We start from the raw sequence: 114,551 nt of genomic DNA on the forward strand, positions 1-114,551 counted from the left end.
GGACGGCACCGCCGCGTCCGGCGACCGCCGGCGCGGTGACGCGGCGCCCTTGCCGCGGCTCTCCGCCAAGCTCTCGGGTCCGTACGCCCGTGTCCGGTGTGTCCGTACGCCGGGCTGAGCGGGCGGCCCGATCGGTCCGATCTCTCACTGTGTGATTTCCCCCTCCCCGGCGGTCGTAAAACTGTCGGCTTCCCGAGGAGGGCGATAACGTTCGTTCACTGCGGTTGGTCGTCCGCTTCCGCAGCGACCGGTCCCCGGCGGGCGAGCCGTACGCATGGAGGCAGTCATGGGAGTGTCCGGACCGATCCGCGTGGTGGTGGCGAAACCGGGTCTCGACGGTCACGACCGCGGGGCCAAGGTGATCGCCAGGGCGCTGCGGGACGCCGGTATGGAGGTCATCTACACCGGCCTGCACCAGACCCCCGAGCAGGTCGTCGACACCGCGATCCAGGAGGACGCCGACGCGATCGGCCTGTCCATCCTCTCCGGCGCGCACATGACGCTCTTCGCGAAGGTGCTGGAGCTGCTCAAGGAGCGCGACGCGGCGGACATCAAGGTGTTCGGCGGCGGGATCATCCCGGAGGCGGACATCCCGCCGCTCAAGGCGCTCGGCGTCGCCGCCATCTTCACTCCGGGCACGACGACCGGGGCCGTGGTGGAGTGGGTCAACGCGAACGTCCACCAGGCCGCGGTCTGAGCCTGCGGGGCCCCCTCCGTCCCGCAGGCGGCTCATTGCGCCCCGGCGCCCGGGTCGGGAGCGGGCGGCCCCGCGGCCGCGGGGTGTGCGGCGCCGGGAACCGCCGCCGGGCGGACGGCGCCCGGGATCGCGGCCGGAACCCCGGCCGGGTGCGCGGTGTCCGCGGCCGGGGGCCCCGCCGGGTGCGGCCGGGGGCGGAGCTCGGCCAGCATCACCGCGCGCAGCCGCAGCGTGCCGGTCAGCCGCTGGAACGCCTCCGACCAGTACACCGTCGCTCCCGGCGCACCGTCCGGCGGCTCCTCCGCCGCCGCGCTGAGCACCGCGACCTGTGCGACCGCGGCCGGGTCGAGGCAGCGCTCGGCCAGCCCCATCACCCCGCTGAAACTCCACGGGTAGCTCCCCGCGTCCCGCGCGATGTCCAGCGCGTCCACCACCGCCCGGCCCAGCGCGGGCGCCCACGGCACCGCGCACACCCCCAGCATCTGGAACGCCTCCGACAGCCCGTGCGCCCCGACGAAGTCCGCGACCCAGGCCGCCCGCTCCGCCGGGGGCAGGACGGACAGCAGCTTCGCCGGGTCGCCGACCGCCGTCAGCGGGGCGGCCGCCGCGGGCGGCGGCCCCAGAAGGGCCCGCGCCCACCCCGCGTCCCGCTGCCGCAGGGCCGCCCGGCACCACGCGGCGTGCAGGTCCGACTGCCAGTCGTCGGGCACCGGCAGCGCCACGATCTGCTCCGGCGTACGGCCCCCGAACCGCTCCGACCACACCGACAGCGGTGTCGCGTCCACCAGCTGGCCCAGCCACCAGGCCCGCTCGCCCCGTCCGCTCGGCGGTTTCGGGGCCACTCCGTCCCGCTCCATCGCCGCGTCGCACGCGTACGGCGCCTCCACCACGATCCCGCCGTTCCCCGGCGACACACAGCCGAGGGCGCGGGCCGCCATCCGCGCGGCCAGCGCGGAGCCGGGCAGCGCCGACAGCAGCTCGGCCGCCGTCGCCCGGACGTTCCGGCTGCGGTCGGACAGCGACTCCTCCAGGAAAGGCTCGTCCTGAGCGGACAGGCCCGTCCGCAGCGAGTCCAGGAACATCAGCCGGTCCTCGGCCCGCTCGCCGCGCCAGGTGGACGCCAGCAGCTCCAGGCCGGCGGCCGGGTCCGCCAGCCGCAGGCGGGTCAGCAGCGCCACCCGCTCGGCGAACAGCCCCTCCTCCCACAGCCGCCGCGCCCGCGCCGCGTCCGCCGGGCCACCCCCGGCCGCACCGGCGTGCCCGGCCCGCAGCGCGAACCTCCACTCCGGGTTCAGCCCCGCCAGCCACAGCCCCCGCGGCCCGGCCAGCGCCAGCGCGTCGGGCCGCAGGTCGGTCCTGGACCGCGCCGCGTCGAGCAGCGCCGGCAGCAGCGCGTGCGGCGCCGCGTACCCCTCCTTCCGCGCCTGCGCCAGCCACTGCGGCAGCAGCTCCGCCAGGTTCGGCGCGGTCCCCCGCCGGCCGCCCCGCCCCCCGTCGCCCGTCCGGTCCGCCAGCAGTGTCCACAGCCGCCGCCGCGCCGCCTCCGGCAGCTCCGGCCGCCGGTCCGCCGGGGCCGCCGCCGGGCGGGCGCCCGCGACCCCGGGCAGCGCCCCCGCCCGGCGCCGCAGCACTCCGCCCGCCGCCGCGTCCAGCAGCCCCGCGGCGGCCTCCTCCGCGTCCCCGACCAGCCCGGCCGGGCGCCGCCGCTCGGTGCCGAGCAGCGCGCTCCCCACCAGGTCGTCCCACGTGATGTCCACGCCGCTTTCCCTTCCGTACCGGTAGCTGTGGCTGTACGTGCGGTGCGGTGCGCGGCACCGCCGTCCGGGCCGTCCGCGCCGCCCGGCGGTCCGCCCCCGTGGCGGGCCGACGGACGACGCGGACGACGGGTCACAGGGGTATGGGCTCGGCGGCCCCCTCGGGCCAGACCGCCAGCGGGCGCAGGCCGGTGGGACCCAACTCGCCGAAGACCGTGGTCGGGTGGCCGCCGGAGACGGCGGCCAGCCGCCACCGCGCGGCCGCTGGCGTGGCGGTCGCGACAGGAAGGGCGTCCTCGGTCGCGGCGTCGGCGAGCTGCCAGCGGTCGGGACCGGGGAGGGGGACGACGGCGGAGAGCAGCACCGGCCAGGCGTCGAGCCAGGGGTCGTCGGCCAGCGCGGTGCCGTACGAGGCGAGCGCCGGGGCGACCGCGGTACCGCGCGGGGCCGAGTGCGGGAGCGCGGGGGAGAGCCCGTGCGGGCCGAGCGCCGCGCGCAGCGGCAGCGCCGAGGGGTGGTAGGCCAGCTCCGCGTCGAGAAGGGAGCCGACCGGCAGCGCGAGTTCGGGCGCCCGGCCGGCCGCGCCGAAGGACAGCAGCAGCGCGAACCGGCCCGCCCCCTCGTCGTACAGCCAGACCCGGCGGGTGGTGAGCCGGTCGTCCGCCGCGTCGTACTGGGCGAGCACCAGCCACTGCCCGCCGACCGTGGGCCCCGCCAGCAGCTCCGCCGAGTCGACGGTGTAGCCGATCCGGGCCCGCACCGTCTCCGCCAGCGGTCCCGGCAGCCCCTCACGGCCGAGGAACCCGCGGGCCAGCAGGTGCAGCAGCGCGGTCTCCTCCAGCATCCGCGACGGCCAGTCGCCCCCGGTGGCCGCCACCGCTCCCAGCTCCCGCACTCGGGCGGCCAGCCCCGGCGCCTGCGCGTCCACCATCCGGGCGGCGATCTCGTCCCACTGCCGGTAGCTCCCGCGGTCCGCCCCCGCGAGACCGCCGCGCAGCAGGTCGGCCAGCCGCTGCTCCAACTCGGCGGCGCCCCCTTCGACTCGCACCGCCCGGCGGTCGGCCCGCCGCCTGGCCGCGTCCGGGTCGGCGGGACCGGCCACCCGCGGCGGCGCCGCCTGCGCGCTCTCCGTCCTCTTCCGCCGCGCCGAGGTCCACTGCTCCACCCAGTCCGGCTCGGCCGCCGCCGCGACCGGCCCCGCGCCCCCCTCCGCCCAGAGCAGCAGCAGCCCCAGCGCGTGCTTGCAGGGGAACTTGCGGCTCGGGCAGGTACAGCGGAAGGCCGGACCGTCCAGGTCCACCGCCGTCTGGTACGGCTTGCTGCCGCTGCCCTTGCACAGCCCCCACAGCGCGCCCCCGGCGGCCCCCGTGCCGGTCCACGGCGCGGGCGCGCCGAGGCGCGCGCCCGCTTTGCGTGACGCGGCGTCAGGCGCGAGCGCCAGCACCTGATCCACCGTCCACCGTGCTTCCGTCTCCATGCCCCCGACGGTAGAACCCCCCACTGACAATCGCTCCGACCTGCGCGGATAGCGCTCGGTGATGGATTGTCAGTGGCGGGGTGCATGGTGGAGACCAGCGCGGACCGAGGGGGTCCGGGCACACGAGTGGGGAGAGTCATGACCGGAACGACGAGTGCCGTGGCCGTGTCGGCGCCGGCCGTACGAACCGCGCCCGCCGCGACGGCCGCCCCGGCCGAGCAGGCGCTGCGGCCGCACGCGGAGGAGGCCTTCGCGGACGAGCTCACCGCGCTCGCCGCGGCGGACGACCGGCCGCGTCCGGCTCGGTGGCGGATGTCGCCGTGGGCGGTCGCCACGTACCTGCTCGGCGGCACCCTGCCGGACGGTACCGTGATCACGCCCAAGTACGTCGGCCCGCGCCGCGTCGTCGAAGTGGCGGTCACCACGCTGGCCACCGACCGCGCGCTGCTGCTGCTCGGCGTGCCCGGCACCGCCAAGACCTGGGTCTCCGAGCACCTGGCCGCCGCGATCAGCGGCGACTCCACCCTGCTGGTGCAGGGCACGGCCGGCACACCGGAGGAGGCGATCCGCTACGGCTGGAACTACGCGCAGCTGCTGACGAACGGGCCGAGCCGGGCCGCGCTGGTGGACAGCCCGGTCATGCGGGCGATGGCGGAGGGCCGGATCGCCCGCGTCGAGGAGCTGACCCGCATCCCGGCCGACGTACAGGACTCGCTGATCACCGTCTTGTCCGAGAAGACGCTGCCGATACCGGAGTTGGGCACCGAGACACAGGCGGTGCGCGGCTTCAACCTGATCGCGACCGCCAACGACCGCGACCGGGGGGTCAACGACCTGTCCAGCGCGCTGCGCCGCCGCTTCAACACGGTGGTGCTGCCGCTGCCCGCCAGCGCGGAGGACGAGGTGGAGATCGTCTCCCGCCGCGTCGAGCAGCTCGGCCGCGGCCTCGACCTGCCCGCCGCCCCGCGCGGCGCCGACGAGATCCGCCGGGTCGTCACCGTCTTCCGCGAACTGCGCTCCGGCACCACGGAGGACGGCCGCACCAAGCTCAAGTCGCCCTCCGGCACGCTCTCCACCGCCGAGGCGATCTCCGTCGTCACCAACGGCCTCGCGCTCGCCGCCCACTTCGGCGACGGCGTGCTGCGGGCCGGCGACGTGGCCGCCGGCATCCTCGGCGCGGTCGTCCGCGACCCGGCCGCCGACCGCCTCATCTGGCAGGAGTACCTGGAAACTGTCGTCCGGGAACGGGACGGCTGGAAGGACTTCTACCGCGCCTGCCGCGAGGTGTCGGCATGAGCGGCGGCATGGATACGGCGGCCATGAGCACGGCGGCCACGACCACGGCCGTCGGGAGCCCGCGTCCCGCCGACGCCGGGGACCGGCCGCGGAGAGCGCCCGCAAGTCCCCCGCCCGGCCCCCCGGGGGGAGAGGCGGCCGCGGGGCCGGCCGCCGCGACGACCGGGGACACGGGCACGGACACGGGTGGCGGCCGGGCGGCCGGGGCCGCGCCCGCGCCCGCGCCGGGCCGCGGCGCACCGTCGGGTGCCGCCGCGGACCTGGTCCTGCTCGGAGTCCGGCACCACGGGCCCGGATCCGCGCGGGCGGTGCGGGCGGCACTGGAGGCGTACCGGCCCGAGGTCGTCCTGATCGAGGGGCCGCCGGAGGCCGACGCGCTGACCGCGCTGGCCGCCGATCCGGCGATGCGTCCGCCGGTGGCGCTGCTGGCGCACGTGGTCGACGACCCGGCGCGGGCCGGGTTCTGGCCGTTCGCGGAGTTCTCGCCGGAGTGGGTGGCGATGCGGTGGGCGGCCGAGGCCGGGGCGGCGGTCCGCTTCATCGACCTGCCCGCCGCGAACACCCTCGCCCTGCGCGCCCAGGAGGAGGAGCCGCCGCCCGCCGGCCTTCTCCCGCCCGAGGACGGCACGGCGCCCCCCGCCGACCAGCCGTCCGCCGACCAGCCGCCGGCCCCCGAGGCGGCGGCCGTGCGGGTGGACCCGCTGGCCGTGCTGGCCGAGACCGCCGGATACGACGATCCGGAGCGGTGGTGGGAGGACGCCGTGGAGCACCGGGGCGGCGGGGCGGACGGGGACGCGCTGGCGCCCTTCGCCGCGCTGGCCGAGGCGATGGCGGCGGTCCGGGGGACGTACGGCGACGGCGGCCGTCCTCAGGACCCGTTGCGGGAGGCCCACATGCGGCTGCGGGTACGGGAGGCCAGGCGCGCGTACGCCAGGACGGCGGTGGTGTGCGGGGCCTGGCACGTACCGGCGCTGGCCGAGCGGACGGCCGCCGCCGCAGACCGGCGGCTGCTCAAGGGTCTGCCCAGGGCGAGGGTCGAGACGACCTGGGTGCCCTGGACGCACCGGCGCCTGGCGCGGGCCAGCGGCTACGGCGCCGGGATCGACTCGCCCGGCTGGTACGGGCACCTGTTCGCCGCCCCGGACCGCCCGGTCACCCGGTGGATGACCAAGGTCGCCGGCCTGCTCCGCGAGGAGGACTACCCGGTGTCCTCCGCCCACGTCATCGAAGCGGTGCGGCTCGCCGACACGCTCGCCTCGATGCGGGGCCGCCCGCTGGCCGGGCTCGGGGAGACCACCGACGCGATCCGGGCGGTGATGTGCGACGGCTCGGATGTACCACTGGCGCTGATCCGGGACCGGCTCGTCGTGGGGGACGTGCTCGGCGAGGTGCCGCCGGACGCGCCCGCGGTGCCGCTCGCCCGCGACCTGGCCCGGGAGCAGCGCGGCCTGCGGCTCAAGCCGGAGGCGCTGGAACGGCAGCTGGACCTGGACCTGCGCAAGGACAACGACGCCGCCCGCAGCAGGCTGCTGCACCGGCTGCGGCTGCTCGGCATCGAGTGGGGCGAGCCGGCCGCGGGCCGGGACGGCAAGGGCACCTTCCGGGAGACCTGGCGGCTGCGCTGGGAACCGGAGTCGGCGATCCGGGTCGCCGAGGCCGGGATCTGGGGCACCACCGTGGAGTCCGCGGCGACCGCTCGCGCCGAGGACCTGGCCGCGCACGCCCCGGCGCTGGCCGACGTCACCGCCGTCGCCGAGCGCTGCCTGCTGGCCGGACTGTCCGGCGCGCTGCCCACCGTGATGCGGGTACTCGCCGACCGGGCCGCGCTGGACGCAGACGTCGCCCACCTCGCCGCCGCGCTGCCCGCGCTGGTCCGCGCGGTCCGCTACGGCGACGTCCGCGGCACCGACTCCGCCGCCCTCGGCCGGGTCGCGGAGGGGTTGGCCCGCCGGATCTGCGTCGGCTTCCCCCCGGCCTGCGTCGGTCTGGACGCCGACGGCGCCAACGCGCTCCGCACTCACCTGGACGCGGTCCACCGGGCCATCGCCCTCCTCCCCGAACCGGCTCCGCAGCCGGCCCCGGCCGCCCCCGCCGCTTCAGCCCGCCCGGCCGCCATTCCGCCCGGTCAAACCCTCCCGGCCGGCCCGACCACCCCGGTCCCGGTCCGCCCGGCCGCCCCTGCCGCACCGCTCTCAGCTGATCCGGCCCCGGCTGATCCGACCTCGATCCCGACGTTGACGGCGATCCCGACCCCGGCCGCCGCGACAGCCGTCCCGCTCGGCGGTACCGACCCCGTACCGCCGCCGTACGACCTGCGGGAGCGGTGGGCCGCCATGCTGCGGGCGCTCGCCGAACGGGACGGGGCGATACCCGGGCTGCTGCGCGGCGCCGCGGCCCGGCTGCTGCTCGACGAGGGCCGGCTCGCGCCGGAGGAGGCCGCGCGGCTGATGGGGCTCGCGCTGTCACCCGGCACCGGCCCGGTGGAGGCGGCCGGCTGGGTCGAGGGGTTCCTGGCCGGCGGCGGGATGCTGCTCCTCCACGACGAGCGGCTGCTCGGACTGGTGGACGGCTGGCTGGCCCGGGTGCCGGGGGAGGCGTTCACTGACGTACTGCCGCTGCTGCGGCGGACGTTCGCGGAGTTCGAGCCCGGGGTACGGCGTTCGGTCGGCGAGCTGGTGCGGCGCGGCCCGGCCGCGCCCCCCCGCCGGGACACCGGTACGGAGGCGGGCTTGCCCGGTTTCGGCGCGGGACTCGACCCGGCCCGCGCGACGGCGGCCCTGCGCACCGTACGCCTCCTGCTCGGCGCCACCACGACCACCGACCTGACCGATCTCGACCTGACCGACCTGCCCGCCCCGGGGGACGAACACCATGCCTGACACCGAACAGCACACCGCACCGGTTGCCGGAGCGCCCGCCGCCGCCGCGAGCGCCACCGGCCCCGCCGCCACCACCGGTACCGCCACCACCTCCGCCGACGAGCGCCTGCGCCGCTGGCGCCTGGTCCTCGGCGGCGGGCAGGCCGACGGCACCGGCCGCGGACTCACCGGCCGGGACGAGGCGATGGACCGCACCCTCGGCGCCCTGTACGGCGGCGCGTCCGGCGGCGGCCGGAGCGCGGACCGGTCGGCCGGCCTCGGCGGCTCCGCCCCGCAGGTGGCCCGCTGGCTCGGCGACATCCGCACGTACTTCCCCAGCTCCGTCGTCCAGGTCATGCAGCGCGACGCCATCGACCGGCTCGGCCTGTCCGCGCTGCTGCTGGAACCGGAGATGCTGGAGGCGGTGGAGGCCGACGTCCATCTCGTGGGCACCCTCCTGTCGCTCAACAGGGTGATGCCCGAGACCACCAAGGAGACCGCGCGGGCCGTGGTCCGCAAGGTGGTGGCGGACCTGGAGCGGCGCCTGGCCGCCAGGACGCGGGCCACCCTGACCGGCGCGCTGGACCGTTCCGCGAAGGTCAGCCGCCCGCGCCACGCCGACATCGACTGGAACCGCACCATTCACGCCAACCTCAAGCACTACCTGCCCGAGCACGGCACCATCGTCCCCGAGCGGCTGATCGGCTACGGCCGCGCGGACCGGGCGGTGAAGAAGGACGTCGTGCTGTGCATCGACCAGTCCGGCTCGATGGCCGCGTCCGTCGTCTACGCCTCCGTCTTCGGCGCCGTGCTCGCCTCCATGCGGTCCATCGCCACCAAGCTGGTCGTCTTCGACACCGCCGTCGTCGACCTCACCGAACAGCTGGACGATCCGGTGGACGTGCTCTTCGGCACCCAGCTCGGCGGCGGCACCGACATCAACCGGGCGCTGGCGTACTGCCAGTCGCTCATCACCCGTCCGGCGGACACCGTGGTCATCCTGATCAGCGATCTCTACGAGGGCGGTATCCGCGACGAGATGCTCAAGCGGGTGGCCGCTATGAAGGCGTCCGGCGTCCAGTTCGTGGCACTGCTCGCGCTGTCCGACGAGGGCGCGCCCGCCTACGACCGGGAGCACGCGGCGGCGCTGGCCGCCCTGGACGCGCCCGCCTTCGCCTGCACCCCCGATCTCTTCCCCGAAGTGATGGCCGCCGCCATCGAGAAACGCCCGCTGCCGATACCGGAGAAGTGACCCGCACGTCTGTGACCGTTCTCACCGCCCGCATGTGAGCTGCGATTTAGGCCCCCACGGCGCACGGCGATAACCTGCAATGCGGACATGCCGCGTACTCGGTCACCGTGTGCGCTTCCTTGTGACAGTGCAGCAGTCGCCCTGCCCGTAGCGGCACGCCCAGGCAGATCACAGATCGTGCCGGCAGCGCCGTACCCCACTTCCGGCGGCAGCGGCTTGCGCGACGCTGAGTTCCCGGGGGCCGACTCCCCGGGGAAATCCAGACCAGAGGGAGACGGACGCGCGTGGACCTGTTCGAGTACCAGGCGAGGGACCTCTTCGCCAAGCACGGTGTACCGGTGCTGGCCGGTGAAGTCATCGACACGCCTGAGGCGGCGCGCGCCGTGGCTGAGCGACTCGGCGGCCGTGCGGTCGTCAAGGCGCAGGTCAAGGTCGGCGGACGCGGCAAGGCCGGCGGCGTCAAGCTGGCCGCCGACCCGGCGGACGCGGTGGCCAAGGCCGACGCCATCCTCGGCATGGACATCAAGGGCCACACGGTCCACAAGGTGATGCTCGCGGAGACCGCGGACATCAAGGAGGAGTACTACGTCTCCTTCCTTCTGGACCGCACCAACCGCACTTTCCTCGCCATGGCGTCCGTCGAAGGCGGCGTGGAGATCGAGGTCGTCGCCGAGGAGAACCCCGACGCGCTGGCGAAGGTCCCGGTCGACGCGCTGGACGGCGTGACCCCGGAGAAGGCCGCCGAGATCGTCGCCGCCGCGAAGTTCCCGGCCGACATCGCCGACCAGGTCGCCGACGTCCTGCAGCAGCTGTGGACCGTCTTCGTCAAGGAAGACGCCCTGCTGGTCGAGGTGAACCCGCTGGTCAAGACCGGTGACGGCAAGATCGTCGCCCTCGACGGCAAGGTCTCGCTGGACGAGAACGCCGCCTTCCGGCAGCCAGCGCACGAGGCGCTGGAGGACAAGGCCGCCGCCAACCCGCTGGAGGCCAAGGCCAAGGCCAAGGGCCTCAACTACGTCAAGCTGGACGGCGAGGTCGGCATCATCGGCAACGGCGCCGGCCTGGTGATGAGCACCCTGGACGTCGTGGCGTACGCGGGCGAGGCGCACGGCGGCGTCAAGCCGGCCAACTTCCTGGACATCGGCGGCGGCGCCTCCGCCGAGGTGATGGCCAACGGTCTGGAGATCATCCTCGGCGACCCGGACGTCAAGTCCGTGTTCGTCAACGTCTTCGGCGGCATCACCGCCTGCGACGAGGTCGCCAACGGCATCGTGCAGGCGCTGGAACTGCTCGCCTCCAAGGGCGAGGAAGTCACCAAGCCGCTGGTCGTCCGGCTGGACGGCAACAACGCGGAGCTGGGTCGCAAGATCCTGTCCGACGCCAACCACCCGCTGGTGCAGCGCGTGGACACCATGGACGGCGCGGCCGACAAGGCTGCCGAGCTGGCTGCGAAGTAAGGGACGAGGACACCGACAACCATGGCTATCTTCCTGACCAAGGACAGCAAGGTCATCGTCCAGGGAATGACCGGCGCCACCGGTCTGAAGCACACCACCCTGATGCTCGCCGACGGCACCAACATCGTCGGCGGCGTCAACCCGCGCAAGGCGGGCACCTCGGTCTCCTTCGAGCAGGGTGAGGTACCGGTCTTCGGCACCGTCAAGGAGGCCATCGAGGCCACCGGCGCGGACGTGACGGTGATCTTCGTCCCGGAGAAGTTCACCAAGGACGCGGTCGTCGAGGCGATCGAGGCCGAGATCCCGCTCGCGGTCGTCATCACCGAGGGCGTCGCGGTCCACGACAGCGCCGCGTTCTGGGCGCTCGCCCAGGCCAAGGGCAACAAGACCCGGATCATCGGCCCCAACTGCCCCGGCCTGATCACCCCCGGCCAGTCCAACGCGGGCATCATCCCCGGCGACATCACCAAGCCCGGCCGGATCGGGCTGGTCTCGAAGTCCGGCACGCTGACGTACCAGATGATGTACGAGCTGCGGGACATCGGTTTCTCGTCCGCGGTCGGCATCGGCGGTGACCCGATCATCGGCACCACCCACATCGACGCGCTCGCCGCGTTCGAGGCCGACCCCGACACGGACCTGATCGTGATGATCGGTGAGATCGGCGGCGACGCGGAGGAGCGGGCCGCGGCCTTCATCGAGAAGAACGTGACGAAGCCGGTCGTCGGCTACGTGGCGGGCTTCACCGCGCCCGAGGGCAAGACCATGGGCCACGCGGGTGCCATCGTCTCCGGCTCCTCCGGCACCGCACAGGCCAAGAAGGAGGCCCTGGAGGCGGCGGGCGTCAAGGTCGGCAAGACGCCGTCCGAGACGGCGCGCCTGGCCCGAGCGATCCTCGCCGGCTGACCCCCCCGTTTTCCGCCCCACGGCGGGCCCGCTGCCTTCCCGGCGAGCGGGCCCGCCGTGTGTCGTACGGACGGTTGTTCGTCGTACGGGTGGGTGGCTGTCGGTCCGGCGGCCTGGTGCGCGGGCCCGCCGTGTGGCGAACGGGCCGGTGGGTGTCGGTCCGGCCGCTTGGCGTGCGGGCTTGCCGTGTGGCGTACGGATGGGTGGCTGCCGGTCCGGAGGCCCCGGGTACGGGCCCGCCGTCCGTCATGCGGACCGCCCGGTCGCCGCAACGGCCGGTCGGCCGGTCAGCCGGTACGGTCCCGGACCGGCTTCGCGGCCGGCGGTACGTCGGGGCGTGCCGGGTGCGGGTGCGACGCGGCCGACGGGCCGAGTGTGACGGCCACCGTCGTCAGGACGGCCATCACCCCGGCGAGCGCGAACGCACCGGCCGTACGCCGCCGCACGCCGCGGTCGCTGGCGTCACGGACGTCCGCCGGGCGGCCCGGCGGCTCCGGCGCGCCGGTCAGCAGCGCGCCGAGCAGCGCCGGGAGGGTGTCGGCCGGCTCCGGTACGGCCTCGGCCAGCGCCTCCCGCGCCCGGGTGATCCGCCGGGCCGTCGCAGGGGTGCTCGCCTCGACCTCCGCCGCCGTCGCGGGCAGATCCAGTCCGAGCCCGTCGTGCAGCAGCACCGCCCGGCGGTGCCGGGACGGCAGGCCGAGCAGCGCCGCCGCCAGCGGCTCCGGCGGGCTGCCGGGACGCGGCCGGGGGCCGGGGGTCCAGCGCTGCCAGGGCGCGAGCGCGTACTCGTGCGCCGCCGCCCGCACCCACCCCACCGGGTCGCTGTCCCCGGCCACCTCGGGCCACCGCTGCCACGCCTGGTCGAAGGCGTGGGTCACCGCGTGCCGGGCGAAGCACGGATCGCCGGTGAGGACCTCGACCTGGCGCGTCAGCGGCCCGGCGGCGTGCCGGTAGAGCCCGTCGAACGCGCCTTCCGGCGTCCGTCCGCGACCCCGCCCCCGCTTTTGCGGCGTGGGGCTCGCCAACCCGGGCGCGGCGGCGACGCGCGGCCGCGCCTCGGGCTCCGGTCCAACCGGCCGGGCCGGTATGGGGTCGAGCGCCGGGGTGCGCGCCAGGTCCTCGGCCGGCGGTACCGGCGGCGCCTGCGGTACCGGCGGCGCCTGCGGCTTCGGGGTACGGGGGGCGCCGGCCCCGTCGACCGGGCCGCCACCTCTGCCGGTTCTGGCGGGCCGCTTCGCCGGCGTCACCGGGCGGCTCCCGCGTGTGCGGGCGGCCCTGGTGCGTAAAGATGCTCAACGTATGGTCCGGAAATGAGACGCATAGCGACCATAGTGGGCGACACGTCGACCATTCGCCTCTTCCCGGGGCAAAACGGGTGTTCTTGGTACCATGGGTCGCCGTGACCCCTACCAGCGACCCCGTCCCGTTCCCGGGCGCCGCCCCGCGGGACGCCCCCGGCACCCTCCGCGCCGCCGGACCGCGGGCGTCCGGGCGGGAGACCGACGGCCGGGTGTCCGCCGCCGCCGGGGGAGCGGCCGCCGCCACCCTCGGCCTCGGCCTGCTCGCCGCGGTCGTCCTGCTGCTGTGGATCGCGCTGCCCTACCCGGACAGCGGGCTCGACGGCGCGCTGCACACCGGCGCCGGCCTGTGGCTGCTCGCGCAGGGCGCCGAACTCGTCAGGACTACGACGCTCTCCGGCGCCCCCGCGCCCGTCGCGGTCACGCCGCTGCTGCTCAGCGCGCTGCCCGCGTGCCTGCTCCACCGGACCACGGCGGCGGCGGTCGCCTCGACGTTCGCCTCGGCCGCGGCGTCGACGGCGCCCTCGGCGGTGTCCCTGGCAGGAGCCGGACAGGCCGGGGAACCCGGGCGGGTCGAGCCGGGCGGGCGGGAGGCGGTGGCCGTCGCCGGCTGGGTGCTCGCCGGGTACCTGTCGGTGGTCGTACTCGTGGTCGCCTACACGGCGGGCGGACCCCTGCACGTCTCGGTGCCGACCGCGCTCTACGTACCCGTCTTCGCGGCGGCGGCGGCCGGCTCCGGGGCCTGGGCGGGGTGCGGGTGGCCGGGGCCGCGCGGGCGGGTCAGGCGCCGGATCCTCCGCCGCTTCCGCGTCCTGTGGGTCCTCCGTCTTCTCGGCGGTCCGCGCGGCCTCGGCGGCCTGCGCGTCGAGGAGGCGGGCGCCGCGCTGCGGGCGGCCGGAGTGGTGGTGGGCCTCCTCGCCGGTGGCGGCGCCCTGCTCGGCGGGATCTCGCTGGCGTGGCACACGGCCTTCTCCGGCCCGGTGCCCGGGCGGCCCGACTGGCCCTTCGAGGGGCAGCTCGCGGTGCTGCTGATCACGATGGCGCTGCTGCCGAACCTGGCGGTATGGGGGGCCTGCTACGCGCTCGGCGTCGGCTTCTCCGTCGGCACGGGCAGCACGGTGGCCCCCGCGGGTACCTCGGGGTACGTGCTGCTGCCCCACTTCCCGCTGTTGGGGGCGCTGCCCCGCCCGGGAGCGGGCGGCTGGCCCGAGTGGGCGACCCTCGCCCTGCCCGCGCTCGCCGCCTGCGCGGCCGGCCGGTACATCGGCAAAGGCGCCCGCCCGGCGGTGCCCACAGCCCTGATGGCCGTGGCCGCGGCCCTGTTCACCGGCCTGGCCTTCGCCGTCCTCGCGGCCTGGTCCGGCGGTCCGCTCGGCACCGCCCGCCTGTCCGTCTTCGGCCCCACCTGGTGGCGCGCCGCCCCCGCAGCCGCCGCCTGGACCTTCGCCGTCGCCGTTCCCGCCGCTCTCGCCGTCCGCTGGCGCGCGGTCCACCCCCGCCACCCCCGGCGCATCCCGCTGCCCCCGCCCCGGCTACTCCCCGCCGACCCGGTCCTCCCGCCACCCGCACCCGACGCCCGCGATACGCCTCCGGCGCCGTCCGTACCGACCTGGTCGCCCCCGCCGGTCCTGTCGCCCCCGCCGGTCCTGCCGCAGCCCCCGGGCCAGGCGGCTCCACCGGCCGCGTGGCCGGCCGCACCCGTGCCGCGCGTACCGTTCGCGCAAACCGTGCGGTCCTCGCTGCGCGAGCCGACCGTTCTGGCTGTGCCGGGCCTTCCGTCGGCCGAGGCGGAGCCGTCCGCCGAGCCGGAATCGGCCCCGCCGCTCGTACCGTCCACGGAATCGGCGCAGCCTCGGCCGTCCGAGCCGGGTTCTCCGTTCGCCGAGCCGGTTCTTCCGGCGTCCGAGTCGGAGGAGGGCGGTTCGCCGGTGGGGCGGCGGTCCGTACCGGTCCCGCCCTCGGTGCCGTTCCTGTCGCCTGCGCCGGCCTCGCCGGCTGCACGGCCCGCTGCGCCGGAGCCGTTCGCGTCGCTCGTACCGTCTGCGGATTCGGTCCTGCCCGTGCCGTCCGCGTCGCCTGCGCCGGGCCCTCGGTCCGCCGCGCCGGGGCCGTTCGCCGTGCCGGAACCGCTCGCGGAATCAGCCCTGCCCGAGTCGTCCGTCCCGCCGGTGCCCGGTCCTCCGGCCGCCGCACACGAACTCCGCGCCGCGCCGGAACCGGCTCCCGCGCCGGAACCGGCCGAGCCTCCCCGTCCCCCCGCGTCGCCCTGACGGCCCGCGACCCGCCCGGCACGCCGCCGGGGCGCCGCCGGGCGCCGGACCGCCAGGCCCGACCCCGTGGGGGCCCCGCAGGGGAACCCCGGGGTCAGGAGGTCGCCGGGGCCGGGGACGGGGAGCCGAGGGCGTCGAGGTTGTGGGTCGGCAGGGCCAGCGTCGTCATGCGGTGCCAGCCGCCCCCGCGTTCGTAGGCGTGGAGAGCGTGGACCCCGGCCGCGAGGGCGGCGGACTTCGGGCGGGGCCAGCCGAGGATGCGGGACATGTGGGTCATCACGGCGAGGCTGACGTCGCGGTAGACGCGGATCTCCGCCAGCGCGCACGCGCGCAGCGTCCGGTGGATGGTCCCGGCGTGGCCGGCTCGGGCGAGCCGGAGGAGTTCCTCGTGGCAGTAGGCGAGGTGGTTGTCCTCGTCGCGGGAGATCGCCCGGACCGCCCGACCCAGCTCCGGGTGGTCTCCGAAGTGCTTGAGCAGTAGCCGCATCTGCTCCGACGCCCGCTGCTCGGTCACCCGGCTGTGCGCCAGATAGGTGACGATGTCCTGCTCGCCGAGCCGCTTGCCCTGCCGCAGCCGCCCGTGGGTGAGGCCGATCCCGGCGCTCTCCAGCAGCATCGTGTAGTCGGTGTCCGGGGGCACCGGCACCGCTTCCAGCCCGCGTTTGCGCAGCAGCGCGGTGAAGATCCGCCCGTGCTTGTCCTCGTCCGCGCCGTGCCGGGCGATCTTCGGGCCCATCGCGCGCTGCGAGGCGGGCACCAGCGCCGCGATCCGGCCGTTCTCCCAGCCGCCCTGCGTCTCCCCGCCGGCCGCGATCGAGCAGAAGAGCGCGAACGACTCGTCGTTCTCCAGGATCTCCGTGAACAGACTGCGCGCCGACAGCATGGGTGACTCCCTCCGGCGGTGACCGCGTGCACATCGTGCGGTGTGCAGTCCTGAGTCAAAGCCGGACCGCCGCCGCCCGCAACCGGGGGCGGGGCGGCCTCAGTCGCGGAAGGTCGGCAGATCCCGGAACGGCTCCGGCAGCAGCTTCTGGCATGCGTGCGCCGCCGGTGACGTCAGCGCGTCCGACCGGCAGGTGTAGTAGTCGCGGTAGGCCAGCTGGAAGGCGTACGTGGCCGCGACGATGGCCAGCGCGAGGGCGCTGGTGACGATCCCGGTCCAGGCCGCGGTCAGGAACGACCGCTGGGCGTCGGGTCCCGGGGCGGGCGGCGCCGGGCGCGGTGTCTGGGACGCCTCGGCCAGCGCGGACGCGGTGGCGGCGCGGGCCTTGGCCCGCTCCTCGGGGGACATCCGCAGCGCGCTGACGCCCCAGTACAGGGCGAGCGCGCCGAGCAGCAGCGCGAGCGTGGTCCAGCCGACCGCGCCGAAGATCAGGCCCCAGCAGCCGGACATCAGCGCGTAGCGGGACCGCCGGTGCGCCGGGTCGGTGGGGTCGAACTTGGGGCCGGTGCCCTGCGGGCCGGTCGGCCCGCCCTCGGGGCGCCGGGCGAACGGGTCCGGCCGGCCGGACTGCGGCTGCCTGCTGCTCCACTGGCTGCCCCAGCCGGACGGCGGGGGAGTGCCCCGGTCCGGCGGGCCGCCGTGCGCCCACGGGCCCGGACTGTGGTCATGGCCGCTGTGCCCGTCCGGACCGTGCCCGCCCGGCCCGCTGTGGTCACCGGGCCCGCCGTGCCCGTCGTGGCCGCCCTGACCCTGCCCTCCGCCGTTGCCCCCGCCCTGCCCCTGACCTCCGTTGTGACCTTGCCCACCCGTCCCCGGCCCGGCTCCCTCCGGCCCGCGCGGCTGCCACGGCCGGTCCGGCGCCCCCTCGGGAGGCGGCGCGAACGGGTCGTCCCGCTGATCGCCCTCGGGCGCGCGCAGCACGATGTGCATACGTCCGCTGCTCATGATGTGATGCGCCATCCCCTTGGGCTCGACTCCTCTGAATGCACCCGGTTGCCGCCTGCGTTTCGCGCGGTCCCGGCCCGCGCGACGAGTGCACGGGCCAACCGTCTCCCGGCAGACGCTACCGCCCGCGCGCTCCCCCGTCCCGCGGGGGCCGTCCGGAGTGCCGGTATCGTTGCTGACGGTCGGCGGCCTCGTAGGGTTCCCCGCAACCCGAGCGGCCCCCGCCTCATACGATCCTCCGAAACCACGGGGGACACGGTCGCACGCCGAGCCGTGCCCCAGCCAGCACGCCCACCGCATCCCAGCCAGCCCGCACCCGCGTTCCCGCACCGCCCCCGCGCAGAGACCGAGAGAGCCGCCCGTGGCCGCCCGCACCCCCGCCCGCCTCGTCGTCCTCGTCTCCGGTTCGGGTACGAATCTGCAGGCTCTGCTCGACGCCGTCGCCGCCGACCCCGGATACGGGGCCGCCGTCGTCGCGGTCGGCGCCGACCGCGACGGCATCGCCGGTCTGGAACGGGCCGGGCGGGCGGGCCTGCCCACCTTCGTGGTGAAGGTCGGGGACCACCCCGACCGCGCCGCCTGGGACCTGGCCCTGGCCGAGGCCACCGCGGCGTACGAACCCGACCTGGTGGTCTCCGCGGGCTTCATGAAGATCGTCGGCCGGGAGTTCCTGGCCCGGTTCGGCGGCCGGTTCGTCAACACCCACCCCGCGCTGCTGCCGAGCTTCCCCGGCGCCCACGGCGTCCGCGACGCGCTCGCCTACGGCGCCAAGGTGACCGGATGCACCGTCCACTTCGTGGACGACGGCGTCGACACCGGCCCGGTGATCGCCCAGGGCGTGGTCGACGTCCGGCCGGACGACACGGAGGAAGCGCTCCACGAGCGCATCAAGGAAGTCGAGCGACGACTGCTCGTCGACGTAGTAGGGCGGCTGTCACGCGACGGCTACCGCATCGAAGGACGAAAGGTACGGATCCCGGCATGAGCGCCGACGTCACCAACGGTACGAACGGGTCGGACGGCAGGCGGCCCATCCGCCGCGCGCTGGTCAGCGTCTACGACAAGACCGGCCTGGAGGAACTGGCCCGCGGCCTGCACGAGGCGGGCGTGGAACTGGTCTCCACCGGGTCCACGGCCGGGCGGATCGCCGCCGCCGGGGTGCCGGTCACCAAGGTCGAGGAGCTGACCGGCTTCCCGGAGTGCCTGGACGGCCGGGTCAAGACGCTGCACCCGCGGGTGCACGCCGGCATCCTCGCCGACCTGCGCCTGGAGGACCACCGGCGGCAGCTGGCGGAGCTGGACATCGAGCCGTTCGAGCTGGTCGTGTCGAACCTCTACCCGTTCCGCGAGACGGTCGCTTCGGGTGCGGGCGACGACGAGTGCGTGGAGCAGATCGACATCGGCGGCCCCTCCATGGTCCGCGCCGCCGCCAAGAACCACCCCTCGGTCGCCATCGTCACCAGCCCGGCCCGCTATCCCGACGTGCTGGCCGCGGCCGCCGGCGGCGGCTTCGACCTGGCCACCCGCAAGCGGCTGGCCGCCGAGGCGTTCCAGCACACCGCCGCCTACGACGTGGCCGTGGCGTCCTGGTTCGCCGACGGCTACGCGGCCGACGGCGAGAGTGCCTTCCCGGACTTCACCGGCGTGACGTACACCCGGCAGAACACCCTGCGGTACGGCGAGAACCCGCACCAGGGCGCCGCGCTCTACACCGACGGCACCGGGGTCGGCCTGGCCGGCGCGGAGCAGCTGCACGGCAAGGAGATGTCGTACAACAACTACGTGGACACCGAGGCCGCCCGCCGGGCCGCCTACGACCACGACGAAATCTGCGTGGCGATCATCAAGCACGCCAACCCGTGCGGGATCGCGGTCGGGTCCGACGTCGCCGAGGCGCACCGCAAGGCGCACGCCTGCGACCCGCTGTCCGCGTTCGGCGGGGTCATCGCGGTGAACCGGCCGGTGTCGGTGGCGCTGGCCGAGCAGGTCGCGGAGATCTTCACCGAGGTGATCGTCGCCCCCGCCTACGAGGAGGGCGCGGTGGAGGTGCTGGCCCGCAAGAAGAACATCCGGGTGCTGCGCTGCGCCGCCGCGCCGGCCGCGACCACCGAGTACCGGCCGATCGAGGGCGGCGCGCTGGTCCAGGTCAAGGACCGGCTGCAGGCCGACGGCGACGACCCGGCGAGCTGGGTACTGGCCACCGGCGAGCCGCTGCCGGCCGCCGGGCTGGCCGAGCTGGCGTTCGCCTGGCGGGCCTGCCGGGCGGTGAAGTCGAACGCGGTCCTGCTGGCCAAAGACGGCGCGACCGTCGGCGTCGGCATGGGACAGGTCAACCGGGTGGACTCCGCCAAGCTCGCCGTGGCGCGGGCCGGCGCCGAGCGGGCGGCCGGGTCGTACGCCGCCTCCGACGCGTTCTTCCCCTTCCCCGACGGCCTGGAGGTGCTGACCGCGGCGGGTGTCACGGCGGTGGTCCAGCCAGGCGGTTCGATCCGCGACGAGGCGGTGGTGGAGGCTGCGGCCAAGGCGGGCGTGACGATGTACCTCACCGGGACGCGGCACTTCTTCCACTGAGGCGCGCGGGCGGGCGGGCGCCGGGGTACCGCGGCCCGAGCGGGCCCGAGCGGGGCCGAGCGGGGCCGAGCCGGGCCGTCGCACGGGCAGCCGGACCCCGGCAGCGGGGGTCCGGCCCTGCCCGTCCTGCCGCAGCGCTCAGTTGGGGTCCTTGATGACCACGCTTTTGACGATCTTGTCGGCGAAGGTCTGCCGCTTGGCGTCCCACAGCGGCCACAGGTAGCCGATGTAGCAGAAGCCGTCCAGGACGTGCAGCAGCTGCCGGCCGAAGGCGAGCCCGAAACCGAGGGTCGAGCCGTCGTACTCCTTCAGCAGCCGGATGCCGACGATGCGCTTGCCGGGGGTCTGGCCGGTGCGGCCCACCCGGTAGCACAGCCACAGGCCGCCGATGAGATTGAGCACACTGCCGATGACGATCAGCGCGACCGACGAGCCCGGCATGTGCGGGGTCGGGCACGCGTCGCCGGATATGCCCAGCTTGTCGCAGTCGTTGAGCCGCTCCACGCTCTTGGCGATCCACCGGCCGTAGCCCGCGAGCAGCAGGCCCACCGGCACCAGCAGCACGATCAGCCCGTCGAGCAGCGTCGCGCCCACCCGGGCGCCCCAGCTCGCCAGCGGCGGCATCCCGGGCAGCGGGCCGCCGGGCCCGGGGGCGTAGCCGTAGCCGCCGTACGGCGGTTGCTGGTAGCCGTACGGCGGCTGGTAGCCGTAGGGCGGCTGCGGCGGGCCGTACGGTCCCGGTCCCTGCGGGTAGGGCAGCTGCGGATAGCCGTACGGGTCGGGAACGCCGGGGGGCTGGCTCACGGGGTGTGTGTTCCTTCGGCGGAGAGGACGGACGGGCGCGGGAGCGGCAACCGGGTCGCATCAGTGGTATCAGCGGATTTATCAGGCGCCGCGGGACATCGTCCGGCCCCGGCCCTGCCGTGCGCAAGGGTCAGCATGGTCCGCGGGACGGACGGTTAGGGTCCGCTTCCCGGGTGCCCCGCCCGAGGCGGCGGCCGGGCGGCGCGTTCGCCGGCCGGGCGGTGGGTTGGGCGGCCGGGCGGTGGGTTGGGCGGGGCGGCCCGGCCCGGAGGCCAGCGGTCCTCTTGCAGGACCGCGAAAAACATAACGGGGACGGCCCGGTGGCCGCATGGTGGGCTGATTGGTCGGCCGCGGGCCGGATCGGCGAGGATGGGGGCATGACCGCCCAGATTCTCGATGGCAAGGCCACGTCCGCTGCGATCAAGTCCGAGCTCACCACCCGCGTGGCCGCCCTCAAGGCCCGCGGGATCACCCCCGGCCTCGGCACCCTGCTGGTCGGCGACGACCCGGGCAGCAAGTGGTACGTGGCGGGCAAGCACCGCGACTGCGCCCAGGTGGGCATCGCCTCCATCCAGCGCGAGCTGCCGGACACCGCCACGCAGGGGGAGATCGAGGCGGTGGTCCGCGAGCTGAACGAGAACCCCGAGTGCACCGGCTACATCGTCCAGCTGCCGCTGCCCAAGGGCATCGACACCAACCGGGTGCTGGAACTGATGGACCCGGCCAAGGACGCGGACGGCCTGCACCCGATGAGCCTGGGCCGGCTGGTGCTCAACGAGACCGGGCCGCTGCCCTGCACCCCCAACGGCATCGTGGAGCTGCTGCGACGGCACGGCGTGGGCATCGACGGCGCCCACGTGGTGGTGGTCGGCCGCGGCATCACGGTCGGGCGCTCGATCGGCCTGCTGCTGACCCGCAAGTCGGAGAACGCCACGGTGACCTTGTGCCACACCGGCACCCGCGACCTGTCGGCCCAGCTGCGGCAGGCGGACATCGTCGTGGCCGCGGCGGGGGTGCCGCACATCGTCAAGCCGGAGGACGTCAAGCCGGGCGCCGCGGTGCTCGACGTCGGCGTCAGCCGGGACGAGCAGGGCAAGATCGTCGGCGACGTCCACCCCGGCGTGGCCGAGGTGGCGGCGTGGCTGTCGCCGAACCCCGGCGGTGTGGGGCCGATGACGCGGGCGATGCTGCTGCTGAACGTCGTGGCGGCGGCCGAGGCGGCCGCCGCCTCCGGGCAGGCGGCCGACCGTGTCGGCTGACGCGGCCGGTCCCGGCGCGGTCCCGGCCGGCGGTGTCCCCGCCGCGGAACCCGTCCGGCGGCACGCCCGCGAACCGCGCGAGCCCGGCGGCCGGCCGTCCGTCACCACCGGCACCCCCCGCCCCGAGGGCGGCGGCCCCTCGGCCGGCGGTGACGCGCCGGCCCCCGCCCGGCAGTGGCCGATCCTGCTGGTCATCACCGGTGTCGTGCTCGGCCTGCTGATCACCGCGGCCGGCTCCTTCCGCCCCGGCACCCTGGTGATCGGCGGGTCGCTGCTGGTCGGCGCGGTCCTGCGCTGGGGCCTGGCCAGGGTCGGCATGCTCGCGGTCCGCAGCCGCTTCACCGACGTGATCACCTACGGCGTACTGGGCCTGGCGATCGTGCTGCTCGCGCTGATGGTGCAGCCCGACCCGCTGATCCGGATCCCCTTCCTGGAGGACATCATCCACTTCTCCGTCCGCTGATCCCGTCGCGGGCGGCGCGGGCTCGCGCCGGGGCTCGGCCGTCCGGCTCGGGCGGCGGGCCACGGACGGCGGTCCGGACGGCGGTCCGGACGGCGGTCCGGGCGGTGGGTCCGGGCGGTGGGTTTGGGCGGTGCGGCCCGGCGGTGGGCCGTATAGCAGGCCGAGCACTTCTTGCGGTGGGTTGACCGGAAAGTCCTCCGAGGGGGGCACTGACGTTCTAGCGTGGGACCGGCGCAGGTGTCGGCAGCACGCAAGGGGTACGTCGTGGGCCAGTGGGAGCCGTTGGCGGTCCGCATTCCGTTGGACATGCGGCGCTTTGTCACGCAGCTGCGGCGGATGAAGGACCGCAGCGGGCTGACCGTACCGGGGCTCGCGGCCAAGACCGCGCAGTCCGCCGAGACCTGGGAACGGGCCCTGGCCGGACAGCAGCTGCCGCCGCTGGACGCCGTGGAGGTACTGGCCCAGGCCAGCGGCGCCGACTACGACCGGGTCCGGGCGCTGTGGCGGCTCGCCGAGACCGCGGGCGAGCGCGGACGCGGCAGACCCGTGCCCTACCCGGACCCGCTGGACCCGCTGAGCGCCGAGGACGGGCTGCCCGGCCGCAGGCGGCGGATGCTGCTGCTGGCCTCCGCCGGGATCCTGGCCGCCGCCGCGCTGGCCGCGGTGCTGCTGACGGCGGGCACCAGCACCGGCCGCTCGCCGGCTGAGAAGGCGGGGCCGACCCCGTCCGGCCCGGTCGCCTCCCAGGACGCGCCGGGCCGCCCGTCCGGTGCCCAGGCCGCCCCCGGGTCCGGCGGTACGAGCGCCGTGCCCGTCCGCTCCGCCCCCGCCCCGGCCGGCTCCGCCACGGATACGCCCGCCACGCCCGGCGGGCGGCCGTCCGTGATTGCGACGACCCCGCCCGCGCGCTCCGGCACCGCACCGGGCACGGACCCCGCCGGTCCCGGAGCCGTCACCACAACCCCCCCGGCAAACGCCACGCCGTCGGGCGGCGGCACACCGTCCGCCGAGCCCAGCCCGTCCGCCACCACGCCGCCGCCGACGACACCCGCCCCGACGCCGACGCCGACCAGGCAGTGCCTGCTGAACCTGCTCGGCATCTGCATCGGCTGACGGGCCGTCCGGTCGCGCCTCCGACGACGCGTCAGCCGTGTCCGGCGCGGCGGTCCGACCGGGACCGGCCCGCCCGGCCCGGAGCGGTGACCGGGGCCACAGACCCGCGCGTGAACGCCCGTGCCCACGCGCGATAACCTGGCGGACGGCTCTCTTGACGCCGAGAGATCCACGTTAGGGGCCGCCTGGGCCACTGCCGGGGCGACCGGATACCCGCTACCCGCAGGAAAAGGCCAGGAGAAGGCAATGACTCGCACCCCCGTCAACGTCACCGTCACAGGAGCGGCCGGCCAGATCGGCTACGCCCTCCTCTTCCGCATCGCCTCGGGCCACCTGCTCGGCGCGGACGTCCCGGTGAACCTCCGGCTCCTGGAAATCCCGCAGGGACTCAAGGCCGCCGAAGGCACCGCCATGGAGCTCGACGACGCCGCCTTCCCGCTGCTGCACGGGATCGACATCAGCGACGACCCCGACCACGCCTTCGACGGCGCCAACGTGGCCCTCCTGGTCGGCGCCCGCCCGCGCACCGCCGGCATGGAGCGCGGCGACCTCCTCTCGGCGAACGGCGGCATCTTCAAGCCGCAGGGCAAGGCGATCAACGACCACGCGGCCGACGACATCAAGGTGCTGGTGGTCGGCAACCCGGCCAACACCAACGCGCTCATCGCCCGGTCGGCGGCCCCCGACGTACCGGCCGAGCGCTTCACCGCGATGACCCGGCTGGACCACAACCGGGCGATCGGGCAGCTGGCGAAGAAGACCGGCGCGCAGGTCTCCGACATCCGGCGCGTCACCATCTGGGGCAACCACTCGGCGACCCAGTACCCGGACATCTTCCACGCGGAGATCGCCGGCAAGAACGCCGCCGAGGTCGTGAACGACGAGCAGTGGCTGGCCGACACCTTCATCCCGACCGTGGCGAAGCGCGGCGCGGCCATCATCGAGGCCCGCGGCGCCTCCTCGGCCGCCTCCGCGGCGTCCGCCGCCCTCGACCACGTCCACACCTGGGTCAACGGCACGGCCGACGGCGACTGGACCTCCATGGGCGTCGTCTCCGACGGCTCCTACGGCGTCCCGGTCGGCCTGATCTCCTCCTTCCCGGTCACCACCAAGGACGGCGGCTTCGAGATCGTCCAGGGCCTGGACCTCAACGAGTTCTCCCGTACGCGGATCGACGCGTCGGTCAAGGAGCTCGAGGAGGAGCGGGACGCGGTGCGGGCGCTGGGGCTGATCTGAGACACGGCCCTTCTCGCCGGGCGGCGCCCGGCGGCCCCTCCGGTGTCCGGGAGGGCCGCCGGGGCCGAGCGGTGTGAGGGAGCTGCGGCCGGTCGGGCGCGGGACGGCGTATGGGCGGCCGGGCTTGATCCGACGGCCCCGGTCCGGGTCCGGTGAGGGGTTCCGTCAAGGAGGCGGGGCCCCTTACGGGTGGAATCCGGGCGGTGTCACGGCGCGGGTGCCGTGGGCGCGGCGGGCTCGCCGAAGCGGGCCAGGGCCAGGGCGCCGACGACGGCGAGGAGGAAGCCCGTGACGACGGCGGGAGCCCAGCCGTCGCGGGTGCGGTCGCCGAGGGCCAGGACGCCGGTGAGCGCGGGGCCCACCGTCTCGCCGATCACCATGCCGGCGGTCGCCGCGGTGACCGAGCCCCGCCGCAGCGCCGAGGTCAGCAGCAGGAAGGCCGCGGCGCCGCCGAGCAGCAGGGCGTACAGCGCGGGGTCGGCGAGGAGCGCCGCGGGGCGCAGGGCGCCGATGAGGCGGACCGCCACCTCGACCACACCGAAGCCGAGGCCGGCACCGAGGCCCAGCGCCGCGGCCCGCGCCCTCCCGGGCAGCCGGCCGGCCGCCGCGCCGAGCGCGGGTACGGCGACGGCCGCCGCGAGGGTGCTCCAGCGCAGGGGGCCGCCGCCGTGGCCGCCGCCCTCGCTTCCCGAGGCCAGCCCCAGCAGCGCCAGCCCGCCGCACACCACGCCGACCGCCGCCCGCTCCCGGCCGCCGAGCCGGACCGCCAGCAGACGGCTCGCGGTCACCGCCGTCACCGCGAGGCCGGCCGCCAGCGCGGCGCCCACCGCGTAGATCGGCAGGCTCCGCAGAGCCACCAGCTCCAGGGCGAACCCGGCCGTGTCCAGGCCGAGCCCGGCCGCGTACCGCCGTTCCCGTACCGCGCCCGCCAGCAGCCGGGTGTCCACCCCCGACCCGCTGCCGGGCGCCGCCGACCGCGCCCCCATGGCCTGCAGGACCGACGCCACCCCGAAGCACACGGCCGCGCCGAGCGCCGCCACCATCCCGATCAGCACGGCCCGACTCTAGGGTCTGCCGGGTGGATCGCCGCGGCGTCGCGGGGCCCGGCCCGCACGTCTGCCGCGTTCCCGTCGGCCGGCGGCACACCACGCGCCTTTCTCCTCCGCTGTGCGGCCGCAGGCAGCGGGCCGCGCTCGTCCGCCCGCGGAGAACCGCGCGACGGGCCCACCGCGGCCGGTGGTCCGGAGACGACCGTGGCCGGGCCGGGCCGGCGGTCCCGGTGCGCCACCGCGACGGCCGGTCGCACCCGTCGCACCCGTCGCACCGGTCGGGCCGGACGCCCGCCGCGGCGCAGTCGCCCACCCCCACGGGCGCGTACCGCTCAGGCGGTCAGCGTCTCGCGCAGCCGGGTGAGGGCCCAGTCGAGGTCCTCCTCCGTGATGACCAGCGGCGGGGCCAGCCGGATGGTGGAGCCGTGGGTGTCCTTGACCAGCAGGCCGCCGGCGAGGAGGCGTTCGGAGATCGCCCGCCCGGTGCCGAGGGCGGGGGAGACGTCGACGCCCGCCCACAGCCCGCGGCCGCGTACCGCGGTGACCGAGCCGGTGGGGATCAGCGAGCGCAGCCGCCCGTGCAGGTGCTCCCCCAGGGAGGCGGCCCGCGCCTGGTACTCGCCCGTCCGCAGCATCGCGAGCACCTCCAGGCCCACCGCGCAGGCCAGCGGGTTGCCGCCGAAGGTGGACCCGTGCTCGCCGGGCCGGAAGACGCCGAGCACCTCGCGGGAGGACACCACCGCCGAGACCGGGACGACCCCGCCGCCCAGCGCCTTGCCGAGGACGTACACGTCGGGCACGACCCCCTCGTGCTCGCACGCGAACGTCCGGCCGGTGCGCCCGAGTCCGGACTGGATCTCGTCGGCGATGAACAGCACCCCGCGCTCGGCGGTGAGCCGCCGTACACCCGCGAGGTAGCCCGGCGGCGGCACCAGGACGCCCGCCTCGCCCTGGATCGGCTCCAGCAGCACCGCCACCGTGTCCCGGTCCACGGCCGCCTCCATGGCGGCGAGGTCGCCGTAGGGGACCACGGTGAACCCGGGGGTGAACGGCCCGAAGTCGGCGCGGGCGTCGGGGTCGGTGGAGAAGCCGACGATGGTCGTGGTGCGACCGTGGAAGTTGTCCGCGGCGACGACGATGCGGGCCTTGCCGTCGGGCACGCCCTTGACCTTGTAGCCCCATTTGCGGGCCGTCTTGACCGCGGTCTCGACCGCCTCGGCCCCGGTGTTCATCGGCAGCACCATCTCCATGCCGCACAGCTCCGCCAGCTCCGCGCAGAACGCGGCGAACCGGTCGTGGTGGAAGGCGCGCGAGGTGAGGGTGACCCGGTCCAGCTGGGCCTTGGCGGCGGCGATCAGCCGCGGGTTGCCGTGGCCGAAGTTCAGCGCCGAGTACCCGGCCAGCATGTCGAGATAGCGGCGCCCCTCGACATCCGTCACCCACGCGCCCTCGCCGGAGGCGACGACGACGGGCAGCGGGTGGTAGTTGGGCGCGCTGTGCGCCTCGGCGGTCGCGATCTGCCGGTCGGTCGCGGTGGCGTCCGCGCCGGAGACGGCGGAGACGGCGGACACGCCGGAGGGGCCGGCGGGGCTGGTGAGAGGGGTCACGTGCGTACTCCGTTCGTCGTGCGTCGGGAGAGGAGGCGGCCCTGGAGCCGGGGCAGGGGTGGCGCCTCCTTCTATCGTCGCTCACCCGCGGCCAAGTGAAACCCCGCGGTGATCCGGCCCGCGCGTCGCGGATCCGGCGGCGCCGGGCGGGGCCGGGAAGCGGGGTCACCAGGGGTGGGGCGGGGCCGGGCCGACCTGAGACAATGGGCCCATGGCCTCTGAACGCATCCCCGGGCGTCCGCGCGCCCTCTCCGGCATCCAGCCCACCGCCGGCTCCTTCCACCTGGGCAACTACCTGGGCGCGGTCCGCCAGTACGTGGCGCTGCAGGAGACCCACGACGCGTTCTACATGGTGGTGGACCTGCACGCGATCACCGTGCCGCAGGACCCGGCGGAGCTGCGGGCCAACACCCGGCTGGCCGCCGCCCAGCTGCTGGCGGCCGGACTCGACCCGGAGCGGTGCACGCTGTTCGTCCAGAGCCATGTGCCCGAGCACGCGCAGCTCGGCTGGGTGATGAACTGCATCACGGGCTTCGGTGAGGCGTCCCGGATGACCCAGTTCAAGGACAAGTCCGCCAAGCAGGGCGCGGACCGGGCCACCGTCGGCCTGTTCACCTACCCGATCCTCCAGGTCGCGGACATCCTGCTCTACCAGGCGGACGCGGTGCCGGTCGGTGAGGACCAGCGGCAGCACATCGAGCTGACCCGGGACCTCGCGGAGCGGTTCAACACCCGTTTCGGCCCGACCTTCACCCTGCCGGCGGCGCACATCGTGCGGGAGGTGGCGAAGATCCACGACCTCCAGGACCCGACCGCCAAGATGAGCAAGTCGGCGGCCTCGCCCAAGGGCCTGGTCAACCTGCTGGACGAGCCGGGCGTGTCGGCGAAGAAGTTCCGCAGCGCGGTGACCGACACCGACACCGTCGTCCGGTTCGACGAGAAGGACAAACCGGGCGTCAGCAACCTGCTCACCGTTCACTCGGCACTCACCGGTACCGGAATCCCCGAACTGGAGGAGCGCTACGCCGGCAAGGGTTACGGTGCGCTGAAGACGGACGTCGCGGAGATCTTCGTGGCGTGGGTCACACCGTTCCGGGAGCGTACGCAGGAGTATCTGGGAGACCCGGAAACCCTGGACGCGGTGCTGGCCAAGGGGGCCGAGAAGGCGCGGGCGGTCGCCGCGGAGACGCTGGCGGCGGCGTACGACCGGATCGGGTTCCTGCCGGCGAAGCACTGACGACGGCTGTGGAGGAGAGCGGCGTGCCGGGCTGGGGCGGCGGGCGGTGTCGTAGGCCCCGCGGATCCTGGAAAGGATCGGGTGCGGGGCCTGTGAGCTACGTCGCGGCCCGGTGCGCCGCTGCACGCGCGACACTGGGATCTGGGTTGCCCGAGTATGTGACCGACGTGGGGAAAGGGGTGAAACGCCATGGGAAGCGCAGTGGGTACCACCACGGTGGGCGTGTCCATCGCGGTCCCGGAGCCGTACGGCCGGTTGCTCCAGGACCGGCGGGCGTCCTTCGGCGATCCGGCGGCGTGCGCGATCCCCACCCATGTCACCCTGCTGCCGCCGACCGAGATCGGCCCCGCTGACCTGGCCGGCTTCCGCCGGCATCTCCTCAGGGTGGCCGCCGAGGGCCGCCCCTTCCCGATCCGGCTGGACGGCACGGACACCTTCCGGCCGGTCTCGCCGGTGGTCTACGTCCGGGTCGCCGAGGGCGGCGCGGCCTGCGCGGAACTGCAGGAGCGGGTGCGGTCCGGGCCGCTGTCCCGGGAGCTCCAGTTCCCCTACCACCCCCATGTCACGGTGGCCCACGGCGTCCCCGAGGCCGCGCTGGACCGCGCCCAGGCCGAACTCGCCGCTTTCGCCGCCGCCTGGACCGCGGGCGGCTTCGCCCTGTACGTCCAGGCGGATGACGGCGTCTGGCACAAGTCGCAGGACTTCCCCTTCGCCGCGTCGCCCCCCGTGGTGCCGCACCAACAGGGCAGCCGCACCCCGACGCGGATCTGACCCGCGGGCTCGGGCCGGCGGCGGGTCCACGGCGGGTCCGCGGCTGGCCCCGACGGGTCCACCGCCGGCCCGTGACCGGCCCGGCTCCCGGCGGGTCGGCTCCCGGCGGGGCGGCCCGGCTCCCGGCGGGGCGGGCCCGGCTTCCGCCCGGCCCTCGGGACCTACAGCGGCAGCCGGCGGAAGACCGCCCGGGGCAGGTGCCGCAGCACCGCCATCACCGGCCGCAGTGTGCCCGGGACCCACAGCACCTCCGCGCGCCGGCGCAGCCCCGACTCGATGGCCGAGGCGACCGCCTCCGGGGTGGTGGCCAGCGGTACCTCCGGCAGCCCGGCGGTCATTCTGGTGCGGACGAAGCCGGGCCGGACCACCAGCACCTGGACCCCCGCGCCGCGCAGCGCGTCGCCGAGCCCCTGGGCGAACGCGTCGAGCCCCGCCTTGCTGCTGCCGTAGATGAAGTTGGACCGGCGGGCGCGCTCACCGGCCACCGAGGACAGCACGACCAGGGACCCGTGCCCCTGCCGCTGGAGGGCCGCCCCGCACACCAGCGCGGCGGAGACCGCCCCCGCGTAGTTCGTCTGGGCGACCCGCACCGCCGCCACCGGCTCTTGCTCGTCGCGCGCCTGGTCGCCGAGCACGCCGAAGGCCAGCAGCACCGCGTCCACGTCGCCCTCGGCGAACACCTTGCCGAGCACGTCCTCGTGGGAGCCGGGGTCGAGCGCGTCGAAGGGCACCACATGCGTCTCGGCGCCGAGCGCGCGCAGCTCGGCCGCCGCCGCCTCCAGCCCGGCCGAGGGCCGCCCGGCCAGCCACACCGTACGGGTCCGGCGGCCGACCAGCCGCCGGGCCGTGGCCAGCCCGATCTCGGAGGTGCCGCCCAGGACCAGCAGCGACTGCGGTGCCCCGAATGCGTCCTTCATGTGCGTACTCCCTCGGTGGTGGCGGTCGGTGGCCCCGGGCGGGCCCGGGGGGCCTCAGCGGCCTCGGGCGGGCCCGGTCGCGGGGCGTCGGGGCGGGCCGTCACAGCCCCAGCCGGCGGGCCAGGTCCGAGGTGATCGCGCCCCGCGGGTCGTGGCGGGCCCGCAGCTCGCGGAAGTCGTCGAGCCGCGGGTACATCAGGGCCAGCAGCTCCGGCCGCAGCCGGGAGTCCTTGGCGAGGTAGACCCGGCCGCCCGCGCCGGCCACCTCGTCGTCCAGCTCGTCCAGCAGCGTGCCGAGCCCGGACAGCGACGCGGGGATGTCCAGCGCCAGCGTCCACCCGGGCATCGGGAAGGACAGCCACCCCGGGTCGCCGGCCCCGAACCGCTTGAGCACCGCCAGGAACGACGGGCATCCCCGGGTGCTCAGCTTGCGCACCACCCGGCGCAGCGCGTCCTCCTGGCCGTAGCCGACCACGAACTGGTACTGGACGAAGCCGCTGCGCCCGTAGATCCGGTTCCACTCCGGGAGGCCGTCCAGCGGGTGGAAGAAGGCGGCGAGCCTCTGCAGCCGCCCGTGCCGCTCCCGGGGGGCCCTGCGGTACCACAGCTCGTTGAACAGGCCGACCGTGGTGCGCCCGAGCAGCCCGTCCGGCACGAAGCGGGGCGCGGCCGGCAGCCGGCCGGGGCGGAAGGCCAGCGGGGCGCGGCGGAACCGGGCGGGCAGCGCGTCCAGCGGGGCGTGGTCGCCGCGGCTCAGTACCGCCCGGCCGGTGGCGGCGCCGCGGGCCAGCAGGTCGATCCAGGCCACCGAGTAGCGGTAGCGGTGGTCGGTCGCGCTGAGCCGGTCCAGCAGGTCGTCCAGATCGGCGGCGCGTTCGGTGTCGACGCGCATCAGCGAGGTCTCCACCGGCAGCAGCTGGACGGTGGCGGCCAGGATCACCCCGGTCAGCCCCATCCCGCCGGCCGTGGCCCAGAACAGCTCCGGCTCGCCCTCCGGGGTGACCACCTGGGTCTCGCCGTCGCCGGTGAGGAGTTCGATCGCCCGCACGTGCCGGGAGAAGGACCCCGAGACGTGGTGGTTCTTGCCGTGGATGTCCGCGCCGAGGGCCCCGCCGACCGTCACGTAGCGGGTGCCGGGGGTGACCGGCACGAACCAGCCGAGTGGCAGCAGCACCTCCATCAGCCGGTGCAGCGACACCCCCGCGTCGCACACCACCAGCCCGTTGACCGCGTCGATCTCGTGGATGCGGTCCAGGCCCGTCATGTCCAGCACCGCGCCGCCCGCGTTCTGCGCCGCGTCGCCGTACGCGCGGCCCAGGCCCCGGGCGATGACGCCGCGGGCGTCGCAGCCGCGGACCGCCGCGACGGCCTCCTCGTACGACCGCGGGCGCAGCAGCCGGGCGGTGGTGGGGGCGGTGCGGCCCCAGCCGGTCACGGAGGCGGTGTCGTGGCCGGTGGTCGGGTCGGCGGACGGGGCGGAGGGTACGGGCATGGGAGTGACCGTATCGGGGGGAAAGTGTCGAATACGGCTTATGCACAGCTATTCACCGGAAAGGGCGAACGGTTGTGCGTGAGCCGGAGCCCCGCACGGTAAGGATCGATCGTCTAAATCATTTTGTATGACTATCTTCTGCACGCTGGGAGGACCACCGGTGCGCTACCCCGACCCCGCCGCCGCCCGGCGCGCGGAACACCACCTGCTCACCGTGCTGCGCCGCTGCGGCGCCGATCCCCATGTCGCCGACATCGCCCGCGGACTGTCCTGGGCCGGCGAGCACGGCGCGCTGTGGCTGGCCGCCGGGCTGGCCGGCGCGGGCGCCGACCGGACCCGGCGCGGCGCCTGGCTGCGGGCCACCGCTTTGGTCGCCGCCTCGCACCTGACGAGCATGGCCGTCAAACGCGTGGTCCGCCGCCCCCGTCCGCCGCTCGTCCCCCTGGTGCGGACCGCCGGACGGCACGGCTTCCCCAGCTCGCACGCCGCCTCCGCCGCCGCGGCGGCCGTCGCCTTCGGGGCGCTGCTGCCCCGCGCCCCCTTCCCGCCGCTGGCCGCCGCGGTGTGCGTGTCCCGGCTGGTGGCCGGCGTCCACTATCCCACCGACGTCGCCTGCGGCGCGCTGCTCGGCGGGGCGGTGGCCCGGCTCGGCCGCGACTGGGCACTGGCGGGGGTACGCGATGACTGAACCCTCCGCCGCGCTCGTCGACGAAGCCGCCCCCGGCGTCAGCGGCACCCTGGCACGGCCCGCCGCCCGCTCGGCGCCCAGTCTCGCCGCCGGACTGCTGCGGACCGCCCGGCCCCGGCAGTGGATGAAGAACGGCCTGGTGCTCGCGGCGCCCTTCGCCGCCGCCCGGCTGCTCACCGCCGCCCAGACGGTACGGCTCGCGGTGGTGCTGGCGCTGTTCACCGCCTGCTCCGCCGCCGTCTATCTGATCAACGACGCCCGCGACGCCGAGGCCGACCGGGCCCACCCGGTCAAGTGCCGGCGCCCGGTGGCAAGCGGCCAGGTACGGGTCGGCGCCGCCTACACCGCGGGCGCCGTGCTCGCCGTCGCCGCCCCGGTGACCGCCGCGGTCGTCTGCACCCCGGACACCGCCGCGCTGCTCGTGGCCTATGTGGTCATACAGCTCGCCTACTGCCTGCGGCTCAAGCACATCCTGGTGGTGGACCTGGTGATCGTCACCGCCGGCTTCCTCATGCGGGCCATGGCCGGCGGGGTCGCCCTCGGCATCGACCTGTCCCGCTGGTTCCTGATCACCTCCGGCTTCGGCGCGCTGTTCACGGTCGCCGCCAAGCGCTACTCCGAGCTGGTCCTGATGTCCGCAACGGACGACGTGGGCGCCTCCCGCGCGCTCCTCGGCTCCTACACCCACGGCTACCTGCGGTTCGTGTGGCAGCTCGCGGCAGGCGTGGCGGTACTGGCCTACTGCCTGTGGGCGATGGAGACCGGCGGCCGACCGCACGGCTGGCTGCCCTGGCGCCAGCTGTCGATGATCCCCTTCACCCTGTCGGTGCTGCGGTACGCGGTCTTCGCCGACGCCGGGTCCGCCGGCGCTCCCGAGGACGTCGTGCTGCGGGACCGGGCACTGGTCGTCATCGCGCTGGCGTGGGGCGTGCTGTACGTCCTGGCCGTGGTCAACCGGTGAGGTCCGCCCGCGGCGCGCGGCTGCTGTGGTCCGCCCGCGGCGCGCGGCCGCAGTGGCCGGAGGTGCTGGGCTTCGCCCTGGCCGGCGGCGCCGCCTACGCCGCCGACCTCGGCCTGTTCGTCTGGCTGCGCGGCCCCGGCGGACTCGGCCCGCTCACCGCGAAGGCGCTGTCCTTCCTGGCCGGCTGCGCGGTCGCCTACGCCGGCAACGCGCTCGGCACCTACCGGGGCCGCGCCCCCGCCGCCGACCGCGCCCGCCGCTACGGCGCCTTCTTCGCGGTGAACGTCGCGGGCGCCCTCGTACAGTTGCTGTGCCTGGCCTGCTCGCACTACGCGCTCGGCCTCACCGCGCCCCGCGACGACCTGGCCTCCGGGCTGGGCGTCGGCATGGCGCTGGCCACCGCGCTGCGGTTCTGGGGGACGCGCACGCTGGTGTTCCGGCCCCCGGGGGAGCGGCACGCCCGCGCGGCGGGGGAGCGGGGCGGGCGCTCGGGCGACATGGGGTCACCTGTTCGAGGGACAGCGAGAATGCCGCGGTCGGACGAGGGTAACCGACCGACATGGACTGGCTGACCCGGTTGCCCTGGATCGGGCCGCGCATCGCGCGGCTGATGCGCACCCATGCCTACCGGGCCTTCGACCACCTGCAGGCCGTGCACTGGACCCGGCTGGCCGCGGCGATGACCTTCACCGGCTTCCTCGCGCTCTTCCCGCTGCTCGCCGTGGTCGCCGCCGTCGGCGCCGCGCTGCTGTCCCAGAGCCAGCTGAACACGCTGGAGCACAAGATCACCGCCCAGATCCCCGGCATCGCCGGCCAGCTGGACATCAACAGCCTGGTGCAGAACGCCGGCACCATCGGGATCATCGCCGGCGCCGCACTGCTGTTCACCGGCGTCAACTGGGTCGGCTCGCTGCGCGACTGCCTGCGCGCGGTGTGGCGCAAGGACGACGAGCAGCGCAACCCGCTGGTGGGCAAGCTCTGGGACGCCGGCACCCTGCTCGGCCTCGGCGTCGCCGTACTCGTCTCGCTCGGCGCCTCCGGCTTCGCCACCGCCGCCGTCAACTGGACCGCCGACAAACTGGGCGTCGCCCACACCGGACCGGCCCCGGTGCTGCTCACCCTGGTCGGCTTCGTCCTGGCCGTCGTCGCCGACCTCCTGATCCTGATCTACCTGCTGACGCTGCTGCCCGGCGTGGAGCCGCCGCGCCGCTCGGTGGTCCTGGCCGCGCTGATCGGGGCGGTCGGCTTCGAACTGCTGAAGATTCTGCTGAGCAGCTACCTGCAGGGGGTGGCCGGCAAGAACGTCTACGGCGCCTTCGGTACGCCGGTCGCACTGCTGCTGTGGTTCAACTTCATGGCCAAGCTGCTGCTGTACTGCGCGGCCTGGACGGCCACGCCCGTGCACGCGCCGCCGCCGGGTGAGGACGGGCCGGCGCCGGACCGGCCGGAGGATGCCGGGCCGGCGGCCTCCGGCAGCACCCGGGCTATCGGACCCGTCGCCCCGGCCGGCGGACCGCCGGCCGGTGGCTCCGGAGCGCACCGCCCGGACCCGCGGGACCTGCGGGAGCGGCACGGGGGGCGTCGCCAGGACGGGGCTCGCCGTCAGGACCGGTCGCGGAGCCGGGAGGAGTGGGGTCGGGGGCAGGGGCAGCAGGGGCAGGAGCAGCCGGGTCGGAACCAGGGCCAGACCCGGACGCAGGGCGTGACCCGGGCTCCGGACCCTGGTCGGATCCAGCGGTCCCGGGCTGAGGCCCGGCCGGAGACCCCGACCCGGGAGCAGGAGCCGCGGCCCCCGCGGCGACCTCCGACGGAAGCGGGCGGCGCCGCCGCACGACGATGACCACGAGGGCCAGCACCACCGCCGTCGCCACCGAGAGCCCCACCGCCGTCCACATCCCGCGGGAGGAGGAGGCCGGCGACGTACTGGCCGTCGTCGCCACCTGGCGGCCCTGCCCGGGACCGGCGGCGGACGGCTGCGGCGACGCCGGGTGCGGCAGCCTGCTCAGCGGCGGGACCAGCGTCCCTACCGGCTGCACGGCCGGGGCCGCCTTGAACCCCCAGTCCAGCAGGGACGCGCCTTCCCGGTAGACCTCGTCGTGCTCCTTGCCCGCCGGGTTCATCACGGTCACCAGCAGGGTCCGCCCGCCGCGCTGGGCGACCCCGGTGAAAGTGGCGCCCGCGTTGGTGGTGTTGCCGTTCTTCACCCCGGCGATCCCCGGATACCGGTCGAGGTCGTAGTCACCGCTGAGCAGCCGGTTGGTGTTGGAGATGGCGAAGGTGTCGCGGACCTTGGTCGGCTTCCCCTTCTTGTCCACCGTGAAATCCCCGGGGAACTTCGCGGTGACCGTCGAGCAGTACTCGCGGAAGTCGGCGTTCTGCAGACCCTGCCGGGCGAACAGCGTCAGGTCGTAGGCACTGCTGACCTGGCCCGGCTCGTCGTAGCCGTCGGGCGTGACGACATGCGTGTCCGCCGCCTGCAGCTCATGCGCCTCGGCGTTCATCTCGGTGACCGTCTCGGCCACGCCGCCGTTCATCGCGGCCAGTACGTGCACGGCGTCGTTGCCCGAGCGCAGGAAGACCCCCAGCCACAGGTCGTGCACGGAGTAGCTGAGGTTCTCCTTTATCCCGACCAGGCTGCTGCCCGCGCCCATGCCGCTGAGGTCCGACGGCGCGACCCGGTGCACCTCGGTCTTGGGGAACTTCGGCAGCACGGTGTCCGCGAACAGCATCTTCAGCGTGCTGGCCGGCGCCAGCCGCCAGTGCGCGTTGTGCTCGGCCAGTACCGCCCCGGTCTCGGCGTCCGCCACGATCCAGGACCGCGCGGTCAGCTTCCCCGGCAGCGCCGGCACCCCGGGCCCGGCGTTCACCTGCGTTCCCGGCACCCCCAGCCGGTCTCCGCCGACCGTCGACAGCCGCGCGGGCGGCGTCGGCGTGGGCGTGGCCGCCGGGGTCGCGCTCGGCGTCGGCTTCGGCGCCGCGACGGCCGTCCCGGCCAGCGCGGGTCCGCCCAGCAGCGCGGCGATCATGGACACGGCCAGTACGGTACGGCGTGGAGCCGTCATCGGAAGCACCCGTCGAACGTACCGCCCCAGCACGCTCATCCGACCCACCGGGTCCGGATCCAGCCGGGTGATCGCCGGGTACTTCTTCCCCCAGGTGCCTGGGACTCTCCGAGGCGTTCGGCTGCCGCGCTCTCGTTCGGTGCCGCGTGGACGGGCTTGAGTGCTTTGGCGGTCTTGTCCCGGTCCCGGCGGGCCGCGTAGCGCCAGGTGTTGCCCAGGAGGTGGACGATGCACTTTTGCACGATGGTGCGGGGCCGGACCGTCCCGACCGCGTCGGGCAGGCCCTTGAGCCCGTCGCAGACCGGCATCAGCACGTCGTCCAGACCGCGGTTCTACAGCTCGGTGAAGACCCGCAGCCAGTGCTGCGCGCCCTCGCCGCCGTCGCCGGCCCAGATGCCGGGGATGTCGCGGGCGCCCTCGACGGTGACGGCCATGACCACGGAGACGGGCCGGTTCGCGACCTTCCCGTCCCTGATCTTGACGTTGACGGCATCGACGAACAAAACGGGATAGACACGGTCAAGTGGCCGGTTCTGCCGTTCGGCCATGCCCTCCGTCACCCGGTCGGTGATCGTGGAGATGGCCTGCCTGGAGACCTCGGCGCCGTAGACCCCGGCCACATGCGCGGAGATCTCTCCGTGGGTGAGCCCTTCGCGGACAGCCACAGCACGGTCTCATCGACGCCGGTCAGCCGTTGTTGGCCTCTTGCAGGAGGGCCCCGATCACGAGGATGGCCAAGTTGCCGGCGACGGCAGGGTCCTACAGGTTCAGCCTCTTCTGGTGATCAGAAACGGCTCGGGTTCTCATCAACAAAAGGGGTTGTCACCGGGGTCGCCTGATCCGCCTCGATGGTCCTGGCCGCCTCGGCTGCTTCCCGGAAGGTGACGACCGCCTCGCCGTTCTCCCGCGCCCATGCGGTGAGCATCCTGATGGGCTCCTCCAGGGTCCGCCCGAGATCGGTCAGGCCGTACTCCACGCGCGGCGGCGCCTCGGCGTACGCGTGCCGCTCGACGAGCCCGTTGGCTTGAAGCCGGCGCAACGTCTGGGTCAGTACCTTGCGCGAAATGCCACCGCTCAGCTCGACCAGCTCGCCGTGGCGCAACGGGCCGTCGATCAGCGCGAAGAGCGTGACCATGGACCACTTGCTGGCGATGATCTCCATGGCCAGGAGAGCGGGACAGTCGGCGAGGAAGGCAATTCCGGGGCGCAGGCTCATGCCCCGAAGGTTACCCGGAGGTACCTGGTGGCCGCCTATCGTCGTCGATGTGCGCACGCCCCTCACTCGCATCTCGCATGATTGAGGTTTCAGCCATGTTCGTCTCTCTTGCCGTCGTCACCGTGTTCATGTCGGCGCTTCTCCTGGTATCGGCTGGGGCCAAGTCTCTGCGGACGCGGCACATCACCGAGCAGATGTCCACCCTCGGAGTGCCGCAGAGCATGATGGCCCTCCTGATCGGCGCTCAGATCGCGGGCGCGGCCGGTGCGATCGCCGGACTCTGGTGGGGACCCATCGGAATCGCCGCCGCGATCGGCCTGACGCTCTATTTCGCCGGGGCGGTCGCCTTCCACCTGCGCGTCGGCGACCGCAAGGGCGCGTCTCCGGCGGTGGTCCTCACCATGGCCTCCGTCGCCCTGATCGTGCTGCGTGCTGCCACCCTCTGACAGCGGACAGCCGGTCTGACGCTGGCCTTGACCGTGCTGAGTGAGGCCGGTCTCCTCTGCGGGCAGCCACCGTTGATCATCGTGAGTTGTGCCGACAAACGAAGATCAGCCGGTGGCCGTGGGCCACCGCGTCAACCTTGCCCGGTGGCACTCTGTATTCGATGGCCTGACGGGCAGGGTGGCGGGCCGGTTCGCCCGGGTGGAACCGCGCCGCCGGGCGGAGGCGTTCGTGCTGGGGCTGCTCGCGAACCTGCCGAGGAAGAACTGCTGGACGATCGCCGAGCAGGCCGGTGACGCCAGTCCGGCCGGCATGCAGCACTTTCTCAGCCGGGCCCGCTGGGATGCCGACGAAGTCCGCGACGACATACGGGACTTCGTCGTCGAGCACCTCGGCGACGAGGACGCCGTACTGGTTGTTGACGAGACCGGGGACCTGAAGAAGGGCACCGCGGGCGTCGGGGTCCAGCGCCAGTACACCGGAACCGCGGGCCGGATCGAGAACTCCCAGGTCGCCGTACCTCGTCTGCGCGAGCGTGGCCGGGCACGCCGCCGTCGACCGCCGCCTCTACATCCCGCGCTCCTGGACCCAGGACCCCGATCGGTGCCGCGCGGCAGGCGTCCCCGACGACCTGACGTCCGCGGCCAAGCCCGCACTGGCCACCGAGATGATCGCCCGAGCTCTTGATGCCGGCGTCCCCGCGGCGTGGGTCACCGGCGACGAGGTCTACGGCGGCGCTCCGCACCTGAGCGCCGAGCTGGAGAGGCGTCAGATCGGCTCCGTCCTGACCGTCTCACGCAAGCGACCCATCGCCACCCGCGCGGGCGTCTTCCGGGCCGGCCAACTCGCCTACGGCCTGCCGAAGAAGGCCTGGCGGCGGCTCTCGGCGGGCACCGGCGCGAGTACTAGCTGGACCTCGGGGCTTGCCTCGCTGCCGTCGGCACGCGCCTTGGACTGTCGGGCGTACAGCCCTATCCACCCTCCTCGGCACGGCCATCGGCGTCCTGGGCCTGCGCGGCCTGCGCGCCCTGCGCCTCCAGCCCCCCGCGGGAGCCGCCGCGCCGGAGCCGCCGCGTCGGCGCCCTCGTCGGCGCCCTCGTCGGCACCGTCGCCCGAACCGGCCGGCGCCCGCCGCACCCCCTGACGCCCGCCGCCTCCCTCACGGCCGCGGCGGAGCATCCTGCCCGAGCCGCGGCGCACGGCCTATGGCCGGCAGGATGAAGTCCTGGATCAGCCCCTTGGCGTCGCGGAGCAGCGGGCGGAAGACGCGGTAGCGGGAAAGGGCGATCACGCGGGCCACAAGGGGAGTGGAGCGCCGGACGAACTCGCGGGTGCGGGCGGTGTCCGGGGTGCGGTCGAAGACCCAGTAGAGGACGACGACCATGAGGTGCAGCCAGAGCAGGTCGGGCAGGAGGTCGGCGAGTTCGGCGTCGAGCCTGGGGGCCAGGTCGGAGCCGGCGACGACGTCGCCGAAGAGGGCGACGGCGGTGGCGCGGGCCGGGTGGGACTCGTCGGAGAAGGGGCTGAGCGAGCTGTCCGGGTCGGCGGCGGTACGGAAGAACTGGGTGGCGAACCCGTGGTAGTCGGCGGCGACGTCCAGCCAGGAGACCAGGGCGATGTCGAGGCGTTCGGCGAAGTCCCGCACCCCCTCCATGCGGGACGTCGCGTCGCGGGCGTGGTCGTGCGTCATCAGGTCGTAGAACCCCTGAATGAGGTAGTCCTTCGACGCGAAGTAGTAATACGCGTTGCCGACCGAGACGCCCGCCTCCTGGGCGATCGCCCGCATCGTGGTCTTGTCGTAACCGCGCTCGCGGAACAGCCGCATCGCGGTCTCCAGGATGACCGCCCGGGTCTGCTCGCTCTTCCCGGTCTTGGGCCGGGCCCGCCCCCCGGGCAGTTCCCCGGCCACGACCGGGGGCGGTTCGGCGGCGGTACGGCGGTGCTTGTCCTCCACCCGGGTGAGCCTAGCCGGGCTGCGGGCAACCGTCGGCGCAGGCGTCCGGGCCGGTCCCGGTGTCGCCCCGCGTCACATCGGCCGCCGGGTCGGCGCCCGGGTCGTACCCGTGGCCGTACGCGTGGTCGTACGCGTGGCCGGGCGGGTCGGCGGGGGCAGCGGGGTCGGCCGCGGTCCAGCCGCTGTCCCCGCGGTGGACCCACCGCGGCGCCGCGGGCCGGGGGCCCGCCAGCGGTGCCCCGAGCGCGACGTGCCCCGGTCGCGGCGCGGCCTTCCGTACCGGGGGCGCGGCCTTCCACACCGGCGCTGTCCCCTTCTGCGCCGGCGGCGCGCCCCACGGCCGGACGCCGCCGTCGCGGGCCGGCCGCCACTGCCGCGACTGCCGGTACTTCGCCGCGCCGAGTACCGCCGCCCGGGCTAGCCGGCGGCCCGCCGGGGTGGTCAGGGTGTGCGAGAGCTCGCGGTGCTCGGCCAGCGCCCACAGGCAGACGATCCAGGCGCTGTCGCCGAGGTAGACCTGGCCGCCGTCCCCCACGACGGTGATCTCGCGGCCCGTCGCCCGGTGGTCCAGCGCCGGGAACCGGCGCAGTGCCTCCGGCGAGCCCGCGGGAACCAGGTCGAGCGGTACGAGTTGGCGCTGCCGGGCGAGCCAGCCGCCCGCGAAGGCGCACGCCCGGCACCCCGGGTCGTACAGGACGGTGAATCCCCGCAGCGGGCGCGGGGCCGCCCCCGCGCCCCGCGGGTCCGTGTCCGTCGGGGGCATCTCAGACCCCCGTCGGCTTCCGCGGCGGCTGCCACCCGACGGTGTCGGTCCGTCCGTCCGGCGCCACCGGCGGGTACTGCTCGCGGTCGGTGATTCCCCTGCGGCGCATCTTGTTGAGCACGTAGACGTTGCCCAGGTGCATCACGCCGAGCACCAGCAGCACCACGCCGAGCTTGACCGACAGGGCCTCGAAGATCTCCCGCGCGTTCTCGATCGTGTCGGCGCTCTTCAGGTAGAGGGCCACCAGGCCCAGGTTGACGAGGTAGAAGCCGACCACCAGCAGGCGGTTCACCGCGTCGGCCAGGGCCTCGTTGCCGTTCAGCACGTCCGCCAGGAAGACCCGGCCGTTGGAGCTCAGGGTCCTGGCCACCCAGAAGGTCAGGCTGACGCTCACCGCCAGATAGACCACGTAGGCGAGGACGGTCATGTTCATCGCGGAATCCACCCCTCGAAGCAAGGATTGAACGTGTTCAAACTTGCTGACGGGTCTGACTGTAGACCTGCTTTTGAACGTGTTCAAGTCTTTGTCTCCGGGTCCCCGCCGCCGCTTGCGGAAGCCGCCCCGGGCACGCGGAAGGGCCCGGCCCCGTCGGGTGACGGAGCCGGGCCCCTGCCGCCGGGAACGCGCCGCGGGCGCCCGCGGCGCGGCGGTCAGTCGACGGTCGCCGGAGCGGGCCGGGCGGCCTGGGCCGGTACGGCGGCCAACTCCTCGTCCTCCTCGGCCGGCTCCACCGCCAGGTGCGGCAGCCGCCGGTCCAGCCAGCCCGGCAGCCACCAGTTGGCGGCCCCGGACATGTGCATCAGCGACGGCACCAGCACCGTCCGCAGGATGAACGCGTCCAGCGCGACCGCGCCCGCCAGCCCGACGCCGAACATCGCCAGCACCCGCTGCCCGCTGAGCACGAAGGCCGCGAAGACGCAGATCATGATGACCGCCGCCGAGTTGATCACCCGGCTGGTCTCGGCCAGCCCGACCCGTACCGCGCGGGCGTTGTCCCGGGTGTGCACCCACTCCTCGTGCATCCGGCTGACCAGGAAGACCTGGTAGTCCATCGACAGCCCGAAGAGCAGCGACAGCATGATCACCGGCAGGAACGCGTCGACCGGCCCCTCCCGCCCGGCGATCGAGCCGCCCCAGCCCCACTGGAAGCACGCCACCAGCACCCCGAAGGACGCCGCCGCCGCCACCAGGTTCATCACGGCCGCGGTCAGCGGCACCACCAGGCTGCGGAAGGCGAACAGCAGCAGGACGAAGCCGAGCGCGATGATCACCCCGATGAACAGCGGCAGCTTGCCGAACAGGACCGTCGAGAAGTCCTTGAAGATCGCCGTCTGCCCGCCGACGTACGCCTTCATGGTGCTGCCGCGCTCGGCGGCCGGCACGACGTCGTCGCGCAGGTGGTCGATCAGGTCGGAGGTCGCCTTGTCCTGCGGGGAGGTGGTCGGCACCGCCTGGACCAGCGCCACCGTGTCGCCCGGCTTCATCGGCAGGGCGGCGGCGTACGCGATCCCGTCGGTGGCCTTCAGCCGGGTCACCAGCCCGGTCAGGGCGGTCCGGTCGGCCGGGGTCGGCACCTCGGCCAGGATGGTCAGCGGGCCGTTGAAGCCGGGTCCGAAACCGTCGGCCAGCATGTCGTACGCCTTGCGGGTGGTCGTCGTGGTCGGGTTGTTGCCCTGGTCGGAGGAGCCCAGCCGCAGCGACAGCGCCGGGATCGCCAGGGTCGCCATCACGGCCACCGCCACCACGGACAGCCAGCGCGGATGCCGCTGCAGGAACGACGACCAGCGGGCCGCGGTGCCCGTCGCGGTCCTCTCCTGCGGGCCCGAGGCTGCCAGTCGGCGCCGCTGCCGGCGGCTGAGCACCCGCACGCCGAGCACGCCCAGCAGCGCGGGCAGCAGGGTGACGGCCGCGGCCACCGTGATCACCACGGTCAGCGCGGAGGCCACGGCGACCCCGTCAAGGAAGGTCAGCCGTAGCGTGAACATGCCCAGCAGCGCGATGCACACCGTGCCGCCCGCGAACAGCACCGCCCGCCCGGAGGTGTTCAGCGCGGTGACCGCGGCCTCCTCCGGCGTCCTGCCGCGCAGGATGCCCTTGCGGTGCCGGGTGACGATGAACAGCGCGTAGTCGATGCCGACACCGAGCCCGACCAGGGTCGCCAGCTGCGGGGAGAAGTCGGCCACGTCCATGCCGTGGCTGAGCAGGATGATCGCCGACGACGAGATGCCGATGCCGAACAGCGCGGTCACCAGCGGCAGCAGCATGCCGAACAGCGAGCCCAGCGCCAGGAACAGCACCACGCCCGCGGCGGCGATGCCGACGCCCTCGGCCAGCCCCGGCAGCGGCGCCTCGGCCTGGGCCGGCTTGTTGCCGCCGACCTCGACCGCCAGCCCCTCGGCCCTGGCGCTGTGCGCGGTGTCGATCAGCAGCTGCGCCTGGTCGTCGGTCATCGAGTTGCCGAGCTTGGTGTACGTCACGGTCGCGTACGCGGTGCGGCCGTCCGTGCTGATCTGCGCCGCGCCGGCCCGCTCGTACGGGCTGACGACCGTGCCCACGTCCTGCTGGTGGGCGATCTTCGCCAGCACCGGGTCGATCTGCTGCCGAACGGAGGCGTCGCGCACCGAGCCGGAGTCGACGTGCCACACCACCGTGTCGGCCTCACCGGACTGCTCCGGCAGCACCTGGCCCATCAGGTCCAGCACCTTCGCGGACTCGGTGCCCTTCAGCGAGAAGGCGTTGGAGTAACTGTCCCCGAGGGCCCGTCCGGACCCGCCGATGACCAGCAGTGCCGCCAGCCACACCAGGATCACCGTCCACTTGTGCCGGAAGCACCATCGCGCCACAGCGGCCACGCCCCACACTCCTGTCGTCCATGCGAAAAACCGATGATTCGCATTCAGCGTCCGTGGGGATGCCGCCGGCGGCCAAGCCGATCCGCGTTCTCTCAAGGAACTCCAAGGTTCGCTCCCGGCCGGGGCCGCGGCGCGGATGCGGATACTGGAAGGCATGGACCGCGCCCCCGAACCCGCCGCCGAGCCCCAGCCCGCCCCCGCCACCGTGCTCATCGTCGAGGACGAACCGGGTATCGCCGACGTGCTGCGGATCACCCTCAAGTACCACGGCTTCGCCGTACACAGCGCCGCCACCGGGCGCGAGGCCCTGGCGCTCGCCCGGGAGCACCGGCCGGACCTGGTGCTGCTGGACGTGATGCTGCCGGACGGCAACGGCTGGGACGTCTGCCAGGTGCTGCGCCGGCAGCGGGCCGCCGAGGCGGGCGCCGACGGCGAGGACGACCTGGGTGTCATCTTCGTCACCGCCCGGGACGCGCCCCGCGACGTGGTGGCCGGGCTCGCGCTCGGCGGCGACGACTACATCACCAAGCCGTTCGGGGTGGACGAGGTGGTGGCCCGCGCGCACGCCGTGCTGCGCCGCACCAGGCGGCGGGGCGGCCGGGTCACCGACCGGGTGCTGCGGCACGGCGACCTGGAGATGGACGAGGCGACGTACACCGTACGGCGCGGCGGGCAGCCGGTGGAGCTGACGCCGACCGAGTACAACCTGCTGCGGCACCTGCTGCGCAACGCCGGCCGCATCCTCACCAAGGAGCAGCTCCTGCAACATGTGTGGCAGTACGAGACGGCGGTGTCCTCGACGGTGGTGGAGACCTACATCTCGTATCTGCGCCGGAAGCTGGACCGGCTGGGGCCGCCAGTGATCGAGACCCGGCGCGGGATCGGGTACGGGCTGCGGGCGGTCGGACCGGGCCTGGCCGCGGCCGCTGACCGGTGAACCGGTCCTGCGGCTTCTGGCCCCGGCCGCAGTCCCTGCGCGGCCGGTTCACCATCGCCAACGTGCTGTTCCTGGCGGTCGGTCTGGCGCTCGCCGCCGTCGCCAGCATCACCGCCACGTACATGGTGCTGGTCGGGCAGCTGGACGACTCGCTCAGGTCCTCGCAGTCGGCGCTCGCCCAGACCTCGATCTCCGAGGGCGGGCTCGGCGAACTCTGCACGCTGGCCGACCTGCTGCAGAGCGACAAGGGCGGCTCGGCGATCGCCAAGGCGTTCCAGCAGGACCTGTTCATCGTGCTGGACCGGCACGGCACGCCCGCCGCGGTGTGCCAGAACACCGGCACCGGGGTCAGCGACGAGCAGCTGCGGCTGGCGGCGGCGCTGCCCGACCCGGCCCGGCTGGCCCGCGGCGGGCACCCGGCCACCGTGAAGTCCGGCGAGATGGAGTACCGGGTGGTGGCGCTGCGGCTGTCCGACGGCACGATCCTGGTCAAGGGGATGCGGCTGAGCGGGGTCAAGCGGGCCATCGGCAAGCTGCTGATCGTGGAGGCCGCGATCGGCGCCGTCCTGCTGGGGCTGCTCGCCACCGGCTCGCTGACCGCCGCCCGGCGCCGGCTCAGCCCGCTGGAGGACATGGTGGAGACCGCCTCCGCCATCGCCGAGGGCGACCTGTCCCGCCGGATCGCCACCGCCCGGCACGGCTCCAGCGAGGTCGGGCAGCTCAGCACGGCGCTTAACGCGATGCTCCAGCAGATCGAGGGCGCGCTGACCGAGAGCGGGCGCGCCACCGCGCAGCTGCGGCAGTTCCTGGCCGACGCCTCGCACGAGCTGCGCACCCCCCTGGCGTCGGTGCGCGGCTACCTCCAGCTGTACGAGAAGGGCATGCTGGACGCCGAGGAGAAGGACCGGGCGCTGGGCCGGGTGTCCGCGGAGGCGCTGCGGATGAGCCGGCTGGTGGACGAACTGCTGGCGCTGGCCCGGCTGGAGGACCGCCCGGCGCTGGCCTTCGCGCCGGTGGACCTGGGCCGGCTGGTACGCGACGCCGCCGCCGACCTGGCCGCCCAGCAGCCGGGGCGGCCCGTCACCCTGCTGCTGCCGCGGGAGACCGGCCCGGACGGTGCCGGCCCGGACAGCGGGGGGCCGACCGGTACCGGCGGGCCGTACGCGCTCGGCGACGAGGCCGGGCTGCGGCAGGTGGTGGGCAACCTGCTCGGCAACGTACGGGTCCACACCCCCGCCGGCTGCCCGGTCACCGTCGAGGTCGCGGTCTGCGGCACCGGTGACCTCCGGCTGCGCGTCAGCGACGCGGGCCCCGGCCTGAGCGAACAGGACGCCGCCCGCGTCTTCGACCGTTTCTTCCGCGCCGACCCCGAGCGCGCCCGCGAGACCGGCGGCGCCGGCCTCGGCATGTCCATCGTCCAGGCCCTCGTCCACGCCCACCACGGCACCGTCCACCTCACCACCGCCCCCGCCGCCGGCCTGACCGTGACCGTCACCCTCCCCACCGCGGCCCCGCCGCTGTTCCCGGCGGGCGCAGCCGTCGGCCCCTCAGCCGCGCCCGGACCCGTTTTGACGTCAGCGGGATCCGCCGCCGCCTGACCCGCACGGGGAGTGGCTCTTGTTCTCCTTCCGGACGGAGCTCATGAGCAGAGGCGGTGTCCGGAACGCAAACGGAGAAATTCGCGCCTCCGAGCGGAGTGTTTCTACGACCGTGACTGGTTGTAGCGGCAGGTTCACCGGGTCTACCCTTGTGCTCCGGACTGGGGGAGGTCCGTCATACGGAGGGGTCATGGACTTTGCTGACTTCCAGCGCGCCGCACGTGACACGAGTGAACTCCGATGAGGCGGGCCGCAAGGCGCATTACTGCCGGTGGTCGGCCTGGCCGGCGAGACAGGTTCCATTCTGGGCATCTACAAGAAGTATCTGCGCGGCGGCGTCGACCTGGAGGCCAGCAGGAGATTCTTCAGCGAAGAGCTGGGCGACCTGCTCTGGTACATCGCCGCGGTCGCGACGTCGTGCGGACTCGATCTGGACACCATCGCCGAATCCAACCTGAGCCGGGCCAGAGCCCGGTACGGATCCCACTCACGTCCGTACCAGCCGAATAACTGGCCGGCACCCGACGCCTCCTATCCGGAGACCGAGCGATTCCCCCGCCGACTCGTGATGGAGTTCACCGAGCGACGGGGCCGGCGCGACCAGCTCGTCGGCCGGATGAGGCTGGTCAATGCCGAGCCCGACGCCTTCGGCGGTGTGGTCCGCCAGGTCAACGGCAAACGCATCGGATTCCGCGTGGGAGACTTCCTCGGCGATGAGCTGACGGACAACACCCGCAAGAGCGACGGATACCGTTTCCACGACGCCATCCACCTGGGATTCCTGTCGGTTCTGGGGTGGTCGCCGAACATGCGGTCACTGCTGGGGTTGAAGCGGAGATCAGATCCGGAAACCGACGAGGCGGAGGACGGCGCCCGGGCGATCTTCGCCGAGGAGGGCCTGGCCGCGGTGCTCTCCCGGCTGGCCAGGGAGAGAAAGGGATTCCTCGACGAGGCCGGCATCGACGGCGAAGTCCTCAAGATAGCGGAGGCCGCCACCTTCGACCTGGAGGTGGAAGGGACGCCGGCATGGCTCTGGCGGCGGGCCATACACCACGGCTTCCGAGCCATGGCGGATCTGACCGAGAACAGCGGCGGCTATCTGCTCGCGGACTTGGACGCCCGGACGCTCACATACGAGAAGGTGGTAGTGCGTGGATAGTCACGCAGAATGCATCATGGCCATCGGGCGTTTGCACCGCGCGAAGGACGCAGCCTACGGAAACGCCTGGAAGAAGCGCGGTGAAGTGATCGGCGTCCTGGCGAACCTGGCCAGAAAGGTGGACCGGCTGGAGGCACTTGCCGAAGGTGCGCCGGCCACATACGACGAGTCCATCTTCGATACGGCGGTCGACCTCTTCGTCTACGGTCTCAAGTACCAGACGCTTCTCGCCGACATCGACCCCACGGTCGCCGCGACCCTTTTCGCGGATCCTGGTGTCGTTCCGCCCTACAGCGACGGCCCCCTGGGATTCGAGTTCCTCCTGGACCATGTCGTGGAGCTCCGCGCTGACCAGGTGCCGTCCGTCGCCAGGGCGACCGCCGTGGTCGCCGACACGTTCGCAGGGGTCGAGTCCTACTTCTCGCCGGCCGCCGCCGTGCCCGAGCCGATGGACCGGCTGGCCAGAGCCCGCGCTGTCACGGCCGCCGCGTGGGCGCTGATCGCCGCGCTCACGCGTGAGGCGCCACCGCTGTACCGTGACTTCATCACGGCCTGCCGGGAAGCCAGCCGTGCGGGCTGAGGACCTCGCCAAACTTCTGGACGACGTCCGGACCCGGCTGCTGGACGGCGCACAGTCCCTGGCCGTCATCGGCCTCACGCCGGTGACCCTGCGTCTGTTCGACGCACTGGGCGCTTCCGGGCTGGCCCGCGGCATCAAGGCCGTCTATGCGGAAGGACCGCCGACAGCCGTCTGGTCCATGCTTCCGGCTCTCGTCCTGCCGTTGGCCGACCTGGCCGGAGCCGAACACGACGTGCTGGCGGTCGCGGCCGACACCGAGAAGGAAGACCTGCTTCTGGCGGCTCTGCCCCATATCCAGGCCGCGCCGAAAATTCTGATCGCCGGGTACGGACACCTGGAGTTCCGTGACGCGCTGTTCCGCGAGGAATTCGCCCAGCTGCTGGTTCCCTCCTTCGCGAACGGCTATCCGCACACTCTGGTACACCTGTACGAATGTCTGCGCAACGCGGCGCGGTTGGGGCTGACCGGTACCGTCGCTGAGTTCGGGATGTTCAAAGGCGGCACCACGATGTTCCTTTCCAGGCTGATCGAGCGGCTCGGTATGGAGTGGCCGGTCGTGGGGTTCGACACCTTCGACGGTTTTCCGCCGCGGCGCAGCCCACTCGATATGTATGATCATCCTGATTGCGTGTTCACTGACCTGGCCGCGGTGCGGCGCTATCTCCAGGGCCGTGCGGTGCAGATCATTCCAGGTGACATCGTCGAGACGTGCCGGCACCTGGAGGACAGCCGACTCGTCCTCTCCTTCGTCGACACCGACAACTACAGCTCCGCCAAGGCGGCGATCGAGGTCGTGAGAGAGCGGACCGTTGTCGGCGGTGCCATCGTCTTCGATCACTTCACAGGTCGCCAGCGCTTTCGCTACACCCTGGGAGAGCGTATGGCAGGGAGTGTCCTGCTGGATGACCCGCGATACTTTCATCTTCACGACACAGGTGTCTTCTACCGTCAGCGTTGGCAATACGCCCCGTACTTGAGGATCATTCCCGCCATGAAGCAGCCCCCCGTCCCGCGGCAGCGTGTGTTCGATCTCTACTGGTATTTCGCCTCCGAGCGGCAGAGCGCTTTCGAAAAGCGCGTGGCCGGGACCTCCCGGCCGTGGACGGGGGATCCCATCCTGCAGGAATTCAAGTTCTGCAACGTGTTCCGCGCTGCGGACCGCGTGTCGCAGTACATGATCAGCGAGGTCTGCTACCACGGGGAATCCTGCACACCCAAGGACCGTCTTTTCCAGATCGTCGCGTTCCGCACGTTCAGCAAGATCGAGACGTGGCGGACCGTCCGGGACTTCCTGGGCCACCACCCGACCCTGGAGGACCTCGGCAGCGGAGCCTTCACGAAGGCGCTCGACCACGCGCGGGCGCGTAACGGCGGTCTCTACACCGGCGCGTTCATTCTGTGCGCCACGGACGCCTACGGCCAGTCGCTCAAGCACCTGAACCACGTCGAACTCTTCCGGCTCATGTTCCTCCAGGACGACCTCGGTGCGCGCGTGCTCAAGGCGGGCAGCCTGCGCGAGATTTACCAGCTCCTGCACGAGTTCCCGCTGATGGGTGATTTCATGTCCTATCAGATCGCCATCGACCTCAATTACTCAGATCTTGTCAATTTTAGCGAGAACGAGTTCACCCAGGCCGGTCCCGGCGCGCTGCGGGGCATCAAGAAGGTGTTCGAGAGCCTGGGCGATTATTCGCCGACAGAAATCATCCTGTGGATGGCGGAGAACCAGGAGCGCGAGTTCCGGCGGCTGGGACTCCCTTTCAACGGCCTGTGGGGACGGCCGTTGCAGGCCATCGACTGCCAGGGCCTGTTCTGCGAGACCGACAAGTACTGCAGGGAGGCCGTCCCCGAGCTGACCAGCGCCCGCAAGCGCATCAAGGCGCGGTTCAACCAGTCGGTGGAGCCCATGCGCCTCTTCTTTCCTCCCAAATGGGGGATCAATGACCGGCTCCCGCACAACGCGGTATGCGGTCCTGTCGACGTCTCCGGCAGTCCCGGTCCCGCCGCCGACGCCATGGGCGAGCCGCTCGGCACTCTCTTCTGACCTTCCGCCCCGGGAAGCCGGAGGAGAACGAAAAGGACGCCGACACAGGTCCGGCGCCACCGGGGAAGTGACTTCCGGAAGCCGTGTTACGCAAAGAGGGGCAGCAGGTTTTCGGCTGTCAGGCATCCGTGCCCCGGTCCGCCGGCGCCGGAGTGGTCGGTGACCCCGTACCGGACGGCGAGCCGGCCGGGTTCGCCCATGCCCTGGTCCGGTGCGAGACTCCCCGGCCGGACAGAACCAGGCGGCGCGAAGTCTCCGAAAGCCTGGCGAGTATGTCCATCCGGTACTACCCGCGCTGAGAACACGCCTCGGGAGCCGGCGCCCGGTGCGCCGGGACGCACGCCGGGCCCCGGCTCCCTGGGGGGAGGCGGGGCCCGGCGGCGGTGGGACGGGGGGTCAGAAGCGGCGGGTGATCAGGGCCCGCTTGACCTCCTGGATCGCCTTGGTGACCTCGATACCGCGCGGGCAGGCGTCCGTGCAGTTGAAGGTGGTGCGGCAGCGCCAGACGCCGTCCTTGTCGTTCAAAATCTCCAGGCGCTGCTGGCCGCCCTCGTCGCGCGAGTCGAAGATGAAGCGGTGCGCGTTGACGATGGCCGCCGGGCCGAAGTACTGGCCGTCGTTCCAGAAGACCGGGCAGGCCGAGGTGCACGCGGCGCACAGGATGCACTTGGTGGTGTCGTCGAAGCGCTCCCGGTCCTCGGCGGACTGCAGGCGCTCGCGGGTCGGCTCGTTGCCCTTGGTGATCAGGAACGGCATCACGTCGCGGTACGCCTGGAAGAACGGGTCCATGTCGACCACAAGGTCCTTCAGCACGGTCAGGCCCTTGATCGGCTCGATCGTGATCGGCTTTTCCGGGTTGATGTCCTTGATCAGGGTCTTGCACGCCAGCCGGTTCTTGCCGTTGATCCGCATCGCGTCGGACCCGCAGACGCCGTGGGCGCACGAACGGCGGAAGGTCAGCGTGCCGTCCAGCTCCCACTTGACCTTGTGGAGCGCGTCCAGGACGCGCTCCTTGGGGTCGATCGGGAACTGGTAGTCGACCCACTGGACCTGGTCCGAGACCTCCGGGTTGAACCGGCGGACCCGCAGCGTGACCGTGATCAGGTGCGCGCTGTCGAGCTCGGCGGCGTCCAGGGCCGCCGAGTGCTGGTCGAGCGTCGGGGTGCTCATCAGTACTTACGCTCCATCGGCTGGTAGCGGGTCTGCACGACCGGCTTGTAGTCGAGGCGGATCGACTCGGTGCCGCTCGCCTCCACCTCGCGGTAGGCCATGGTGTGCCGCATGAAGTTCACGTCGTCACGGTTCGGGTAGTCCTCGCGGTAGTGCCCGCCGCGGGACTCCTTGCGGGCCAGCGCGGACACCGCCATCACCTCGGCCAGGTCGAGCAGGTTGCCCAGCTCGACGGCCTCCAGCAGGTCGGTGTTGAAGCGTCGGCCCTTGTCCTGGATGGACACCCGCAGATAGCGGTCGCGCAGCTCGCCGATCTTCTCCACCGCGGTCTTGATGGTCTGCTCGGTGCGGAACACCATCACGTTGGCGTCCATGCACTCCTGCAGCTCACGGCGGATGTCGTGCACCCGCTCGCTCCCCACCGAGGACCGCAGCCGCTCCACCTGCTCCTCGACCAGCTGCGCCGGGTTCTCCGGCAGCGGCACGTAGTCGTTGGCCTGCGCGTACTCCGCGGCGGCGATGCCCGAGCGGCGGCCGAAGACGTTGATGTCGAGCAGCGAGTTGGTGCCGAGCCGGTTGGCGCCGTGCACGGACACGCAGGCGACCTCGCCGGCCGCGTACAGGCCCGGCACCACCGTGGTGTTGTCGGAGAGCACCTCGCCCTGCACGTTGGTCGGGATGCCGCCCATGGCGTAGTGCGCGGTCGGCTGGATCGGGATGGGGTCGGTGTACGGCTCGATGCCCAGGTACGTACGGGCGAACTCGGTGATGTCCGGCAGCTTCGCGTCCAGCTGCTCCGGCGGCAGGTGGGTGAGGTCCAGGTAGACGTGGTCGCCCTCGGGGCCGCAGCCGCGGCCCTCCCGGATCTCGGTGTAGATCGCCCGGGACACCACGTCCCGCGAGGCGAGGTCCTTCATGACCGGCGCGTACTTCTCCATGAAGCGCTCGCCGTCCTTGTTGCGCAGGATGCCGCCCTCGCCGCGGGCGCCCTCGGTGAGCAGGATGCCCATCCGCCAGATGCCCGTCGGGTGGAACTGGAAGAACTCCATGTCCTCCAGCGGCAGTCCGCGCCGGTAGACCGCGGCCTGGCCGTCGCCGGTCAGGGTGTGCGCGTTCGAGGTCACCTTGAAGAACTTGCCGGTGCCGCCGGAGGCGTAGATCACGGCCTTCGCCTGGAAGATGTGGATCTCGCCGGTGGCCAGCTCGTACGCGACCACGCCGGCCGACCGCCGGACCCCGTCGACCTCGGTCAGCAACTGGTCGAGGACGTAGAACTCGTTGAAGAACTCAACGCCCTCCTTGACGCAGTTCTGGTACAGCGTCTGGAGGATCATGTGACCGGTGCGGTCCGCGGCGTAGCAGGCCCGGCGCACCGCGGCCTCGCCGTGGTTGCGGGTGTGGCCGCCGAACCGCCGCTGGTCGATCCGCCCCTCGGGCGTCCGGTTGAACGGCAGGCCCATCCGCTCCAGGTCCAGGACCGCGTCGATGGCCTCCTTCGCCAGGATCTCGGCGGCGTCCTGGTCGACCAGGTAGTCGCCGCCCTTGATCGTGTCGAAGGTGTGCCACTCCCAGTTGTCCTCCTCGACGTTGGCGAGGGCGGCGGCCATGCCGCCCTGCGCGGCGCCGGTGTGGGAGCGGGTCGGGTAGAGCTTGGTCAGGACGGCGGTGCGGCTGCGCTTGGTGGCCTCGATGGCGGCGCGCATACCGGCGCCGCCCGCGCCGACGATGACGGTGTCGTACTTGTGGATCTGCATGGGGTCGCTTCCCTGTTCCAGCCCTGGCTCAGCGCTTAGCGGATGTTCGGGTCGAAGGTGAAGATCACCAGCGATCCGAGCACGATGGTGAAGGTCACGGCGGTGAACAGCAGCGTCTTGAGCCAGAGGCGGGTGGCCGCCTGCTCGGCGTAGTCGTTGATGACCGTCCGCAGGCCGTTGCCGCCGTGCAGCATCGCCAGCCACAGCATCGCCAGGTCCCAGTACTGCCAGAACGGCGAGGCCCAGCGGCCCGCGACGAACGCGAAGCCGACCTTGGTGACACCGCCGTCGAGCACCAGCTGGATCAGCAGGTGGCCGAGCACCAGCACGACCAGTACGACGCCGGACAGCCGCATGAAGAGCCAGCCGTACAGCTCGAAGTTGGTCCGGGCGGCCCCTTGGGGACGCAGCGTGCGCGGGGTGCGGGCGCGCGGCGGCTCGATCAGCGGGGCCGGGTTCTCCGGGCTGAACGAGACGCTGGAGCCGGTCAGCTGCACGTCGTCCGAGGGGGTGACTTCAGTGGCCATGTGTCGTTCAGCTCCCGAACAGGACTCGAGCGGCGTGGCCGAGCACCGGGTAGATCGCGCCGATCATCAGCAGGATCCACAGGCCCATCACGGTCCAGAACATCTGCTTCTGGTAGCGGGGGCCCTGGGTCCAGTAGTCGACGGCGATGATGCGCAGACCGTTCAGCGCGTGGAAGAGGATCGCGGCGACGAGGCCGTATTCCAGCAGGCTGACGATGGGGGTCTTGTAGGTAGCGACGACCTTGTCGTAGTCCTCGGGGGAGACCCGCACCAGGGCGGTGTCGAGGACGTGGACGAACAGGAAGAAGAAGATGAGGACACCGGTGACTCGATGAGCCACCCACGACCACATACCTTCCCGGCCGCGGTACAGCGTTCCAGCCGGCACGGAAAAACCCTCCGGGAGCGGGACGAGGGCTGCCGGCTTCGGTGTCGGTCACGCCCGGCCGGGTACGGTCCACCGGCCCCTGCCATCGTAGCGACGCGCTGTCGGCTCCGGACCGCGGGGTGGTCCAGGTGTGAGCGATCCCGCACGGTCGGGTGAACCCGCGGCCCACGGCGGCGGCGGGTACGGCTCGCCGGCCAGCCGGAGCAGCCGGGCCCGGCAGATCCCCCGCAGTTGCTCGGCGGTGGCCGTGACCTCCTCGTCCGCGTCGTGGCCGAGCCGCTCGCGCAGGCTGACCAGGGTCAGGTCGAGTTCCTCGGCCGGGTCGGCGGTGGACAGGTCGATCACGAAGACGTGCCCGAACCTGGCCTCGTAGGCGGCGTGCGCGGCGCGCAGCGCGGTGTGCGCCGCGAGGTTGCCCCGGTCGGCCAGTGCGGTGGTGTGCTCGCCGGCCAGTGCTTCGGCGAGGTCGCCGGGCGTCAGGTCGAAGGCGGCCTCGTCCGCGGCGGCCAGCAGCGCGTCCAGCGTCGGGTACGGCCGGTGCGCGGCCATCCGGCGGGCCCAGCGGTGCGAGCCGCAGCAGGAACGCAGGACCGCCTCGGCGGCCATGACGGGCGCGAGGTTGAGCAGGGCCAGCCCCTCGGCGGGCGTGTCGCTGGACAGCGGCGGGCTCCTGGGTGGGGTGCGTCGCCGGTACGGGTCGCGTACGGCGAAGGCGTGCGGAGGATGCGCGGGGTCGGTGAGGCGGGTGGGGTGACGCGTATCGGTACGCTCAACTGTACGGGTGGGCACCCTTCATACGGCCGGGAAGGCGGCGGGATTCACCCGAAGGGAAGACGGGCGCGGCGGCGGGTTGACGGCACGTACGCGCGCGCATGGCTGTGGGCACAGGGCGGGACACGACGGCACGGTGCGGCACGCGGGGGCGTATGAGGGCTCACGGCGGCATACGGCGGCGCACGGCCGGATCGGCGCAGCGTGCGGGGCATACGCGGCACTGACGACGGCCGGGGGCCGCCTCCCCCCACAGGAGCGTCCCCGGCCGCCACTTGTACGGCGTCGCCGACTCCAAAAGTGTCACCGGCCCGCATGAGGCAGGATGGGGGCGGTGTTCGAGGGGGTGGGGCCGGACGTGGATCTGGATACCGCGGTAGGCGCGGCGCAGGGCGGTGACGAACACGCCTTCCGCGTCGTTTACCGCGCCGTGCAGCCGCAGTTGCTGCAGTACGTCCGCAGTCTGGTGGGACCGGTGGACGCCGAGGACGTGGCGTCCGAGGCATGGCTGCAGATCGCCCGCGACCTGCCCAACTTCCGTGGTGACGGCGGCTCCATCCGCGGCTGGGCGGCCCGGATCGCCCGCAACCGGGCGCTGGACCACATCCGCGCCCGCAGCCGCAGGCCGGTGTCCGGCGCGGGGGTGGACGAGCTCGTCCAGCTCCCGGACCGGGCGGACACCGCGGGGGAGGCGCTGGACGCGGTGGCGACCGACCGGGCGCTGGCCGCGATAGCCGCCCTGCCGCGCGAGCAGGCCGAGGCCGTGCTGCTGCGGGTGGTGATGGGCCTGGACTCCACCAGCGCCGCCCGGGTGCTGGGAAAACGGGCCGGCTCGGTCCGGATGGCGACCCACCGGGGGCTGCGCCGGCTGGCCGAGATCCTGGAGCTGGAGGAGGACGGGCAACCGGCCGATGTGACGTTTTCCGCGGCCGAGGCGCCGTGAGGAAGTGACATGGAAGTGACATGAGCGAGTACGGACGGGTCGGGACCGGCGGGGCAGGGGCGCCGGCTCGCGCCGCGGCGTACCCGGGCGCCGACGCGATGACCGCCGCGCGGCTGCGCCGGCTGCTGGCGGCGGCCGGGCTGCCGGCCGCCCTCGACCCGGCCCGCGAGGAGGCCGCGCTGGCGGCGTTCCGGGCCGCGCACCCGCCGGTCGGTCCGGTGCCGCGGCCGGTGGTACGGGCCGGGCGGGCGGTACGGGTGGCCGCCGCCGCGATGGTCTCGGTGGTCGCGCTCGGCGGGGTCGGCGTCGCGGTGGCCGCGGGCACCGGACACGGCCTGCTGCCCGGTCCCGGCTCGGGCACCTCCCGGGTGAGCCGGCCGCCGGCGGTGGTCGCCCCGGACGGCGACCGCGCCGGCCCGGTGTCCGCGTCCGCCGCGGCGCCCGCCCCGGCGTCCGGGGCGGCCGCCGTCCCCGGGTCCGCCCCCGCCCTCGCCCCCGCTCCCGCGTCCGATCCGCTCCCCCCGGCCGGCGCCGCGTCCACCGCCCGGCCGGCGGACACCCCGCACCGCGACCGGCCGGTCGGGCCGCACGGGCCGGGCGCCGGGCCGGCCGGCAAGGCGAAGGGCGCCGTCAGGACCCCCGGCGCCGCCCCCGGCACTCCCGGCGGCAAGGCGGCGCCCCAGCAGACGCGCACACCCGGCGGCCATCGCCGCAAGGCGCAGGACAAGCCGCGTCCGGACGCGCGTACCCCCGAAAGCGGGGGTTCCCAGGTGACACTTCCGGGCGGACAGCCGCTGTACTAGTGAGCCGACTGGTCATCGGCTCGGTGGACCCCGGTTCTCCCCGTACCGGGGTCCACGTCACAGAGCGCGGCCGGGCGCATTCCCCCTGCCCGGCCGCGCTCGCCCGCCGCCGCCCGCGGCGGCCACCCTCCCCGGCGCGTCGCCCACCGCCCCCTGACCGCGTGGACGCCCTTTTCCGCCGGGCCGGTTGCGCCCCGCGGCGGGTCCGGAGTGCTACGACTGTGAGGAAGGTCCCAGCGTGGGCCACTCCTCGGTACGTACGGGCGCCACTACAGTCCGTGTCGGACCCTGGTGACCCCTCGCAGACAGCCCCCAGCGGCGCCCTCAGCAAGTCCTCAGAGCGGAGGCGTGAACGATGACGCGCGAATCGGAGTCCGGTCTGCCGATCGAACCGGTGTACGGCCCGGAGGCTTTGGCCGGCTGGGATCCCGCGGAGCGGCTGGGGGTGCCGGGCGGATACCCGTACACCCGGGGGGTGTACCCGTCGATGTACACCGGCCGGCCGTGGACGATGCGGCAGTACGCCGGGTTCGGCACCGCGGCCGAGTCCAACGCCCGCTACCAGCAGTTGATCGCCAACGGCACGATGGGCCTGTCCGTCGCCTTCGACCTGCCCACCCAGATGGGCCACGACTCCGACGCGCCCATCGCGCACGGCGAGGTCGGCAAGGTCGGGGTCGCCATCGACTCCATCGAGGACATGCGGGTGCTGCTGGCCGGCATCCCGCTGGACAAGGTCTCCACCTCGATGACCATCAACGCCCCCGCCGCCCTCCTGCTGCTGCTCTACCAGCTCGTCGGCGAGGAACAGGGCGTGCCCGCCGCGCGGTTGACCGGCACCATCCAGAACGACGTGCTGAAGGAGTACATCGCCCGCGGTACGTACATCTTCCCGCCGAAGCCGTCGCTGCGGCTGATCGCGGACATCTTCGCGTACTGCCGGGCCGAGATCCCCAAGTGGAACACCATCTCGATCTCCGGCTACCACATGGCCGAGGCCGGCGCCTCGCCCGCGCAGGAGATCGCGTTCACCCTCGCCGACGGCATCCAGTACGTGCGCACCGCGATCGACGCCGGCATGGAGGTGGACGACTTCGCGCCGCGGCTGTCGTTCTTCTTCGTGTCCAGGACCACGATCCTGGAGGAGGTCGCCAAGTTCCGTGCCGCGCGCCGCATCTGGGCCCGGGTGATGCGGGAGGAGTTCGGGGCGCGCGACCCCAGGTCGCAGATGCTGCGCTTCCACACCCAGACCGCCGGCGTCCAACTCACCGCGCAGCAGCCGGAGGTCAACCTGGTCCGGGTCGCCGTGCAGGGGCTGGCCGCGGTCCTGGGCGGCACCCAGTCGCTGCACACCAACTCCTTCGACGAGGCCATCGCGCTGCCCACCGACAAGTCCGCCCGCCTGGCGCTGCGCACCCAGCAGGTGCTGGCGTACGAGACGGACGTGACCGCCACCGTGGACCCGTTCGCCGGGTCGTACGTGGTGGAGCGGATGACCGACGAGGTGGAGGCGGCTGCGCTGGAGCTGATGGCGAAGGTCGAGGAACTCGGCGGCGCGGTCACCGCGATCGAACACGGCTTCCAGAAGGGCGAGATCGAGCGCAACGCGTACCGGATCGCCCTGGAGACCGACTCCGGCGAGCGGGTGGTGGTCGGGGTCAACCGCTACAAGCTCGACGAGGAGGAGCCGTACGAGCCGCTGCGGGTGGACCCGGCGATCGAGGCCCAGCAGGCCGGGCGGCTCGCGCAGCTGCGGGCCCGCCGGGATCAGTCGGCCCTCGGCCACGCGCTGGCGGCGATGAAGAAGGCCGCCGAGGGCGCCGACAACGTGCTCTACCCGATGAAGGACGCGCTGCGGGCGGGCGCCACGGTCGGCGAGGTCTGCAACGCGCTGCGCGAGGTCTGGGGGACCTACGTTCCCACCGACTCCTTCTGATCTTTCCGAGCGGTCGCCGGGCCGTCCGGCCCCGCCCGGCCGCTCGACTCCCGGTCCCCTCGCGGCGGGTCGAGCCGCGGCCGGGCCTCAGAAGACCGACAGGTGCAGCCCGGTGACGAGCGCGGCCACCAGCACGGTGAGGGCCCAGCCGAGCACGTGCTCGACGAGCTTGTCGTGGTCCTTGGGGCCACCGGTGCCGGTGGCGGGACGCAGGAGAAGGCTTGCGGTGAAGTCGGCCATGCCTTCACGATGGGGCGCGCGTCTGCCCGGAGTAAAGAGACGCATGCCGCATCCGAGGGGAAAGTGACCTATGTCACCCGGTGTGGCGGGCCGCGTACGCCAGCACCTGCTCGCCGAGCAGTCCCTCCACCACGTCCAGCAGCTCCAGCCCCGCCGTCGCCACCGCGGCCGGGGAGCGGCCGGCGCGGGTCTGCTCGCCGATCTCCCGGAACAGCTGCTCCTGCGCCCAGCCCAGCTGCGAGGCCACCAGCCGGGGCAGCGGGTCGGCGGGCCCCGCGCCGGTCTCGGCGGCCAGTTCGGCCGCGAGCGCGGCCACCATCTCGCGCTGGATCGAGTCCAGCCGGGCGGCCAGCGCCGGCTCCGCGCGGACCATGTCGAGGAACCGGCCGAAGCCGCCGGTCAGCCCCGCCGCCCGGTCCCCGTGCCGCAGTTCGGCGCGCAGCGCGACCAGTACCGCGTCCGCCGCCGAACGGCCCCGCGGCCGGTCCGCGACCATCCGCACCATGCGCTGCGCCGACGCCTGCTCCGGGTAGAAGACCAGGTCCTCCTTCGAGGGGAAGTACGTGTACACGGTGTTGACCGACACCTCGGCGGTACGGGCCACGTCGGCGATCGTCACCCGGCCGAAGCCGTGCCGGAGGAAGAGCCCGGTGGCGACCTCGGCGACGTGCTGCCTGGTCTGCCGTCTCTTCTCGTCCCGCAGCCCCAGGGCGAGGATCTCCTGCGCGCGGGTCGGCTCACGCACCGTGCCGCGGGTGATGTCGCTCACGGTGCCATCGTAGAACAGCGGCGGGCGGCGCCCGGTCGAGGCCGCCGCCCGCCGCCGTATCCGCGACCGGACGCCGAAAGGGCTCCCGCGGGTCAGCGCAGCACGGGCTGCCGCTGCAGCAGCCGCTTGAGCCGCGGCGCGAGCGGCTTCTCCACCACCCGGTACAGCACGTACGCGAGCACCAGCATGAACAGCACGGTGCTCACGAAGATCGCCCCCGGCGACAGGCTGGTGTGCTCGTTGAGCTTGCCGATCACGACCCAGCCGAGGTGCTCGTGCACCAGGTAGAACGGGTACGTCAGGGCGCCCGCGGTGGTCAGCCAGCGCCAGTTGAGGTTGGCGATCCGCGGTACCAGCGTCACCGCGATGACCGCGAGGAAGCCGAACGCGACGACGGCGATCACCATCAGCTGCGAACGGTGGTGGAAGACGTGCATGTGCGGCGGCGCCACCAGCGCCTTGACCTCCTCGCGCTGGCCGAGCAGGAAGCCGACCGCCACCACGCCCCAGGCCAGGGCGTCGTGGCCGAAGCGGTAGACCAGGTACAGGCCCATGCCGGCGACGAAGAACGGCGCGTACTCGGGCATCAGAGCCAGCTTCAGGAAGTCCTGGCCGGCGGACTCGGCGTACAGCGCGCCGACCGTCCACACCGTGCAGAACACCAGCACCCGCTTGCGGGTCGCGCCCGGCCACACCACGAACAGCGCGAACAGCAGGTAGAACCGCATCTCGGCCCACAGCGTCCAGCACACACCGAGCACCCGCTCGGCACCGGCCGGCATCTGCAGCATGGTGAAGTTGACCAGCAGGTCGGTGTCGGAGACCCGCTTGAGGCCGACGATCGCGAACGCCACCGTGATGATGACCAGCGCCGCCCAGTAGGCCGGGTAGAGCCGGGTGATCCGGGAGATCGCGAAGTCCTTGACCGAGCGGCCCCAGCCGCTCATCGAGATCACGAAACCGCTGATGACGAAGAAGATCTGCACACCCAGCGGCCCGTAGGAGAACGGCCCGGCCAGGTGCGGGAATATGTGGCTCGGCGAGCGCCCCCAGGCCGTCGCGATGTCGCCCTCGCGGCCCCCGTAGTGGTAGACGCACACCATCAGCGCGGCGATCAGCCGCAGGCCGTCCAGCGCGCGCAGCCGTCCCTTGGCCCGTCCGCCGCCGGCCGCCGCCGTCGGCTTGTCGGTGGCGGCGGACTGCCCGGGGGCGGCCTGGGGCAGTGGCTCCGCGGTGGTCGCGGAGCCGCCCGGCCCGGCGGACTCTTCGGCGGGCGCGGGCAGGTGCAGACTCATCCCAGTGTGGCTTTCTTCAAGGCACGGGCGCGGCGGGCCACCCGGCGGACGGTTCGGTTGCGCGGCACGAACGCCAGCCTGGCCGGGACCGCGCCGGGCAGCCCCAGAGAGGTGAGCCGGCGGCGCTTGAAGTACGGCCAGGTGCCCGCGTTCAGCCGCTGGGTGAGCCAGGCTACGGCCTCCTCGCGCAGATGCGGGTACGCCTGCGCCTGCATGCAGTAGCCCACCGCGTGCAGCAGCGGGGTCAGTTCGGCCGCCACCTGCTCCGGCGTGGGCGGCCGCCAGTCCTGTACCCCGGTGGTGTCCGCCAGGTCCGGTAGCATCGCGTGCACGATGGTGACCGGGATCCGGTTGCTGTTCTGATACGGCGTCAGCCGCTCCAGCAGCAGCTTGGTACCGGTCCTGGCGACCGGGATGCCGTAGAGCACCGAGGCGGTCAGCAGCGCGGTGGAGAAGCAGCCGGCCACCAGCGCCGGGCGGGACCTCTGGTACACCACCTCGGCCAGCACCGGCGAGTCGAGCACCGTCAGCCGCGCGCCGAGGCGCTCGGCCTCGGCCTTCAGCGGCTCGGTCCACTCCGCGGGTGCGGTCGGGTGCGGCTTGAAGACGATCTCCTTGTGGCCCAGCGCCGCCGCGCCCCGCACCATCGACAGGTGCAGCTCCTCCTCCTCGGCGGCGGTGATCAGGCCCAGCGCCGACAGGTACTGCCCGAGCAGCAGCGCCGCGCCCTCCGGCACCGCCCCCAGGTCGTCCCCGCCGGCGTCCATCGACGCCTCGGCGACCTCGGCGAGCACCTTGGTGAACTCCGTGGTGGGCACCACCTCGGAGCCCACGCCGTGCTCGGTGAGCAGCAGCGGGCGCAGCCCCGGCACCAGGTCCAGGTGCAGCAGCCGGTCGATGCGGGTGTCGACCAGCGCGCCCAGCTTGTTGCGGGTCGGCCCGTACGACATCAGGCCGTCGGCGTAGACGGTGATGGGCGCGCCCTGGAAGACGGCGGCCACCGCCAGCGCCGGCTCGACCTGGATGGACTCCACGATCAGTTCGATCGAGTCGTCGCCGAGCTCCCACAGCATCCGCACGTAGCGCTCCCAGACGGGCACGTCGTCGGCGCGCGGCGCCCAGCCGCCCGGGTGCAGCGGGTGGATCGCCTCGTTCCACGACACCAGGTCGTCGAAGCGGGAACGCAGCGCGGCGAAGCCGGGGGCCTCGTCCAGCGGCGGGGTGATCTCCGGGATGGCCGCGTTGTTGCAGACCACCAGCAGCCGCCGGTCGGCGGCGGCGAAGGAGCCGGCGTCCAGCGCGGCGGCCAGGGTGGCGGCGCCGTAGAGGGTGGAGGCGAGGAAGAGCTGGGTACGGGCCATCACGCGACCGCCCCTTCGTTGTCGCGGGCGTCGAGGTCGTCGCCGGTGCCGGTCTCGGCGACCGCGCGCTTGGAGCCGGGGACGGGCGGTGGCGGGGAGGCGGCGGCGCCCGGGTCGTCGCTGCGGGCCGGCAGCCGCCAGCGCAGCCGGCGGATCCTGGAGCTGCGCTCCAGGTCCATCGAGTCCAGCGCCTCGGTGAGCACGTCCTGCGGGAGCTGGCGCAGCGCGGCGGCGCTCATCGACTTGAGCTTGCGCGCCACCGGCGGCTCGAACCGCTCGATGTTGCTCAGATGGTGGGCGATGATCGCGCAGTACGTGCGGACCGCCTTGGGCAGGAACAGCGCGGCGTCGCGGTCCTTGGCGGTCTCCGCGATCACCCGGTCGAAGCTGCGGATGAAGTCCAGTTGGCGCACGTCGCCGATCTGGGTCAGCGAGGTGGCCACGCCCCGCCGGTAGAAGATGCCCATCAGCCCGGCCGCCACCGCGAAGGTGTCGGCCTCGCGGTGCAGCCGCCAGATCCACGGCCGGTCCTCCGCGGTGCGCAGCCCGTCGGGGAAGTGCAGCAGCCCGCGGTCGACCAGCCGGCGGTGGTAGATCCCGGCCCAGGCGTACGGGTAGTCCACCGAGGTGGAGCGGTCCGCGGGCAGGATCGCGTCGCGGGCGCCGAGAGTGACCCCGCGGCGGCCGTGCGGCACCCGGATGACGTTGCGGACCCGGCCGGTGCACTGCACGTGGTCCACCCGGACGAAGTCGGTGTCCAGCCCCTCGATGGCCGCCACCAGCCGCGGCAGGTAGCCGGGGCCGTACCAGTCGTCACCGTCGAGGAAGGTGAGGTACTGGCCGCGCGCGGCGTCGATGCCGGTGTTGCGCGCGGTCGCCAGACCCCCGTTCTTCTCGTGCCGGACGAGTCTGGCGCCCGGCAGGGAGTCCAGCGCCTGTTCCAGGATCACCGGGGTCCGGTCGGTCGACGCGTCGTCCACCAGCACGAACTCGTAATCGGGATCGGCGTTCGCCCGGAGGCTGCGCAGGGTGTCCGCGGCATACTGCTGGACATTGAAAAAGGGCACGACGACGGAGAGCTTGACCACTCCCGTACATTAGGCCGTTCAGTCGTCCTTGCGCTGTGCGTCGAACATACATCTAGGTAAACGAAACATGACGGAACGGTAACGGTGTGTGCCCGGTTTGTACCGGGTGGCCCCTGCGGCCCCTCGGGTCACTTCCGATCCGAGGCTCTCTGTTTACCTCCCGTTGGCCAATAGTTAGCGTGTTGAGTCCAAGTGCTTCCTACTGTCAGGGTGTGGAACGTATGCCCGGCCCACTGAGGGTCACTGTGATCGCCGACTCGGACACCCGGTGGAAGTGGGGTGCGCTGACCGCGCGTCGCATCGACCCGGACGCCCGGCTCGATGCACGGCTGCTCCGCGGCCGGGCCACCCCCACTCCCCGGCAACTCGCTGAACTGGGCATTCCCGCCGACTCGATGGTGGAGGCGACCGCCGCCGAGATCCTGGCCGGCACCAACTCCGACACCTGCGACGTGGTGGTCGTCTCCTGCGTCGGCGGCACCGTCCAGGCCCTGCTGCAAGGATTCAACCGGGCCTGGGAGGGCCGCCCGTCGCGCCCCGTGGTCGTCACCGGGTACGTCGGGGTCGTGTACGAGAAACTGGCCGACGGACTGCTGCTGCGGGCGGGCGCCGACGTGGTGCTGGCCAACAGTGCCGACGACGCCGAGCGGTTCAGGGCGGTCTACGAGGGTGTGGGATATCCCACACGCGCCATCGTGGAGACCGCGCTGCCGTTCCTCGGCGGGGACCAGTATCGGCCAAACGTCGGACGCCGGTTCACCCTCACCTTCGCCGTGCAGCCATCCGTGCCCGAGGGCCGCGCCGACCGTACGCACCTACTGCGCCGGACCGTCGAGCACGCGCGCCGGCGCCCCGAGCGCGACGTGCTGGTCAAGCTGCGCAGCAAGCCCGGCGAGCACACCACGCACATCGAGGAGAACCCGTACCAGAAGCTGGTCGCCTCCCTCGACCCGCCGGCCAACGTCCAGCTGGTCTACGGCAACATGAGCGACGTGCTGGACCGCACCGACCTGCTGGTGACGGTCAGCTCCACCGCCGCGCTGGAGTCGCTGCACCGCCGGATACCGACCGCGATCCTCACCGACCTCGGCATCCGCGAGGCGCTCGGAAACCACCACTTCCTCGGCTCCGGCTGCTTCGCCTCCTGGGACGAACTCGACGACGGCCACCTGCCGCGCGCCGACCCGCAGTGGACCGCCGCGCACGGCGTGGGCGGCGGCAACCCGTACGCGCCGCTGCGCGCCCGGGTGCACAACCTGCTGGACCTCCCCGAACTGCCGCGGCTGGCGCCGTACTACACCACGCGCACCGCCCCCGGATATCTGCCCGGCATCCTCGCCCGGCAGGGCCTGGACCCCAAGGGCGACCCCATCGGCGGCTTCTCACCGCGCGAACCGGGCCCGGTCCGCAGGGCCGTGCACGACCTGGTGCGCAACTCCGCCCGGACCGCCTACCGTCAGGGTGTGCAGCGCGTCGCCCCCGTCATCCGCCGCTGGGGCCAGCTGTGACGTCCCGCATACAGACGGCCGGGGACCGGGTGGGTACGGTCGGCGCAGCCGCCGGCGCCGTGGACGCCACGCACGCCGCCGGCCCCCGCGGCGCTGAAGCCGCGCGCACGGCCGAAGACCAGGCACCGCCGGAGCCGCCGGTGTCCGCACTGACAGGAGTCACCCCATGACCACCGAGCCGGCAGAAGCCGCGCCCCGCGTACTGGCCGTCATACCCGCCCGCGGCGGGTCCAAGGGCGTACCCGGCAAGAACCTCGCGGCCGTCGGCGGCGTACCGCTGGTCGCCCGCGCGGTGCTGGCCTGCGCCGCCGCCCGCCGCGTCACCGAGGTCGTGGTGTCCACCGACGACCCCTCGATAGCCGAGGTGGCCCGGTCGGCCGGCGCCGAAGTGGTGCTGCGGCCGGTCGCCATCGCCGGCGACACCGCCACCAGCGAGGCCGCCGTGCTGCACGCCATGGACAGCCGCGAGGCGGTCACCGGCGCGGCCACCGACGTGGTGCTCCTGGTCCAGTGCACCAGCCCCTTCATCACCAGCGAGGAGATCGACGGCGTCGTCGCCGCGGTCACCGAGGACGGCGCCGACACCGCGCACACCGTCACCCCCTTCCACGGCTTCGTCTGGCGCGACGGCGACGGGCCCGGCGCCGAGGGAACCGGCGCCGGGTCGTTCGGCGTCAACCATGACAAGACCACCCGGCCGCGCCGCCAGGACCGCCCCCAGGACCTGCTGGAGACCGGGGCCGCCTACGCTATGCGGGCGGCCGGTTTCCGCGCGGCCGGCCACCGCTTCTTCGGCCGGACCACGCTGGTGCGCACCGACCCCGCCCGGGTGCTGGAGATCGACGAGCCCGCCGATCTCGAACGCGCCCGCGCGCTGGCCCCGCTGCTCGACCCGCGGGCCGGCATCCCGACCCGCGCCGACGTCGACGCGGTCGTACTCGACTTCGACGGCACCCAGACCGACGACCGGGTGCTGATCGATGCGGACGGACACGAGGCCGTCACCGTGCACCGCGGTGACGGCCTCGGGATCGCGGCCCTGCGCCGCGCGGGCGTGCCCGTACTGATCCTGTCCACCGAGACCAACACGGTCGTCGCCGCACGGGCCGGGAAGCTCCAGGTCCCGGTCCTGCACGGCATCGACCGCAAGGACCTCGCGCTCAAGCAGTGGTGCGAGGAGAACGGCATCGCGCCGGAGCGGGTGCTCTACGCCGGCAACGACGTCAACGACCTGGGCTGCTTCGCCCTGGTCGGCTGGCCCGTGGCCGTCGCCGGAGCGCATGACGTGGTGCGGGCCGCCGCCCGTGCCGTCACCACCGCCCACGGCGGCCACGGAGCGATCCGCGAGATCGCCGCGTGGCTGCTCGGTCCCACTCTCGCTCGCTGACGACGTTCCACGAAGTCCAGAACACCCCCTGAAAACCGAAGGAACACCCCCGTGGCCTCTATCCCGGCAACTCTCCCCGCCAACCTCCGCGCCGTCGGCTCCCGCCACATCGGCAACGGTCAGCCCGTGTACGTCACCGGCGAGATCGGCATCAACCACAACGGCGACCTGGAGAACGCGTTCGCACTGATCGACGCCGCCGTCGCCGCGGGCTGTGACGCGGTCAAGTTCCAAAAGCGCACCCCGGAGATCTGCACCCCGCGCGACCAGTGGGACATCGAGCGCGACACCCCCTGGGGCCGGATGACGTACATCGACTACCGGCACCGCGTCGAGTTCGACGAGGACGGCTACCGGGCCATCGACGAGTACTGCCGCAAGCGCGGCATCGACTGGTTCGCCTCCCCGTGGGACGTCCCGTCGGTGGAGTTCCTGGAGAAGTTCGACGTCCCGGCCCACAAGGTCGCCTCCGCCTGCCTCACCGACGACGAGCTGCTGCGGGCCATGCGCGCCACCGGCCGCACCGTCATCCTGTCCACCGGCATGTCGACGCCCAAGCAGATCCGGCACGCGGTCGAGGTGCTCGGCAGCGACAACATCGTGCTGTGCCACGCCACCTCGACGTACCCGGCGAAGAACGAAGAGCTCAACCTGCGGATGATCAACACCCTCCAGGCCGAGTACCCGAACGTGCCGGTGGGCTACTCCGGTCACGAGGTCGGCCTGCAGACCACGCTCGCCGCCGTCGCGCTCGGCGCGGTCTTCGTGGAGCGCCACATCACCCTCGACCGCGCGATGTGGGGCTCCGACCAGGCCGCGTCCGTCGAGTCGCAGGGCCTGGACCGGCTGGTCCGCGACATCCGCATCATCGAGGCCGCGCTCGGCGACGGCGTCAAGAAGGTCTACGAGGGCGAGCTCGGCCCGATGAAGAAGCTGCGCCGGGTGGCCGGTGTGGTCGCCGACGCCGAGGCCGCCGCCTCCCAGGACGCGACGGTCTGACCCGCCACGGGGGCGGGGACCGGCGTGACCACCAGCGACGAGAAGGACGAGGACGAGGCAATGACCGCACGGCTCGCGCCCGGCAAAGGCCGCCCGCCCGCACCGGGTCCGGGCCCGGTCGCGCTGGTCGAGTCACCCGTCCAGCTGCTGAACGTCCTGGAGTGGGCGCATGTGCGCCCGCCCGCGACACCCGCCGTCCCCGCCCCCCGTGACGGCCGTTCCGGTGAGGACACCGCTCCGGCGGCGGCGCGGCCGCTGACCGTGGTGGTGCTCTCCCCCGCCGACCCGATAAGCCGCGGCCAGCTGCGCCGGATGGCCGATCTCGCCCGCGACGAGGGCGCCATCGTCCGCTGGTACGAGGCGCGCGGCGGTGAGGGCCGCCGCAACGGGCTGCTGCACACCGCCCTGGCGGTGGCGCCGCTGCTGCTGCGCGCCAAGTGGCTGGTCATCGGCGACCCGTTCTCCCGGCTGGTGCAGGTGCTGCTGCCGCTGTGCCGCGCGAAGGAACTGACCGTGGTGGACGACGGCACCGCCACCATGGAGTTCACCGAGATCCTGGCCCGCGGCGGCCGGCTGGTCCGCTGGCACCGCAGCGGGCGCCGCCGGTCACCGGCGGACGCCGCGTTCGGCCTGTTCGCCTCGGCCGCGCGGCGCCGGCTCACCCCCGGCAAGCGGCGCGCCATCGAGCTGTTCAGCGCGATGCCCGCCACCCCGCCGCCCGGGATGGCGGTACGCGCCAACCGGTTCGCCTGGACCCGCAGCCGGTTCGGGCCGCCGCACATCCTGGACGGCACCGACCTGATCGGCACCTCGCTGGTGGAGACCGGCGTGGTGGACGCCGAGCAGTACCTGGCGGTGGTCCGCTCACTGGCCGAACAGCACGGCGCCCGGCGGTACTTCGCGCACCGCCGGGAGGCGGTGGACAAGCTGCACCGGCTCGCGGCCGAGACCGGGCTGGACATCGTACGGCCGGACCTGCCGCTGGAGCTGGTGGCCAGACGCGGGCCGATCGGCGCCTCGGTGCTGTCGTTCCCGTCCACGGTGGTGCACACGCTGCCGCTGGCGCTGGCCGGGACCGGGGTGCACATCGTGGTCGTCGACATCGACCAGCAGTGGCTGACCTCGGCGGCCTCACCACGGGCCCACACGTTCCTGGCCGGGATCACCGACACGGCCCGCGACCTGCACGGACTGCCGGCGGCGGACTCGCCGAGCCCGGCGTAGCCTGCGGGTGGCCCGGGTCGGGTCCCGGCGGGGGCCCTCCCCGGGGGCTCGCCCTGCGGTGGCTCCGCCTGCCAACCCCCGGCGGTCCGCGGCGAAGGAGGCCACGGCCGGTCCAGCCGCTCCCTGGCAGGTCCGGACCGGCCAGGGAGCGGCCCCTGGGCCCCACAAAACCCGTTCGCCCGGTGGCAAACCGCACGTAACCAACAGATCATCTTCATGGGGTTGGGTGCGGGAATGGCGGGGAGTTTACGCGGATCAGCGCGTGTGGCGGTCGTGTCGGGCGGTGGACTCGACGGCGACTCCCGCGCGCTCAGGGTGGCCGGGGCCGCCCGCGCGGCCGGCTACCAGGTGACCCTGATCGGCCGCGCGCCGGCGACGGTCGCGCTGCCGGGCGTCGACGTACGGCAGGTGACCGTACGCGATGTGCTGCGCACCCACCGGGTGGTGCGCCCCCGCCCCGGCCTGCGCTGGCCACTGGCCTACCGGAGCGCCGCCGCGTACGAGCACCGCACCACACTGCTCGCCGCCCGGCGTTCGCTGCTGACCACCCGGTCCGCCGAACTCGCCATCGTGCACCGTCCGCTGCCGCTGCTCGCGGTGGCCCGCGGCGGCCACGCGCTGGCCTGGCTGTGGCACGGGGTACGAGCGGTCTGGACGAAGGCCCGCGCCGCCCAGTACCGGGCCGCGGTCCGCCGCCGGGAACACCCGGCCGGCCGGCCGGACAACCTGACGACCGAGGTGGCCCGGCTGCTGCTCGGCCGCCGCGCCTGGCGCCGGCTCGACCCCGGTCTGCTGGACGATGAGGTCGCCTACGGGCCGGTGCTCGACGCGGTCCGCCCGCACCTCATCCACGCCCTCGGCCACCGCTCGCTGGCCCTGGCCATCCGCGCCGCGCTGCGGGCCGAGGGCTCCGGCCACCGCATCGAGGTGGTCTGGGACGCGCCGCCGCGGACACCCGAGCCGACCCGGCGGGCCACCGTCACGGGCGACGCCCTGCTGCGCACCTTCGCCCGCGAGGCCGACGGCGTGGTCACCGTCGGCGACCGCCTCGCCGGCGAACTCCGGGCCGGCCACGGCCTGTCCGCCACCCCCGCCGTCGCCCGCAACGCGCCCCCCCTGGCCGCCGCCACCCTCAAGCACCCGCACGGCGTCCGCGACCGCTGCCATCTCGGCGCCGACGTACCGCTGCTGGTGCACACCGGCCCGGTCACCGCGGACCGCGGCCCGGTCACCGTCATCGAGGCGCTGCCCAAGCTGTACGACCTGCACGCCGCCTTCGTCGTCCCTGACCCGGACGCCCCCGGACTCGCCGCGCTGCGCGAGCGCGCGGCCCAACTCGGCGTACCGGCCCGGCTGCACGTGCTGCCCTACGTACCGGTCGACGAGATCCCGGCGTTCTTGTCCTCGGCCGACATCGGCGTCCTGCCGGTCCACCAACTCCCGCACCACCAGGCGGTGCTGGCCTCCCGCTACCTCAAATACGCGCACGCCCGGCTGCCGGTGGTGGTCAGCGACGTCCGCGCGATGGCCGCGGCCACCCTCGAACTCGGCAACGGCGAGGTCTTCCGGGCCCGCGACACCGCCGACTTCGTCCGCGCGGTCGGCGCGATCCTCACCAACCCGCGGCGCTACCGGAAGGCGTACGACCGCGTCGACGTCCTGCGCCAGCGGTCGTGGGAACACGAGCGCACCCCGCTGCTGGACCTCTACGCAAAACTGCTGGGCCCGCGCCCCTAAGGGCCGCCGCCGGTATTCCCCGTTCCGCCCGGAACGGTTTCCCGAGGCTGGGAAATGGCGAATTCAGCTCGCTTTGCATGCAATTCAAGTCGCCCATTGAGTGGAAAGGTGACTGCCGTATCGTTTCCGCATGTACGTGATTGCCTATGGTCCGTGGTTACGGTCCGCGGACATCCCCCTGGCCGCGTTCTCCGTGGCCACCCACCGTAAGCACCCGCAAGCGGATGTGATTCCGAGGGCGCTGGCCGAAGCCCTGAAGACCGCCGACGAGGCACCGTCACGCTTTTCGGGGACCTGACCGCCGCCGGCCTCGGCTCCGGCCCGGCCGCCAACCTCCGGAGGAATCTCCTGTCCACCTACTCTGCTTTCTCCCGTTCCCCGATGTCGCACGAATGGCGTGAGGAGGGCCGGGCGGAGGGCCGGGCGGATGGCCGCGCACAGGGCCGGGCGGATGGCCGCGCGGATGGCCGCGCACAGGGCCGGGCGGAAGATGTTCTCCTCGTCCTCCGGGCCCGTGACGTCGTGGTCGACGATGCCGTGCGCGAGCGCCTCTCGGCTTGCGGGGACGTCGAGACCCTGAGCCGCTGGCTTGCCCGCGCTGTCACGGTGGAGCAGGCCGAGGATCTGTTCGCCGGGGACGACGAGGGCTGATCGGGCGCGGGCGGTCGAGAGGCCGCCCGCCTCAGGGACTCCGGACGCGACGGTCACCCCCCAAGGCCGCCGCACCCGGAGTGGGGCGGAAACACACGGGCGTAACACGATGGACGTAAGCTGGGTGTCGTCGCCCGCGTGCATACGAAGACCTGCACCGAACAGGCGTTGCCTCGGGACGAGCGGCTCATGCGAGCCGGTGTGGGTGTGATCAGGCCCGGACCCCAAAAGGGTGGGCATACCCGTGAGGATGATCCGGTATGCGCCGATCAGGCTGCTTCTTCTCCTCGTACAGATCCTTGTTTTCGCCGATCACATAAGAGGAGCCGGTCGTGGGGCTTACCCTGACTGAGGTGACTGACGATTCACCCGCAGAGCCCGTGAAGCAGCCCGCCGGGCCCGCCGGGCCCGCCGCGCCCGCGGAGCCCGGGGTCCGTGCCGCAGCGGTGCGGCCCGCCGACACGGCCGGCACGCTGTCCGCCGACCTCCGCGCCGAGCTGACCGCCTTCCGGCGCGACCTGCACCGCCACCCCGAGCTGGCCCGCCAGGAAGTCCGGACCACCGAGAAGGTGCGGGCCCGGCTGGCCGCGGCGGGGCTGGACCCGAAGGTGCTGCCCAACGGCACCGGCGTGGTGTGCGACATCGGACCCGCGGACCCGTCGCGGCCCCGCATCGCGCTGCGCGCGGACCTGGACGCGCTGCCGGTGCCGGACACCAAGAACGTCGAGTACCGCTCCACCGTCGACGGCCGGGCCCACGCCTGCGGCCACGACGTGCACACCACCGTCGTCCTCGGCGCCGGCCTGGTGCTGGCCGGGCTCGCGAAGGCCGGCCGGCTGCCGCGGCCGGTGCGGCTGGTGTTCCAGGCCGCCGAGGAGACCATGCCGGGCGGCGCGCTGGACGCGGTGAAGGCCGGGGTGCTGGACGGAGTCGGCCGCATCCTCGCCGTGCACTGCGACCCGAAGCTGGAGGTCGGCCGGATCGGGCTGCGGCAGGGGCCGATCACCTCGGCGGCCGACAAGCTCAAGCTGGTCCTGGACGGTCCCGGCGGCCACAGCGCCCGGCCGCATCTGACCACCGACCTGGTGATGGCCGCCGCCAAGCTCGCCACCGAGCTGCCGGCCGCGCTGAACCGCAGGGTCGACCCGCGCTCCGGGCTGAGCATCGTCTGGGGCCGGATCGAGTCCGGGCACGCGGCGAACGTCATCCCCCAGCACGCCGAGCTCGAAGGCACCGTGCGCTGCCTGGAGCTGTCCGCCTGGCACGACGCCCCCGACCTCGTCCACGAGGTGATCGACCAGATCGCGGCGATCTACCGGGCCAAGTGCGAGATCACCTACCAGCGCGGCGTGCCCCCGGTGGTGAACGAGGCCACCTCGGTGGAGCTGCTGCGCGAGGCGATGACCGTACGGTTCGGCGCGCAGGCGGTCGAGGACACCGAGCAGAGCCTGGGCGGCGAGGACTTCTCCTGGTACCTGGAGCACGTACCGGGCGCGCTGGCCCGCCTCGGCACCCGATCGGTCGGCGACACGGTCAAGCGGGACCTGCACCAGGGCGACTTCGACGTGGACGAGGGTGCCATCACGGTCGGCGTGGAGCTCTTCACCGCCGCCGCGCTGCTCTCCTGAGGTCCGGCGGCGGAGCCGGGGGAGGTCGGCCCGGCGTCCCCCGGCTCTGCCCCGGCCGCCCCAGGGCCACGGCCCGCCCCACCCGGGCCGGCCACCGCCCGCCCCTGCGCCCCGCCCCGACCGACCCCTGGAAAGCCCTGAAAAGGACACCCCGGATGCGGTGTACTGCTGGTCTGACACCGGGTGAAGCACTTGCCACGAGTACGTCACCTGGCGGAAATGCGTCGATCCGATAACGGGTCTTCATTCGGTCTTTACCTGACATCTACGCGCGTTAAGCTCCGGCCTTAGCCAGCGCCGGACGGGGCGCTTCGAACTGAAGGGGACCCTCTTGCGCCGGGTATCCAAGATCGCTGCCGCGGGCGTGGTGTCCGCCGCTCTCGCGCTCACCGCGACCGCGTGTGGCAGCAGCTCCACTTCGGACAGTGGCAAGAACAAGGGCGTCGGCATGGCCTACGACGTCGGCGGTCGCGGCGACCACTCCTTCAACGACTCCGCCGCCCGCGGCATGGACAAGGCCGACAAGGAGTTCAAGCTCGGCACCAAGGAGCTGACCGCCAGTCAGGGCGAGACCGAGTCCGACCGTGAGCAGCGGCTCGACTCGCTGGCCGCCGCCGGCTACAACCCGGTCGTCGCGGTGGGCTTCACCTACGGCGACGCGGTCACCGCGATCGCCAAGAAGTACCCCAAGACCACCTTCGGCCTGGTCGACTCCGTGGTGGACGCTCCCAACGTCGACAGCATGGTGTTCGCCACCGAGCAGAGCTCGTACCTCGCCGGTGTGGCCGCCGCGCTCAAGACCAAGACCGACAAGGTCGGCTTCATCGGCGGTGTGCACAACACCCTGATCGGCACCTTCGACGCCGGCTTCGCGCAGGGCGTCAAGGACACCAAGCCGTCCGTGACCGTCACCCGCCAGTACCTGTACGAGACCGACACCAAGGGTTTCGCCGACCCGACGTCGGCGCAGGGCAAGGCGCAGGGCATGCTCGACAGCGGTATCGACGTCATCTACACCGCGGCCGGCCTGTCCGGTGACGGATCGATCCAGGCGGTCGCGGCCAAGCCCGGCGCCTGGGCGATCGGCGTCGACTCCGACCAGTACCAGGACCCGGCGCTGGCCAAGTACAAGAACAGCATCCTCACCTCGGCGATCAAGAACGTCGACGTGGCGGTGTACGACCTGGTCAAGTCGGTCAAGGACGGCACCCCGAAGGCCGGCACCAACTCGTACACCCTGGCCAACGGCGGTGTGTCGCTGGCGACTTCGGGCGGATTCATCGCGGACATCCAGTCGCAGCTGGACGCCGTCAAGCAGAAGATCGTCTCCAAGGCGATCACGGTCAGCAGCACGCCGTGACGGTGAGCGTGTAGGCGTGCGGCGGTACGCGACGATGAGGCTCGGCGGGGGTTGCTGAAGCGCCCCCGCCGGGCCTCGCGCACTGTCCGGACCGCTGTGAATGATCGGCGCTACGCGCGTAGCCCCACTTTTCCGCGATACGTTCACCCCCACCGCCCGAGCCTTTCCCCGCGAGGAGAGTGCGCCATCAACGCGTCCACCAGTCCACCCCCGCCGCCCCCGCCCTCCGGCTCCGCGTCCACCTCCGCGCCTGCCGTCGAACTGCGCGGGATCACCAAGCGCTTCCCCGGCGTCGTCGCCAACCACGACATGGACATCACCGTCCGCTCCGGCACCGTGCACGCCCTGGTCGGCGAGAACGGCGCCGGCAAGTCGACCCTGATGAAGATCCTCTACGGCATGCAGAAGCCGGACGAGGGCACCATCGCCATCCACGGCGAGCCGGTGACGTTCGGCGACCCGGGCGACGCCATCGCCCGCGGTATCGGCATGGTGCACCAGCACTTCATGCTCGCCGACAACCTCACCGTGCTGGAGAACGTCGTCCTCGGCAGCGAGAAGCTGCACGGGATCGGCGGCCGGGCCCGGCAGCGGATCCGGGAGATCTCCGACGCCTACGGGCTCGGCGTCCGGCCGGACGCGCTCGTCGAGGACCTCGGGGTCGCCGACCGGCAGCGGGTGGAGATCCTCAAGGTGCTCTACCGCGGCGCCCGCATCCTGATCCTGGACGAGCCCACCGCCGTCCTGGTGCCGCAGGAGGTCGACGCGCTTTTCGACAACCTGCGCGGGCTCAAGTCCGAGGGCCTGACCGTCATCTTCATCTCGCACAAGCTGGGCGAGGTGCTGTCGGTCGCCGACCGGATCACCGTCATCCGGCGCGGTACGACGGTCGGCGAGGTCGTTCCGGCCGGCACCACCACCAAGCAGCTCGCCGAGCTGATGGTCGGCAGCGAACTGCCGTCGCCGGAGACCCGTGAGTCCACCGTCACCACCGAGCCGATGCTGACCGTCGAGGGACTGCGGCTGGCCGCCGTCGACCCGGACGGCGTCGAGCGGATCGTGCTGGACGACATCGGCTTCACCATCCACAAGGGCGAGGTGCTGGGTATCGCCGGGGTGGAGGGCAACGGGCAGGCCGAACTGGTCGAGGCGATCATGGGGACGCGCACCCCCGACGCCGGCACGCTGGACCTGGACGGCCGCGACATATCGACCGCGCCCACCCGCAAGCGGCGCGAGGACGGCATCGGGTACATCCCCGAGGACCGGCACCGGCACGGGCTGCTGCTGGAAGCGCCGCTGTGGGAGAACCGGATCCTCGGCCACGTCACCGAGCGCCCCAACAGCAGCGGCTTCCTGATCGAGCCGGGCGCCGCCCGCCGCGACACCGAGCGGATCGTCCGCGAGTACGACGTACGCACCCCCGGTATCGAGGTCACCGCCGCGTCGCTGTCCGGCGGCAACCAGCAGAAGCTGATCGTCGGGCGCGAGATGAGCCACCTGCCGAAGCTGCTGATCGCCGCGCACCCCACCCGGGGCGTGGACGTGGGCGCGCAGGCCCAGATCTGGGACCAGATCCGCCAGGCCCGGCGCGAGGGGCTGGCCGTGCTGCTGATCTCGGCCGACCTGGACGAGCTGATCGGGCTCTCCGACACCCTGCGGGTGATGTACCGCGGCCGGCTGGTCGCCGACGCCGACCCGGCCACCATCACCCCGGAGGAACTGGGCTCGGCGATGACCGGCGCCGTGTCCGGGCACCTGGCGGCCGAGCCGGCCCGCCCGCCCGGGGCGGCCGGCGGTACCGACGCGCCGGACGGGCCGGACGGCAGGGACGAGTCCGCGGGAGCCGGGGGAGAAGAACGATGAAGAAGTTCGACAAGGACCGGCTGGTCCTCGGGATCGCCGCGCCCGTACTGGCCGTGGTCGGGGCGCTGATCGTCACCGCCCTGGTGCTGCTGGCCACCGGCAAGGAGCCGTTCGACGCCTTCCGCATCATGGTGGACTACGGCAGCAAGTCCGACAGCCAGGTCTACATCCTCAACAAGGCCACCACGTACTACCTGGCCGGGCTCGCGGTCGCGGTCGGCTTCCGGATGAACCTGTTCAACATCGGCGTGGACGGCCAGTACCGGCTGGCGGCCTTCTTCGCCGCCGCGGTCGGCGGCGCCCTGTCCGTCCCCGGCGCGATCCAGATCCCGGTGATCATCCTCACCGCGATGGCGGTGGGCGCGGTGTGGGCCGCGATCGCCGGCGTGCTGCGGGTCACCCGGGGCGTCAGCGAGGTCATCTCCACCATCATGCTCAACTCGATCGCGGGCATCGTGATCGGCTACTTCCTGCAGGGCGGCCGGCTCGGCGTGGTCGACAAGAACGCCAACATGGTGTCGACCAAGCCGCTGCCGTCCTCCAGCCACCTGTTCAACTTCTCCACCGCCACCGGACCGGTGTTCGGCTTCATCGTCTTCGCGGTGCTGGCCGGCGTCCTGTACTGGTTCGGCCTGTCCCGCACCAGGTTCGGCTTCGACCTGCGGGCGGTCGGCCGCTCCGAGTCGGCCGCGCAGGCCAGCGGGGTCAACGTCAAGCGGATGGTGATCACCAGCATGCTGATCTCCGGCGCCATGGCGGGCCTGGTCGGCATGCCCACCCTGCTCAACCAGTCGCACGACTACGGCACCGACTTCCCGACCGGTATCGGCTTCACCGGTATCGCGGTGGCGCTGCTCGGCCGCAACAACCCAATTGGCATCGGCATCGGCGCCCTCCTCTGGGCGTTCCTCGAACGGTCCTCCAACGGGCTGGAGTTCGAGGGGTACGACCGGGAGATCGTCGGCGTCATCCAGGGCGTCATCGTGCTCGCGGTGGTCATCGCCTACGAGCTCGTACGCCGCTACGGCCTGGCCCGGCAGCAGCGCCGGGTCGGCGCGGAACTCGCCGCGGCCGGTTCCGGCTCCGGTTCCGACGACAAGCAGGAGGTGACGGCGTGACCGCGACCGCAACCAAGACCCCGCCGCCCGCCGCGCCCCGCACGGGCGGTGGCCGCGGCGCCCGGTTCAGGCTCACCTGGCCGGTGACCCTGCTGATCGTCGCCGCCGCCCTGATCCTGGTCTCGGTGGTCCGGGCGATCACCGGCGCCGCGGACGTGACGTCCGACGGGCAGGTGGCCGGCGCGCTGTCCGGCGCCGTCCCGATCGGTCTGGCGGGCCTGGCGGGCCTGTGGTCGGAGCGGGCCGGTGTGGTCAACATCGGCCTCGAGGGCATGATGATCCTCGGCACGTTCTTCGGCGCGTGGGCCGGCTGGCAGACCAACCCGTGGCTCGGCGTGCTGGCCGGGGTGCTCGGCGGCGCGCTCGGCGGGCTGGTGCACGCGGTCGTGACCGTCACCTTCGGCGTGGACCACATCATCGCCGGTGTCGCGATGAACATCCTCGCCGCGGGCGTGACCGCCTACCTCGCCAAGCGACTGTTCAACGTCGGCGAGGCGGCGCAGAAGGGCGGCACCCCCAAGCAGTCGCCGCCGATCGCGGACATCAAGCACTTCACCGTGCCGGGCCTGTCGCACTGGCTGGCCACGCTGGAGGCGCACCACTGGTTCCTGGTCTCGGACCTGGCCGGGATCGTCGGCGGCCTGGTGACCGGCATCTCCTCGCTGACGCTGATAGCGCTGGTGCTGTTCGTGGCCACCTTCTTCATCCTGTGGCGCACCCCGTTCGGACTGCGGCTGCGGTCCTGCGGGGAGAACCCGGTGGCGGCCGAGTCGCTGGGCGTCAACGTCTACACGTACAAGTACGTGGCGGTCGTGGTCTCCGGCGGGCTGGCCGGCCTCGGCGGGGTGTTCCTCGCCGTCGGCACGCACTTCTACCTGGAGGGCCAGACCGGCGGGCGCGGCTACATCGGCCTGGCCGCGATGATCTTCGGCAACTGGCGGCCGGGCGGACTGGCCATGGGCGCCGGGCTGTTCGGCTACGCCGACAGCCTCCAGCTGCGCAACGGCGGCCCCTCGGTGCACGCGCTGCTGCTCCTGCTGGCCCTGCTGCTGCTCGCCATGGCGGCGTGGAAGTTCTACCGCGGCGCGCGGATCGGCGCGGCGATCGCGCTGGGCTTCGCGGTGCTGCTGGCACTGTGGTACACGCTGACCGACTCCGTACCGGACGAGGTCGTGCAGGCCACGCCCTACGTGGCCACGCTGCTGGTGATGGGACTGTCGGCGCAGCGGCTGCGGATGCCGAAGGCGGACGGGCTGCCGTATCGGAAGGGGCAGGGCGGGTGACGACACCGGCGGGGCCGGCGGGCGAGGTCGACTGGGAGGCGCTGCGACGGGCCGCGCGGGAGGTGATGGAGCGGGCGTACGCGCCCTACTCCGCCTTCCCGGTCGGCGCGGCGGCGCTCACCGACGACGGCCGTACCGTCGTCGGCTGCAACGTGGAGAACGCGGCGTACGGGGTCGCGCTGTGCGCCGAGTGCGGCCTGGTCTCGGCGCTGCACGCCTCCGGCGGCGGCCGGCTCGTCGCCTTCACCTGCTCGGACCTGCGGGGCAACGTCCTGATGCCCTGCGGGCGCTGCCGGCAGCTGCTGTGGGAGCACGGCGGGGCGGAGCTGCTGGTCGACACGGTCCGGGGGGTGCGGACGATGCGGGAGGTGCTGCCCGACGCGTTCGGGCCCGCCGACCTGGAGCGCTGAACCCGCCCGCCCCTCCCTTCCGTATCCCGTGACCCTCGCCGAACACTGGGAAGTTGCTGCCGTGGACGTCATTTCCGTCATCCGTACCAAGCGCGACCGCGGTCGGCTCAGCGACGAGCAGATCGACTGGGTGATCGACGCGTACACCCGGGGGGCCGTCGCCGACGAGCAGATGGCGGCGCTCGCCATGGCGATCCTGCTCAACGGGATGGACCGGGCCGAGATCGCCCGCTGGACCGCGGCGATGATCGGCTCCGGCGAGCGGATGGACTTCTCCGGCCTTGCCCGGCCCACCGCCGACAAGCACTCCACCGGCGGCGTCGGGGACAAGATCACCCTGCCGCTGGCGCCTCTGGTGGCCGCCTGCGGGGCGGCCGTGCCGCAGCTGTCCGGGCGCGGCCTCGGGCACACCGGCGGCACCCTGGACAAGCTGGAGTCCATCCCCGGCTGGCGGGCGGCGCTGTCCAACGACGAGATGCTGGCCGTGCTCGGGGACGTGGGCGCGGTGGTCTGCGCCGCCGGGGACGGGCTCGCGCCCGCCGACAAGAAGCTGTACGCGCTGCGGGACGTCACCGGCACGGTGGAGGCGATCCCGTTGATCGCGTCCTCCATCATGTCCAAGAAGATCGCCGAGGGCACCGGTTCGCTGGTGCTGGACGTGAAGGTCGGCTCCGGCGCCTTCATGAAGAACCTCGACGACGCCCGGGAGCTGGCCGCGACCATGGTCGGGCTGGGCACCGACCACGGGGTGCGCACGGTGGCCCTGCTGACCGGGATGTCGGTGCCGCTGGGGCTCACCGCGGGCAACGCGCTGGAGGTCCGGGAGTCCGTGGAGGTGCTGGCCGGCGGCGGCCCGGCCGACGTGGTCGAACTGACCCTCGCGCTGGCCCGCGAGATGCTGGACGCGGCCGGGCTGCCGGACGCCGACCCGGGCCGGGCGCTGGCCGACGGCTCCGCGATGGACGTCTGGCGCCGGATGATCCGCGCGCAGGGCGGCGACCCCGCGGCGGAGCTGCCCCGGGCCAGGGAGACGCAGACGGTCCTCGCGCCCGCCACCGGGGTCCTCACCGCCCTGGACGCCTACGCGGTCGGCGTCGCCGCCTGGCGCCTGGGCGCCGGCCGGGCCCGCAAGGAGGACGCCGTCCAGGCGGGCGCGGGCGTGGAGCTGCACGCGAAGCCGGGCGACCGGGTGACCGCGGGCCGGCCGCTGCTCACCCTCCACACGGACACCCCCGAGAGGTTCGCCTACGCCGAAGAGGCGTTGGCGGACGCGGTCACCGTCTCCACGACGCCCGGCGCGACACCGCCCACCCCGCCGATCATCCTCGACCGCCTCGCCTGACGCCCCACGCGCGCCCCTGAGGCCGCGGTGAGCCCCGCGGCGGCGCCTGGGTCCGCGGGCCGGCGGGCCGGCGGGGTGTCGGGCCGCTGGTTCCGGCGTCCCGGCTGCTCGGTCCGCTCAGCGGAAAACGCGCCCGCGCGGGAGCCCGGCGTCCGGCGGCCGGGAGCCCCGGCGTCCCGGTCAGCCCGTCGGCGGCTCGGCTCGCGGCGCGGCGGCTCCGGCTGGCGGGCGCCCCGGCGCCCCCGCACCGCCCGCCCCCGATCTTCCGCCTCCCCCAAGTCCGCGGGCCGGCGGAGCCGGCCTGGTGAGTGCCCCGGCCGGGCGACGCGTCCCCCCGGGCTCGCGGCGGCGCCCTCAGGCCCGCAGAGAGCGGCCGAAGCCCGCCGCCAGAGGCATGCGCAGGCCGAGCGGCGGGGGCGCCGCCATGGCGTCGGCGACCGGGCGCGCGTAGGGGCGCTCCAGGAGCGAGCCCAGCACGAAGTCCGCGGTGAGGGCGAAGACCTCCGCGCGGTGCTGGTGCAGGCCGTGGCTGGCCGAGTGGACCTCGAAGCGGCAGACCTGCCGGTTGACCTTCTTGGCGCGCTCGGCCAGCCGGTAGGACAGCTCGGGGTCGGTGGACTCGTCGTCCGTGCCGTGCACGACCAGCACCCGCCGCCCTATGAGCTGCTTCACCGGCTCCGGTTCCGCGTCCGGCCCCCCGGGCAGCCAGGGCGCCAGGGCGGCCACCGAGGTCACCGCGGGGTGCCCGGCGGCATGCAGGGCCGCCCGTGCGCCCATGCCGATGCCGACCAGGCACACCGGTACGTCCCCGTAGCGCCGCACCGCCTCCCCGACCGCCCACCCGGCGTCCTCCGCCGGGTGCGCGTGACCGCCGTTCCAGCCGCGGAAGCGGTAGTGCACCACATGCGCGGCCACGCCCTCGGTGAAGCCGGCCCGCACCAGGTGGCGGGCGAGCGGCCAGATGACCGCCGCCGCCACCGGGGAGCGGCGCCGGGTGCTGAGGGCGTCCCCACCGGGCAGCGCGAGGACGACCGCGCGCACCGTCGCGCCGGGGTCCTGTTCCCGCTGGGCCGGCACCAGCGGGCGCGGCGCCCGTCCCGGCGCCACCGCGCGCCCCAGCCGCGCGCCCCGTGCCGGTAATGCTTGCGAAGCCATGGCGCAACGATGGCAGACGAGGGGGTGTGCGCTGTATGGCCGGGCGGGAAATAGTTGTTCCCGGCGCGATATCTACGCGCGTAGGGACTAGAGTTGCCCCATGCCGAACGCCACACCGGGCATCCCGACCCGGGAACAGATCCGCCGCGCCCCCAAGGTCCTCCTGCACGACCACCTCGACGGCGGTCTGCGCCCCGGCACGATCGTGGACATCGCCCGCGCCACCGGCTACGACGCGCTCCCGGCGACCGACCCGGCCGAGCTCGGCGGCTGGTTCCGGGCGGCGGCGGACTCCGGGTCGCTGGAGCGCTACCTGGAGACGTTCGCGCACACCTGCGCCGTCATGCAGACCCGCGACGCGCTGGTCCGGGTCGCCGCCGAGTGCGCCGAGGACCTGGCCGCGGACGGCGTCGTCTACGCCGAGGTCCGGTACGCGCCCGAGCAGCACCTGGAAGGCGGCCTGACCCTCCCCGAGGTCGTCGAGGCGGTCAACGACGGCTTCCGCGAGGGCGAGCGCAGGGCCCGCGAGGACGGCCACCGGATCCGGGTCGGCGCCCTGCTCACCGCGATGCGGCACGCCGCCCGCTCCCTGGAGATCGCCGAGCTCGCCAACGCCTACCGGGACTCCGGCGTGGTCGGCTTCGACATCGCCGGCGCCGAGGCCGGCTACCCGCCCACCCGGCACCTGGACGCCTTCGAGTACCTCAAGCGGGAGAACAACCACTTCACCATCCACGCCGGCGAGGCGTTCGGCCTGCCCTCGATCTGGCAGGCGCTCCAGTGGTGCGGCGCCGACCGGCTCGGCCACGGGGTGCGGATCATCGACGACATCGAGCGCGGTCCCGACGGGCGGGTCACCCTCGGCCGACTGGCCTCCTACGTCCGCGACAAGCGGGTGCCGCTGGAGATGTGCCCGACCTCCAACCTCCAGACCGGCGCCGCCGCCTCGTACGCGGAGCACCCGATCGGGCTGCTGCGCCGGCTGCACTTCCGGGTGACGGTCAACACCGACAACCGGCTGATGTCCGGCACCGCCATGAGCGCGGAGTTCGAGCACCTCGTCGACGCCTTCGACTACACGCTCGACGACATGCAGTGGTTCACCGTCAACGCGATGAAGTCAGCGTTCATCCCTTTCGATGAACGTCTCGCCATGATCAACGAGGTGGTCAAGCCGGGTTACGCGGAGCTGAAGGCCGAGTGGCTCTTCGCGCCCGGTGTCGCCGTACCCTCGCTGGCCAGCGGTTCCGCCGCCGAGGCGGGCTGATCCGGCGGGCGTGCGGAGCGGCGGGGTGCGCGCCCGGTGCACGCGGGGGGCGCCCGCCGCGCCGGTTGCGGGCGACGTGACCGGCTGGCTACGTTCCGCAGTCATGCAGACCCGAACCAAGAAGTCCCTGACCACCGCCGCGCTCGGCCTGGCCGCCGTGGCCGCAGCCGCGGGCACCGCCTCCGCCGCCGACCTGACCGGGGGCGCGCTCGGCTCGCTGCCGCTCGGCCAGGCCACCGGCCTGATCCCCGGCGCCACCGCGTCCGCCGCCGGCACCCACCACGCGATCACCAACGGCGCCGCCGCGCTCCCGGTCAAGTCCGCCGGCCTGGTGCCGAGCGGCAACCACCTGTCCGGCAACACGGTCGCCCCGATCGGCACCCTGCTCGGCGGCCTGCCGGCCGGCGCCGGCCTGCTGGGCAACTGACCCGGGGGCCCGCCGGCCGCCCGCGGGCCGTGCTTTCCCCGTCCGAAACGGAGAGGGCGCGGCCCGTCGGCCGGACCCGGAGCGCGCGCCCCGTCGCTCACCGGCGCGCCGCCGGCACCCCTGCCGCCGCGCCCGCGGCGGCTCGCGGACACGGGTACGGCTCCGGCCGCGGATACGGCTACGGCACCGAGCCGGCCGTCGCCCGCTCCCGGGGCGGCGGGCCGGGCGCGCGCTCCTCGCGGTGTCGCAGCCGCCGCCGGACCTGCGGCACGACCAGCAGATGCGCCAGCGCCACTCCGAGGGTGTTCAGCAGCAGCGCGTCCACGTCGAAGAGCTGGCCCGGCACCAGGGTCTGGGTGAACTCCAGCGACAGCGACACCATCAACGCGGCGAAGACGGTACGGGCGAAGGAGGCGAAGCCGGAGGCGCGGACCCGGCCGCCCGCCATGGGCAGCAGCACGCCCAGCGGGGCCAGCAGCGCCAGCCCGGCGCCGATCCGCCGGGCCGCCTCGGCGTGGCTCATGCCCAGGTCCGCCCTGATCGTGTTCAGCGGGCGGAGGTTCGGCGCGGCGACCCAGGTCACGTAGTGCGGCCGCAGCAGCAGCCAGCCGACGAACGCCAGGTAGGCCGCGGTCAGCAGCAGCCCGGCCGCGCGCACCCTGATCATGGAGCCATCGTGCCGCACGCTGTCAAGGACGCCACGGCCCACCCCACGGTTCCCGCACGACCGGAGCCGGTTCCTCCGCGCGGCCGGCCCCGTATACGGTCCCGCCCGGCCCCGCCCGGCCCCGCCCGGGACGGTCCCGTCCCGTACCGTCCCGCCTCAGCCCACCGGGGTGCCCGCGGTGTCCGCCGCGTCCGGGCGGGTGCGCAGATCCGAGGTACAGGTGTACCGGCGCAGCTGGTCGTGGTCCGGGCCGCCCAGCACCACCGAACGGCCGGGGGCTACCACCGGGTCGGCCGTCAGGGTGCAGACGATCTGCGCCAGCGCGAAGGACGGCAGCTCGTCCACCGGCAGGCTGAGCCGCAGCGCGTCCTGCGCGGTCGCCGCGGCACCGCCCCGCGCGCCGTCCGCCGTCGCCGGCTCCAGATACAGGTTGTTGCCCGGCACGGCGGTGGAGAACCCGGCCCTGGCCTCCTGCGTCTGCGGGCTCATCTGCAACTGCGTGATCAGCTCCTGGGCCACCGCGTACGCGGTCGCCCGGCCCGCCCGCACCGGTACGTCGCGCAGCACCTGGGCGATCTGGTTGATGCACACCAGGTACACCTCGCGGACCGCGGTGCCCGGCAGCGGCGTGGCCGGCGCCTTCGGGGCCGAGCAGGACACCCGGGAGGGCGCCGGCCCGGCGTCCACCGGCACGGTCGTGCTGCGGATGCCGCAGCCGCCCAGCAGCGCCCCGGCCAGCACGGCCGCCGCGACCGCGGCGACCGGCGACGTACGTCGGGGGTACCCGCGGCTGCTCCGGGCGCCGCGCCCGGCGGGGGCCGCGCCCGCGGACCCGCTCATCGGTTCTCCCCCGCGGGTCCGCGCGCCGGGTCGTACCCGTCGGATCCGTCGTCCTCGGCCGGGCGGATCGGCAGCCGCAGGGTGAAGACGGCGCCGCCGCCGGGGCGGTTGGCCGCGGTGATGTCGCCGCCGTGGATGTGCGCGTTCTCCATCGCGATCGACAGGCCGAGGCCGCTGCCCTCGGAGCGGGCCCGGGAGGCGTCGGCCTTGTAGAAGCGGTCGAAGACGTGCGGCAGCACCTCTTCGGGGATGCCGGGGCCGTGGTCGCAGACCTCGACGACCAGCTGCGAGCCCTCCACCCGCAGCGAGACCCGGACCGGGGAGCCGCCGTGCTTGAGGGCGTTGCCGATCAGGTTCGCCATGATCACATCGAGCCGGCGCGGGTCGAGGGTGGCCAGTACCCCGCGCGGCGCGTCCAGGTTCACCGAGTCCAGCCAGGCGCGGGCGTCCATGCACGCGTAGATCATGTCGGCCACGTCCACCTCGTCCACCCGCAGCTTGGCGGTACCCGCGTCGAACCGGGTGACCTCCATCAGCGTCTCCACCAGTTCGTTCAGCCGCCGGGTCTCGCTGACCACCAGCCGTACCGCGGGCGCGATCATCGGGTCCAGCGCCTCCGCCTCGTCCTCCAGCACGTCGGTCACCGCGGTGATCGCGGTCAGCGGGGTGCGCAGCTCGTGCGACATGTCGGCGACGAAGCGGCGGCTGGCCGCCTCCCGGGCGCTCAGCTCCTCCACCCGGGTCTCCAGCGCCTCGGCCGCGTTGTTGAACGTCCGGGACATCTCCGCGAGTTCGTCGGTCCCCGACACCTTCAGCCGGGTGTCCAGGTGCCCTTCACCCAGCCGCTGCGCCGCCTCGCCGAGCCGCCGCACCGGCCGCAGCACCGCGGAGCCCGCCGCCTGGGCCAGTAGCGCCGCGCCGATCAGCGCCAGCAGGGTGGCGATACTCAGCGACCAGGCAAGGGAGTTGAGGTCCTTGCGTTCCGCCTCCAGCGACTTGAGCATGTAGCCGGTCGGCCCGTCGCCGTTGATCCGCGCGCCCGCCACCAGGTACGGACGGCTCTGCAACGAGACCCGCTCCCACAGCAGGTGGTAGTCGCCGTCCTGGTGCACGGTGTTGACCGCGCGCTGCAACGAGGCCGGCACGTCGTCCATCGAGAACACGTCCCGGTCCGACGGCGCCGCGCACGGCCCGTTGTCCGGCGTGGTGTCGATCAGCACCACCTGGTACGTGTCCGGGCCGCCTATCCGGTCCGCCGCGTTGTTCAGCGACAGGCAGGTCGGCTCGACCGGCAGCGAAGCGGCGTTGCGCTGCAACGAGTCGCGGAAGTCGTTGAGCGTGCTGTTCTGCGCGCGGGTCAGCACCGCGTCGCGGTTGAGCCAGTAGGCGATCCCCGACACTGCCACCGCGGCGGTCAGCGCCACCAGCGCGAACACCGCGACCAGCCGCAGCCGAAGACTCGTCGTCCAGCGCAACAGACCGGAGAACCGGCTGCCTTGACCCTGGCTCACTGAGGCGTGTCCAACCGGTAGCCGACGCCGCGCACGGTACGGATCAGGGTCGGCGACGACGGCACGTCCTCGATCTTGGCGCGCAGCCGCTGCACACAGGCGTCCACCAGCCGGGAGTCGCCCAGGTAGTCGTGCTCCCACACCAGCCGCAGCAACTGCTGCCGGGACAGCGCCTGGCCGGGCCGCCGGCTCAGCTCCAGCAGCAACCGCAGTTCGGTGGGCGTCAGTTGCAGGTCCTCGCCGTCCTTGGTGACGGTCATCGCGTTGCGGTCGATGACGATCGCGCCGAACGCGGAGGAGTCGGTGCTGTCCCGCTCGCCGCGCCGCAGCACCGCCCGGATCCTGGCGTCCAGCACCCGGGGCTGCACCGGCTTGATGACGTAGTCGTCGGCGCCGGACTCCAGGCCCACCACCACGTCGATGTCGTCGCTGCGCGCGGTCAGCAGGATGATCGGCAGCTGGTCGGTGCGCCGGATCCGGCGGCACACCTCGAAGCCGTCGATCCCGGGCAGCATCACGTCCAGCACGATCAGGTCGGGCCGCTGCTCCCTGAGCAGCCGCAGGCCGTCCTCGCCCGTCGCCGCGGACATCACACGGTGACCCTGACGCGACAGGCCGAGTTCTAGTCCGGTGCGGATGGCGTCGTCATCCTCGATCAGCAACAGGAAGGGCACGCCGGACATTGTCGCCTACCCCCGGAAGCGGATGAACCCTGTGGGGGGTCCCGGCACCCGCGCGAGCGTACCGCCGGGGTCTGTGACGGGCCTGTGACACTCGGCGGACAGGGCCATGAAACTGGCCCGGCAGTCTTGTGCCCATCGAAGCGAACGCGGGCCGCACACCGGCTCCGACGCCCAAGACCACGCTGAAGGTTCCACCGACGGGGGCGCGAGATGAACGCACTGCACAGTACGACCACCACCGCAGTTCATTCCGCGCACGCTCGCCCGGCCAGGACCGCTGAGATGTCCGGTGCCGCGAGCGGACGGGGGTACGTTCGCGGCACCGGACGCACCGCAGGCCAGCACCTGGTGCCCCGGCAGCGCCCGGCCTGGATCACGCCGGTCGCCGCCGACGGCCGGGCGGTGCCGGCCGACGGCATCGACCGGAGCGCCACCGACCAGCCCGGTCCCACGGGCGCCGCCGAGACGGCGGAGCGGGCCGAGGCCGGGCGGGCCGAGGCGGAGGCGGCCTTCACCGCCTACGTGCAGGAGCGCCGGGCCTCCCTCTACGCGACCGCGTACCACCTGACCGGTGACCGGTTCGCGGCCGAGGACCTGCTGCAGAGCGCCCTGTTCTCCACCTACCGGGCCTGGGACCGGATCACCGACAAGGCCGCGGTCGGCGGCTACCTGCGCCGCACCATGACCAACCTGCACATCAGCGCGTGGCGGCGGCGCAAGCTCAGCGAGTACCCGACCGAGGAACTGCCCGAGACGGTGGGGGACACCGACGAGATGGGCGGCACCGAACTGCGCACGGTGCTCTGGCAGGCGCTCGCCCGGCTGCCCGAACAGCAGCGCACGATGCTGGTGCTGCGCTACTACGAGGGCCGTACCGACCCGGAGATCGCCGACATACTCGGGATCAGCGTCGGCACCGTCAAGAGCAGCATCTGGCGCTCACTGCGCCGGATGCGCGAGGACCAGGCGCTGAGCTTCGGCCGCGACGAGCACGCGGCGTTCGGCGAACTGGTGGCGTGACGCCCGCCCGGTGGGCGGCGCGCGCCGGTTGAGGACCACCCGGCCAGGGGGGAGCGGGGGAAAAGGGGGAGCGGGACCGGACGGCGAGGGGGAAACCGTCCGGTCCCGCCTTTTCCCGTTGTCCACCCCGTGCTTTCCGCTGCACGCGTCCGGGCCGCCCGCCGTCCGGCCGGGACCGCCCTCCCGCCCCGGCCCTCCTCGCCCCGGCCCTCCTCGCCCCGGCCCTTTTCACGCCGGGACTTCGCGCCGTCCGCGCGCTACGCGTCCACGGTCACGGGCTCGGCCGCCGCGCGGACCGGCGCCCCCCCACCGCCGGCCGCCGCGGCGATCCGGTCCCGGGCCTCGCCGTGCCCGCACGGATGGCAGCCGAGCGCCACCTGCCGGGCCACGATGCCGCGTTCGGCCCGCAGCAGGTGCCAGCCGCGGCGGATCAGGAACCGCACCGACTTCCGCCCCTCGCGCAGATCCCGTACGAAGCGGCGCCGCGCGGTGGTCGTGGGACGGCCGCGCAGGCACAGCGCGTCGGCGAGCAGCCCGAGGTCGCGGCAGCGGGCGGCGATCTCGGCGGCGAAGATGCCCTCGGCGACGAACACCGGGGCGCCGCGCAGGTCGAGGCGGGCACGGCCGGTCGCGGCGCTGGCGGCGATGTCGTACACCGGGGTGTCGGCGGCGCCCCGCGCGCACAGTTCGGTGACGGCCGCGACGGCGGCGTCGGCGCGCCAGGACCCGGGGGCGTCCCAGTCCACGGCGGTGCCGCCGGGCAGGGTCGGCAGCGTGGGGTCGTCGGCGTTTTTGTAGAAGTCGTCCAGTACGAGCACGGGCAGCCCGCTGCGGGCGGCGAGTGAGGACTTGCCCGAACCGGAGGGACCGGCCAGCAGGATCACGCGGGAGCGGGGTGCCTCCGGCGCGGCTTCAAGGGAGGGTGAACTCACGGTGAACCATTCTCCCGCAAAGCCCGCCGCGGGCACGACCCGCGTCATGACGACTACTCAGAGAGATCGTTGCGTTACGCTGTGTCCCATGTCCAAGCTCCGTACCGCCCTCGTCCTGACCGCCACCGCCGCGGCGGTCGTCGTCCCCGCCACCGCCGCGGCGGCCGCGGCCCCGCCCGCGGCCGCGCTGCCCGTCGGCGCCGCCCTCCCCGCCGTCGGCGCGCTGCCCACCCAGGCGCTGCCCACCCAGTACGTCACCGGCGCCCTCGGCTACGCCGTCGCCCCGGTGCGCGACCTGCGCCTCGACCCGCTCTCCAACACCGGCGTCGACCCCCTGGCCAACGCGGTCGGCTCCCAGGTAGCCGACTTCCAGCCGGTCTCCACCGCCGCCCTCACCTCCCCACTGACAAGCGGCGGCTCCCTGGGCACGCTTCCGATCCTGGGCCCGCTGACGGGACTGCTGCCGCACTGACGGCCGCGCCCGCTCCCGCCCAGTCCGGACAGCCCCCAACGCGGCGATTGGGCCGCCCCGCCCCCACCGGCGACGAGTACGACCTGCGCTTCGCCGCCGCGGAGGCCGCCGAGTGCCGGGAGCACCTGAGCCGCCAGGCGCCGGGCGACCTCCGCCGTGCCGTCGACCGGATCCGTGCCGCGCCACGTGCCACCGACCGCCCCGAGCGCCAGCACGCCCCCAAGGCGCGCTGGGAAGCGGCACCTTCAAGGGGCGGCGGCCGGAACGCCGGCAGTACGAGGTCACCGCCGACGGGCGCGTCGGGTACCTCGTCGACGACGAGACCGGAACCGCCTGGATCAGCTACGCCGACACCGGCCGCCCCGAGGCCACCGACTGGTCTGACGGAGGCTCACACCCCCATCGTGTGCCACACCGTCTTCGTCTCCAGCCACGCCGTCAGGCGCCCCGTGCCCGGGTCGGCGGTCCAGGACTCGGCGGGGGAGGGGCGGCGCAAACGCTTGAGGGTCTCGGCGGCGGCGATCTCCAGGTCCACCGCGAGCGCGGTCGGCGCGCCGGTCAGGTCGAGGGCGTTGACGTCCTGGTGGGCGGCAAGCGGCGCGGCGAGTTCCGCGGTGCGGCCGGAGAGGATGTTGACGACGCCGGCCGGGACGTCGGAGGTGGCCAGCACCTCGCCGAGGGAGAGGGCGGGCAGCGGCGCCCGCTCCGCGGCGACCACGACCGCGGTGTTGCCGGTGGCGATCACCGGCGCCAGCACCGAGACCAGGCCGAGGAGCGAGGAGTCCTGCGGGGCGAGGACCGCGACGACCCCGGTCGGCTCGGGCGTGGAGAGGTTGAAGAAGGGCCCGGCCACCGGGTTCGCCCCGCCGGCCACCTGGGCGATCTTGTCGGTCCAGCCCGCGTACCAGACCCAGCGGTCCACCGCCGCGTCCACCGCCGCCGCCGCCTTCGCCCGGGACAGCCCCTCCGCCTCGGCGACCTCCCGGCCGAACTGCTCGCGCCGCCCCTCCAGCATCTCCGCGACCCGGTACAGCACCTGCCCCCGGTTGTACGCGGTCGCACCGGACCACCCGGCGAACGCCCTGCGCGCCGCCACTACCGCGTCCCGCGCGTCCTTGCGGGACGCCAGCGGGGCGTTGGCCAGCCACTGGCCGCTCTTGGAGTCCGTCACCTCGTACACCCGGCCGCTCTCGGAACGGGGGAACCTTCCCCCGGCGTACAGCTTGTAGGTCTTGAGGACCGCCAGCCGCGCGACCTCGTTCCTGCCGTCGGAGCCCCTGGCGCCGGCGCTCCTGCCCTCGGAGTTCTTGCTGTCAGACATCGAGGTATCCCTCCAGGCCGTGCCGGCCGCCCTCCCGGCCGTAGCCGGACTCCTTGTAACCGCCGAACGGCGAGGTCGGGTCGAATTTGTTGAACGTGTTGGCCCACACCACCCCGGCCCGCAGCTTGTCGGCCACGGACAGGATCCGCGAACCCTTCTCGCTCCAGATGCCCGCGGCCAGCCCGTACGGCGTGTTGTTGGCCTTCTCCACCGCCTCGGCCGGGGTGCGGAAGGTCAGCACCGACAGCACAGGCCCGAAGATCTCCTCCCGGGCTATCCGGTGCGCCTGCGTGACGCCGGTGAACAGGGTCGGCGCGAACCAGTAGCCCGCGGACGGCAGTTCGCACGGCGGGGCCCAGCGCTGCGCGCCCTCCGCCTCGCCCGCCGCGGCCAGCTCGGTGATCCGGGCCAGCTGCGCGGCGGAGTTGATGGCGCCGATGTCGGTGTTCTTGTCCAGCGGGTCGCCGACCCGCAGCGTGGCCATCCGGCGCTTGAGCGCGTCCAGTACCTCGTCCTGCACCGACTCCTGGACCAGCAACCGGGAGCCCGCGCAGCAGACATGGCCCTGGTTGAAGAAGATGCCGTCGACGATGCCCTCGACGGCCTGGTCGATCGGGGCGTCGTCGAAGACGATGTTCGCCGCCTTGCCGCCCAGTTCCAGGGTGACCCGTTTGCGGGTGCCGGCTACCGTACGGGCGATGGACCGGCCGACCTCGGTGGAGCCGGTGAACGCGACCTTGTCCACGTCCGGGTGGGCGACCAGGGCGGCGCCCGCGTCCCCGTAGCCGGGGAGGATGTTGACGACCCCGCGCGGCAGGCCCGCCTGGCGGCAGATGTCGGCGAAGAACAGCGCGGACAGCGGGGTGGTCTCGGCGGGCTTGAGCACCACCGTGTTGCCCGCGGCCAGCGCCGGGGCGATCTTCCAGGACAGCATCAGCAGCGGGAAGTTCCACGGGATGACCTGCCCGGCGACGCCCAGCGGACGCGGGTCGGGGCCGTAGCCCGCGTAGGCCAGCTTGTCCGCCCAGCCCGCGTAGTAGAAGAAGTGCGCGGCCACCAGCGGCAGATCGATGTCGCGCGTCTCGCGGATCGGCTTGCCGTTGTCCAGCGACTCCAGCACGGCCAGTTCCCGGGAGCGCTCCTGGAGGATGCGGGCGATCCGGAACAGGTACTTGCCGCGTTCCGCGCCGGGCAGCGCGGACCAGGTACCGAACGCCCTGCGGGCGGCGGCCACTGCGCGCTCGACGTCCGCCTCGCCCGCGCGGGCGACCTCGGCGAGCACCTCTTCGCTGGACGGCGAGACCGACTTGAAGACGGCGCCGTCGGCGGCCTCGGCGAACTCGCCGTCGATGAACAGCCCGTAGGACGGCGCGAGGTCCAGGATCGCGCGCGACTCGGGCGCGGGTGCGTACTCGAAGGCCATGGGATCAGTCCACCGTGACGTAGTCGGGACCGGAGTACCGGCCGGTGCTGAGCTTCTGACGCTGCATCAGCAGATCGTTGAGCAGGCTGGAGGCGCCGAAACGGAACCATTCGGGGGACAGCCAGTCGTCGCCGGCGATCTCGTTGACCGTCACCAGGTACTTGACCGCGTCCTTCGCGGTGCGGATCCCGCCGGCCGGTTTGACGCCGACCTGGACACCGGTCGCCGCGCGGAAGTCGCGGACCGCCTCCAGCATCAGCAGGGTGCCGGGCGGGGTGGCGTTCACGGCGACCTTGCCGGTGGAGGTCTTGATGAAGTCGGCGCCGGCCAGCATCGCCAGCCAGGAGCAGCGGCGGATGTTGTCGTACGTGGCCAGCTCGCCGTTCTCGAAGATCACCTTGAGGTGGGCGCGGCTGCCGTCCTCGCGGGCGCAGGCCTCCTTGACCGCCTGGATCTCCTCGAAGACGTCCATGTAGCGGCCGGACAGGAACGCGCCGCGGTCGACGACCATGTCGATCTCGTCGGCCCCGGCGGCGACCGCCTCCGCGGTGTCCGCCAGCTTGACGGCGCGGGCGGCGCGGCCGGAGGGGAAGGCGGTGGCGACCGAGGCGACCCGGATGCCGGTGCCGGCCAGGGCCTCCTTGGCGACGGCGGCCATGTCCGGGTAGACGCAGATGGCGGCGACGTGCGGGGTGCGGCGGTCGGTGGGGTCGGGGTAGGTGCCCTTGGCGCACAGCGCGCGGACCTTGCCGGCGGTGTCGGCGCCTTCCAGGGTGGTCAGGTCGATCATCGAGATCGCGAGGTCGATGGCGTATGCCTTCGCCGTCGTCTTGATCGACCGGGTACCGAGGCCGGCCGCACGGGCTTCGAGCCCGACGGCGTCGACCCCGGGCAGCCCGTGCAGGAAGCGGCGCAGCGCACTGGCGGACGCCGTGGCGTCCGCGAATCCGGCGAGCCGTCCCGGGGCGTCGGGGGCGTATGCGGGAACAACGGAGGACATGGTCACCACACCACCATATCTACGCGCGTAGCAACCCGCTACCCACCGCTGCGGGGGGTTCTTGACCGGATCGCGCGGGTCCCTGCGGGGGCTTGACCGGTGGGGGCGCGGGTCCGCTGCCGCGGGGGCCTCGCGGGGGCGCGGCTGCTGCTGAACGCTGGGCGCTGGGCGCTTAGCGCTTCGGGGTGGGCGGGGGCGGGGTTGGTCGCCACTGCTGCTGGGCGCTTGTGGCTGTTCGGTGCTTGGGCTCTGCCGGGCGGGTTGGTGAGGCGGGTGTGGGTGCGGGGTTCGTCTGTGGGGGCGTGCCGGGCCGGTTGGCGCTGGGCGCTCGGCGCTTGCGCGGGGTGCGGGGCTGGACCGGGACCGGGAGCGGGCAAAAGTCCGCGGGGCAGTGCGGCTGGTGCTGTGTTGCAGGTCGCGGGAGGTGTTCGCGTCCGCGCGGCGGCCTGTGCCCGGATGGGTGCGGCCGGGGGAGTCGTGTCGCAGGGAGATGCCGTACCGGTGCGCTCGGGGCCGAGCCGGGGCACTCCCCGGGCGGGGGCCCGGGGTGTCCGCGGGCTTGTCGTGCCGGGGGGTGCATCGGGGGTCCGCGGGTGTGGGGTCTCGGGGGTGCCCACGGGAGCGGTCGTGGTGGTGCCGGAGCCCGGGGCGCCGTTCGTGGCTGCCGCGCGCCGGGCTCACGGCGGATCTGCCGGGGCCCGGGGCGGGCGCGGGGCGCGGCGGCAGGTGGGGTGTTCGGGACGCGGGGCAGGAAGGGTGCTCGGGGTGGGTGTTCGGAGGGAAGGCGGCGTCGGTGGAGTTCTCGGTGGCGCTCGGAGGGAATGGCCGGAAAACGGAATGGGAACGCAACCCGGGTGGGGCGAGGGGTGGGGGTGGGGTCGGGCAGAATCGGAGGTATGAGGAGCTCCAACCAGGAACGTTCGGGCGGAACGGGGACCGCCGACGGCGGGCAGCCGGGGTACGCGGACAGGGTGTACCGGTCGGCGGCCGGGGTCATCGGCGGCGTGCTGCTGCTGGTGGTGGCCGGATGGCTGGGCGGGGACGCGGTGGTCCGCGGCAGCGGGCGCACGCCGTGGCTCGCGGCGGCCGCGCTGCTGCTCGTCGTACCGCTCGTCGTCGCCTTCACGGTGCGGCCCGCGGTCTACGCCGGCGCCGAGCGGATCCGGATCCGCAACCCGTTCCGTACCGTCACGCTCCCCTGGTCCGCCGTCGACCAGGTGCGCTCCTCGTACTCCACCGAGCTCTTCGCCGCCGACCGCAAGTTCCAGCTGTGGGCGATCCCGGTGTCCATCCGAGCCCGTAAGCGAGCCGTCCGGCAGACCAACCGGGCCCGAGCCGCCGGCGACGAACCGTACGGCACCCAGGGGCTGCGGCGGCGCCCGAACCGGCCGAGCCACCCGGCTCTCGGCGGCTCCGGCGGCGACACCGTCCTCTCCTGGGCCGACCAGGCCGTCGCCGAACTGCGCGAACTGGCCGGACAGCACCCGGCGACCGACGACCAGCCCCCTGCCGCGCCGCGCGTCCGCTGGTCCTACGAGGTCATCGTCCCCGCGGCAGTCGGCGCCGTCGCCCTGCTCGTCCTCCTCGCCACCGGCGGCTGAGTCGCTTTTTCAGCCGCCGGTTCGTCGGTTCCACGGGGGAGCCCCGGAGCGGGTGCTGTCGGCGGTGAGGTGGGCGCGGGGGCGGGCCGTCAGGGTCCGGCTGCCCGAGGGGGTGCCCGGTGGGGTGGGGGTGCCCCAAGGTGGGTGCCGTCGGGGGGGCGGGGTGGCCCGGGGGTGGGCGCTCGGTGGGATCGGGGGTGCCGTGGGGTGGGTGCCCCAAGGTGGGTGCCCGGTGGGGTTGGGGTGCCGTGGGGTGGGTGCCGTCGGGCGCTACGGCGCCGTCCTTTCTTCCTTTTTTGCCGCCTTCTCGCCTCCGGGCGCTTCGATCCGGTGTCGACGGTCCTCGTCGTACGGTCGCTCCTTCGTCGCTTCCTTCTCCTCGTCTCTTTCGACACCGGCGCGCCCTTCGGCTCGCCGGCTACCGGTGGACCGTCGGGCGGATCGGTGCCCGAGGGTGGGTGCCCGGCAGCGTGAGGGTGCCCCTTTGGTGGGTGCCGTCGGGCGTCAGGGCACCCAAGGGGGCCCAAGCTCGGGGGCTGGGTTGCCTTGCGTGGCGCCGTACGGTCGGCCGCCGGGCTGACCTCGCGCCGTGGGGTCCGCCCCCACGTCCAGCTGACGCCCGACGTTCGGCCGGGTAGCCGGTGAGCCGAAGGGCGCGCCGGTGTCGAAAGGGAGAGCGCGCGCAGTGAGCGAGGTACGAGCGAGTGAGCACGGTCGACCGTCGACACCGGACCGAAGCGCCCGGAGGCGAGAAGGCGGCAAAAAAGGGGGGATGGACGGCGCCCCAACGCCCCACGGCACCCACAAAAGGGCCCCCTCACCCCGCACGGCACCCACCCCACCCCACCCCACCGCCCCACGGCACCCCCGCATGGGCCCCCTCACGCCGTACGGCACCCACCCTTGCCCACCCCCACCCGCCGCGCCCCATCCCCGCTCGCACCTCACCGCCGACGGCACCCGCCCCCATGTTCGACGGCACTAACCCCCGGGTACCCCCCTCCCCCTCCGTCCGTCTAACGTTCGGCCCGCGCCGGGCCGGCGACCCGGCTCCCGTTCCACTCGCCACCGGACAGGGCCGGCTGACCCTGACGACCGCGACCGGCGGTCTCGACACGCCGCACGGGGTGCTGCGTGTCGACGCGGAACTGGTCTCCGCCGCGCAGCCCGGCCCCGACCGTCGGCGACCGTCCCCGTGCGCCGGCCTGATCCCGTGTCAGATGCCCGCCGCCGCCGCGAAGTCCCGCTTCAGGCCGGCCAGTACCTCCGCCGCCGTGGCGCGGGCCGCCGGCAGGGCGGAGGCGCCGGCCACCGGGACCACGACCTCCAGGTAGCACTTGAGCTTCGGCTCGGTGCCGCTGGGGCGGACGATGACCCGGGCGCCCTCGACGCCCCGCGCGGCGTCGCCGGACAGGCGGTAGCGCAGGCCGTCGGTCGGGGGCAGGTCCGCGCTCCCGGCCGCGAGGTCCTCCGCGCCCGCCACCGCCAGGCCCGCCAGCACCGCCGGCGGGTGCGCGCGGAGCCGGGCCATCGCGTCGGCGATCAGCGACAGGTCGGCGACCCGGGCCGAGAGCTGGTCGGTCGCGTGCAGGCCGTGGTCGACCGCCAGATCGTCCAACAGGTCCGCGAGGGTGCGGGATTCGGCCCTGAGCCCGGCGGCGAGCTCGGCGACGAGCAGCGCCGCGGTGATGCCGTCCTTGTCCCGGACGCCGCCGGGGTCGACGCAGTAGCCGAGTGCCTCCTCGTAGCCGTACCGCAGGCCCGGCACCCGGGCGATCCACTTGAAGCCGGTCAGTGTGTCCGCGTAGGCGAGCCCGGACCGGGCGGCGATCTTGGACAGCAGCGAGGACGACACGATGCTCGCCGCGAAGACCTCCTGCCGCCCGGCCCCGGCGGCGCCGGTACGCAGCAGGTGGACGGCCAGCAGCGCGCCCAGCTCATCGCCCCGCAGCATCCGCCACCCGGAGGCGGCGGTCGGGTCGGGCACGGCGGCGGCGCAGCGGTCCGCGTCCGGGTCGTTGGCGATCACGAGGTCCGGGCGGGCCCGCCGGGCGGTGCTGAACGCCAAATCCATCGCCCCCGGCTCCTCGGGGTTGGGGAAGGCCACGGTCGGGAAGTCCGGGTCGGGCAGGGCCTGTTCGGCGACCTGTACCGGCGCGGGGAAGCCCGCCAGGGCGAAGGCCGCGGTCAGTGTCTCCAGGCCCACGCCGTGCATCGGGGTGTACACCACGGATACGTCCCGTGCGCCGCCGGGCGTCACGACCGCCGCCGCCCGAGCCAGGTACGCCGCCAGTACGTCCTCGCCCAGCACCTGCCAGCCGTCCTCGGCCAGCGGCACCCCGGCCAGCGGCCCGACCGCCGCGATCTCGGCGGCGATCCCGCTGTCGGCGGGCGGCACGATCTGCGAGCCGTCGCCCAGATAGACCTTGTAGCCGTTGTCCCGCGGCGGGTTGTGGCTCGCGGTCACCATCACACCGGCCGCGGCGCCCAGGTGCCGGACGGCGTAGGCCAGTACGGGGGTCGGCAGTGGCCGGGGCAGCAGCGCCGCCTTCAGCCCGGCGCTCGTCATGACCGCCGCGGTGTCCCGGGCGAAGTCGTACGACCTGTGCCGCGCGTCGTACCCGATGACCACCAACCCGCCCTGCCGCGCCCGCAGATACCCGGCGAGGCCGGCGGCGGCCCTGATCACCACCGCCCGGTTCATCCGCATCGGCCCGCCGCCCAGTTCCCCGCGCAGCCCCGCGGTCCCGAACTCCAGCGTCCCGGCGAACCGTTCGGCGAGGTCCGCGCGCGCCTCCGGGACCCCCGCCACCGCCTGCCTGAGCAGCCGCGCCAGCTCCTCGCGGGTCTCCGGATCCGGGTCCTCGTCGATCCACGCCCGCGCCTGGGCGAGTACGTCGGCCATCCGCTTCCTCCTGCGTTCTACGGGTCTCTTCGAGCGTTTCCCACCGGCCGCCACCGGCCGCCACCGGGCCGCCCACCGGCCGCCACCGGCCGCCCGCCGGCGGCCTCCGCCGCTCCCGCCGCCGCGGGCACCCGGCGTGCCCGTGACGCCCGGCCCGCCCGGGAGCACCGCCCAGCGGCGGCCGGGGAGGCGATCGGGGCAAGGCCGCGCCGGCCGTTCGGCGGCGCGCCTTACAACCGGTCGAGCACCTGCGCCAGCAGCGTCCCCATCCGGGTCGCCGACTCCCGGCCGGCCTCCAGGACTTCCTCGTGGTTGAGCGGCTCGCCGGTCATCCCGGCGGCCAGGTTGGTGACCAGCGACAGGCCCAGCACCTCGGCTCCGGCCTCCCGTGCCGCGATCGCCTCCAGCGTTGTGGACATGCCCACCAGGTCGCCGCCTATCGCCCGGACCATGCCGATCTCGGCCGGTGTCTCGTAGTGCGGGCCGGGCAGCTGCACGTAGACGCCCTCCTCCAAGGTGGGGTCCACCTCCCGGCACAGCGCGCGCAGCCGCGGCGAGTAGAGGTCGGTGAGGTCCACGAAGCGCGCCCCGACGATCGGCGAGGTCGCGGTCAGGTTGATGTGGTCGCTGATCAGCACCGGCTGTCCGGGGCGGTACCCGGGGTTCAGCCCGCCGCAGCCGTTGGTCAGTACGACCGTCTTGCAGCCGGCGGCGACCGCGGTCCGCACCCCGTGCACGACGGTCGCCACGCCCCGGCCCTCGTACAGATGGGTCCGGCCGAGGAAGACCAGGGCCCGCACCGCGCCGATCCGCACCGACCGCACCGTGCCGGCGTGACCGGCGACCGCGGGGGCCGGAAAACCCGGCAGCTCGGTCACCGGGAACTCGTGGTCGTGGGCGCCGAGCCCGTCGGCGGCGGGCACCCAGCCCGAGCCCATGACCAGGGCGACGTCGTGCGTATCTGCGCCGGTCAGCTCGCGCAGGCGCGCGGCGGCGGTGTCGGCCGCGCCGTAGGGATCGGAGTTCACGGAAGCGTTCACGCGCATGAGGGTAACCTGTCAGAGCCTACGCGCGTAGACGCCGTCACGGCGCAGCCCGGGTCGTGCGGATCCCGCGACAGCCGACGTCACCCCCGCCGGGTCCCGGCCGTCCCGGCGGTACCGCCTCCGGCGGGCGGTTCAGCAGGGACGCTTCCGCAGTTCCATCACATAGTCGTACGGTGCGCCGGCCGACTCGGCCGCGTCGGCGAGTTCGCCCAGGTAGCGGGCGGACGGCAGACCGCCCTCGTAGTCGTTCAGCACGTAGATCCAGGCCGCCGCCTCGCCCTCGAGCGTGTGCACGCGCACGGTCATACGCCGATAGACGCCCAGCGGGACGCCCTCCCAATTGTCCATCGACTCCTCGTCGACGGGGGCGACGTCGTAGAGGCCGACGAAGACCTGGCTGCCGGGTGCCTCGACCACGGTGGCCAGCGCGCCCTCCCAGCCCATCTGCTCACCGCCGAAGGTCAGCCGCCAGCCGTCGAGCCACCCGGTGCCGCGCAGCGGGGAGTGCGGGGCGCGGCGGGTCATCAGCCGCGCGTCGAGGTTGCTTCCGTAGGCGGCGTAGAGCGACATGGAAACGAGAGTACGGGAGCGCGCTCCCCCCGGCGTAAGGTACGGCCCGCTCGCGGCGGTTCGGCGGGGCGCCGGACCCGGCGCGGGGGACCGCCGGGACCCGCCGCGGGGCCGGGTCCGGGGGGCGGGGCCGGGCGGCGTCCCGGGGCCCCGGGCGCCCGCGAGCACCCCCGTCGCGGCCCCCCGGCGGGACATGCTTGGCGCGTGCGGGACAATGGGGTACGTGACTCGGATCGTGATCATCGGTGGCGGACCCGGCGGCTACGAAGCGGCGCTGGTGGCGGCGCAGCTCGGCGCGGCGGTGACCGTCGTGGACTGCGACGGCCTGGGCGGCGCGTCGGTGCTGACCGACTGCGTGCCGTCCAAGACCCTCATCGCCACCGCCGAGGTGATGACGACGTTCGACTCCTCCTACGAGGAGCTCGGCATCATCGTCGCCGACGACACCCCGCCGCTGGAGCGCGGCGCCCGGGTGGTCGGCGTGGACCTGGGAAAGGTGAACCGGCGGGTCAAGCGGCTGGCGCTGGCCCAGTCCAACGACATCACCGCCGCGGTGAGCCGGGCCGGCGCCCGGGTGCTGCGCGGCCGCGGCCGGCTGGAGGGGCCGCAGACCGCCGACGGCACCCGCACGGTCGTCGTCGAGGGCCCGGACGGCACCGCCGAGCGGCTGACCGCCGACGCGGTGCTGATCGCCACCGGGGCCCGCCCCCGGGAGCTGCCGGACGCGCTGCCCGACGGCGAGCGCATCCTCACCTGGACGCAGGTCTACGACCTCGACGAGCTGCCCGCCGAACTGATCGTGGTCGGCTCCGGTGTCACCGGCGCCGAGTTCGCCGGCGCCTACCAGGCCCTCGGCTCGCACGTGACCTTGGTCTCCTCCCGGGACCGGGTGCTGCCCGGCGAGGACCCGGACGCCGCCGCCGTCCTGGAGGACGTCTTCCGCCGCCGGGGCATGAACGTGATGGCCCGCTCCCGCGCCCAGTCCGTCAAGCGGGTCGGCGACCGGGTCGAGGTGGCGCTCGCCGACGGCCGGGTGATCAGCGGCACGCACTGCCTGATGGCGGTCGGCGCGATCCCCAACACCTCGGGCATCGGCCTGGAGGAGGCCGGGGTCAAGGTCACCGACTCCGGGCACGTGTCGACCGACAAGGTGTCCCGTACCAGCGCCCCCGGCGTCTACGCGGCCGGCGACGTCACCGGTGTCTTCGCGCTCGCCTCGGTCGCCGCGATGCAGGGCCGGATCGCGATGTACCACTTCCTCGGCGACGCGGTCGGCCCGCTCAACCTCAAAACCGTCTCCTCCAACGTCTTCACCGACCCGGAGATCGCCACCGTCGGCTACACCCAGGCCGACGTGGACGCCCGGCGGATCGAGGCGAACGTCGTCAAGCTCCCACTGCTGCGCAACCCGCGGGCCAAGATGCAGGGCATCAGGGACGGCTTCGTGAAGCTCTTCTGCCGCCCCGGCACCGGGATCGTGGTCGGCGGCGTGGTCGTCGCGCCCAAGGCGAGCGAGCTGATCCACCCGATCTCGATCGCCGTCGACAACAACCTGACCGTGGAGCAGATCGCCAACGCCTTCACCGTGTACCCGTCGCTGTCCGGCTCGATCGCCGAAGTGGCGCGGCAGCTGTACAACCGGAAGACCGCCGACGGCAGCTGACGCCCGCCGCCCGGCACCGCGCCGGGCGCACCGGCGCGCCGTCAAACCTTTTCGGCGTGGGAACGCACAGTCGGTGCTTAGCACTTCCCGGTCTGTTTTGGGTACGACTTCCATCATCCGGCGCAAAACGCTGAAACCAGACGGTCGTTGGGGTTACTGTCGGTTTCGTGTTCGCTGCAGAACGTCGCCAATTGATCCTGGAAATGGTGCGGGCGAACGGGGCCGTGTCGCTCCGTGAGCTCGCCCGGGTCGTCCAGACCTCCGAAGTGACCGTGCGCCGCGACGTACGCGCCCTGGAGGCCGAGGGCTTGCTGGACCGCCGGCACGGCGGTGCGGTGCTGCCGGGCGGCTTCACCCGCGAGTCCGGCTTCCCGCAGAAGTCCCACCTGGCGACCGCGGAGAAGACGGCCATCGCCGATCTCGCGGCCGGCCTTGTCACCGAGGGTGAGGCCATCGTGGTCGGCGCCGGCACCACCACCCAGGAGCTGGCCAGACGGCTGGCCCGGGTGCCCGGCCTGACCGTGGTCACCAACTCGCTGCTGGTCGCCCAGGCGCTCGCGCACGCCAACCGGGTCGAGGTGGTGATGACCGGTGGCACCCTGCGCGGTTCCAACTACGGCCTGGTCGGCAGCGGCGCCGAACAGTCCCTGCAGGGGCTGCGGGTCTCCCGGGCGTTCCTGTCCGGCGCCGGCCTGACCGCCGAGCGCGGCCTGTCCACCTCCAACATGCTGGCGGCCAGCGTCGACCGGGCGCTGGTGCAGGCCGCCGGGGAGGTGGTGGTGCTCGCCGACCACACCAAGCTCGGCGCCGACACCATGTTCCAGACGGTGCCGACCGACCTGATCACCCACCTGGTCACCGACGAGCCGCCCGCCGACGAGGAGCGGGCCGGCACCGAGCTGCAGGCGCTCGCCGACCGCGGTGTGCAGCTGGTGGTGGCCCCGCTGCCGTCGGTCGCCCCGGACGCCGGCGCCGGGCGCCCGCGGCGCGAGGGCCGCGAGGCCCCGCTGCCCGGCCCCCGCCGCCCGCAGCCGCTGCGCGGCGCCGCCGGCCCCGGCGCCGCCGCCGACCAGCCCGGCTCCCCGCGGCTGGCGGACGTACGCCGCAGGTAGCCAGGTCAGGCGCAGGCCGGGTCGGGACCGGGGCGCGGCCGTCCGCGGCAGGCGGCCCCGCGGGGCGTACGCCACCGGCGGTCCGCCGCTGGGCCCTGTCGGGTGGATCCGCGCGGGTCAGGGCGCGGGGTCCGGTGCGTTGCAGCCGCAAAGGCCGGGGAGGGAGGCGGCGTGCTGTGTCGCCGACCGGCGAGAACGCGGCAGGCGTGCGTACCGGGGCCCGCGACGGCCGCGACGATCCACCCGACGGGCCCTAGGCCCGCCGCCCCGCCGTCACCGGTGGCGGCGCCACCGGGTCCCCTTTGCCGCGGGTCAGCATGCCCTCGATCATCAGGGACATCAGCCGGTCGAACAGTCCCGCGTCCTCGGTGTTCCGCTCCGCCGACACCACGATCGCGTAGGTCAGCTTGAGCAGGTCGCCGATCGTCACGTCGGTCCGGACCGTGCCCGCCTGCTGGGCCCGCCCCAGCAGGGAGCGGCCGGCGGCCGGCATCTTCGTCCGGCAGGCGGGCATCTTCGCGTCGGACGCCTCCATGATCGCCGCGGCCAGCCCGCGGTAGGTGGTGGAGTGCACGGCCACCGCGCGCAGCCACTTGGCGAGCGCCGCCGCCGGGTCGTCCTCGCTGAGCAGCCCGTGGCCCCGGGCGGTCAGCGCGTCCATCTCCTGTTCGAACACCGCGTTCATCAGCGCGTACCGGTCGGGGAAGTGCCGGTAGAGGGTGCCCACGCCGACCTCGGCCTGGCGGGCGATGTCCTCCAGGGCGACGTCGGTGCCGTGTGCCACGAACGCCTGCCTGGCCTCGTCGAGCAGTCTGTCGTAGTTGCGCTGCGCGTCCGCCCGCATACCGCTGAGCCTCCCTGAAGTGGCTGTTCCCGACGGTTGCCCACCAACGATTGTAGAACCGGAGGCTGCCTCCGTATGCTTACCGGAGGAGCCCTCCGCTTTCCGCTGGAGGCTTACTTTCCATGTCCACGCCCACAACGCGTGACCTGAACACCATCACCTCCCGCCTGCCGTCCCCCACCCGCAGGCACCCATTCCTGGCCCTCGCCGCCATTATCGGCACCAGTTGATGCTGCTGCTCGACGCCACCGTGGTGAACGTCGCGCTGCCCAAGCTCAGCCTCGACCTCGGGTTCACCCCCACCGGCATGGCCTGGGTGCTCAACGTCTACACGCTCGCCTTCGGCGGGCTGCTGCTGCTCGGCAGCCGGATCGGCGACATGATCGGCCGCCGGACCGCCCTGGTCTGGGGCGTCGCCGCGTTCACCGCGGCGTCGGTGGCGGGCGGGCTGGCCACCGACCCCACCCTGCTGCTGGTCGCCCGCGCCCTGCAGGGCGCCGCCGCGGCCCTCGCCGCGCCCAGCACCCTCGCCCTGATCACCACGTCCTTCACCGAGGGCACCGAACGCAACCGGGCGCTGAGCGTCTTCTCCGCGGTGGCCGGCGCCGGCTTCGCGATCGGCCTCACCGTCGGCGGCATGCTCACCGGCTGGGGCTCGTGGCGCTGGGTGTTCTTCATCAACATCCCCATCGGCGCGGCGATCGTGCTGCTCGCCCCCCGCCACATCGCCGAGACCGAGCGGCACCGCGGCGGCCGGCCCCTCGCGGCCGGCTCCGGACCGGCGGCCGCGCGGGGCCGCCCCGCGGCGTTCCCCGCGCCCCTTCGGGGCACGTCCCCTGGCGGGGTGAGGCGCCCTGCCAGGGGTGCGGGGAACTGCTCGACAGGCCGGCCACCGGCCGGTGGTCCGGGAACGGCCGCGGGGGGGCCGGGCGGACGGACCCGGTGCGCCCCGCGGAGTCAGTCCTTGATCTCGCAGATGACCGCGCCGGAGGAGACCGAGGAGCCGACCTCCGCCTTGAGCCCGATGACCGTGCCGGAACGGTGCGCGTTCAGCGGCTGCTCCATCTTCATCGCCTCCAGGACGACGATCAGGTCTCCCTCGCTGACCTGCTGGTTCTCCTCGACGGCGACCTTGACGATGGTGCCCTGCATCGGCGAGGACAGCGCGTCCCCGGAGATCGCGGCGGCTGCCTTGACAGCGGCCCGCCGCTTCGGCTTGGCGCCGCCCGCCGCGGCGGTACGGGCCAGCGTCATGCCCAGCGACGCCGGCAGCGACACCTCCAGGCGCTTCCCGCCGACCTCGACCACGACGGTCTCGCGGCCCGGCGCCTCCTCCTCGTCCACGTAGGCACCGGTGAACGGCGGGATGGTGTTGTGGAACTCGGTCTCGATCCACCGGGTGTGCACGGCGAACGGCCCCTGCGCCGGCGCGAAGGCCGGGTCGGTGACCACCGCGCGGTGGAACGGGATGGCGGTGGCCATGCCGTCGACCTGGAACTCGGCGAGCGCGCGGGCGGCCCGCTGCAACGCCTGCTCACGGGTGGCGCCGGTGACGACGAGCTTGGCCAGCAGCGAGTCCCACGCCGGGCCGATCACGCTGCCGGACTCCACACCCGAGTCGAGCCGGACACCGGGCCCGGTCGGCGGCTCGAACCGGGTGACGGTGCCGGGGGCGGGCAGAAAGTTGCGGCCCGGGTCCTCGCCGTTGATCCGGAACTCGAAGGAGTGGCCGCGCAGCGGCGGGTCGTCGTAGCCGAGGGCCTCGCCGTCGGCGATCCGGAACATCTCCCGCACCAGGTCGATGCCGGAGACCTCCTCGGTGACGGGGTGCTCGACCTGAAGCCGGGTGTTGACCTCCAGGAAGGAGATCGTGCCGTCCTGGCCGACCAGGAACTCACAGGTGCCGGCGCCGACATAGCCCGCCTCGCGCAGGATCGCCTTCGACGCCGTGTACAGCTGGGCGTTCTGCTCCGGCGACAGCCAGGGCGCCGGGGCCTCCTCGACCAGCTTCTGGTGCCGGCGCTGGAGGGAGCAGTCACGGGTGGAGACGACCACCACGTTGCCGTGCGTGTCGGCCAGGCACTGGGTCTCCACGTGCCGGGGGCGGTCGAGGTAGCGCTCCACGAAGCACTCGCCGCGGCCGAAGGCGGCGACCGCCTCCCGTACCGCGGAGTCGTACAGCTCCGGGACCTCCTCCAGGGTGCGGGCGACCTTCAGCCCGCGCCCGCCGCCGCCGAACGCCGCCTTGATGGCGATCGGCAGGCCGTGCTCCTCGGCGAACGCCACCACCTCGTCGGCGCCGGAAACCGGGTCGGGGGTGCCGGCCACCAGGGGGGCACCGGCCCGCTGGGCGATGTGACGGGCCGCCACCTTGTCGCCCAGGTCCCGGATCGCCTGCGGCGGCGGACCGATCCAGGTCAGCCCGGCGTCCAGCACGGCCTGGGCGAACTCGGCGTTCTCCGACAGGAATCCGTAGCCGGGGTGGACCGCGTCCGCGCCCGACTCGGCGGCGGCCGCGAGGACTTTGCCGAAGTCGAGGTAACTGGTGGCGGGAGTGTCCCCGCCCAGTGCGTAGGCCTCGTCGGCCACGCGGACATGCAGCGCTTCGCGATCCGGGTCAGCGTATACGGCCACGCTGGCGATTCCCGCGTCCCGGCAGGCACGGGCGACACGAACTGCGATTTCACCGCGATTGGCGATGAGCACCTTACGCACGATGGCTCCCTCCTTGAAACAAGCCGAGTTTAGGTACTGGCCACACTCGAAGCCGAGGCGCCCCCGGGTGCGGGCTCGCCCGCGCCGAGGGTGATCCACGGGCCGTGAAGGACCCATGAAAGCCTGCTCAGTCCACGGTACGGCCCGGCCGGGTGCGATGTCTCGCGCCACCGGGTGTGGGGCGCATCTCGCGGCGGATCAGTGCTTCGCTGAGGTGTCGGTTTGTAGAAACCCCACTAATCCAGCGCGGAAATTTTTCCGGCACGGATCCCCAACTGGTCGCGTCGCGCGGGCTCTTGCCGCCGGCTGTACCCGTCGGTAGCCTGCATGTCGCGGGGTACCAGCGGTAACGTCCCCGGCGGTGTCGGCCGGAGGAGGAGCGTGTGCGCAAGGGCATAGCCGTCGGCACGGCCGTGGTGCTGGTCCTGGAGGCCGTCGGGATCGGCCTGGTGAACTGGATACTCGGCCTCGCCGTACAGCGCCAGAACATGTCCCTCGCCGGAGTCGACACGGACCTGATGGCGATCGGATCGTGGACGGGCGGGGCGGTGTTCGCGCTCTTCCTGATCGGCTGCGCGCTCCTGGTGGCCCGGATCGCGTGGCACGACCGGATGACCGGGCGGGTCGCGCGGATCGTGCTCATCGTCTGCGCGGTGGTGCACGGCGTGGTCGGCGCGGTGGTGGTCGGGCTGGTCGGCTGGGCGGCGTTCGCCGCGATGATGGTGATTCTCGGGCTGCTGGTGGCCACGTTGCTGATGTACGCGCCCGAGGACCTGAGCGGGCCGCCGGCCCCGCGGACCCCGCCGGAGCAGCCGGGCGGGGCGCCTCCGGCGACCGCCTGACCACCTCGCCTCCCCGGCGGCAGGCGGGCGGGAGGTGCGGGCCGTGCGGCGAAACCGGGGCGGCCGGCGGGACCGGGGGCCGGCCGATCAGCCGCGCGGCGCCCACAGATCGGTGATCCGCACACCCAACTCGCCCAGCAGCAGCCGCAGCAGCGGCAGGGACAGCCCGATCACGTTCCCCGGACTGCCCTCCACGCCCTCGACGAACGGCGCCGAGCGGCCGTCGAGGGTGAACGAGCCCGCCACGTGCAGCGGTTCACCGCTCGCCACATAGGCGGCGATCTCCGCGTCGTCCGGCGTCCCGAACCGTACGGTGGTCGACGCGGTCCGCGAGACCTGCCGGCCGGTCGCGGTGTCGATCACGCAGTGCCCGGTGTGCAGCACCCCGGACCGCCCGCGCATCGACCGCCAGCGGGCGGTCGCCTCGGCCGCGTCCCTGGGCTTGCCCAGCGCCTCGCCGTCCAGCTCCAGCACGGAGTCGCACCCCACCACCAGTTCGCCGCCGTCCAGCAGTCCGCCGCCGGCCACCGCCGTCGCCTTCGCCTCCGCCAGCACCCGGGCCAGCTCGGCGGGGGTCGGCGCCGTGACGGCCGCCTCGTCCACCCCGCTCACCACCACCCGCGGGTCCAGCCCGGCCTGCCGCAGCAGCCCGAGCCGGGCGGGGGAGGCGGACGCGAGCACGAGGGCGCGGGGGCCGCCGGGAGCGCTGGAGCCGCTGGGATCGCGGAGGTCACGGGGGCCGTCGGACACGGAGGAAGTCACCGGGACATGGTAGAGACCCGGCGCGGCCGGCCCCGCCGCGGCGTCACGCCCACCAGGCGGTCACCGCCGTCACCACCGCCGCGGCCAGGGCGATCAGCAGCATCGCCCGGCGCAGCATCGCCTGGGCGCGGCGGATGTCCTCCGGGGGATCCTCGGGTCGGTCGTCCGGCCACAGCATCTCCCCAGGGTCGCGCCGGCCCGCGGCCCGCGCCTGAGTACGCGTACTCAGAAGTACGGTCGCGCATCACCCGTAACGGTGGCTCACGCGGGCCACACCGACGACCGCCAGGCGCCGGGCCCGGGGCGCGGGGCGGCCCGCGGGAGACTGCGGGCCGGGTCCGCCCACGCCGCCGGGGCGGCGGGGGCCTCGGCCGGCTTGGCCCGCGCCGCCGCCCGCGCCTGGACCAGCGCCACGACGGCCGCCAGCTCCTCCGGGGTCGGCCGTCCCCGCTCCACCCTGATCACCACGTGACCACTCCTCTCCTGCGCGGCGTTCCCCGGACCCCCGGGACCTCGCGGACCGCCCGGACCCCCGGGCCCCTTTACCGGCTGCCACCCCTACAGCGGGATGTTGCCGTGCTTCTTCGCCGGCAGGCTCTCCCGCTTGTTGCGGAGCGTCCGCAGCGCCTTCACCAGCTGCCCCCGGGTCTTCGAAGGCGCGATCACGGCGTCCACATAGCCGCGCTCGGCGGCCACGTACGGGTTGAGCAGCGTGTCCTCGTACTCGGTGATGAACCGCTGCCGCAGCTCCTCCGCCTCCTCCGGCGACGCCGCCTCGGCCAGGGTGCGGCGGTAGAGGATGTTGACCGCGCCCTGCGCGCCCATCACCGCGATCTGCGCCGTCGGCCAGGCCAGGTTGAGGTCCGCGCCCAGGTGCTTGGAGCCCATCACGTCGTACGCGCCGCCGTACGCCTTACGGGTGATCACCGTGATCAGCGGAACCGTGGCCTCGGCGTACGCGTAGATCAGTTTGGCGCCGCGGCGGATGATGCCGTCCCACTCCTGACTGGTGCCGGGAAGGAAACCGGGTACGTCGACGAAGGTGATCACGGGGATGTTGAAGCTGTCACAGGTCCGGACGAAACGCGCCGCCTTCTCCGAGGCGTTGATGTCCAGGCAGCCCGCGAACTGCAGCGGCTGGTTGGCGACCACGCCCACCGGGCTGCCCTCGATACGGCCGAAGCCGGTCAGGATGTTCGGCGCGAACAGGCTCTGCGTCTCCAGGAACTCCCCGTCGTCCAGGACGAGTTCGATGACCTTGTGCATGTCGTAGGGCTGGTTCGCGGAGTCCGGGATCAGCGTGTCGAGCCCGAGGTCCTCCTCGGTCACCGCCAGGTCCGCCTCGGCGGGAAAGGCGGGCGGCAGCTCCAGGTTGTTGCTCGGCAGGTACGACAGCAGCGCCTTGACGTACTCGAAGGCGTCCTTCTCGTCGCCGGACAGGTGATGGGCGTTGCCCGAGGTGGTGTTGTGGGTGCGGGCGCCGCCCAACTCCTCCATGCCCACGTCCTCGCCGGTCACCGTCTTGATCACGTCGGGCCCGGTGATGAACATGTGCGAGGTCTGGTCGACCATCACCACGAAGTCGGTGATCGCCGGGGAGTACACCGCGCCGCCCGCGCACGGGCCGACGATCAGGCTGATCTGCGGGATCACCCCGGAGGCGTGGGTGTTGCGGCGGAAGATCTCGCCGTACATGCCCAGCGAGGTGACACCCTCCTGGATCCGGGCGCCGCCGGAGTCGTTGATGCCGATCACCGGGCAGCCGGTCTTCAGCGCGAAGTCCATCACCTTGACGATCTTCTCGCCGAAGACCTCGCCGAGCGCGCCGCCGAACACCGTGAAGTCCTGCGAGAACACCGCCACCGGGCGGCCCTCGACGGTCCCGTAGCCGGTGACGACACCATCGCCGTACGGGCGGTTGGCGGCCAGGCCGAAGTCGGTCGAGCGATGCCGGGCCAGTTCGTCCAACTCGGTGAAGGAGCCCTCGTCCAGCAGCAGCCCGATCCGCTCACGGGCCGTCAGCTTGCCCTTGGCGTGCTGCTTCTCCACCGCGCGCCCGGAACCGGCGTGCGTGGCCTCCTCGATACGGCGGCGCAGGTCGGCGAGTTTCCCGGCGGTCGTGTGGATGTCGTGCTCCGGCTCGGCCATAGAGGTGGCTCTCCTGCTCTCGGCGGCGGATCCAGCGGTGACGCCCCTCGGTCTTTGTGACCGGCGGGTAAAGCTGCTGTGTAGCGTAGTGGCGACGCTCGGGTACGGGCACTGCGGCGTTCGCCACATGCGCTCGTAGGGTGGACGCATGACGCGCAGCCGATGGTCCGATCTGGAACGACCGCCCCTCAACGCCGCCGCGCTGCGCCGGGCGGTCGTCGTCCCCGGCGGACTGTGGACCGGCCTCGACGTGGTCGAGACGACCGGCTCCACCAACAGCGACCTCACCGCGCGGGCCGCCCGGGGCGCCCCCGAGGGCGCGGTACTGATCGCCGAGGAGCAGACCGCCGGCCGCGGCCGGCTCGACCGGCGGTGGACCGCGCCCGCCCGCTCCGGACTGTTCTTCTCCGTGCTGCTCCGTCCGGGCGAACCCGGGCCGGCCCGGCCGGACGCCGCCCCGGACGACTCCGCCGCTCCCTGGCAACCGGTGCCGGTCCACCGCTGGGGCTGGCTGCCGCTGCTGGCCGGCGTCGCCACCGCGACCGCGCTGTCCCGGGCGGCCGGCGTCGACACCGCCCTCAAGTGGCCGAACGACCTGCTGGTCACCGTCGACGGCGAGGAACGCAAGGCCGGCGGGATCCTCGCCGAACGGGTGACCACGGCGGGGCCTGCGGCCGGGGGACCGGGGGGCGCGGGGGGCGGCCCCGACGGCGCGGGGAGCGCCGTGGTCATCGGCATCGGCCTCAACGTCTCGCTGCGCGCCGACGAGCTGCCCGTCCCCACCGCCGCCTCGCTGGTCCTGGCCGGAGCCCAGGGCACCGACCGGGACCCGCTGCTGCGTGCCGTACTGCGCTCGATCGCCGACTGGTACGGGGCCTGGCGGGCGGCCGGAGGCGACCCGGCCCTCTCCCGCCTCCAGCAGACCTACGCGGCCGGCTGCGCCACACTGGGCCGCCAGGTCCGAGCCGAGCTCCCCGGCGGCAGGAACCTGTCCGGCACGGCCGTCGCCGTCGACGGCGACGGCCGCCTGGTCATCGCGGGCCCCGACCGCGAGGAGGCGGTCGGCGCGGGCGACATCGTCCACCTCCGCAGGGGGTGAGGGGGCCGCGGCAGGTGTGCCGTACGGCGTGGGGGTGGGTGTCCGGTGGGGTGGGGGTGCCCCGGTGGGTGACGTTGGGCGTGAGGGTGCGGTGGGGGTGGGTGCCGTACGGCGTGCGGGGTGCCCATGCGGGAGGTGCCGTCGGGCGGTGGAGTGCCCTTGGGTGGGTGCCGTGGGGCGTTGGGGCGCCGTCCGTCCCCCTATTTTTTGCCGCCGGTTCGCCTCCGGGCGCTTCGACCCGGTGCCGACGGTCGACCGTGCTCACTCGCTCGTACCTCGCTCACTGCGCGCGCTCTCCCTTTCGACACCGGCGCGCCCTTCGGCTCACCGGCTACCCGGCCGAACGTCGGGCGTCAGCTGGACGTGGGGGCGGTGCCGTCGGGCGTGTGGTGCCCCGGGTGGGTGCCGTACGGCGTCAGGTGAACGGACCGGCGGACCCGACGGCGCCAGGCTGGGCAACCCAGCCCCCCGGGCCCGCGCCCCCTTGGGTGCCCCGACGCCCGACGGCACCCACCGGGCACCCACCCCTCGGGCACCCCCGCGCCACCGGCCCCCCACCCGTCTGGTCGGCGTGCCCCCGCCGGGGCGGCGTACCCGCGGGGCCGGTGCGAGTGAGCCAGGGCACACCTGCCGTATCTTTGAGGAGCTGCGTCGTCTCGATGATCGGAAGGGCTGTGCGCAGGGATTCTTCTGGGGCCGGGCGGTAGATCGTGGACAACGACAGCGCCCCGCCCGACGGGCCGAACGCACCGGATCCGGTCGCCGGACCGGATGCGGTGCGCGGCGTTCCCGCCGACCCCTTGCCCGCGATGGGCTTCGTCGAGCCGGACGAGCCGTCGGATCCCGACCAGGACCCGGGCGAGTACCCGGACACCGGGGAGCATCCGCTGGCGCTCCGGCTGGAGCAGCTGATCCTCGGGGCCCCCCGCCGTTACACCCCCTTCCAGGCCGCCCGTACCGCCGGCGTCTCCATGGATCTGGCCTCCCGCTTCTGGCGGGCCATGGGCTTCGCCGACATCGGCCAGGCCAGAGCGCTCACCGAGGCCGACGTACTGGCCCTGCGTCGGCTGGCCGGACTGGTGGAGGCGGGGCTGCTCAGCGAGTCGATGGCGATCCAGGTGGCACGCTCCACCGGCCAGACCACCGCCCGGCTCGCCGACTGGCAGACCGACTCCTTCCTCGAAGGTCTTACCGAGCCGCCCGAGCCCGGCATGACCCGCGCCGAGGTGGCGTACCCGCTGGTCGAGCTGCTGCTGCCGGAGCTGGAGGAGTTCTTGATCTACGTCTGGCGGCGCCAGGTCGCGGCGGCCACCAGCAGGGTCGTCCAGTCCGACGACGAGGAGGCGGTGGACCGCCGGCTCGCCGTCGGCTTCGCCGACCTGGTCGGGTTCACCCGGCTCACCCGGCGGCTGGAGGAGGAGGAGCTGGGCGAACTGGTCGAGGCGTTCGAGACCACCGCCGCCGACCAGGTCGCCGCGTACGGGGGCCGGCTGATCAAGACCCTCGGCGACGAGGTGCTCTTCGTCGCCGACGACCCCGGTACGGCCGCCGAGATCGGCATACGGCTGATCGAGACGATGACCGGCGACGAGTCCATGCCCGCGCTGCGGGTCGGCATGGCCTTCGGCACCGTCACCACCCGGATGGGCGATGTCTTCGGTACCACGGTCAACCTGGCCTCCCGCCTGACCTCCATAGCCCCCCGCGACGCCGTACTGGTCGACGGGGACTTCGCCGAGGCGCTGGCCGAGACGGGAGACGCCCCCGTCTCCGAGGCGGACGTCGACGCCTCCTCCGCGGAGAAGTACCGCTTCGCCCTGCAGCCCATGTGGCGGCGCCCGGTGCGGGGCCTGGGAGTGGTCGAACCCTGGCTGCTCACCCGCCGCGAGCGCTAGCCCGCCGGGCCGGTAAAGAACCCCTCTATATCGAACACATAACGCGCCCCCGCTGTCACGCCATGCGACAGCGGGGGCGCCGCCGTGTGATTCGGTCGATAGGACGCGCGTCACATACTAAGCAGCCTAGTGAATAACCGTCGTGGATTTCCCGCGGGATGAGCGGGTCGCCGGGTCCGCGGCATCTTCTTCCGTACTCTCCTACGTATTCGGTCGTAGGCGAGGGCGTTGACCCTTGAATTGGAAACCTCTAACAATTCACTGGTCCACGCGAATGGAAGAGGTAAGCCTGTATGCAGCTCCCCACGATCCCGAACAAGCTCCCCACGTTCTCCCGGTTCAACCGGCTGTCGAAGAAGCACAAGATGACGGCTGCCGGCGCCACCGCCGCCACGGCGCTGGTGCTGACGGTCGCAGGTCTGGAAGCGACTGCCGGAGCCGGATCGGCGACCGCGGCGGGCGACCCCACAGGGTTCGCCGTCTCCACCGGTGAGCACGTCAAGAGCATCGACGTGGCGACCGGTGTCGCTTCTCCGCGAGTCGTCCACGACTTCGCGCAGCCGAAGCAGGACGCGGCCGACGCGACGCACAAGAAGGCGGCCGCGGGCGACACGGCCGACAAGAAGGCCGCCGCGGCGAAGAAGAAGGCGGCTGAGCGAAAGGCCGAAGCCGCCGCTTCCGAGCGGGCCAGGGAAAAGGCCGCGGCGAACCGCTCCACCAAGCGGACCGCCGTCGTCAGGCACGCCGCGAAGGCGGAGGCGCTCGCGCCCAGGGCCGCCGCGAAGTCCTACAGCAACAACCTTGACGGCTGGATCCGGCAGTCGCTGGACATCATGCACTCCAAGGGCATCCCGGGCAGTTACAGCGGCATTCACCGCAACATCATGCGGGAGTCCAGCGGTAACCCCCAGGCGATCAACCTGTGGGACATCAACGCCAAGAACGGCATTCCCTCCAAGGGTCTCCTCCAGGTGATCAACCCGACCTTCGACCGCTACCACGTGGCCGGAACGTCCTGGAACATCTACAACCCGGTCGCCAACATCACCGCCGCCTGCAACTACGCGGCGGACCGGTACGGGTCGATGGACAACGTGAACTCCGCGTACTGATCCGTCGCACCGGCCGACCGAGCGACCGACGACCGAGCGACCGACGACCGCCGGAGGGCGGCGGGACCCCAGGGTTCCGCCGCCCTCCGGCGTTTCCGTGTCCGGCCGGGCTGGCAGGATGGGGCCGTTAACGGTCGTTGACAGGAGGGTGCGGCGATGGCGGCGGACGAGGCGCGGTACGGGGAGTTCGTACGGGTACGGCGGCACGGGGAGCGGGTGGCGGAGCTGGTGCTGGACCGGCCGGCCGCCATGAACGCGGTCTCCACGGCCATGGCGGGCTCGATCGCGGGGGCGTGCGAGGCGCTGGGGCGGGACAGCTCGGTGAGTGTGACCGTGCTGACCTCGTCCAACGGCAGGGCGTTCTGCGTGGGCGCCGACCTGAAGGAGCGCAACGCGCTCAGCGACGAGGAACTGGGCCGGCAGCGCCCGCTGGCCCGCGCCGCGTACACCGGGGTGCTGGAGCTGCCGATGCCGACGGTCGCGGCCGTGCACGGGTACGCGCTCGGCGGCGGATTCGAGCTGGCGCTCGCCTGCGACCTGATCGTGGGGGACGCCACCACGGTCCTGGGGCTGCCCGAGGTGTCCGTCGGCGTCATCCCCGGTGGTGGCGGGACGCAGCTGCTGCCCCGCCGGGTCGGCGCCGCCCGCGCCGCCGACCTGGTCTTCACCGCCCGCCGCCTCCCGGCCGCCGAGGCGGTGGCCGTCGGCCTGGTCGACCGGCTCGCCCCCGACGGCGAGGACGCCCGCGACACCGCCCTGACCCTCGCCGCCGTGATCGCCGCCAACTCCCCGGTCGCCCTGCGCGCCGCCAAACGCGCTCTCCGCCTCGGGCACGGCCTCGACCTGCGGACCGGCCTGGAGGTGGAGGACGCCGCCTGGCGCACGGTCGCGTTCTCCCCCGACCGGGCGGAGGGCGTCGCCGCCTTCAACGAGAAGCGCCCGCCGAACTGGCCGGGCGCGTAGGGCCTGGCGTGTAGGTCTCCGCGGCGTCGCGGGGTCCGGCACGCACACCTTGCTGCGTTCCCGCCGGTCGACGACACGCCACGCCGCCTCCCTCCCCGGCCTTGCGGCCGCACGCACCGGACCCCGCTCCGCCGCCCGCGGAGATCCACCCGGCAGACCCCAGCCCGCCCTTCCGCCGCCCCCGGAGCCCGCGCCCCGGAGCCCGCGCCCCCGGAGCCCGCTCCCCGGAGCCCGGCGCCCTCGGCCGGGCCGGACCCGGCACTCCCCGTTCGGCCCAGCAGCCGCCGGGCCGACGGTCGCCACCGGCGGAATCTCCCTAACCTGGGGGAATGGTGGACGGGACGGCGGCTGACCTACGGCTGAGGGCGGTCGTCGAACTCGCACAGGCGCTTGCCACCGCCCAGACGCCGCAGGCGGCGGTACGGGCCGGTGCGCGCCGGGCCCGGCTGTCGATGGGCGGGTCCTTCGCGGCGATCTCCGCGTGGGAGCGGGAGGCCTGCCGGCTGCGGGTCCTGGTCAACGACGGCGACCTCGCGCCGGGAGAGGAGGCGGAGCCGGCCGACGAGTCCTACTCGGTGCACGACTTCCCGGAGATCGCCGAGTTCCTGCACGGCTCCTGGGCGGCGGGCGGCGAACCGCACGCGTGGGTGGAGACCGCGGACGCCGCCGGGCCGTCTTCGCCCGGCGGCGACAGCTGGGGCCGTACGGCGGCGCTGCGGCGGCGCGGACGGGGCAGCTGCGTCGTCGCGCCGATCGTGGTGCACGGGCGGGCCTGGGGCGAGCTGTACGTGGCCCGCGGTGTCGGCGACCCCGCCTTCGGCCGCACGGACGCGGACTTCGCCAGTGTGCTGGCGGCGCTGCTGGCGGCGGGGATCGTGCAGACCCAGCGGCTGGCCGAGGTCCAGCGGCTCGCCTTCACCGACCCGCTGACCGGCCTCGGCAACCGCCGGGCGGTCGACGTACGGCTCGACGAGGCGCTGGAGCGGCACCGGGCGGAGGGCGTCGTGGTGAGCCTGGTGGTGTGCGACCTCAACGGCCTCAAAAAGGTCAACGACCTGCTCGGCCAC

98 protein-coding genes and 4 pseudogenes (1 of these 102 only partly in view) are annotated in these 114,551 nt (G+C 73.6%); 57 read left to right on the forward strand and 45 right to left on the reverse strand.

Annotation, left to right across the window (positions count from 1 at the left end; translation table 11 throughout):
• Positions 1-286 precede the first annotated feature (286 nt).
• Positions 287-697, forward strand: coding sequence for a cobalamin B12-binding domain-containing protein (locus tag RLT57_RS18740; protein ID WP_311298544.1), 411 nt, complete (start codon positions 287-289; stop codon positions 695-697).
• Between the two features lie 32 nt (positions 698-729).
• Here the strand turns inward: RLT57_RS18740 and RLT57_RS18745 are convergent, their stop codons facing one another.
• Both RLT57_RS18745 and RLT57_RS18750 read right to left on the reverse strand, forming a co-directional pair.
• Positions 730-2,454, reverse strand: coding sequence for a DUF5691 domain-containing protein (locus tag RLT57_RS18745; protein WP_311298545.1), 1,725 nt, complete (start codon positions 2,452-2,454; stop codon positions 730-732).
• Between the two features lie 130 nt (positions 2,455-2,584).
• A complete protein-coding gene (locus RLT57_RS18750) occupies positions 2,585-3,928 on the reverse strand; it encodes an SWIM zinc finger family protein (RefSeq protein ID WP_311298546.1) in 1,344 nt (447 codons plus the stop codon).
• 138 nt (positions 3,929-4,066) lie between these two features.
• Between RLT57_RS18750 and RLT57_RS18755 the strand changes: the two genes are divergently transcribed.
• The 5 genes from RLT57_RS18755 to sucD all read left to right on the forward strand — a co-directional run bounded on the left by RLT57_RS18755 (position 4,067) and on the right by sucD (position 11,697).
• The gene (locus tag RLT57_RS18755; protein ID WP_311298547.1) at positions 4,067-5,224 is read left to right on the forward strand and encodes an ATP-binding protein; all 1,158 of its coding nucleotides are present in this window, start codon (positions 4,067-4,069) and stop codon (positions 5,222-5,224) included.
• Between the two features lie 308 nt (positions 5,225-5,532).
• Positions 5,533-8,103, forward strand: a complete 2,571-nt coding sequence (locus RLT57_RS18760) for a DUF5682 family protein (RefSeq protein WP_399128962.1) — start codon at positions 5,533-5,535, stop codon at positions 8,101-8,103.
• On the forward strand, positions 8,096-9,334 hold the full coding sequence (locus RLT57_RS18765) for a VWA domain-containing protein (RefSeq protein WP_311298549.1): 1,239 nt from the start codon (positions 8,096-8,098) through the stop codon (positions 9,332-9,334). Before RLT57_RS18760 ends, RLT57_RS18765 begins: the two co-directional genes overlap by 8 nt.
• 284 nt (positions 9,335-9,618) lie before the next feature.
• Entirely contained in the window at positions 9,619-10,791 is a 1,173-nt protein-coding gene (gene sucC / locus RLT57_RS18770; RefSeq protein WP_311298550.1) for an ADP-forming succinate--CoA ligase subunit beta, read from the forward strand.
• Between the two features lie 21 nt (positions 10,792-10,812).
• Entirely contained in the window at positions 10,813-11,697 is an 885-nt protein-coding gene (gene sucD / locus RLT57_RS18775; protein WP_311298551.1) for a succinate--CoA ligase subunit alpha, read from the forward strand.
• A 287-nt stretch (positions 11,698-11,984) separates the two neighbouring features.
• Here the strand turns inward: sucD and RLT57_RS18780 are convergent, their stop codons facing one another.
• Positions 11,985-12,944: an RNA polymerase subunit sigma-70 gene (locus tag RLT57_RS18780; protein ID WP_311298552.1), complete on the reverse strand. Its 960-nt coding sequence runs from the start codon at positions 12,942-12,944 to the stop codon at positions 11,985-11,987.
• A gap of 152 nt (positions 12,945-13,096) precedes the next feature.
• On the opposite strand from RLT57_RS18780, the gene RLT57_RS18785 reads away from it, so the two are divergent.
• A complete protein-coding gene (locus RLT57_RS18785) occupies positions 13,097-15,265 on the forward strand; it encodes a cell division protein PerM (RefSeq protein ID WP_311298553.1) in 2,169 nt (722 codons plus the stop codon).
• A 94-nt stretch (positions 15,266-15,359) separates the two neighbouring features.
• On the opposite strand, the gene RLT57_RS18790 is transcribed toward RLT57_RS18785, so the two are convergent.
• Together RLT57_RS18790 and RLT57_RS18795 are read right to left on the reverse strand one after the other, a co-directional pair.
• Positions 15,360-16,148, reverse strand: coding sequence for a ferritin-like domain-containing protein (locus tag RLT57_RS18790; RefSeq protein WP_311298554.1), 789 nt, complete (start codon positions 16,146-16,148; stop codon positions 15,360-15,362).
• A 99-nt stretch (positions 16,149-16,247) separates the two neighbouring features.
• Positions 16,248-17,168: a hypothetical protein gene (locus RLT57_RS18795; RefSeq protein WP_311298555.1), complete on the reverse strand. Its 921-nt coding sequence runs from the start codon at positions 17,166-17,168 to the stop codon at positions 16,248-16,250.
• Between the two features lie 346 nt (positions 17,169-17,514).
• Here RLT57_RS18795 and purN point away from each other — a divergent pair, with 346 nt between their 5' ends.
• Positions 17,515-18,138, forward strand: a complete 624-nt coding sequence (gene purN / locus RLT57_RS18800; protein ID WP_311298556.1) for a phosphoribosylglycinamide formyltransferase — start codon at positions 17,515-17,517, stop codon at positions 18,136-18,138.
• Positions 18,135-19,724 carry a bifunctional phosphoribosylaminoimidazolecarboxamide formyltransferase/IMP cyclohydrolase gene (gene purH, locus RLT57_RS18805; protein WP_311298557.1) on the forward strand — a complete coding sequence of 530 codons (1,590 nt, stop codon included), beginning with the start codon at positions 18,135-18,137 and terminating at the stop codon, positions 19,722-19,724. Before purN ends, purH begins: the two co-directional genes overlap by 4 nt.
• A 138-nt stretch (positions 19,725-19,862) precedes the next feature.
• Here the strand turns inward: purH and RLT57_RS18810 are convergent, their stop codons facing one another.
• Complete coding sequence (locus RLT57_RS18810; protein WP_311298558.1) at positions 19,863-20,528, reverse strand: RDD family protein; 666 nt, start codon at positions 20,526-20,528, stop codon at positions 19,863-19,865.
• 377 nt (positions 20,529-20,905) lie between these two features.
• On the opposite strand from RLT57_RS18810, the gene RLT57_RS18815 reads away from it, so the two are divergent.
• The 4 genes from RLT57_RS18815 to RLT57_RS18830 all read left to right on the forward strand — a co-directional run bounded on the left by RLT57_RS18815 (position 20,906) and on the right by RLT57_RS18830 (position 24,599).
• Positions 20,906-21,787 (forward strand): bifunctional methylenetetrahydrofolate dehydrogenase/methenyltetrahydrofolate cyclohydrolase, encoded by an 882-nt coding sequence (locus RLT57_RS18815; RefSeq protein WP_311298559.1) that lies wholly within the window; start codon positions 20,906-20,908, stop codon positions 21,785-21,787.
• Positions 21,777-22,250: a DUF3017 domain-containing protein gene (locus RLT57_RS18820; protein WP_311298560.1), complete on the forward strand. Its 474-nt coding sequence runs from the start codon at positions 21,777-21,779 to the stop codon at positions 22,248-22,250. The genes RLT57_RS18815 and RLT57_RS18820 overlap by 11 nt, the downstream gene beginning before the upstream one ends.
• A 237-nt stretch (positions 22,251-22,487) precedes the next feature.
• Positions 22,488-23,363 (forward strand): helix-turn-helix domain-containing protein, encoded by an 876-nt coding sequence (locus RLT57_RS18825; RefSeq protein ID WP_311298561.1) that lies wholly within the window; start codon positions 22,488-22,490, stop codon positions 23,361-23,363.
• Positions 23,364-23,609: 246 nt separating this feature from the next.
• Positions 23,610-24,599 (forward strand): malate dehydrogenase, encoded by a 990-nt coding sequence (locus RLT57_RS18830; protein ID WP_311298562.1) that lies wholly within the window; start codon positions 23,610-23,612, stop codon positions 24,597-24,599.
• A gap of 206 nt (positions 24,600-24,805) precedes the next feature.
• Here the strand turns inward: RLT57_RS18830 and RLT57_RS18835 are convergent, their stop codons facing one another.
• Both RLT57_RS18835 and rocD read right to left on the reverse strand, forming a co-directional pair.
• On the reverse strand, positions 24,806-25,642 hold the full coding sequence (locus RLT57_RS18835; RefSeq protein WP_311300766.1) for a hypothetical protein: 837 nt from the start codon (positions 25,640-25,642) through the stop codon (positions 24,806-24,808).
• Between the two features lie 338 nt (positions 25,643-25,980).
• Positions 25,981-27,165 carry an ornithine--oxo-acid transaminase gene (gene rocD / locus RLT57_RS18840; protein ID WP_311300767.1) on the reverse strand — a complete coding sequence of 395 codons (1,185 nt, stop codon included), beginning with the start codon at positions 27,163-27,165 and terminating at the stop codon, positions 25,981-25,983.
• 301 nt (positions 27,166-27,466) lie between these two features.
• On the opposite strand from rocD, the gene trpS reads away from it, so the two are divergent.
• Both trpS and RLT57_RS18850 read left to right on the forward strand, forming a co-directional pair.
• Positions 27,467-28,492 carry a tryptophan--tRNA ligase gene (gene trpS, locus RLT57_RS18845; RefSeq protein ID WP_311298563.1) on the forward strand — a complete coding sequence of 342 codons (1,026 nt, stop codon included), beginning with the start codon at positions 27,467-27,469 and terminating at the stop codon, positions 28,490-28,492.
• A gap of 201 nt (positions 28,493-28,693) precedes the next feature.
• Positions 28,694-29,263: a 2'-5' RNA ligase family protein gene (locus RLT57_RS18850; protein ID WP_311300768.1), complete on the forward strand. Its 570-nt coding sequence runs from the start codon at positions 28,694-28,696 to the stop codon at positions 29,261-29,263.
• A 161-nt stretch (positions 29,264-29,424) separates the two neighbouring features.
• Here RLT57_RS18850 and RLT57_RS18855 read toward each other — a convergent pair whose 3' ends face one another.
• A complete protein-coding gene (locus RLT57_RS18855) occupies positions 29,425-30,180 on the reverse strand; it encodes a decaprenylphospho-beta-D-erythro-pentofuranosid-2-ulose 2-reductase (protein WP_311298564.1) in 756 nt (251 codons plus the stop codon).
• Positions 30,181-30,280: 100 nt separating this feature from the next.
• On the reverse strand, positions 30,281-31,672 hold the full coding sequence (locus RLT57_RS18860; protein ID WP_311298565.1) for an FAD-binding oxidoreductase: 1,392 nt from the start codon (positions 31,670-31,672) through the stop codon (positions 30,281-30,283).
• A 127-nt stretch (positions 31,673-31,799) separates the two neighbouring features.
• Between RLT57_RS18860 and RLT57_RS18865 the strand changes: the two genes are divergently transcribed.
• The 4 genes and pseudogenes from RLT57_RS18865 to RLT57_RS18880 form a co-directional block, all read left to right on the forward strand.
• Positions 31,800-32,360, forward strand: a complete 561-nt coding sequence (locus tag RLT57_RS18865) for a phosphatase PAP2 family protein (protein ID WP_311298566.1) — start codon at positions 31,800-31,802, stop codon at positions 32,358-32,360.
• Positions 32,353-33,321 (forward strand): decaprenyl-phosphate phosphoribosyltransferase, encoded by a 969-nt coding sequence (locus RLT57_RS18870; protein WP_311298567.1) that lies wholly within the window; start codon positions 32,353-32,355, stop codon positions 33,319-33,321. Before RLT57_RS18865 ends, RLT57_RS18870 begins: the two co-directional genes overlap by 8 nt.
• A gap of 20 nt (positions 33,322-33,341) precedes the next feature.
• Complete coding sequence (locus RLT57_RS18875; RefSeq protein WP_399129880.1) at positions 33,342-33,893, forward strand: GtrA family protein; 552 nt, start codon at positions 33,342-33,344, stop codon at positions 33,891-33,893.
• A gap of 107 nt (positions 33,894-34,000) precedes the next feature.
• Positions 34,001-34,657: pseudogene (locus tag RLT57_RS18880) on the forward strand (YihY/virulence factor BrkB family protein); the annotation flags it as partial.
• Positions 34,658-34,805: 148 nt separating this feature from the next.
• On the opposite strand, the gene RLT57_RS18885 reads toward RLT57_RS18880, so the two are convergent.
• From RLT57_RS18885 to RLT57_RS18895, 3 genes and pseudogenes are all read right to left on the reverse strand, one after another.
• Complete coding sequence (locus RLT57_RS18885) at positions 34,806-36,383, reverse strand: D-alanyl-D-alanine carboxypeptidase family protein (protein ID WP_399129882.1); 1,578 nt, start codon at positions 36,381-36,383, stop codon at positions 34,806-34,808.
• Between the two features lie 60 nt (positions 36,384-36,443).
• Positions 36,444-37,146: pseudogene (locus RLT57_RS18890) on the reverse strand (IS256 family transposase); the annotation flags it as partial.
• Between the two features lie 21 nt (positions 37,147-37,167).
• Positions 37,168-37,599, reverse strand: coding sequence for a winged helix-turn-helix transcriptional regulator (locus RLT57_RS18895; RefSeq protein WP_311298568.1), 432 nt, complete (start codon positions 37,597-37,599; stop codon positions 37,168-37,170).
• Between the two features lie 95 nt (positions 37,600-37,694).
• On the opposite strand from RLT57_RS18895, the gene RLT57_RS18900 reads away from it, so the two are divergent.
• Complete coding sequence (locus RLT57_RS18900; RefSeq protein WP_311298569.1) at positions 37,695-38,045, forward strand: DoxX family protein; 351 nt, start codon at positions 37,695-37,697, stop codon at positions 38,043-38,045.
• A 112-nt stretch (positions 38,046-38,157) separates the two neighbouring features.
• Positions 38,158-38,944, forward strand: a pseudogene (locus RLT57_RS18905) (IS701 family transposase); the annotation flags it as partial.
• 258 nt (positions 38,945-39,202) lie between these two features.
• On the opposite strand, the gene RLT57_RS18910 reads toward RLT57_RS18905, so the two are convergent.
• The 4 genes from RLT57_RS18910 to RLT57_RS18925 all read right to left on the reverse strand — a co-directional run bounded on the left by RLT57_RS18910 (position 39,203) and on the right by RLT57_RS18925 (position 43,604).
• Positions 39,203-39,997 (reverse strand): TetR/AcrR family transcriptional regulator, encoded by a 795-nt coding sequence (locus RLT57_RS18910; RefSeq protein WP_311298570.1) that lies wholly within the window; start codon positions 39,995-39,997, stop codon positions 39,203-39,205.
• A 10-nt stretch (positions 39,998-40,007) separates the two neighbouring features.
• Complete coding sequence (locus tag RLT57_RS33410; protein WP_399128970.1) at positions 40,008-40,760, reverse strand: hypothetical protein; 753 nt, start codon at positions 40,758-40,760, stop codon at positions 40,008-40,010.
• Between the two features lies 1 nt (position 40,761).
• Positions 40,762-41,193 carry a hypothetical protein gene (locus tag RLT57_RS18920; protein WP_311298571.1) on the reverse strand — a complete coding sequence of 144 codons (432 nt, stop codon included), beginning with the start codon at positions 41,191-41,193 and terminating at the stop codon, positions 40,762-40,764.
• Positions 41,194-41,411: 218 nt separating this feature from the next.
• On the reverse strand, positions 41,412-43,604 hold the full coding sequence (locus tag RLT57_RS18925; RefSeq protein ID WP_311300770.1) for an MMPL family transporter: 2,193 nt from the start codon (positions 43,602-43,604) through the stop codon (positions 41,412-41,414).
• A 163-nt stretch (positions 43,605-43,767) separates the two neighbouring features.
• Between RLT57_RS18925 and RLT57_RS18930 the strand changes: the two genes are divergently transcribed.
• The 5 genes from RLT57_RS18930 to RLT57_RS18950 all read left to right on the forward strand — a co-directional run bounded on the left by RLT57_RS18930 (position 43,768) and on the right by RLT57_RS18950 (position 49,931).
• Positions 43,768-44,550, forward strand: a complete 783-nt coding sequence (locus tag RLT57_RS18930) for a response regulator transcription factor (RefSeq protein WP_311298572.1) — start codon at positions 43,768-43,770, stop codon at positions 44,548-44,550.
• On the forward strand, positions 44,547-46,148 hold the full coding sequence (locus RLT57_RS18935; protein WP_311298573.1) for a sensor histidine kinase: 1,602 nt from the start codon (positions 44,547-44,549) through the stop codon (positions 46,146-46,148). Before RLT57_RS18930 ends, RLT57_RS18935 begins: the two co-directional genes overlap by 4 nt.
• 271 nt (positions 46,149-46,419) lie before the next feature.
• The gene (locus RLT57_RS18940; protein WP_311298574.1) at positions 46,420-47,307 is read left to right on the forward strand and encodes a nucleoside triphosphate pyrophosphohydrolase family protein; all 888 of its coding nucleotides are present in this window, start codon (positions 46,420-46,422) and stop codon (positions 47,305-47,307) included.
• Between the two features lie 16 nt (positions 47,308-47,323).
• Positions 47,324-47,887 (forward strand): hypothetical protein, encoded by a 564-nt coding sequence (locus tag RLT57_RS18945; RefSeq protein WP_311298575.1) that lies wholly within the window; start codon positions 47,324-47,326, stop codon positions 47,885-47,887.
• A complete protein-coding gene (locus tag RLT57_RS18950) occupies positions 47,877-49,931 on the forward strand; it encodes a nucleotide kinase domain-containing protein (RefSeq protein ID WP_311298576.1) in 2,055 nt (684 codons plus the stop codon). Before RLT57_RS18945 ends, RLT57_RS18950 begins: the two co-directional genes overlap by 11 nt.
• A 396-nt stretch (positions 49,932-50,327) precedes the next feature.
• On the opposite strand, the gene RLT57_RS18955 is transcribed toward RLT57_RS18950, so the two are convergent.
• Genes RLT57_RS18955 through RLT57_RS18975 form a run of 5 tightly spaced genes read right to left on the reverse strand, consistent with a single transcriptional unit; the run spans position 50,328 to position 54,559 of the window.
• The gene (locus RLT57_RS18955; protein WP_311298577.1) at positions 50,328-51,101 is read right to left on the reverse strand and encodes a succinate dehydrogenase iron-sulfur subunit; all 774 of its coding nucleotides are present in this window, start codon (positions 51,099-51,101) and stop codon (positions 50,328-50,330) included.
• A complete protein-coding gene (sdhA, locus tag RLT57_RS18960; RefSeq protein WP_311298578.1) occupies positions 51,101-52,855 on the reverse strand; it encodes a succinate dehydrogenase flavoprotein subunit in 1,755 nt (584 codons plus the stop codon). The genes RLT57_RS18955 and sdhA overlap by 1 nt, the downstream gene beginning before the upstream one ends.
• Positions 52,856-52,890: 35 nt before the next feature.
• A complete protein-coding gene (locus RLT57_RS18965) occupies positions 52,891-53,382 on the reverse strand; it encodes a succinate dehydrogenase hydrophobic membrane anchor subunit (RefSeq protein WP_311298579.1) in 492 nt (163 codons plus the stop codon).
• 7 nt (positions 53,383-53,389) lie between these two features.
• Positions 53,390-53,770 carry a succinate dehydrogenase, cytochrome b556 subunit gene (sdhC, locus tag RLT57_RS18970; protein WP_311298580.1) on the reverse strand — a complete coding sequence of 127 codons (381 nt, stop codon included), beginning with the start codon at positions 53,768-53,770 and terminating at the stop codon, positions 53,390-53,392.
• A 48-nt stretch (positions 53,771-53,818) separates the two neighbouring features.
• Positions 53,819-54,559, reverse strand: a complete 741-nt coding sequence (locus tag RLT57_RS18975; protein WP_311298581.1) for a 2-oxo-4-hydroxy-4-carboxy-5-ureidoimidazoline decarboxylase — start codon at positions 54,557-54,559, stop codon at positions 53,819-53,821.
• Between the two features lie 316 nt (positions 54,560-54,875).
• On the opposite strand from RLT57_RS18975, the gene RLT57_RS18980 reads away from it, so the two are divergent.
• From RLT57_RS18980 to RLT57_RS18990, 3 genes are all read left to right on the forward strand, one after another.
• The gene (locus tag RLT57_RS18980) at positions 54,876-55,484 is read left to right on the forward strand and encodes an RNA polymerase sigma factor (RefSeq protein ID WP_311298582.1); all 609 of its coding nucleotides are present in this window, start codon (positions 54,876-54,878) and stop codon (positions 55,482-55,484) included.
• A gap of 20 nt (positions 55,485-55,504) precedes the next feature.
• The gene (locus RLT57_RS18985) at positions 55,505-56,287 is read left to right on the forward strand and encodes a hypothetical protein (RefSeq protein WP_311298583.1); all 783 of its coding nucleotides are present in this window, start codon (positions 55,505-55,507) and stop codon (positions 56,285-56,287) included.
• A gap of 355 nt (positions 56,288-56,642) precedes the next feature.
• Positions 56,643-58,223 carry an acyl-CoA mutase large subunit family protein gene (locus RLT57_RS18990; protein ID WP_311298584.1) on the forward strand — a complete coding sequence of 527 codons (1,581 nt, stop codon included), beginning with the start codon at positions 56,643-56,645 and terminating at the stop codon, positions 58,221-58,223.
• An 87-nt stretch (positions 58,224-58,310) separates the two neighbouring features.
• Here RLT57_RS18990 and RLT57_RS18995 read toward each other — a convergent pair whose 3' ends face one another.
• The 5 genes from RLT57_RS18995 to RLT57_RS19015 all read right to left on the reverse strand — a co-directional run bounded on the left by RLT57_RS18995 (position 58,311) and on the right by RLT57_RS19015 (position 62,976).
• On the reverse strand, positions 58,311-58,463 hold the full coding sequence (locus tag RLT57_RS18995; RefSeq protein WP_311298585.1) for an SCO1431 family membrane protein: 153 nt from the start codon (positions 58,461-58,463) through the stop codon (positions 58,311-58,313).
• 73 nt (positions 58,464-58,536) lie between these two features.
• Positions 58,537-59,232, reverse strand: coding sequence for a TetR/AcrR family transcriptional regulator (locus RLT57_RS19000; protein WP_311298586.1), 696 nt, complete (start codon positions 59,230-59,232; stop codon positions 58,537-58,539).
• Between the two features lie 92 nt (positions 59,233-59,324).
• Positions 59,325-60,527, reverse strand: a complete 1,203-nt coding sequence (locus RLT57_RS19005; protein WP_311298587.1) for an acyltransferase family protein — start codon at positions 60,525-60,527, stop codon at positions 59,325-59,327.
• Positions 60,524-61,888, reverse strand: a complete 1,365-nt coding sequence (locus tag RLT57_RS19010; protein WP_311298588.1) for a polysialyltransferase family glycosyltransferase — start codon at positions 61,886-61,888, stop codon at positions 60,524-60,526. Before RLT57_RS19010 ends, RLT57_RS19005 begins: the two co-directional genes overlap by 4 nt.
• Positions 61,888-62,976, reverse strand: a complete 1,089-nt coding sequence (locus tag RLT57_RS19015; protein ID WP_311298589.1) for a glycosyltransferase family 2 protein — start codon at positions 62,974-62,976, stop codon at positions 61,888-61,890. Before RLT57_RS19015 ends, RLT57_RS19010 begins: the two co-directional genes overlap by 1 nt.
• 221 nt (positions 62,977-63,197) lie before the next feature.
• Here RLT57_RS19015 and RLT57_RS19020 point away from each other — a divergent pair, with 221 nt between their 5' ends.
• The 14 genes from RLT57_RS19020 to RLT57_RS19085 all read left to right on the forward strand — a co-directional run bounded on the left by RLT57_RS19020 (position 63,198) and on the right by RLT57_RS19085 (position 79,489).
• A complete protein-coding gene (locus tag RLT57_RS19020; RefSeq protein ID WP_311298590.1) occupies positions 63,198-64,484 on the forward strand; it encodes a DUF6716 putative glycosyltransferase in 1,287 nt (428 codons plus the stop codon).
• Positions 64,485-64,650: 166 nt separating this feature from the next.
• On the forward strand, positions 64,651-65,871 hold the full coding sequence (locus RLT57_RS19025) for an acylneuraminate cytidylyltransferase (protein WP_311298591.1): 1,221 nt from the start codon (positions 64,651-64,653) through the stop codon (positions 65,869-65,871).
• Between the two features lie 60 nt (positions 65,872-65,931).
• Positions 65,932-66,870 carry an N-acetylneuraminate synthase family protein gene (locus RLT57_RS19030; RefSeq protein WP_311300771.1) on the forward strand — a complete coding sequence of 313 codons (939 nt, stop codon included), beginning with the start codon at positions 65,932-65,934 and terminating at the stop codon, positions 66,868-66,870.
• Positions 66,871-66,930: 60 nt separating this feature from the next.
• The gene (locus RLT57_RS19035; RefSeq protein WP_311300772.1) at positions 66,931-68,094 is read left to right on the forward strand and encodes a hypothetical protein; all 1,164 of its coding nucleotides are present in this window, start codon (positions 66,931-66,933) and stop codon (positions 68,092-68,094) included.
• Positions 68,095-68,358: 264 nt separating this feature from the next.
• Positions 68,359-69,831, forward strand: coding sequence for a glycosyltransferase (locus tag RLT57_RS19040; RefSeq protein ID WP_311298592.1), 1,473 nt, complete (start codon positions 68,359-68,361; stop codon positions 69,829-69,831).
• Between the two features lie 130 nt (positions 69,832-69,961).
• Positions 69,962-70,129, forward strand: coding sequence for a hypothetical protein (locus tag RLT57_RS19045; protein WP_311298593.1), 168 nt, complete (start codon positions 69,962-69,964; stop codon positions 70,127-70,129).
• 83 nt (positions 70,130-70,212) lie between these two features.
• Positions 70,213-70,482 (forward strand): hypothetical protein, encoded by a 270-nt coding sequence (locus tag RLT57_RS19050; RefSeq protein WP_311298594.1) that lies wholly within the window; start codon positions 70,213-70,215, stop codon positions 70,480-70,482.
• Between the two features lie 446 nt (positions 70,483-70,928).
• Complete coding sequence (locus RLT57_RS19055) at positions 70,929-72,110, forward strand: M20 family metallopeptidase (RefSeq protein WP_311300773.1); 1,182 nt, start codon at positions 70,929-70,931, stop codon at positions 72,108-72,110.
• A gap of 331 nt (positions 72,111-72,441) precedes the next feature.
• Positions 72,442-73,470, forward strand: a complete 1,029-nt coding sequence (locus RLT57_RS19060) for a BMP family lipoprotein (protein ID WP_311298595.1) — start codon at positions 72,442-72,444, stop codon at positions 73,468-73,470.
• 309 nt (positions 73,471-73,779) lie between these two features.
• Entirely contained in the window at positions 73,780-75,336 is a 1,557-nt protein-coding gene (locus RLT57_RS19065; protein WP_311298596.1) for an ABC transporter ATP-binding protein, read from the forward strand.
• The gene (locus RLT57_RS19070; RefSeq protein ID WP_311298597.1) at positions 75,333-76,454 is read left to right on the forward strand and encodes an ABC transporter permease; all 1,122 of its coding nucleotides are present in this window, start codon (positions 75,333-75,335) and stop codon (positions 76,452-76,454) included. Before RLT57_RS19065 ends, RLT57_RS19070 begins: the two co-directional genes overlap by 4 nt.
• Positions 76,451-77,737: an ABC transporter permease gene (locus tag RLT57_RS19075; RefSeq protein ID WP_311298598.1), complete on the forward strand. Its 1,287-nt coding sequence runs from the start codon at positions 76,451-76,453 to the stop codon at positions 77,735-77,737. Before RLT57_RS19070 ends, RLT57_RS19075 begins: the two co-directional genes overlap by 4 nt.
• The gene (locus RLT57_RS19080) at positions 77,734-78,147 is read left to right on the forward strand and encodes a cytidine deaminase (protein ID WP_311298599.1); all 414 of its coding nucleotides are present in this window, start codon (positions 77,734-77,736) and stop codon (positions 78,145-78,147) included. The genes RLT57_RS19075 and RLT57_RS19080 overlap by 4 nt, the downstream gene beginning before the upstream one ends.
• Before the next feature lie 61 nt (positions 78,148-78,208).
• Positions 78,209-79,489, forward strand: a complete 1,281-nt coding sequence (locus RLT57_RS19085; RefSeq protein WP_311298600.1) for a thymidine phosphorylase — start codon at positions 78,209-78,211, stop codon at positions 79,487-79,489.
• Positions 79,490-79,843: 354 nt separating this feature from the next.
• On the opposite strand, the gene RLT57_RS19090 is transcribed toward RLT57_RS19085, so the two are convergent.
• Positions 79,844-80,644 (reverse strand): alpha/beta hydrolase, encoded by an 801-nt coding sequence (locus RLT57_RS19090; RefSeq protein WP_311298601.1) that lies wholly within the window; start codon positions 80,642-80,644, stop codon positions 79,844-79,846.
• Positions 80,645-80,744: 100 nt separating this feature from the next.
• Between RLT57_RS19090 and RLT57_RS19095 the strand changes: the two genes are divergently transcribed.
• Positions 80,745-81,911: an adenosine deaminase gene (locus RLT57_RS19095; RefSeq protein ID WP_311298602.1), complete on the forward strand. Its 1,167-nt coding sequence runs from the start codon at positions 80,745-80,747 to the stop codon at positions 81,909-81,911.
• A gap of 103 nt (positions 81,912-82,014) precedes the next feature.
• Complete coding sequence (locus RLT57_RS19100) at positions 82,015-82,338, forward strand: ATP-binding protein (protein ID WP_311298603.1); 324 nt, start codon at positions 82,015-82,017, stop codon at positions 82,336-82,338.
• Positions 82,339-82,516: 178 nt separating this feature from the next.
• On the opposite strand, the gene RLT57_RS19105 is transcribed toward RLT57_RS19100, so the two are convergent.
• The 4 genes from RLT57_RS19105 to RLT57_RS19120 all read right to left on the reverse strand — a co-directional run bounded on the left by RLT57_RS19105 (position 82,517) and on the right by RLT57_RS19120 (position 86,030).
• On the reverse strand, positions 82,517-83,005 hold the full coding sequence (locus tag RLT57_RS19105) for a VanZ family protein (protein ID WP_311298604.1): 489 nt from the start codon (positions 83,003-83,005) through the stop codon (positions 82,517-82,519).
• A 156-nt stretch (positions 83,006-83,161) separates the two neighbouring features.
• Positions 83,162-83,845 carry a hypothetical protein gene (locus RLT57_RS19110; protein ID WP_311298605.1) on the reverse strand — a complete coding sequence of 228 codons (684 nt, stop codon included), beginning with the start codon at positions 83,843-83,845 and terminating at the stop codon, positions 83,162-83,164.
• Positions 83,842-85,356 (reverse strand): ATP-binding protein, encoded by a 1,515-nt coding sequence (locus RLT57_RS19115; protein WP_399128982.1) that lies wholly within the window; start codon positions 85,354-85,356, stop codon positions 83,842-83,844. The genes RLT57_RS19110 and RLT57_RS19115 overlap by 4 nt, the downstream gene beginning before the upstream one ends.
• Positions 85,353-86,030, reverse strand: coding sequence for a response regulator transcription factor (locus tag RLT57_RS19120; RefSeq protein ID WP_311298606.1), 678 nt, complete (start codon positions 86,028-86,030; stop codon positions 85,353-85,355). The genes RLT57_RS19115 and RLT57_RS19120 overlap by 4 nt, the downstream gene beginning before the upstream one ends.
• Before the next feature lie 219 nt (positions 86,031-86,249).
• On the opposite strand from RLT57_RS19120, the gene RLT57_RS19125 reads away from it, so the two are divergent.
• On the forward strand, positions 86,250-87,059 hold the full coding sequence (locus RLT57_RS19125) for a SigE family RNA polymerase sigma factor (protein WP_311298607.1): 810 nt from the start codon (positions 86,250-86,252) through the stop codon (positions 87,057-87,059).
• 257 nt (positions 87,060-87,316) lie between these two features.
• Here RLT57_RS19125 and RLT57_RS19130 read toward each other — a convergent pair whose 3' ends face one another.
• Entirely contained in the window at positions 87,317-88,039 is a 723-nt protein-coding gene (locus RLT57_RS19130; RefSeq protein WP_399128983.1) for a uridine kinase family protein, read from the reverse strand.
• Positions 88,040-88,079: 40 nt separating this feature from the next.
• On the opposite strand from RLT57_RS19130, the gene RLT57_RS19135 reads away from it, so the two are divergent.
• Positions 88,080-88,463 carry a hypothetical protein gene (locus RLT57_RS19135; protein ID WP_311298609.1) on the forward strand — a complete coding sequence of 128 codons (384 nt, stop codon included), beginning with the start codon at positions 88,080-88,082 and terminating at the stop codon, positions 88,461-88,463.
• Between the two features lie 391 nt (positions 88,464-88,854).
• On the opposite strand, the gene RLT57_RS19140 is transcribed toward RLT57_RS19135, so the two are convergent.
• From RLT57_RS19140 to deoC, 3 genes are read right to left on the reverse strand one after another with little or no spacing between them, the layout of a single operon-like run.
• Complete coding sequence (locus RLT57_RS19140; RefSeq protein ID WP_311298610.1) at positions 88,855-89,784, reverse strand: aldehyde dehydrogenase family protein; 930 nt, start codon at positions 89,782-89,784, stop codon at positions 88,855-88,857.
• Positions 89,777-91,207 (reverse strand): aldehyde dehydrogenase family protein, encoded by a 1,431-nt coding sequence (locus RLT57_RS19145; RefSeq protein ID WP_311298611.1) that lies wholly within the window; start codon positions 91,205-91,207, stop codon positions 89,777-89,779. The genes RLT57_RS19140 and RLT57_RS19145 overlap by 8 nt, the downstream gene beginning before the upstream one ends.
• Before the next feature lie 4 nt (positions 91,208-91,211).
• On the reverse strand, positions 91,212-92,207 hold the full coding sequence (gene deoC, locus RLT57_RS19150; protein ID WP_311300775.1) for a deoxyribose-phosphate aldolase: 996 nt from the start codon (positions 92,205-92,207) through the stop codon (positions 91,212-91,214).
• Between the two features lie 896 nt (positions 92,208-93,103).
• On the opposite strand from deoC, the gene RLT57_RS19155 reads away from it, so the two are divergent.
• On the forward strand, positions 93,104-93,808 hold the full coding sequence (locus RLT57_RS19155; RefSeq protein ID WP_311298612.1) for a PH domain-containing protein: 705 nt from the start codon (positions 93,104-93,106) through the stop codon (positions 93,806-93,808).
• Positions 93,809-95,024: 1,216 nt separating this feature from the next.
• Here RLT57_RS19155 and RLT57_RS19160 read toward each other — a convergent pair.
• The 3 genes from RLT57_RS19160 to RLT57_RS19170 form a co-directional block, all read right to left on the reverse strand.
• Entirely contained in the window at positions 95,025-96,713 is a 1,689-nt protein-coding gene (locus tag RLT57_RS19160) for a phospho-sugar mutase (RefSeq protein ID WP_311298613.1), read from the reverse strand.
• 230 nt (positions 96,714-96,943) lie between these two features.
• Complete coding sequence (locus RLT57_RS19165; RefSeq protein ID WP_311298614.1) at positions 96,944-97,759, reverse strand: purine-nucleoside phosphorylase; 816 nt, start codon at positions 97,757-97,759, stop codon at positions 96,944-96,946.
• A 132-nt stretch (positions 97,760-97,891) separates the two neighbouring features.
• Entirely contained in the window at positions 97,892-98,329 is a 438-nt protein-coding gene (locus RLT57_RS19170; RefSeq protein ID WP_311298615.1) for a gamma-glutamylcyclotransferase, read from the reverse strand.
• 214 nt (positions 98,330-98,543) lie between these two features.
• Here RLT57_RS19170 and RLT57_RS19175 point away from each other — a divergent pair, with 214 nt between their 5' ends.
• Both RLT57_RS19175 and RLT57_RS19180 read left to right on the forward strand, forming a co-directional pair.
• Positions 98,544-99,992, forward strand: coding sequence for an NAD(P)H-quinone dehydrogenase (locus RLT57_RS19175; protein WP_311298616.1), 1,449 nt, complete (start codon positions 98,544-98,546; stop codon positions 99,990-99,992).
• A gap of 167 nt (positions 99,993-100,159) precedes the next feature.
• Positions 100,160-101,104: a DeoR/GlpR family DNA-binding transcription regulator gene (locus RLT57_RS19180; protein WP_311298617.1), complete on the forward strand. Its 945-nt coding sequence runs from the start codon at positions 100,160-100,162 to the stop codon at positions 101,102-101,104.
• Positions 101,105-101,357: 253 nt separating this feature from the next.
• On the opposite strand, the gene RLT57_RS19185 is transcribed toward RLT57_RS19180, so the two are convergent.
• Entirely contained in the window at positions 101,358-101,948 is a 591-nt protein-coding gene (locus tag RLT57_RS19185) for a TetR/AcrR family transcriptional regulator (protein ID WP_311298618.1), read from the reverse strand.
• A gap of 229 nt (positions 101,949-102,177) precedes the next feature.
• Between RLT57_RS19185 and RLT57_RS19190 the strand changes: the two are divergent.
• Positions 102,178-102,645: pseudogene (locus RLT57_RS19190) on the forward strand (MFS transporter); the annotation flags it as partial.
• Positions 102,646-102,905: 260 nt separating this feature from the next.
• On the opposite strand, the gene RLT57_RS19195 reads toward RLT57_RS19190, so the two are convergent.
• Positions 102,906-104,663 (reverse strand): acetyl/propionyl/methylcrotonyl-CoA carboxylase subunit alpha, encoded by a 1,758-nt coding sequence (locus tag RLT57_RS19195; protein ID WP_311298619.1) that lies wholly within the window; start codon positions 104,661-104,663, stop codon positions 102,906-102,908.
• A 383-nt stretch (positions 104,664-105,046) separates the two neighbouring features.
• Here RLT57_RS19195 and RLT57_RS19200 point away from each other — a divergent pair, with 383 nt between their 5' ends.
• Positions 105,047-105,505: a hypothetical protein gene (locus RLT57_RS19200; protein ID WP_311298620.1), complete on the forward strand. Its 459-nt coding sequence runs from the start codon at positions 105,047-105,049 to the stop codon at positions 105,503-105,505.
• An 87-nt stretch (positions 105,506-105,592) separates the two neighbouring features.
• Here the strand turns inward: RLT57_RS19200 and RLT57_RS19205 are convergent, their stop codons facing one another.
• The 4 genes from RLT57_RS19205 to RLT57_RS19220 all read right to left on the reverse strand — a co-directional run bounded on the left by RLT57_RS19205 (position 105,593) and on the right by RLT57_RS19220 (position 108,415).
• Positions 105,593-106,255 carry a Maf family protein gene (locus RLT57_RS19205; protein WP_399129886.1) on the reverse strand — a complete coding sequence of 221 codons (663 nt, stop codon included), beginning with the start codon at positions 106,253-106,255 and terminating at the stop codon, positions 105,593-105,595.
• Between the two features lie 55 nt (positions 106,256-106,310).
• Positions 106,311-106,445 (reverse strand): morphogenic membrane protein MmpB, encoded by a 135-nt coding sequence (gene mmpB / locus RLT57_RS19210; protein WP_311298622.1) that lies wholly within the window; start codon positions 106,443-106,445, stop codon positions 106,311-106,313.
• 83 nt (positions 106,446-106,528) lie between these two features.
• Complete coding sequence (locus RLT57_RS19215) at positions 106,529-106,735, reverse strand: acyl-CoA carboxylase epsilon subunit (RefSeq protein WP_311298623.1); 207 nt, start codon at positions 106,733-106,735, stop codon at positions 106,529-106,531.
• Positions 106,736-106,825: 90 nt separating this feature from the next.
• Positions 106,826-108,415, reverse strand: coding sequence for an acyl-CoA carboxylase subunit beta (locus RLT57_RS19220; protein ID WP_311298624.1), 1,590 nt, complete (start codon positions 108,413-108,415; stop codon positions 106,826-106,828).
• 148 nt (positions 108,416-108,563) lie between these two features.
• On the opposite strand from RLT57_RS19220, the gene RLT57_RS19225 reads away from it, so the two are divergent.
• From RLT57_RS19225 to RLT57_RS19245, 5 genes are all read left to right on the forward strand, one after another.
• Positions 108,564-109,514, forward strand: a complete 951-nt coding sequence (locus tag RLT57_RS19225; protein ID WP_311298625.1) for a biotin--[acetyl-CoA-carboxylase] ligase — start codon at positions 108,564-108,566, stop codon at positions 109,512-109,514.
• An 809-nt stretch (positions 109,515-110,323) separates the two neighbouring features.
• On the forward strand, positions 110,324-111,409 hold the full coding sequence (locus tag RLT57_RS19230; RefSeq protein WP_399129888.1) for an adenylate/guanylate cyclase domain-containing protein: 1,086 nt from the start codon (positions 110,324-110,326) through the stop codon (positions 111,407-111,409).
• A 293-nt stretch (positions 111,410-111,702) separates the two neighbouring features.
• Positions 111,703-112,521 carry a transglycosylase SLT domain-containing protein gene (locus RLT57_RS19235; RefSeq protein WP_311298627.1) on the forward strand — a complete coding sequence of 273 codons (819 nt, stop codon included), beginning with the start codon at positions 111,703-111,705 and terminating at the stop codon, positions 112,519-112,521.
• 156 nt (positions 112,522-112,677) lie between these two features.
• A complete protein-coding gene (locus tag RLT57_RS19240; protein WP_311298628.1) occupies positions 112,678-113,484 on the forward strand; it encodes an enoyl-CoA hydratase/isomerase family protein in 807 nt (268 codons plus the stop codon).
• A gap of 329 nt (positions 113,485-113,813) precedes the next feature.
• Positions 113,814-114,551 carry the 5' portion of a GGDEF domain-containing protein gene (locus tag RLT57_RS19245; protein WP_311298629.1) on the forward strand. It continues 435 nt past the right edge of the window, so 738 of the gene's 1,173 nt are visible here — the first part of the coding sequence; the start codon lies at positions 113,814-113,816; the stop codon falls past the right edge of the window.

Origin of the sequence: Streptomyces sp. ITFR-21, assembly GCF_031844685.1 — a bacterium.
Taxonomy (GTDB): Bacteria; Actinomycetota; Actinomycetes; order Streptomycetales; family Streptomycetaceae; genus Actinacidiphila.

Excerpts from the sequence above, each read along its gene's own strand:
- RLT57_RS18740 (WP_311298544.1), top strand. The coding sequence starts at position 287 with ATGGGAGTGTCCGGACCGATCCGCGTGGTGGTGGCGAAACCGGGTCTC.
- RLT57_RS18750 (WP_311298546.1), bottom strand. The coding sequence starts at position 3,928 with ATGGAGACGGAAGCACGGTGGACGGTGGATCAGGTGCTGGCGCTCGCG.
- RLT57_RS18755 (WP_311298547.1), top strand. The coding sequence starts at position 4,067 with ATGACCGGAACGACGAGTGCCGTGGCCGTGTCGGCGCCGGCCGTACGA.
- RLT57_RS18765 (WP_311298549.1), top strand. The coding sequence starts at position 8,096 with ATGCCTGACACCGAACAGCACACCGCACCGGTTGCCGGAGCGCCCGCC.
- sucD (WP_311298551.1), top strand. The coding sequence starts at position 10,813 with ATGGCTATCTTCCTGACCAAGGACAGCAAGGTCATCGTCCAGGGAATG.
- RLT57_RS18790 (WP_311298554.1), bottom strand. The coding sequence starts at position 16,148 with ATGCTGTCGGCGCGCAGTCTGTTCACGGAGATCCTGGAGAACGACGAG.
- RLT57_RS18795 (WP_311298555.1), bottom strand. The coding sequence starts at position 17,168 with ATGGCGCATCACATCATGAGCAGCGGACGTATGCACATCGTGCTGCGC.
- purH (WP_311298557.1), top strand. The coding sequence starts at position 18,135 with ATGAGCGCCGACGTCACCAACGGTACGAACGGGTCGGACGGCAGGCGG.
- RLT57_RS18815 (WP_311298559.1), top strand. The coding sequence starts at position 20,906 with ATGACCGCCCAGATTCTCGATGGCAAGGCCACGTCCGCTGCGATCAAG.
- RLT57_RS18830 (WP_311298562.1), top strand. The coding sequence starts at position 23,610 with ATGACTCGCACCCCCGTCAACGTCACCGTCACAGGAGCGGCCGGCCAG.
- RLT57_RS18835 (WP_311300766.1), bottom strand. The coding sequence starts at position 25,642 with ATGGTGGCGGCGCTCGGCGCGGCCGTGTGCTTCGGGGTGGCGTCGGTC.
- trpS (WP_311298563.1), top strand. The coding sequence starts at position 27,467 with ATGGCCTCTGAACGCATCCCCGGGCGTCCGCGCGCCCTCTCCGGCATC.
- RLT57_RS18855 (WP_311298564.1), bottom strand. The coding sequence starts at position 30,180 with ATGAAGGACGCATTCGGGGCACCGCAGTCGCTGCTGGTCCTGGGCGGC.
- RLT57_RS18860 (WP_311298565.1), bottom strand. The coding sequence starts at position 31,672 with ATGCCCGTACCCTCCGCCCCGTCCGCCGACCCGACCACCGGCCACGAC.
- RLT57_RS18865 (WP_311298566.1), top strand. The coding sequence starts at position 31,800 with ATGACTATCTTCTGCACGCTGGGAGGACCACCGGTGCGCTACCCCGAC.
- RLT57_RS18870 (WP_311298567.1), top strand. The coding sequence starts at position 32,353 with ATGACTGAACCCTCCGCCGCGCTCGTCGACGAAGCCGCCCCCGGCGTC.
- RLT57_RS18885 (WP_399129882.1), bottom strand. The coding sequence starts at position 36,383 with ATGACGGCTCCACGCCGTACCGTACTGGCCGTGTCCATGATCGCCGCG.
- RLT57_RS18895 (WP_311298568.1), bottom strand. The coding sequence starts at position 37,599 with ATGAGCCTGCGCCCCGGAATTGCCTTCCTCGCCGACTGTCCCGCTCTC.
- RLT57_RS18900 (WP_311298569.1), top strand. The coding sequence starts at position 37,695 with ATGTTCGTCTCTCTTGCCGTCGTCACCGTGTTCATGTCGGCGCTTCTC.
- RLT57_RS33410 (WP_399128970.1), bottom strand. The coding sequence starts at position 40,760 with ATGCCCCCGACGGACACGGACCCGCGGGGCGCGGGGGCGGCCCCGCGC.
- RLT57_RS18920 (WP_311298571.1), bottom strand. The coding sequence starts at position 41,193 with ATGAACATGACCGTCCTCGCCTACGTGGTCTATCTGGCGGTGAGCGTC.
- RLT57_RS18930 (WP_311298572.1), top strand. The coding sequence starts at position 43,768 with ATGGACCGCGCCCCCGAACCCGCCGCCGAGCCCCAGCCCGCCCCCGCC.
- RLT57_RS18945 (WP_311298575.1), top strand. The coding sequence starts at position 47,324 with ATGGCCATCGGGCGTTTGCACCGCGCGAAGGACGCAGCCTACGGAAAC.
- RLT57_RS18955 (WP_311298577.1), bottom strand. The coding sequence starts at position 51,101 with ATGAGCACCCCGACGCTCGACCAGCACTCGGCGGCCCTGGACGCCGCC.
- sdhA (WP_311298578.1), bottom strand. The coding sequence starts at position 52,855 with ATGCAGATCCACAAGTACGACACCGTCATCGTCGGCGCGGGCGGCGCC.
- RLT57_RS18965 (WP_311298579.1), bottom strand. The coding sequence starts at position 53,382 with ATGGCCACTGAAGTCACCCCCTCGGACGACGTGCAGCTGACCGGCTCC.
- RLT57_RS18985 (WP_311298583.1), top strand. The coding sequence starts at position 55,505 with ATGAGCGAGTACGGACGGGTCGGGACCGGCGGGGCAGGGGCGCCGGCT.
- RLT57_RS18990 (WP_311298584.1), top strand. The coding sequence starts at position 56,643 with ATGACGCGCGAATCGGAGTCCGGTCTGCCGATCGAACCGGTGTACGGC.
- RLT57_RS18995 (WP_311298585.1), bottom strand. The coding sequence starts at position 58,463 with ATGGCCGACTTCACCGCAAGCCTTCTCCTGCGTCCCGCCACCGGCACC.
- RLT57_RS19005 (WP_311298587.1), bottom strand. The coding sequence starts at position 60,527 with ATGAGTCTGCACCTGCCCGCGCCCGCCGAAGAGTCCGCCGGGCCGGGC.
- RLT57_RS19010 (WP_311298588.1), bottom strand. The coding sequence starts at position 61,888 with ATGGCCCGTACCCAGCTCTTCCTCGCCTCCACCCTCTACGGCGCCGCC.
- RLT57_RS19020 (WP_311298590.1), top strand. The coding sequence starts at position 63,198 with ATGCCCGGCCCACTGAGGGTCACTGTGATCGCCGACTCGGACACCCGG.
- RLT57_RS19025 (WP_311298591.1), top strand. The coding sequence starts at position 64,651 with ATGACCACCGAGCCGGCAGAAGCCGCGCCCCGCGTACTGGCCGTCATA.
- RLT57_RS19035 (WP_311300772.1), top strand. The coding sequence starts at position 66,931 with ATGACCGCACGGCTCGCGCCCGGCAAAGGCCGCCCGCCCGCACCGGGT.
- RLT57_RS19045 (WP_311298593.1), top strand. The coding sequence starts at position 69,962 with ATGTACGTGATTGCCTATGGTCCGTGGTTACGGTCCGCGGACATCCCC.
- RLT57_RS19050 (WP_311298594.1), top strand. The coding sequence starts at position 70,213 with ATGTCGCACGAATGGCGTGAGGAGGGCCGGGCGGAGGGCCGGGCGGAT.
- RLT57_RS19065 (WP_311298596.1), top strand. The coding sequence starts at position 73,780 with ATGGACATCACCGTCCGCTCCGGCACCGTGCACGCCCTGGTCGGCGAG.
- RLT57_RS19070 (WP_311298597.1), top strand. The coding sequence starts at position 75,333 with ATGAAGAAGTTCGACAAGGACCGGCTGGTCCTCGGGATCGCCGCGCCC.
- RLT57_RS19090 (WP_311298601.1), bottom strand. The coding sequence starts at position 80,644 with ATGGCTTCGCAAGCATTACCGGCACGGGGCGCGCGGCTGGGGCGCGCG.
- RLT57_RS19095 (WP_311298602.1), top strand. The coding sequence starts at position 80,745 with ATGCCGAACGCCACACCGGGCATCCCGACCCGGGAACAGATCCGCCGC.
- RLT57_RS19100 (WP_311298603.1), top strand. The coding sequence starts at position 82,015 with ATGCAGACCCGAACCAAGAAGTCCCTGACCACCGCCGCGCTCGGCCTG.
- RLT57_RS19105 (WP_311298604.1), bottom strand. The coding sequence starts at position 83,005 with ATGATCAGGGTGCGCGCGGCCGGGCTGCTGCTGACCGCGGCCTACCTG.
- RLT57_RS19110 (WP_311298605.1), bottom strand. The coding sequence starts at position 83,845 with ATGAGCGGGTCCGCGGGCGCGGCCCCCGCCGGGCGCGGCGCCCGGAGC.
- RLT57_RS19125 (WP_311298607.1), top strand. The coding sequence starts at position 86,250 with ATGAACGCACTGCACAGTACGACCACCACCGCAGTTCATTCCGCGCAC.
- RLT57_RS19130 (WP_399128983.1), bottom strand. The coding sequence starts at position 88,039 with ATGACGCGGGTCGTGCCCGCGGCGGGCTTTGCGGGAGAATGGTTCACC.
- RLT57_RS19135 (WP_311298609.1), top strand. The coding sequence starts at position 88,080 with ATGTCCAAGCTCCGTACCGCCCTCGTCCTGACCGCCACCGCCGCGGCG.
- RLT57_RS19140 (WP_311298610.1), bottom strand. The coding sequence starts at position 89,784 with ATGTCTGACAGCAAGAACTCCGAGGGCAGGAGCGCCGGCGCCAGGGGC.
- RLT57_RS19145 (WP_311298611.1), bottom strand. The coding sequence starts at position 91,207 with ATGGCCTTCGAGTACGCACCCGCGCCCGAGTCGCGCGCGATCCTGGAC.
- deoC (WP_311300775.1), bottom strand. The coding sequence starts at position 92,207 with ATGTCCTCCGTTGTTCCCGCATACGCCCCCGACGCCCCGGGACGGCTC.
- RLT57_RS19155 (WP_311298612.1), top strand. The coding sequence starts at position 93,104 with ATGAGGAGCTCCAACCAGGAACGTTCGGGCGGAACGGGGACCGCCGAC.
- RLT57_RS19160 (WP_311298613.1), bottom strand. The coding sequence starts at position 96,713 with ATGGCCGACGTACTCGCCCAGGCGCGGGCGTGGATCGACGAGGACCCG.
- RLT57_RS19165 (WP_311298614.1), bottom strand. The coding sequence starts at position 97,759 with ATGCGCGTGAACGCTTCCGTGAACTCCGATCCCTACGGCGCGGCCGAC.
- RLT57_RS19170 (WP_311298615.1), bottom strand. The coding sequence starts at position 98,329 with ATGTCGCTCTACGCCGCCTACGGAAGCAACCTCGACGCGCGGCTGATG.
- RLT57_RS19175 (WP_311298616.1), top strand. The coding sequence starts at position 98,544 with ATGGGGTACGTGACTCGGATCGTGATCATCGGTGGCGGACCCGGCGGC.
- RLT57_RS19185 (WP_311298618.1), bottom strand. The coding sequence starts at position 101,948 with ATGCGGGCGGACGCGCAGCGCAACTACGACAGACTGCTCGACGAGGCC.
- mmpB (WP_311298622.1), bottom strand. The coding sequence starts at position 106,445 with ATGCTGTGGCCGGACGACCGACCCGAGGATCCCCCGGAGGACATCCGC.
- RLT57_RS19220 (WP_311298624.1), bottom strand. The coding sequence starts at position 108,415 with ATGGCCGAGCCGGAGCACGACATCCACACGACCGCCGGGAAACTCGCC.
- RLT57_RS19225 (WP_311298625.1), top strand. The coding sequence starts at position 108,564 with ATGACGCGCAGCCGATGGTCCGATCTGGAACGACCGCCCCTCAACGCC.
- RLT57_RS19230 (WP_399129888.1), top strand. The coding sequence starts at position 110,324 with ATGGGCTTCGTCGAGCCGGACGAGCCGTCGGATCCCGACCAGGACCCG.
- RLT57_RS19235 (WP_311298627.1), top strand. The coding sequence starts at position 111,703 with ATGCAGCTCCCCACGATCCCGAACAAGCTCCCCACGTTCTCCCGGTTC.
- RLT57_RS19240 (WP_311298628.1), top strand. The coding sequence starts at position 112,678 with ATGGCGGCGGACGAGGCGCGGTACGGGGAGTTCGTACGGGTACGGCGG.